Here is a 115,343-nt window from a genome sequence, read left to right as displayed (position 1 = left end):
CTGGGCGGTCTGCTGGCATTGGCTACCGCCGGCTTCATCACCATCCTCACCGAAGCCATGCCCGCGGGCCTGCTCCCGCAAATGGGCGCTGGCCTCGGGGTGTCCGACGCCTTGGTGGGCCAGTTGGTGACCCTTTACGCCCTTGGTTCGCTGCTGGCGGCGATTCCCCTGACCATCGCCACCCGGGGCTGGCGCAGGCGGCCGTTGCTGATGATTGCCATCGGCGGGTTTGCCTTGGTCAACAGTGTGACGGCGTTTTCCAGCGATTACCTGCTGACCCTGGTGGCGAGGTTCTTCGCCGGAGTGTTCGCCGGATTGCTTTGGGCGCTGCTCGCCGGTTACGCCAGCCGCATGGTCGCACCGCACTTGCAAGGGAGGGCAATTGCCGTGGCCATGCTCGGCGCGCCATTGGCGCTGTCACTTGGCGTGCCAGCCGGGACATTCCTGGGCACCACGGTAGGCTGGCGCCTGAGCTTTGCAATCATGACCGGCCTGACGGTTGTGCTGCTGGCCTGGGTGCGCTGGCAGGTCCCGGACTTTGCCGGGCAGCGAGCGGAAAAACGCCTGGGACTGCGCCAGGTGCTGGTACTGCCGGGGATTCGTCCGGTGCTGTTTGTGACCTTCACCTACGTGCTGGCCCATAACATTCTCTACACCTATATCGCGCCGTTCCTGGTACCCGCCGGGATGGCAGCGGACATTGATCAGGTACTGCTGGTGTTTGGTCTGGCAGCGCTGTTGGGCATCTGGGTGGTCGGCGCGCTGATTGATCAGCGGCTGCGGGCCTTGTTGGTGATCAGTTGCGGGATGTTCGCACTCTCAGCATTGGCGCTGGCGTTCTGGATTACCTCGCCGGCCGTGATCTACACCACCGTGACGTTATGGGGGCTGGCGTTTGGCGGCCTCCCGGCATTGCTGCAAACGGCGCTGGCCAAGTCAGCCGGAGATTCAGCCGATGCCGCACAGTCGATGCTGGTGACGGTATGGAACCTGGGCATCGCCGGCGGCGGGCTGCTCGGCGGCATGTTGCTGCAAGGTTGGGGAGTGACGTCGTTTCCGTGGGCGGTCGCCGCGTTGGTCGTGCTGGCCCTGATGGCAACGTTGCGTTTAACCGATGTTTAAACGAAACGTGACGTGATGTTTCTTAACTCTTATGATCGCCCTGGGTGCGCTGCTGCATACGGCACAGCGCAGGTTAAAGGATAAGCATTGGTCGGGCCGCCAATGGAGACTTGTCGTGCCTGATAAACACCCTGCTATTCCTCGCCCCCAGGTTTTGGTCGAAGGCGCCCTGTCTGCATTGGAGCGGTTTTCACGCATCGAGGCCGTCAGCGGCATCGTGTTGCTGCTGGCGGCGATTGTCGCGCTGATCTGGGCCAACAGCCCGATCGCCGATTCCTACGAACACTTCTGGAACACCCCACTCACCATCGGGCTGGGAGCCTTCACGGTCTCGCGCTCGTTGCACTTCCTGGTGAACGACGGGTTGATGACCATCTTCTTCCTGGTGGTGGGCGCCGAGATTCGCCAGGAGATCAGGGACGGCGCACTCGCCAACCTGAAACTCGCTACCCTGCCCTTGGGCGCTGCGCTGGGTGGCGTGCTGATGCCGGCCCTGATTTACACCCTGCTCAATCATGGCACCGAAGCGGCCAGCGGCTGGGCCGTGCCCACCGCCACCGACATCGCGTTTGCCGTAGGCGTGCTGGCGCTGCTGGGTAAATCGATTCCGGCTGGCGTGCGCATCTTGCTCCTGGCGCTGGCGATCATTGATGACATCGTCGCCATCCTGATCATCGCGATCTTCTACACCGCAAGCCTTGACTACATGGGCCTGGTGATCGCGGCCTGTGGGTTGGCGCTGGTGCTGATTTTCCAGCGGATGGGCATCGGCAAGGCCGTTGTGTACCTGTTGCCAGGGGCGATTGTCTGGTTTGGCTTGCTTAAGACCGGCGTCCATCCGACGCTCGCGGGCGTCATGCTTGGCCTGATAACGCCCGTCACTTCCAGACCGACTCGGGAACGCCCTCTGGACACCATCGGGCGCACATTTAACGAACTGATGGACCGGCTTTCGCATCCGTCAGAAAGTGCCCATCAGGTCGCCAAGCCATTGAAGCAATTGAGACAGGCCCAACGGGAAATGTTGCCGCCGGTGCAGCGGATTCAAGCCGGGTTACACCCATGGGTGGCCTTCGGCGTCATGCCACTGTTTGCCCTGGCCAACGCGGGGGTGAGCCTGCAAGGGTTCAACCTGAACGACCCGCTGCCCCACGGGGTGTTCATGGGGGTCATCCTGGCATTGGTGCTCGGCAAGCCGCTGGGAGTGATGCTGGCGAGTTTCGTGCTGGTCAAGTTGAATATCTGCAAACTGCCAGAGGGCGTGACCTGGAACGGCGTCGCCCTGGTGGGCCTGCTGGCGGGAATTGGTTTCACCATGTCGATTTTCATCTCGTCGCTGGCCTTCTCCGATCCGACGCTGCTGTCGGCTGCCAAGCTGAGTGTGCTGAGCGCTTCAACCCTGGCGGCTGTGATTGGCCTGAGTTGGGGCAAGTTCAAGTTTGCGCGTTGAATCAACGGCTCGTTGAGTCAGCTGCTTGAGTGGATAAAAAAAGACCCCGGTCTCTTCAGGCCGGGGTCTTTTTATTCAGGCGGTAACGCGATCAGAACTTCTTGATCTCAGCCTTGGTTTCCAGCTGCTTGCGATAGGCAGCGAAGTCTTGCTGACCGATACGCGAAGCGAGGAAGCGGCGGTACTGAGCCTTCTCGTCATCGGTCGGGGCAGCGGCTTCGTTGACCGCGTTCAAGCGCACGATCACCAGGCTACCGTCTGGCAGGGTCACGCTGGTGAAGGTCGGCTTGTCCTTGGCCGCAGGCTTTGGCATGCGGAACAGGGCTTGCAGCACGGCAGGCTCGACGCCTTCCTGGCCACGGGTGGCCGCTTCGGTGACTTTCCAGGCCTGGCCATCCACCGGCTGGTTCAGCGGTGTCTTGCCATCACGCAGGTTGGCAATCAGCTCGTCCGCGTGAGTCTTCGCCGCAGCGCTTGCGCGCTCCTTGGTCAACTGGGCACGGATGGCCGTGGCAACGCTTTCCAGCGGCAGCTGGGTAGGCTTCAGGTGCTCTTTGGCACGCAGCACCACGATGGTTTCCGGATCCAGCTCGATGGCGGTGCTGTTGGCACCTTCATCCAGTACTTCAGGGCTGAATGCAGCGGTCACCACGGCACGATTGGCAGCAATGCCTTCACCACCTTCACGGCCAAACGGCGCGGAGGTGTGCACGGTCAGCTTCAGGTCCGACGCCGGCTGGGCCAGGTCGGAAGCTTCGAATGCAGCGTCTTCCAGTTGCTTGGTCGCGTCGACGAAACGCTGTTCAACCTGCTGGGTCTTGAGCTCGCGGGTCAGCTTGTCTTTCAGGCTGGCGAACGATGGCACTTCTGGTGCTTCAACGCCCAACAGCTTAATCAGGTGCCAGCCGAAGCTCGAACGCACCGGTGCCGAGACCTGGTCCTTGTTCAACGCGTACAGCGCTGTTTCGAAGGCAGGGTCGTAGACGCCAGGACCGGCGAAACCGAGGTCACCGCCGTTGTTCGCAGAACCTGGATCCTGGGAGAACTCTTTGGCCAGGGCTTCGAATTTCTCGCCTTTGGCCAGGCGTGCCTGGATCTCTTCGATCTTGGCCTTGGCTTGCTCGTCAGTGGTCTTGTCGTTGACTTCAATCAGGATGTGCGCCGCGCGACGCTGTTCAGCGAGGTTGGCGGTTTCTTTCTGATAGAGGGCTTGCAGCTCATCGTCCTTGACCGCGACCTGGTCGAAGAAGGAAGCCTTCTTCAGCTCCAGATAGTCGATGACCACCTGGTCCGGGGTCATGAACTCTTTGGCGTGCTGGTCGTAGTAAGCCTTGACCTCGTCGTCGGTGATCTTCACTGCCGCAGGGTCGGCCTTGATGCTGACGGTGGCGAAGTCGCGGGTCTGTTTTTCCAGACGGGCGAAAGCGAGCACTTCGGCATCAGTCACAAAACCGCTACCGGCAATACCAGCACGCACCTGGCCGATCAGCATTTCCTGGCTCAGCATCTGACGGAATTGCATACGGCTGTAGCCCAGCTGACGGATCACCTGGTCGAAACGCTCAGCGTTGAACTGGCCATCCACCTGGAATTCCGGCGTCTGCAGGATCACTTGATCCAGCGCAGCTTCGGAGAAAGCGAATTTCGAATCGGCAGCGCCTTGCAGCAGCAGCTTGCGGTCGATCAGGCTTTTAAGAGCGGCGTCGCGCAGCAGCTTTTCGTCCAACAAGGAAGCATCGAAGTCCTTGCCCAGCTGTTGCATCAGCTGACGACGTTGCATGTCGACGGCCTGGCCCAGTTCGCTTTGGGTGATTTCTTCACCGTTGACCTTGGCCACGTCCTGCTTGTTGTTGGTCGAAGCCTGAAAAATGGCCTCGATACCGGTGAACGCCATCAATGCGACGATGATCCCGATAATAGTTTTGGCAATCCAGCCTTGTGAATTGTCCCTGATATTCTGCAGCATGCGTCCCCCAGAAACGGTTGAACTTCAAAATTAGGCAACCGTGGAGCGTGGGTAGAGTCCGGATAGAAGAAAGGCGCATCCGAGGATGCGCCTTCTCGTAACTGGCGGAGCGGACGGGGGTTTGAACCCACACCCCCGGCGTGGCGACCCGATGGATACTTGGGTCAGCTGCCGCTCCGCTGCCAGGTCAGACCTTCGTCCGACCCGGATGGGTAAGGCTTGAGCGAAGCTTAGTTAACGGCTTCTTTCAGGGCTTTACCGGCTTTGAAACCTGGTTTTTTGGCAGCGGCGATTTGCAGAGCCTTGCCAGTCTGTGGGTTACGGCCAGTGCGAGCTGGACGATCGGTCACAGAGAAAGTACCGAAACCAACCAGTACCACAGAGTCGCCGGCCTTGAGAGCGCCAGTGACGGATTCGATTACTGCGTCCAGCGCACGGCCAGCAGCGGCTTTCGGGATATCAGCAGATGCAGCGATAGCATCAATCAGTTCCGACTTGTTCACTCTAAGTCCCCTTTTATCTATTGAGTATGATTCTAAGTTTTTTGGTGAAAGCAAAAACCAGTGCTGAATGGCCTACAGACACTTAAGAGCCGCTTTATAACAAGGGCTCTAAAAAGCTGTCAAGGAAGCCCCCAGGCTTAAACGTATTAATGCGTGCTAATTCTTTCCTTAGAGTCAGACTCGCGTTTTTCATCCTTTGCAACTATCTCCGGAGCCACATCCGGCAAGGGCTCCGGCGCGTATTGCAGCGCAATTTGCAGGACCTCGTCAATCCATTTAACCGGTTTAATCTGCAGATCCTGCTTGATATTGTCAGGAATCTCCTTCAAGTCGCGAACATTCTCTTCAGGAATGATCACGGTCTTGATACCACCACGGTGTGCAGCCAGCAATTTCTCTTTGAGGCCACCAATGGCCAGTACCTGACCACGCAGGGTGATTTCCCCGGTCATGGCGACATCGGCGCGCACCGGAATGCCGGTCAGTGCTGATACCAGTGCCGTGCACATGCCTACGCCTGCGCTAGGGCCGTCTTTCGGGGTCGCCCCTTCCGGCATGTGGATGTGGGTGTCGTGCTTCTCGTGGAAGTCCAGGGGGATCCCCAGGCTCTTGGCGCGGCTGCGCACCACGGTCTGCGCGGCAGTGATGGATTCGACCATCACGTCCCCCAGGGAACCGGTCTTGATCAGTTGCCCTTTGCCCGGGATAACGGCGGCCTCGATGGTCAGCAATTCGCCGCCCACTTGAGTCCACGCCAGGCCAGTGACCTGACCCACCTGGTCCTGCTGCTCAGCCAGGCCGTAGCGGAATTTACGCACGCCCAGGAAGTGTTCCAGCAGGTCAGCGGTGACCTTCACCGAGAAGCGTTTTTCCAGCGCATGTTCCTTCACGGCCTTGCGGCAGATCTTCGCCAGTTGACGCTCAAGGCCCCGCACACCGGCCTCGCGGGTGTAGAAACGAATGATGTCGCGGATCGCGTCGGCATCAAATTCGATCTCGCCTTTTTTCAGGCCGTTGGCCGCAATCTGCTTGGGCGAGAGGTATTTGACAGCGATGTTGATCTTCTCGTCCTCGGTGTAACCCGGCAGACGAATCACCTCCATCCGGTCCAGCAAGGCTGGCGGAATATTCATCGAGTTGGAGGTGCACAGGAACATTACGTCGGACAGGTCGTAGTCGACTTCCAGGTAATGGTCGTTGAAATTGTGGTTCTGCTCAGGGTCGAGCACTTCCAGCAAAGCCGATGCCGGATCGCCACGCATGTCGCTGCCCATTTTGTCGATTTCATCGAGCAGGAACAGCGGGTTGCGCACCCCCACCTTTGTCATCTTTTGAATCAATCTTCCTGGCATCGAACCGATATAAGTCCGGCGATGACCACGGATTTCCGCTTCATCACGCACGCCACCCAAGGCCATGCGTACGAATTTACGGTTTGTTGCGTGAGCAATCGACTCGGCCAGCGAGGTTTTACCCACGCCAGGAGGACCAACCAGGCACAACACCGGGCCGCGAATCTTCTTCACGCGCTTTTGCACGGCAAGGTATTCGAGGATGCGTTCTTTGACTTCTTCGAGACCGTAGTGATCGGCGTCCAGAATATCTTCGGCGCGAGCCAGGTCCAGGCGCACCTTGGTCTGGGCCTTCCACGGCACCTGCACGAGCCAGTCGATATACGAGCGAACCACGGTGGCTTCGGCCGACATCGGCGACATCTGCTTGAGCTTGTTCAGCTCGGCGGTGGCCTTGGTCAAGGCGTCTTTCGGCAGGCCGGCGGCGTCGATGCGCTTTTTCAGCTCTTCGATTTCGTTATGGCCCTCCTCGCTGTCGCCGAGCTCTTTCTGAATGGCCTTCATCTGCTCATTCAGGTAGTACTCGCGCTGGCTGCGCTCCATTTGCTTTTTGACACGGCCGCGAATGCGCTTCTCAACCTGCAGCAGGTCAATTTCGGCATCCAGCAGCGCCAGGACGTGTTCGACCCGGGCCGACAAATCGATGATTTCGAGAATGTCCTGCTTCTGCTCGATTTTCAGCGCCATGTGCGCGGCCATGGTGTCGACCAGGCGACTTGGCTCATCAATGCTGTTGAGGGAAGAGAGGACTTCTGCAGGAACTTTCTTGCCCAGCTGCACGTATTGCTCAAACTGGGACAGCAAGCTGCGCACGAACACTTCGGATTCGCGCTCAGGGGCGTCGACTTCGTCGATCAGCGCCACTTCGGCGCGCAGGTGGCCGTCCACTTCCATGAAGCGCTCGACCGCACCGCGCTGCTCACCTTCCACCAGCACCTTGACGGTGCCATCAGGCAGCTTGAGCAGTTGCAGGACCGTTGCAACGGTACCAACGCGATACAGGGCGTCTTCGCCCGGATCATCGTCAGCAGGATTTCTTTGGGCCAACAGCAGGATCTGCTTGTCGCCCGTCATCGCGGCCTCGAGGGCTTCGATAGACTTCTCGCGCCCCACGAACAGCGGGATAACCATGTGCGGATAGACGACGACATCACGCAACGGCAGGAGAGGCAATTCGATGGTTGTCTTCATGATTTCGCCTCTATGACAGATGAAAGTAAGCTTGAAACCAAGATGGGGGCTGCCTGCAAAAAAAACAAGCGTAATGGCATCAGTTAAACGCAGTAAAAACAAAGGGGCCCGTCAAGGCCCCTTTATTTTGTACAGCTCGGCGGCGCAACGCTTACGCGTCTGGCGCAGCCTTGGCAGCCGGCTCACTGTTTTCGTAGATATACAGTGGCTTGGACTTACCTTCTATAACGCTTTCGTCGATCACCACTTTACTCACCTCGGACTGCGAGGGGATTTCGTACATGGTGTCGAGCAGTACGCCTTCGAGGATCGAGCGCAAACCACGGGCGCCGGTCTTGCGCTCCAGTGCCCGCTTGGCCACCGATTTGAGCGCGTCCGCACGGAACTCGAGGTCCACACCTTCCATCTCGAACAGCTTGGCATATTGCTTGGTCAGGGCGTTTTTCGGCTCGGTGAGGATCTGCATCAACGCAGCCTCATCCAACTCGTCCAACGTCGCCAGCACCGGCAGACGACCAACGAATTCCGGGATCAGACCGAACTTGACCAAATCGTCAGGCTCGACTTCACGCAGGGATTCACCGACTTTCTTGCCTTCTTCCTTGCTGCGTACTTCTGCACTGAAGCCAATGCCACCGCGGGTGGAACGGTTTTGAATAACCTTTTCCAGACCGGAGAACGCACCGCCACAGATGAACAGGATGTTGCGCGTATCAACCTGAAGGAATTCCTGCTGTGGATGCTTGCGGCCGCCTTGTGGCGGTACGGAAGCAACAGTACCTTCGATCAGTTTCAACAGCGCTTGCTGCACGCCTTCACCGGAAACGTCCCGGGTGATCGACGGGTTGTCGGATTTGCGCGAAATCTTGTCGATTTCATCGATGTAGACAATGCCCATTTGGGCCTTTTCCACGTCGTAGTCGCATTTCTGCAGCAGCTTCTGAATGATGTTCTCGACGTCTTCACCTACGTAACCGGCCTCGGTAAGAGTGGTTGCGTCGGCGATGGTGAAGGGAACGTTCAGCAGGCGAGCCAGGGTTTCTGCAAGCAGGGTTTTACCCGAACCTGTAGGACCGATCAGCAAGATGTTGCTTTTGCCGAGCTCGACATCGTCACTTTTCTTGTCACGCTGGTTCAGGCGCTTGTAGTGGTTGTACACCGCTACGGCCAGAACCTTCTTTGCACGCTCTTGACCAATCACATACTGATCAAGGATGCCGCTGATTTCTTTAGGCGAAGGCAATTTATGCGCGCTGCTTTCGGCCTGAGCTTCCTGCACCTCCTCACGGATGATGTCATTGCACAGGTCGACGCACTCGTCGCAGATAAAGACCGAGGGGCCGGCAATCAACTTGCGTACTTCATGCTGGCTTTTGCCACAGAAGGAGCAATAGAGCAGCTTGCCGTTGTCCTCGCCGTTGCGGGTGTCAGTCATTCGTTCGATCCAAATCCGATAGGCTTGCAACACAAGATGAAGGCTATTGAGGGCTTTTTCAAGCCCACTGGTGGTCGGACCTGCCGACCAGCCCTATTTTGAGCTGCTTATATTAAGCGGGGCGCTTTTCGATCACTGCGTCGATCAACCCGTATTCACGCGCGGCTTCGGCGCTCATGAAATTGTCACGGTTGGTGTCGCGCTCGATCTCTTCCAGGGTATGCCCGCTATGTTTGGCCATCAGCGTGTTGAGACGCTCACGAATAAAGAGGATTTCCTTGGCATGGATTTCGATGTCCGATGCCTGGCCCTGGAAACCGCCCAGTGGCTGGTGAATCATCACACGCGAGTTCGGCAGGCAGTAACGCTTGCCCTCAGCACCAGCGGTCAGCAGGAAAGCACCCATGCTGCACGCCTGACCGATACAGGTGGTCGATACGTTCGGCTTGATGAACTGCATGGTGTCGTAGATCGACATGCCAGCTGTTACCGAACCGCCCGGGGAGTTGATGTAGAGATGGATGTCCTTGTCCGGGTTTTCCGCTTCAAGGAACAGCAGCTGCGCACAGATCAGGTTGGCCATGTAGTCCTCTACCGGACCAACCAGAAAGATCACTCGCTCCTTGAGCAGGCGCGAGTAGATGTCATAGGCGCGTTCGCCACGAGCAGATTGCTCGACAACCATCGGGACCAGGCCGCCAGCGGCCTGGATATCAGAGTTCTGCTGAATATACGAATTACGGAACATGCTCTGCAGTTACTCCCAAATAGTCATGTCTTGAATACGCATAAGCCAGCGCGAGGCTGGCTTATGGGTGTATTTTCAAACGAGTTGAGCGATCAGTCGGCTTGTGCTGCTTCAGCCGGCTTGACTGCTTCTTCGTAAGAGACCGCTTTATCGGTCACCTTAGCCTTCTGCAGAACAGTATCCACAACTTGCTCTTCCAGCACAACCGAACGCACTTCGTTCAGCTGCTGGTCGTTCTTGTAGTACCAGGACACGACAGCCTCAGGCTCCTGGTAGGCCGAAGCCATTTCCTGGATCATTTCGCGAACGCGGGTTTCGTCTGGCTTGAGGTCGAATTGCTTGACCACTTCAGCCACGATCAGACCCAGTACAACGCGGCGCTTGGCTTGTTCTTCGAACAGCTCGGCAGGCAGTTGGTCAGGCTTGATGTTGCCACCGAACTGCTGAACAGCCTGCACACGCAGACGATCAACTTCGTTGGACAGCAGGGCCTTCGGCACTTCGATCGGGTTGGCGGCCAGCAGACCGTCCATCACCTGGTTCTTGACCTTGGATTTGATGGCCTGACGCAGCTCACGCTCCATGTTCTTGCGAACTTCGGTGCGGAAACCTTCGATGCCGGTTTCCTTGATACCGAACTGGTTGAAGAACTCTTCGTTCAGTTCTGGCAGCTTAGGCTCGGAAACGGTGTTGACAGTCACGGTGAACTCAGCGGCTTTGCCAGCCAGGTCCAGGTTCTGGTAGTCAGCCGGGAAAGTCAGGTTCAGAACGCGCTCTTCGCCGGCTTTGGCGCCAACCAGGCCGTCTTCGAAACCAGGGATCATGCGGTTGGAGCCCAGTACCAGCTGGGTGCCCTTGGCGGAGCCGCCAGCGAATGCTTCGCCGTCAACCTTGCCAACGAAATCGATGTTCAGCTGGTCTTCGTTCTGGGCAGCGCGATCGGCCACTTCAAAACGAGTGTTCTGCTTGCGCAGGATTTCCAGCATGTTGTCCAGATCGGAGTCAGCAACATCAGCGCTCAGGCGCTCGATGGCGATCGAATCGAAACCGGCAACTTCGAATTCAGGGAACACTTCGAAGATTGCAACGTATTCCAGATCCTTGCCTGCTTCCAGGGACTTAGGCTCGATGGAAGGCGAGCCAGCCGGGTTCAGCTTTTGCTCGACAACGGCTTCGTAGAAGGAAGCCTGGATCACGTCACCTACAGCTTCCTGACGTGCATCAGCACCGAAGCGGCGCTTGATTTCGCTCATTGGCACTTTGCCTGGACGGAAACCAGCGATCTTGGCCTTTTGGGCAGTCTGCTGCAGACGCTTGTTGACCTGGGTCTCGATGCGCTCGGCCGGCACGGTGATGCTCATGCGGCGCTCAAGAGCAGAAGTATTTTCAACAGAAACTTGCATGGATATTCCTCGTTGCACAGACGTTAGCTGGCCGTTTCCGACCCCAGAATCAAGGGCATGCATTCTAGTGGGTCAAACTCAAGAAGTCACCCTACTGAAAACGGGTAAAAAAACAGCAGGCAATTTATAGGTACGAATGCACGAGTGCAGCTCGCCCCGGTAGCAAATACATCCCATCACGCCAGGGCTCTGCGCCAACCCTTCTATATATAGAAGCAGCTGCCAATCATCTCCCTGACAACCGACCCTGCGGACAAGGCCAGCGAGCAGTGCGGCATCATCGCGAAACATAAATACGACGAAACGCCCTGCCCCTGCAGCCCAGCACCTGCGACTGCGTTGAAACTCAAACCGCTGAAACAAAAAAGGCGCCAGACTATTAATCTGGCGCCTTTCGAAATATGGGGTGGACGAAGGGGATCGAACCCTCGACAACGGGAGTCACAATCCCGTGCTCTACCAACTGAGCTACGCCCACCATATTGCGTGACCAAAAAGCCCGTCAAAATGGCTATTTGTTGAGCCTCGCGACGACCATACGGCCTTCACGAAACTTTATTTGGTGCGGATGAAGAGACTCGAACTCTTACACCTTGCGGCGCTGGAACCTAAATCCAGTGTGTCTACCAATTCCACCACATCCGCATGAAGCTCTTAAAGCAAAGGCGCCAGACTGTTAATCTGGCGCCCTTTAAATATGGGGTGGACGAAGGGGATCGAACCCTCGACAACGGGAGTCACAATCCCGTGCTCTACCAACTGAGCTACGCCCACCATATTGCGCTACTTGTGCCAAAGCTGCCTAATGGCGCACCCGGCAGGACTCGAACCTGCGACCATCCGCTTAGAAGGCGGATGCTCTATCCAGCTGAGCTACGGGCGCCTTATTAATCTGTACTCTTGGAGGATTACAAACTAACCAGTGCTAGGCTGTGCCCGACAAGTGCGACGAATAGTATAGATGCACCCGAAACCCGTCAAATCCTTTTTATAAAAAATTCATTTTATTTAAGGGGTTAGGGGAATTTGCAGACCAAGCGCCTTTGCCCTCGCGCCATGGCATGCGAGAATGCGCGCACTTTTCTTCCCCCTCTCGATGGTTAATCACGCGTAATGACTGCACAACTTATCGACGGCAAATCAATCGCCGCCAGCCTGCGCCAGCAGATCGCCAAACGAGTCGCCGAGCGCAGCCAACAAGGCCTGCGCACGCCGGGCCTCGCGGTGATCCTGGTCGGCAGCGATCCTGCCTCTCAGGTTTATGTCTCGCACAAGCGTAAAGACTGTGAAGAGGTCGGCTTTATTTCAAAAGCCTACGACTTGGATTCCGACACCACCCAGCAGGCCCTCACCGACCTGATCGACAGCCTCAACGACGATCCGGCCATCGACGGCATCCTGCTGCAGCTGCCCTTGCCCGAGCACCTGGACGCGTCGAAACTGCTCGAACGCATCCGCCCGGACAAAGACGTCGACGGCTTCCACCCTTATAACGTCGGTCGCCTGGCCCAGCGTATCCCGCTGCTGCGCCCGTGCACCCCGAAGGGCATCATGACCCTGCTGGAAAGCACCGGCGTCGACCTGTATGGCCTGGATGCAGTCGTTGTCGGCGCATCAAACATCGTCGGTCGCCCGATGGCCATGGAACTGCTGCTGGCCGGCTGCACCGTGACCGTCACCCACCGCTTCACCAAGGACCTGGCGGGCCACGTTGGCCGCGCCGACCTGGTGGTAGTCGCCGCCGGCAAGCCGGGCCTGGTCAAGGGTGAATGGATCAAGGAAGGCGCCATCGTCATCGACGTAGGCATCAACCGCCAGGACGACGGCAAGCTGGTGGGCGACGTGGTGTACGAAACCGCCCTGCCCCGCGCTGGCTGGATCACCCCGGTCCCGGGCGGCGTTGGCCCGATGACCCGTGCCTGCCTGCTGGAAAATACCCTGTACGCAGCCGAAACCCTGCACGGCTAATAACCAGCCGCTCTGAAAAAGCCCTGCCTTATCGCAGGGCTTTTTATTGGCCGGATAAAAAGTACTTTTTTCTTTGTTTTTAAGGGCTTTCATCTGTTTTCAGAAGAACATTCGACAGTTTCTGATCCATACTCCTAAAATGTAACGGCATTTATCAGAAAGTCCGTGCAGAACGGTATATCCCTACTTTTTTAGCGAGTTCATCCGCGTGAAAATTCATCTTTCCATCATCAGCCTATTTTTTGCATTTACAGGCACCTTCGCGAGCGCCAGTGAAACCACCATGGCTCCCCGCGACATGTCCACCCTGCACATCGCTTCCGGCAGTGCGATGGTGGTAGACCTGCAGACCAACAAAGTCATCTATGCCAGCAACCCGGATGTCATCGTGCCGATCGCCTCAGTGAGCAAACTGATGACCGGCCTGATCGTGCTGGAAGCCAAGCAAAACATGGACGAGTACATCGACATCAACATCAAGGACACGCCAGAGATGAAAGGCGTGTTCTCCCGGGTCAAGATCGGCAGCGAGATGCCGCGTAAAGAGATGTTGCTGATTGCCCTGATGTCCTCGGAAAACCGCGCCGCCGCCAGCCTGGCCCACCACTACCCGGGCGGCTACCCGGCGTTTATTGCGGCGATGAACGCCAAGGCCAAGGCGCTGGGCATGACCAGCACCCACTATGTAGAGCCCACCGGCCTGTCGATCCACAACGTGTCCACCGCCCGTGACTTGAGCAAACTGCTGGCCGCTGCACGCAAGTACCCGATGCTCAGCCAGTTGAGTACCACCAAGGAAAAGACCGTCTCGTTCCGCAAACCCAACTACACCCTGGGTTTCTCCAACACTGACCACCTGATCAACCGCGCCAACTGGGACATCAAGCTGACCAAGACCGGCTTCACCAACCAGGCCGGCCACTGCCTGGTGCTGGTGACCAGCATGGGCAATCGCCCGGTGTCGCTGGTGATCCTCGATGCCTTCGGCAAATTCACCCACTTTGCCGATGCCGGGCGCATCCGCAGCTGGGTCGAAACCGGCAAGAGCGGCTCGGTGCCAGACGTCGCATTGCGCTACAAGGCTGACAAAAACCTGAAGAACCGCCCACGGGCGAATGTTCAGGTCACCGAATCCCGCTGATTGGTAAACACACACATAAAAAACGGCGCCCTTGAGCGCCGTTTTTTTATTTGGCCTGACTGGCCAGTGTCTTGACTGCTTGGGCCGCCGCCTGTTCCTGGCCCGCCTGGGCCGTGGCGCTGGCAGCCTGCTGCCAGCGCTGGGCGTCGACCTTGACCGGCAACTGGGTGGGCCGCTGAATCAGTACCGCCCACTTGCCGCCGTCTTTCCACGCCGACTCAAACGCGCTGAAATCCATCGGCATGCGTCGCGCCAAGCCTGAACGCAGCAACACCATGCTCTTCTGCTTGTTGTACCCCACCACCACGACATACCGCGGCCCGGCCCAGAAGGTCGAGCCCTGGGTGATACGCGCCATCACCGGGTACCCGGCCGCGACCTGTGCCAGCAGCGCCGGCAACTGATCTTCCAGCGGGTACACCAACATCCCGTATTCACGGGCCAGCACCTGCATGTTGCGCTCAAGGTCCGCTTCAGCGCCCGGCAAATGCAGTGGCTTATCCAATAGCCCCGGTGTAATCACAATGCCTTGTTGGGACAGCATGCTGGCCAGAGCGGCCGGGCCACCGAGGTAAGTCTCACCGCGAAACGCCGGCACGCCCTTGAGCTCGACGCTCTCCGGCACGCCCGGGATGCTCGTGGGTTTTGGATGCGAGGTGCAGGCCGCCAGCCCCATGAAACAGGCTGCGACCCACCAGGAGATTTTAATGTTCGAGGGAAACCGCAACTTCTTCACTCACTTGATCAACTGCCGACGTGGGCCCTGATCATAGGACGCTCCGGGGCGCGGGTATAGCCTTGTGCCGCAGTAAAAGGCCCGCCATAGAGCAAACAAGTTGGACGCACACGACCATTGGTCAATAGCAGGCAACCTGCGGATAGCTAGACTGTCCATTGAGAAGAGAGTGTGTGCCCGGTACCGGGCGAAAGGAGGCACTTATGAGCCTGACAACAACGATTCTGCTTTTGATCTGTGGCTGGTTGGCCGTCGCCGCCGCCATGCTTTGGGGCGTGATGCGCGTGACCCGCCGGCACCATCACCCACAGGTAAAACCCGCAGCACCCGGCAAGCTGCACAAACCCGCCGGGCACCACGCCTGACGCCTTAGCCAGGCATGCAACTGAAGTCATCGGTCTGCGCCAATTCCTTGCCGTGGCTATCCTTCAACTCGGCACGCACCGTCGTACCCAGGCTGGATTCCACCAGGGTGTAATGCTCGCCGGCCTTGAAGTTGCCGTAGGTCACATGCCCGCGACAATCCTGCTGGTTATCATCCCCCGCCTCTTCTTCAAACAAGGTGACATCCAGGCGATGCGCGCCGGGTTTCACTTCGAAGTAGCGGCCATCATTAATGTTTTTACCGTCTACCCGCTCGGCCATCAGGTCGTTGGGTGCCTCCTCTTGCAGGCCGATCCAGGCTTCGCTCGGGTCCGCCTTAGGCATCGGGCCGGCACACGCCGACAACAGCAGGACCGCACTCAAGGCCGGGATCAACAACAAGGGTTTAAGAGACATGGCAGAACTCCAAATGGATAAAGAGTGAACAGGCGAAACAGCTCCCGTTCGATCGGTATCCAGCTTGGTACTGTCACCATTGTTGAACAAATGAATACATATGAAAGGATCTTCAGCCGTTAACTAAATCTTCCTTCACCTGGCTGAAAGGTGCGTGTTAGGTGGGTCGGGCAAGACTGCCGGGGTTTGCAATCCCACTCCTTTGGAGGTTACGGCATGCTCGGGCTGGTAAAGACCGCACTGCTCAAGCCCTACACGTTTATCGTGCTGGCAATATTCATCTGCATCATTGGGCCCATGGCGGCCTTGCGTACCCCCACTGACGTATTTCCCGATATTGGCATCCCGGTCGTCGCGGTGGTGTGGCAGTACAACGGCCTGTCTCCGGACGCCATGGCCGGTCGGGTGATCTACACCTACGAACGCTCTCTGAGTACCACCGTCAACGACATCGAACACATTGAATCGCAGTCGTTACCCGGCATGGGCATCGTGAAGATTTTCTTCCAGCCCGGTGTGGATATCCGCACCGCCAACGCCCAGGTAACAGCGGTGTCACAAACCGTGCTCAAGCAGATGCCACCGGGCATCACCCCACCACTGATCCTCAACTACAGCGCCTCCACGGTGCCGATCCTGCAGATGGCGTTCTCCAGCCCCAGCCTGTCGGAAGCGAAAATCCGCGACCTGGTGCAGAACAATATCCGCCTGCCCCTGAGTGCCCTGCCCGGCCTGGCCATGCCCACGCCAATGGGCGGCAAGCAACGCCAGATCACCCTCGACCTCGACCCGCAGGCGCTGGCCGCCAAAGGCCTCTCGGCACAGGACGTGGGCAACGCCCTGGCCCTGCAAAACCAGATTATCCCGGTGGGTACCGCCAAACTCGGCCCCAACGAATACACGATCTTGCTCAACAACAGCCCCAAGGCGATTGATGAGCTCAACGACCTGCCGATCAAGACGGTCGACGGCGCGATCATTACCATCGGCCAGGTGGCCCACGTGCGTGACGGCTCGCCGCCGCAGACCAACATCGTGCGCGTCGACGGCCACCGTGCGGTGCTGATGCCGGCCCTGAAAAACGGCAGCATCTCCACCCTGTCGATCATCGACGGCATCCGCCAGATGCTGCCGCGCATCAATGAAACGTTGCCGCCTTCATTGAAGACCTCACTGCTCGGCGACGCCTCGGTGTTCGTTAAGCAGTCGGTGGGCAGCGTGGCCCAGGAAGGCATCATCGCCGCCTTGCTCACCAGTGCGATGATCCTGCTGTTTCTCGGCAGCTGGCGCTCGACCCTCATCATCGCCGCCTCGATTCCCCTGGCGGTGCTCTCGGCCATCGCACTGTTGGCGGCCACCGGGCAAACCCTCAACGTCATGACCCTCGGCGGGCTGGCGTTGGCGGTGGGGATCCTGGTGGACGACGCCACGGTGACCATCGAGAACATCAACTGGCACCTGGAGCAAGGCAAGGCGGTGAAGGACGCGATCCTCGACGGCGCCAAGCAAATCGTCGGCCCGGCATTCGTGTCCCTGCTGTGTATCTGCATCGTGTTTGTGCCGATGTTCATGCTCCAAGGCATCGCCGGCTATCTGTTCCGTCCGATGGCGTTGGCGGTGATTTTCGCCATGGCCAGCTCGTTCATTCTGTCGCGAACGCTGGTGCCGACCCTGGCGATGTTCCTGCTCAAGCCACACGTACCGGAGCAAGGCCAGGGCCATCACCCGGAAGACGAATTCATCAACCATCACGAGGGCGACCAGCACCAACCCCAGCGCAACGCCGTACTGCAATCAGTGCTGAATTTCCAGCAGGGTTTCGAGCGTCACTTCTCCAACGTGCGCGACGTTTACCACAGCCTGCTGACCCTTGCCCTGGGTGCACGCAAGCGATTCATCGTGGGTTTTCTGGCGTGCATCCTCGCCTCGTTCCTGCTGCTGCCAAGCCTGGGCCAGGACTTCTTCCCGGCCACCGACGCCGGGGCCATGGCCCTGCACGTGCGCTTGCCGTTGGGCACGCGGATCGAAGAAAGCGCCGCCGCGTTTGACCGGATCGAAGCGCGGATTCGCGAGATCGTTCCGGCCGATGAACTCGACACCATCGTCGACAACATCGGCATCCCGCTAAGCGGCATCGACATGGCCTACAGCAGCAGCGGCACCATCGGCCCACAGGACGGTGATATCCAGGTCACCCTGAAAAAAGACCACGCGCCGACCGCCGACTACGTGAAAAAACTGCGTGAAGCCCTGCCCGAAAGTTTCCCCGGCAGCCAGTTCGCCTTCCTGCCGGCGGACATCAGCAGCCAGATCCTCAACTTCGGTTCACCGGCCCCGCTGGACGTGAAAATCTCCGGGCGCAGCGATGAAGAAAACCGCGCCTACGCCGTGGAACTGGAACGTCGCCTGAAACACGTACCGGGCATTGCCGACCTGCGTATCCAGCAGTCCACCGGCTACCCGTCTCTGCAAGTCAACGTGGACCGGATGCGCGCCAACGGCCTGGGCATCACCGAGCGTGACGTGACCAACAGCATGGTTGCGTCCCTGGCCGGCAGTTCGCAAACCGCACCGACGTTCTGGCTGAACCCGGCCAACGGCGTGTCGTATTCAATCGTGGCTGCAACCCCCCAGTACCGCCTCGACAGCCTGCCGTCCCTGGAAGCGCTGCCGGTGACCGGTGCCGATGGCCAGTCGCAAATCCTCGGCGGCGTAGCGACCATTTCTCGCGTGCAAAGCCCGGCGGTGGTCACCCACTACAATATCGAACCGACCCTGGACCTGTACGCCAACGTGCAAGGCCGCGACCTCGGTGGCGTCGCCAGCGATGTGCAAAAAGTGCTGAATGACATGGCCCCGATGCGTCCCAAAGGCGCGACCATCAGCCTGCACGGGCAGATCGATGCGCTGCATGAAGCGTTCAACGGCTTGAGCTTCGGCCTGCTCGGCGCGGTGGTGCTGATCTACCTGCTGATCGTGGTCAACTTCCAGTCCTGGACCGACCCGTTCGTGATCATCACCGCGCTGCCGGCGGCCCTGGCGGGCATCGTGTGGATGCTGTTCCTCAGCGGCACCTCGTTGTCGGTGCCCGCACTCACGGGGGCCATCCTCTGTATGGGCGTGGCCACCGCCAACTCGATCCTGGTGGTGAGCTTCTGTCGAGAGCGCCTGGCCGAACACGGCGATGCACTCAAGGCCGCATTGGAAGCCGGCTACACCCGTTTCCGCCCGGTCTGCATGACCGCTCTGGCGATGATCATCGGCATGTTGCCGCTGGCCTTGTCCGAAGAACAAAACGCGCCGCTGGGACGTGCCGTGATCGGCGGCCTGATCCTCGCCACCACTGCCACTTTGCTGTTTGTACCCGTGGTCTTCAGTTTGGTCCACGGTCGTCACCCTACTCGCGCTGCTGCTGGAGAAACCCCACATGTCGTCTGATCACAAACCCTCGCGCAAGCGTCTGATGCTCATGGGTGTCGGCGGCCTGACACTGGCTGCCCTGTTGGTCGCCAACGGCCTGCACGCCCGTACGATGCATGAAAAATCCGTCACCGCCTGGACCGAAACCGCCGCCGTGCCGCAGGTGCTGGTGTTCCAGCCAAAGCAGAACGCGGCCGGCGACACCCTGCGCCTGCCCGCGCACCTGGAAGCCTGGAGCAAGGCACCGATTCATGCGCGGGTCAGCGGTTACTTGAAAGACTGGAAAGTCGACATCGGCAGCCAGGTCAAGGCCGGGCAAATCCTCGCCGAGATCGACAGCCCCGACCTCGACCAGCAAGTAGCACAAACCCACGCGCGCATGGTGCAGGAACAGGCCAACGCACGCCTGGCGGAGACCACCGCCACCCGCTGGAAAAACCTGCTGGACAGCCATTCGGTATCGCGCCAGGAGGCCGATGAAAAAACCTCCAACGCACTGGCTGCCAAGGCTAACGCCCAGGCCGCCGAGGCTGACTATGCGCGGCTCTCGGCGCTGGAAGACTACAAGACCATTCGCGCGCCATTCGCCGGTGTGATCACCGCGCGCAACACCGACATCGGACAGTTGATCAAGGCCGACAGCGACAGCGATCCCGAGCTGTTCGACATCGCCGACACCCACCAACTGCGCCTCTACGTGCCGGTGCCGCAGAACTATGCGGCGGTGATTCATCCCGGGTTGGCCGCCCAACTGACGGTACCCGAGCACCCCGGCGAACACTTCAGCGCGAAGCTGATGGGCGACTCCACCGCCATCGACCGCCGCTCCGGCACGCTGCTCGCGCAGTTCGTGGCCGACAATCCGGACGGCAAGTTGCTGCCCGGCGACTACGCAGAAGCCACCCTGGCGATTCCGGCAGATACCCATGGCGTGAGCATCCCGGCCAGCGCCCTGATCTTCCGCGCCCAAGGTACCCAGGTCGCGGTACTGGACGCCAAGAACCACGTGCACCTGCAAGACATCCACATCGGCCTCGACCTCGGCGAGCGCTTGGTGATTGACCAGGGCCTGAAACCCGCCGACCGCGTAGTCGACAACCCACCCGACGCCCTGCGCGAAGGCGACGCCGTGCAGCTGGCCGACGCCGGAGGTGCCCATGCGCCCAAGGCTTAAACCCCTCGCGGCCTTGGTGTTGCTGGCGCTGCACGGTTGCTCGCTGGCGCCCACCTACAAGGCGCCAACCCTTGACCTGCCGGCCAAGTACCGCGAACAGACCAGCGATGGCCCGTGGCACAGCGCGCAACCGTCCGACCAACTGGCGCCGAAGTGGTGGCAGCTTTACCAGGACCAGCGCTTGAACGATCTGCAGGAACAACTGCTCAAGGCCAACCCGGACCTGGCGGCGGCGCTGGCGCATTTCGATGCGTCCCAGGCGTATGCCAGCCAGTTGCATGCCGGTTTGTTCCCGCAAATCACCGCCAGCGCACAGCCTTTGCGTCAGCGCCAATCGGATTCTCGGCCGCTGCGGGGCGATACCCAGCCTTCGGTGTACAACAGCAACACGGCGGGGTTTGCGCTGAGTTTTGATCTGGACCTGTGGGGCAAAATCCGCAACCAAGTGGCGGCTGGCGATGCACAGGCCCAAGCCTCCGGGGATGATTTGGCGGTGGCACGCCTGAGCCTGCAGCATCAGTTGGCGACGCTGTACGTGCAGCTCAACGGCCTGGATGCCCAGAGCCGGATTCTCAGCAGCTCGCTGGATGATTTTGGCCAGGCACTGAAACTGACCCGCAGCCGGTACGAAGGCCAGATCGCCTCGGAACTGGACCTGACCCGGGCGCAGAATCAGCTGGCTGAAGCCGAAGCGCAGCTTGACGATGTACGCGGTCAGCGCAATCTCACCGAGCATGCGATTGGGGAATTGGTGGGTGTGTCGGCCAGTGAATTCCAGCTGCCGCCGAGCCAGCAATTGATCGCCTTGCCGGGAATTCCCCAACAGCTGCCGAGCCATTTGCTGCAACGTCGGCCGGATATTGCAGCGGCGGAGCGGCGGGTGTTTGCAGCCAACGCGAATATCGGCGTGGCCAAGGCGGCGTGGTACCCGGATTTCAGTTTGACCGGCTTGATTGGCGGGCAGACCCAAGGTGTGGGCAACTTGTTCTCCGCCGCCAATCGGTATTGGGCGCTGGGGCCGCTGGTGAATCTGCCGATCTTTGATGGCGGCCGGCTGAGCGCCAATGAGCGCCAGGCCAAGGCGGAGTTTGAAGAGGCTTCGGCGCACTATCGTAGCCAGGTGTTAAGAGCCGTGCGTGAGGTGGAAGACAACCTTGGGCAACTGCGTGATTTGCAGCAGGAAGCAATGGATGAACAGGCCGCCGCGAATGCTGCGGAGCACACCCAGGCGCTGGCGATGAACAGTTATCAGGCGGGGGCTGTGAGTTACCTGGATGTGGTGACGGCACAGACCGCAGCGTTGCAGGCACAGCGCACATTGCAAGCGGTGCAGACGCGGCAGTTGCAGGCGAGTGTTGGGTTGGTGACAGCCCTCGGCGGAGGCTGGAAGCCCGACGCCTGATACAAATCTCGAGCCCACCCTGGATCAAATGTGGGAGCTGGCTTGCCTGCGATAGCGGAATCTCAGGTACTGCAACTGTGTCTGAAACACCGCTATCGCGGGCAAGCCCGGCTCCCACATTTGAGAGGAGTGAAGCCTGGCGACTCAGGCCGCCAGTTTGCCGCTGGCAATCGCCACCGACGTGGGTCAGTCAAACATCTCTAGACTGAGCCACCGCCAATTTCAATCTTCCGGCCGACTATTCAGAAAAACACTCACTGCTGTGTAATCGCTGCCATTGGCATGTCGATACAGCGTACTGCTGTGATAGTCGGATACATCCCCCGCCACCGACACATTGATCGTACGGCCCTGAACATCAACTTTTGCCGATGCGTCACGCGAAATTAGAAATGGGCTGGCATCCCTCAACGCAGCCAATACTTCACTGTCGTCCTCCAAGGCCCGGTAAACGTAATATCGATAGCTGAACGGAACAGTTCCCCCTCCACGGTCATCCTTGACGCCATAGATGGCCCCGTCAGTGCCAAGTGGCACTCTCATTACAACTTCTGTCAATTGCGGATGCCCCGGCGATAGCAGCCAATGACCGCCGATATACACCAGGCAAAACGCCAATAGGATCGTAGTGACAACTGAGTAAACCGGCTTTCTAGTAGTTCCTGAACCTGGCATACCTGATTCCTTCCTTGATCCAATATTGGTCGACTCTCGTCGAGCAATTTCCCCGCATTAGATACTTGCGTGGAGGAAGCTAAAACTGGAAGGCCGAGATGATGAGAGACCGATGAACAAAGGAGACTTCGTACAAAGGAGCAGGACATGCCTTACAACCCATCCTCGAAACGACATATTTCCTACGCTTCTTTCGGGTTGCTGGTCGGAACGGGCACCACTAGTCTTCGCCAGTCGCTGCCAATTCAGCGACCGGACGTGAGAAATCCGAACGACTCCATTGGCGCAAAAGCGCCCGCCGTATACAGTGCAGGCGCTTTTTCTGTGCTCGCTGTTATGGCGGCTGTGCGCGGGCACGCTTCGGCGTGGCCAAGCTCCTGGGGTCTTGGTTTTCTCACTCCGCGTACAGCTGCCACCTTCGTTCGTGAGAAAAACCTGGTGGTAGTCTCTAACTCTCCAGGAACTACATCATGATCAAAGACAGTCCAAATCCTCCTTCCGATTCAAACCTGCTCTTCACCCTCCGTCCTGGGCTCGATACCGAAACCCTGCTGCTTAATGCCTCTCAGGATCTGGAATCCATCAATGCCATCGCCGCGCACTTGGCCTTTGAGGTTGATGGTTCACAGCGCAGTGTGGTGCTGGGGATGTGTCGGATGCTGGAGGGTGTGCAGTTGCTTGTAGATCGGGTGGTGGATGCGACGGTAGCCGTGAGCTGACCCATAATTGTGGGAGCTGGCTTGCCTGCGATAACGGAGTGTCAGGCACTGCAACTGTGTCTGAAACACCGCTATCGCGGGCAAGCCCGGCTCCCACATTTGAGAGGAGTGAAGCCTGGCGACTCAGGCAGCCAGTTTGCCGCTGGCAATCGCCACCGACGCCGCCACCATCGCCCTCAGCAACACCGCACACCCCGCCGCCAGATCATCCGGCGCGGCATTCTCGATTTCGTTATGACTGATGCCGCCTTCACACGGCACAAAGATCATCCCCGCCGGCCCCAGCTCCGCGACGAAAATCGCGTCATGCCCTGCCCCGCTCACAATGTCCATGTTCGACAGTCCCAGACCATTGGCCGCATCACGCACGGCATCCACGCAGCCTTTGTCGAAGTACAGCGGCGGGAAGTCAGCGGTGGGTGTCATCTCGAACGTCAGGCCGTGCTTGGCGCAGGTCTCGTCGATCACCTTGCGCACTTGGGCAATCATTGAATCCAGTCGTGCCGGTTCCAGATGACGGAAATCCAGGGTCATGCGCACTTCGCCAGGAATGACGTTGCGTGAACCGGGATACGCTTGCAGGCAACCGACGGTGCCGCAGGCGTGAGGCTGATGACCCAACGCAGCCGCATTGACAGCGGCGACCACAGCAGCGGCACCTACCAATGCGTCTTTGCGCAGGTGCATGGGCGTTGGGCCTGCGTGCGCCTCAACTCCGCGCAATTTCAGGTCGAACCATTTCTGGCCAAGGGCGCCCAGCACCACACCGATGGTTTTCTTTTCATCCTCAAGAATCGGGCCTTGCTCGATATGCGCTTCGAAATATGCACCTACCTTGTGCCCGCTCACGGGACGTGATCCGGCATAACCAATAGCATTCAGCGCATCGCCCACGGTCACGCCGTCGGCATCCGTCTTGGCCAGCGTATCGGCCAGGGTGAATTTCTCGGCAAACACCCCGGACCCCATCATGCATGGCGGAAAGCGCGAGCCTTCTTCGTTGGTCCACACCACCACTTCCAGCGGTGCTTCGGTTTCCACTTTCAGGTCATTGAGTGTGCGCAACACCTCAACACCTGCCAGCACACCAAAACAGCCATCAAACTTGCCGCCGGTGGGCTGGGTGTCGATGTGGCTGCCGGTCATCACCGGCGGCAGCTTGGGATTGCGCCCTGGCCGACGGGCGAAGATATTGCCGACGCCATCGACGGTCACGGTACAGCCCGCCTCCTCGCACCACTTCACAAACAGGTCGCGGGCCTGGCGATCGAGGTCGGTCAGGGCCAGGCGGCAGACGCCGCCCTTGGGGGTGGCGCCGAGCTTGGCGAGTTCCATCAGGGACAGCCACAGACGATCGCGGTTGATGTGCTGATGGGTGGATTGCAGAACGTCTACGGCAGCGTTCATGGGGATCTCCTCAGGCAGTAGTTCTTATGAATTTGACCAGACTCTCACTGGCAGACTGCGATCAAAAATGTGGGAGCGGGCTTGCTCGCGAATACGGTGTGCCAGTCGCCCGATGTGTTAGCTGAATCACCGCCTTCGCGAGCAAGCCCGCTCCCACATTGGATTGCATTCCACATCGATTAAAGCGGTGTTTTTACGGCGACTACGCGGGCGCCGCGCTTCATGCACAGGGCGTAATACAGCAACCCGCCGAGTGCCGAGCCGGTGAACCAGCCGTAGCTGTAGAACCAGCTGAACGCGTCGCTGCCCAGCGACAACAGCGTCAGCACCACCGGCACGCCAAAGGCCAGGAAGCCATGCCAGTTCCACGCCGGGTACACGTCATCGCGGTACAAGCCGGCGAGGTCCAGTTGCTGTTTCTTGATGATGAAATAGTCCACCACCATGATCCCGGCAATCGGCCCCAGCAGGCTTGAGTAACCCAGCAGCCAGTTGGAGTAGACGGTTTCCAGACTCACGTCGGAGATGATCAGCCCAAGCTTTTTCAGCAGTTCGTGGGCCATCAATGCCAGGCCCACCAGGCCGGTGAGGACCACCGCCGTGGTGCGGTTGATCAGCTTGGGCGCGATGTTCTGGAAGTCGTTGGTGGGCGAGACGATGTTCGCCGCGGTATTGGTGGACAAGGTGGCGATGATGATCAGCGCCATGGCCACGGCTACCCACACCGGGCTCTGGATATGGCCGATCAGGGTTACCGGATCGGAGACGCTGACGCCCACCAGTTTCACCGAGGCAGCGGTCATGATCACGCCGAGGGCGGCGAACAGGAACATGGTCAGCGGCAGGCCGAAAATCTGCCCGAGGATCTGGTCTTTCTGGCTCTTGGCGTAGCGGCTGAAGTCGGGGATGTTCAATGACAAGGTGGCCCAGAAACCCACCATCGCCGTCAGGCCCGCCATGAAGTAGCCGGTGAGGCTGGCGCCTTCGGGACGTTTGGGCGGGATCGCCATCAGCTCGGTCAGCGAGACATTCGGCAGCGCCCACACCAGCAGCCCGATCCCCACGGCCACCAGCAGTGGTGCCGACAGGGTTTCCAGCCATTTGATCGACTCGGCGCCACGTAATACCACCCACAGGTTCAGGGTCCAGAAGATCATGAAACCGATCACTTCACCGGTGCCACCAAGGGATTTCCAACCCTCGAAAATCGACCCCAGGAACAGGTGAATCGCCAACCCGCCAAACATCGTCTGGATGCCGAACCAGCCGCACGCCACCAGGGCGCGGATCAGGCACGGCACGTTGGAGCCAAGCACGCCGAAGGACGAGCGCAGCAACACCGGAAACGGGATGCCGTACTTGGTACCGGGGAAGGCGTTGAGGGTCAGCGGGATCAGCACCACGATATTGGCCAGCAGGATCGCCATCAGCGCCTCGCCCACCGACAACCCGAAGTACGCAGTGAGAACGCCGCCCAGGGTGTAGGTCGGCACGCACACCGACATGCCGATCCACAGCGCGGTGATGTGCCACTTGTTCCAGGTGCGTTCGCGCACCTTGGTCGGTGCCATGTCGTGGTTGTAGCGGGGGCTGTCGAGGACGTCGGGGCCGGCGTCGAGTTCGTACAGGCCGTTGCGCTCAATGACTTGCGATCTGTTCTGTTGCATGGCCGCTCCACGGTTTTTTCGAATTATTTTTGCTCACCCCGTAACGTGCACGGGATGGCCGGAGTACCTCGTTGACAACATGACATCCGGGACCCGACCAACCGCCACCGCACTCAATAACCGTGCCGTAAACCGTTGCCCTTCCCGCACCGCTTATATAACTCGCTGATGTTTATCAGCTTTATTGTCTCGACCGAAGAGCCCCTCGTTACTTTCAGCGTTACTCAGGCCAAATAACGCAGAAGTTGTCCGAACCCTCAGAGCTCAATCTGGTGCAACACAATTATTTTTATTTACCGGCCCCGTCAAGAGGCATGTCTCAAGCGTCTGATTTGCAATAGGAAATGTTGCTCATATTGGGAACCTGTCAAGTGCGTCAAAATGGTGAGAGGCCGCTACATTTTGGTGATTTTGTTTTTTTATCTTTAAAATTCAATTACTTAATCTCAATATAAGCTTATAAAAAATATTCTTGCTCATTCGAAAAACTCGGGCTAGTTTCTATTCCTGTCACCGCTGACAGGAATTAAATCTCCAGCGGCGCGATGCATGACAACACTTAGAACTGGCACAAGCCGGTCAAGCCTGTGAGGAACTCGACATGTCGCTGTTGATCCGTGGCGCTACCGTTATTACCCATGATGAAAGTTACCGAGCCGATGTTTTATGCGCAGACGGTCTAATTCGCGCCATTGGCACTGATCTGGATATTCCCGCCGGCACCGAGATACTCGATGGCAGCGGTCAATACCTGATGCCCGGCGGCATCGACCCCCATACCCATATGCAATTGCCCTTCATGGGCACCGTGGCCAGTGAAGACTTTTTCAGTGGCACGGCCGCCGGGTTGGCGGGCGGCACCACGTCGATCATCGACTTCGTGATTCCCAATCCGCAGCAATCCCTGCTGGAAGCCTTCCACCAGTGGCGCGGCTGGGCCGAGAAGTCGGCGTCCGACTATGGCTTTCACGTCGCGATTACCTGGTGGAGCGAGCAGGTCCGCGAGGAAATGGCCGAGCTGGTAAGCCAGCACGGCATCAACAGCTTCAAGCATTTCATGGCGTACAAAAACGCAATCATGGCCGCCGACGACACCTTGGTGGCGAGCTTCGAACGCTGCCTGGAACTGGGTGCGGTGCCGACGGTGCATGCCGAAAACGGCGAGCTGGTGTATCACCTGCAACGCAAGCTGATGGCCCAGGGCATTACCGGGCCTGAAGCGCATCCGCTGTCGCGGCCTTCGCAGGTGGAAGGCGAAGCCGCCAGCCGGGCGATCCGGATTGCCGAAACCATCGGCACCCCGTTGTACCTGGTGCACGTGTCTACCCAGGAAGCGCTGGATGAAATCACCTATGCCCGCAGCAAGGGCCAGCCGGTATACGGCGAAGTCTTGGCCGGGCATCTGCTGCTGGACGACAGCGTGTATCAACACCCCGACTGGCAGACCGCTGCCGGCTATGTGATGAGCCCGCCCTTCCGCCCACGCGGGCATCAGGAGGCGCTGTGGCATGGCCTGCAATCCGGCAACCTGCACACCACCGCCACCGACCATTGCTGCTTCTGCGCCGAGCAAAAAGCCGCCGGGCGGGATGACTTCAGCAAGATTCCCAATGGCACCGCCGGTATTGAAGACCGCATGGCGCTGTTGTGGGATGAAGGTGTGAACACTGGGCGCTTGTCGATGCAGGAGTTTGTTGCACTGACGTCTACCAACACCGCAAAGATCTTCAACCTGTACCCGCGCAAAGGGGCGATCCGCGTGGGAGCCGATGCTGATCTGGTGCTGTGGGACCCGCAAGGCACACGGACCATTTCCGCGAAGACTCACCACCAGAAAGTCGACTTCAACATCTTCGAAGGCAAGACCGTGCGCGGCGTGCCGAGCCACACCATCAGCCAGGGCAAGCTGGTCTGGGCGGATGGGGATTTGCGCGCCGAGCGTGGTGCGGGGCGGTATATCGAACGGCCGACGTATCCGCCGGTGTTTGAGCAGTTGAGCAAGCGGGCGGAGCGTTCCAGGCCGGTTGCTGTGAAACGCTGAAAGCGGCCTTCGGCCTATCGCGGGCAAGCCCGGCTCCCACATTTGAAATGCATTCCCCTGTGGGAGCTGGCTTGCCTGCGATGAGGCCGGTACAGGCAACAAAAAAACCACTGCCCACCAGAGGCAGCACCTCAAAAACCGTGAGGCCAATACCGTGATCCAGACTCTGAACCATCTTCCCCACCCCCATGAAGATGCGGCAGCCCTCGCCGCGCATTTCACCGACCTGGCGCCGCCGCTCAATGCCCGGCAAGCCCAACTGGAAGCGTCGCGCTGCCTCTACTGCTACGACGCGCCGTGCGTTAACGCGTGCCCCAGCGAAATCGATATCCCGTCGTTCATCCGCAATATCCACACGGAGAACGTCCAGGGCGCCGCGCAGAAGATTCTCTCGGCGAATATCCTCGGCGGCAGTTGCGCCCGGGTCTGCCCGACAGAAATCCTTTGCCAGCAAGCCTGCGTGCGCAACAACGCCGAAGAATGCGCCCCGGTGCTGATTGGCCTGTTGCAGCGTTACGCGGTGGACAACGCGCACTTCAGCGAACACCCGTTCCAGCGCGCCGCCCCCACCGGCAAGCGCATCGCGGTGGTCGGCGCCGGGCCTGCGGGCTTGTCCTGCGCCCATCGCAGCGCCCTGCACGGCCATGACGTGGTAATTTTCGAAGCCCGGGAAAAAGCCGGCGGCCTGAATGAATACGGGATCGCCAAGTACAAACTGGTGGATGACTTCGCGCAGAAGGAACTGGATTTCCTCCTGCAAATCGGCGGCATCGAAATCCGTCATGGCCAGCGTCTCGGCGACAACCTGACCTTGAGCGAGCTGCACCAGCAGTTCGATGCGGTGTTTCTCGGCCTCGGCCTGGCCGCCAGCAAACAGCTCGGCCTGCCTCACGAGGACGCCCCCGGCCTCCTCGCCGCCACCGACTATATCCGTGAACTGCGCCAGGCCGACGACCTCAGCCAACTGCCCCTGGCCGACCGCTGCATTGTCCTCGGCGCTGGCAACACGGCCATCGACATGGCCGTGCAAATGGCCCGCCTCGGTGCCCGTGACGTCAACCTGGTGTACCGCCGTGGCCTGAGTGAAATGGGCGCCACCGGCCACGAGCAAGATATCGCCAAGGCCAACCAGGTACGCCTGTTGACCTGGGCCCAACCGGAGGAAGTGTTGCTCGATGATCAGGGCCATGTGCGCGGCATGCGTTTCGCCCGCACCCGCATGGTCGATGGCCGCCTGCAGGCCACCGGTGAAACCTTCGAACTGGCCGCCGACGCGATCTTCAAGGCCATCGGCCAAGGCTTCGACGACGCCGCGCTGCACGACCCGCTGGCCCACCTGCTGCAACGCCAGGGTGATCGCATCTTCGTCAACGAACAGCTGCGCACCAGCATCCCCGGTGTGTATGCCGGCGGTGATTGCGTCAGCCTCGGCCAGGACCTCACCGTCCAGGCCGTGCAACACGGCAAGCTGGCCGCGCAAGCCATGCACGCTCAACTCATGCTGAATGTGGAGGCTGCGTAATGGCCGATCTCTCGATTGTATTCGCCGGCATCAAAGCCCCCAATCCGTTCTGGCTGGCCTCCGCGCCGCCTACCGACAAGGCCTACAACGTGGTCCGCGCCTTTGAAGCAGGCTGGGGCGGCGTGGTCTGGAAAACCCTCGGCGAAGACCCGGCCGCGGTCAACGTCTCATCGCGCTACTCGGCGCACTTTGGCGCCAACCGTGAAGTGCTCGGCATCAACAATATCGAGCTGATTACCGATAGGTCCCTGGAGATCAACCTGCGGGAAATCACCCAGGTGAAAAAAGACTGGCCGGACCGCGCGCTGATCGTGTCATTGATGGTGCCGTGTGTTGAGGAGTCGTGGAAACACATCCTGCCACTGGTGGAAGCCACCGGCTGTGACGGCATCGAGCTGAACTTCGGCTGCCCCCACGGCATGCCGGAACGCGGCATGGGCGCGGCGGTGGGCCAGGTGCCGGAGTACGTGGAACAGGTGACGCGCTGGTGCAAGACCTATTGCTCGCTGCCGGTGATCGTCAAGCTCACACCGAACATCACCGACATACGCGTGGCGGCGCGGGCAGCGTATCGCGGGGGCGCGGATGCGGTGTCGCTGATCAACACCATCAACTCCATCACCAGTGTCGACCTGGAGCGCATGGTCGCCCTGCCGATGGTGGGCACCCAAAGCACCCACGGTGGCTACTGCGGTTCGGCGGTGAAGCCGATTGCGTTGAACATGGTGGCGGAGATTGCCCGGGATCCACAGACACAAGGCTTGCCGATCTGCGGCATTGGCGGGATTGGCAACTGGCGCGACGCGGCGGAATTCGTCGCAATGGGCTGCGGCGCGGTGCAGGTGTGCACGGCGGCGATGCTGCATGGGTTTCGGATCGTCGAGGAAATGAAGGACGGGCTGTCGCGATGGATGGACAGCCAGGGTTACAACAGCCTGCAGGAATTTTCCGGGCGGGCGGTGGGCAATACGACGGATTGGAAGTACCTGGATATCAATTACCAGGTGATCGCCAAGATCGACCAGGAGGCGTGTATTGGCTGTGGGCGTTGCCATATTGCTTGCGAAGATACGTCGCACCAGGCGATTGCCAGCTTGAAGCAGGCGGATGGGACACATAAATACGAGGTGATTGATGATGAGTGCGTGGGGTGCAACCTGTGCCAGATCACTTGTCCGGTGGCGGACTGTATCGAGATGGTGCCGGTGGATACCGGAAAGCCGTTTTTGAACTGGACGCAGGATCCGAGAAATCCCTACCGCGAGGCGGTGTAGCCCTCCAAACAGACGCCCTATGAATGATCGTTCCCACGCTCCGCGTGGGAATGCATCCGTTGACGCTCCGCGTCACGACCTCAAGAGCGGACGCAGAGCGTCCAGGGCGGCATTCCCACGCGGAGCGTGGGAACGATCTAGGGCTCCAACCCAATCCCCCGCAGGATCACACTCGTCACCGTCTGCACTGCCCGTTCAAACTGCATGTCCGACAACGGCTGATGGTCATTCAGGATCTTCACCTGGTGATCAAAGTCGGCATAGTGCTGGGTCGATGCCCAGATCATGTACAGCAGGCTCGACGGCTCCACCGGCAGGATGCGCTTGTCCTCCACCCACTGGCGAATCTTCGCTTCCTTCATCTTGGCCCAGTCATACAGGCTCACATCCAGCGCCTCCCCCAGGGTTGGCGCGCCGTGGATGATTTCGTTGGCCCAGACTTTGGAACCATAGGGTCGGCTGCGGGAATGTTGCATCTTGGCGCGGATGTAGCTGCTGAGCACCACCCGCGGGTCGTCGAACATCTCGAAGCACAAGGCGTCCTGTTTCCACACTTCCAGCAGGTCGAACAACACCGCGCTGTACAGCTCGCTCTTGGTGCTGAAGTAGTAATGCAGGTTGGAGCGCGGCAGCTGCACTTCTTCGGCGATGTCGGCCATGGCGGTGCTGCCATAGCCCTTCTCGGCGAAAACCTTTTCCGCCGCCAGCAGAATCTTTTCGACGTTGACCCGACGAATACCGATCTTGTGATTGCCCATAAGGGCTCCCTGACAACAACATGGCTTCAAGACTACCATCCGCTCTAGGTCGCGGCGACACGCCACTGTGAAACTTCGTACAAGCACCTTCCCCGTGGAAAGCGGATTGGTTAGCATCGCCATCCCCTCGAAGGATCATCTCCATGACTATTCGACTGCGAGACGCGTGCGACGACCCGGTGCTTGGCGCACTGTGGGAACGCTCGGTGCGCGCCACCCATGACTTTCTCAGCGAAGACGACATCCAGCGCCTGCTGCCCCTGGTGCGCGACTGCTACCTGCCCATGCCCGCCCTTGAGGTGTGGGTGTACGAAGACGCCCAAGGCATTGCCGGCTTCGTCGGCACCGGCGGCAACAATGTCGAGATGCTGTTTATCGACCCGAGCCGGCGTGGCCAGGGCATCGGCCGACAGTTGCTGGACTTCGTGCGCGCCCGCCACGACACCCTGCGGGTCGACGTGAACGAGCAGAATCCACAGGCCGTAGGTTTCTATCTGCACTATGGTTTTATCCAGACTGGCCGCTCGCCCGTCGATGGCGAAGGCAAGCCCTTTCCCTTGTTGCACATGGCACTGCCTAACGACTGACTCTCACCTGAAGGTATTGAACAATGTTGATCAAGAAAACCCTCACCACCGTCGCCCTGCTCGCTTCCCTGCTGGGCGCCTCGGCCGCGTTTGCCCACGCCCACCTGAAAAGCTCGGAGCCTGCCGCCGACAGCAGCGTCGCCGCCCCCAAGGACCTGCGCCTGACGTTCAGCGAAGGCGTTGAAGCGACGTTCACCAAGGTGTCCCTGAGCAAGGACGGTACCGAAGTCGCGATCAAAGGCCTGGAAACCCCGGATGCCGACAAGAAAGTATTGGTGGTGACACCGGCCGCACCACTGGCCGCTGGTACCTACAAAGTGGTGTGGAACGCCGTCTCGGTGGATACCCATAAAAGCAACGGTGAATACAGCTTCAAGGTCGGCCAATAATTCATGGCCACCCTGCTGGTGCTGTGCCGTTTCCTGCATTTCATCGTGGTGCTGTTGATGTTCGGGGCCTGTGTGTTCAGGCCCTGGCTGCTGGGCGCGGGACCGCAACCGGTGCTGGACCGCCAACTGGCGCGCATCACCCAAGGGTTGGCGTGGCTGGCATTGGTGTCGGGGGTGGCGTGGTTGCTGTTGATCAGCGCGAGCATGGCCGGAGTCGGGCTGCGCGCGCTGGAGTGGTCGACGGTGCAGTTGGTGCTGGGCAAAACCTTCTTCGGCCAGGTCTGGACCTGGCACCTGGTGCTGAACGTGCTGCTGGTGCTGGGCCTGATGACGCCGTGGAAGGCGTTGCGCCTGCCGCTCTGTGCATTGCTGCTGGCGACACTGGCACCGGTGGGCCATGGCGCCATGCTCAATGGCCTGGCCGGGCAACTGCTGATCCTCAATCAGGTGGTGCACCTGGTGTGTGTCGGTGCCTGGCTGGGTGGCTTGCTCCTGCTGGTGCTGATCCTCAGGCAATCGCCCCACTATCCACTGGAACCGATCCTCAAGCGTTTCAGCGGCATTGGTTATGGGCTGGTGACGGGATTGCTGGTGACCGGCCTGATCAACGTGCGGGTGCTCACCGGGCAGTTCTGGCCAACGCCCTTGTTCACTGGGTTCGCCCTGATCCTGCTGATCAAGGTGCTGCTGGTGTTCGGCATGCTCGCACTGGCGCTGTTGAACCGCCTGCGGATTCACAACTGTGAGCAGCGACTGCCTGCGTTGAAGGCCAGCGTGATGGTTGAATGGTTACTAGGTGTTTCAGCGGTAGCCGCCGTTTCGCTGCTTGGTACCTTGCCGCCCATGGTTACAGCAGGATAACTCCTCCTCCACTGGCGCCCTTCACACAGGGAGTCATCGTATAACTTTCGATTGACAACCCCCTAAAACCTCGCAAATATCGCCTCCAATGTTGTACGACAACGTATAACAAAAAATAAAAACAACAAAAAGACAACGGAGCGTCACTGTGAGCCAACACGTCCGCCATTTCTCCTGCACCTCCCGTTTTGCCGCCATCGGTTTGAGCAGCCTGGCCCTTACCCTCCCCGTCACCGCCTCGGCAGAAGGCTTCATCGACGACGCCACCGCTACGCTCAACCTGCGCAACGCCTATTTCAACCGCAACTTCACCAATCCCGCCTACCCCCAGGGCAAGGCCGAGGAGTGGACGCAAAACTTCATCCTCGACGCCAGGTCCGGCTTCACCCAAGGCACCGTCGGTTTCGGCCTGGACGTGCTGGGCCTGTACTCGCAGAAACTCGACGGCGGCAAAGGCACCGCCGGCACCCAGTTGCTTCCGATCGGCAGCGATGGCCGCCCTGCGGACAATTTCGGCCGCCTGGGCGTGGCGCTGAAAACCCGGTTGTCGAAGACTGAATTGAAAGTCGGCGAATGGATGCCGGTGCTGCCGATCCTGCGTTCGGATGACGGTCGCTCACTGCCGCAAACCTTCCGAGGCGGCCAGGTCACCTCCAGCGAAATCACTGGCCTGACCCTGTACGGCGGCCAGTTCCGCGGCAACAGCCCGCGTAACGACGCGAGCATGGAGGACATGTTCCTCAACGGCAAAGCCGCATTCACTTCGGACCGCTTCAACTTCGGCGGCGGCGAATACACCTTCAACGACAAGCGCACCCAAGTGGGCGTGTGGTACGCCGAGCTGAGCGACATCTATCAGCAACAGTATTTCAACCTCACCCACAGCCAACCCGTGGGCGACTGGACCCTGGGCGCCAACCTCGGGTACTTCACCGGCAAGGAGGACGGCAAGGCCCTGGCCGGCGACCTCGACAACAAAACCGCATTCGCTCTGCTCTCGGCTAAATACAAAGGCAACAGCTTCTATATCGGCCTGCAGAAACTCACCGGCGACAGCGCCTGGATGCGGGTCAACGGCACCAGCGGCGGCACCCTGGCCAACGATAGCTACAACGCCAGCTACGACAACGCCAAGGAAAAGTCCTGGCAGGTGCGGCACGACTTCAACTTCGTGGTGCTGGGCATTCCCGGCCTGACAATGATGAACCGCTATATCAGCGGCGATAACGTGCACACCGGGGCGATCACCAACGGCAAGGAATGGGGTCGTGAGTCGGAACTGGCCTACACGGTACAAAGCGGTCCACTGCGGGACCTGAATGTGCGCTGGCGCAACGCAACAATGCGCCGGGATTTCAGTACCAACGAGTTTGATGAAAACCGGATATTCATCAGTTACCCGCTGTCGTTGTTATAGCGGTTTACAAACACCAGGAAAGGCTTTTGTGGCGAGGGAGCTTGCTGGAGTGAGAGAGCTCCCTCGCCACAGGACAGCGATGACCCTCTATCAACTTCGACCAATAGCGCGTTGACAAGTGTAGGAAACCCTAACGATACTTCGGAATAGTCATACGACAACCTACAACAATAACGGGACCACCATGACCACCACAACCTCCCCTACCCCGTTCAACCGCTTGCTGCTCACCGGCGCCGCCGGTGGCTTGGGTAAAGTCTTGCGCGAACGCCTGCGCCCTTACGCCAAGGTACTGCGCCTGTCGGACATCGCCGACATGGCCCCGGCCGCCGACGACGGCGAAGAAGTGCTGCCTTGCGATCTTTCCGACAAACAGGCCGTGCACCACTTGGTGGAAGGCGTCGATGCGATCCTGCATTTCGGCGGCGTGTCAGTGGAGCGCTCCTTCGAGGAAGTGCTGGGCGCGAACATCTGCGGGATCTTCCACATCTACGAAGCCGCCCGCCGCCATGGGGTCAAGCGCGTCATCTTCGCCAGCTCCAACCACGTCATCGGCTTCTATAAGCAGGACGAGGCCCTCGACGCCCACTCCCCGCGCCGTCCGGACAGTTATTACGGCCTGTCCAAATCCTACGGCGAGGACATGGCCAGTTTCTACTTCGATCGCTATGGCATCGAAACCGTCAGCATCCGCATCGGCTCGTCGTTCCCGGAACCACAGAACCGCCGGATGATGCACACCTGGCTGAGCTTCGACGACCTCACCCAACTGCTCGAACGCGCGCTGTACACACCCAACGTCGGCCACACCGTGGTCTACGGCATGTCGGATAACCTCGACGTCTGGTGGGACAACCGCTTCGCCGCCCACCTGGGTTTCACCCCGCGAGACACCTCTGAAGTGTTCCGCAAACAGGTGGAAGCCCAGCCGCTGCCCGCCATCGACGACCCGGCGCGGGTGTACCAGGGTGGTGCGTTTTGTGCCGCCGGCCCGTTCGGTGACTGACCACAGACCAACCCAAGGGAATGAGTGGCCATGCAAGCAGAACTGATTGTCGACGCCCGCAACGCCGTAGGTGAATGTCCGGTGTGGGTGCCCGAGGAAAACGCCCTGTACTGGGTGGATATTCCCAACGCCGAGCTACAGCGCTGGAGTGCCAGCAGCGGCCAGGTGCAAGCCTGGAAAACCCCGCAGATGCTCGCCTGCATCGCCCGCACCACGACGGGCAACTGGGTCGCGGGCATGGAAACCGGGTTTTTCCAGCTGACGCCCTGCAACGACGGCACGCTCGACACCGCGCCGTTGGCCAGCGTCGAGCACGCCCGCCCGGACATGCGCCTGAACGATGGCCGCTGTGACCGCCAGGGTCGGTTCTGGGCCGGCAGCATGGTGCTGAACATGGGCGCGAATGCGGCTGAGGGTGTGCTTTATCGCTATCAAGCCGGCCAACCCGTTCACACGGAACTCAACGGTTTCATCACCCCCAACGGCCTGGCCTTCAGCCCCGACGGGCGCACGATGTACCTCTCGGACTCGCACCCGCTGGTGCAGCAAATCTGGGCCTTCGACTACGACATCGACAGCGGCACGCCGTCCAACCGCCGGCTGTTTGTGGACATGCACCACTTCCTTGGCCGCCCTGACGGAGCCGCCGTGGATGCCGAAGGCTGCTACTGGATCTGCGCCAACGATGCCGGGCTGGTCCACCGCTTTACCCCCGACGGTCGCCTCGACCGTTCACTGACTTTACCGGTGAAAAAACCCACCATGTGCGCCTTCGGCGGCAGCCGCCTGGACACCTTGTTCGTCACCTCGATCCGCGACGACCACAGCTCGCACTCCCTCGCCGGCGGCGTCTTTGCCCTGAACCCTGGCGTACAGGGAATGCCCGAACCGCAGTTCATCCTCTAGCTGCATCGCTGTGCCTTGAACAAAACAATAACAAGACTGGAGAGACACCCCATGGACTTCAAACGCACCTTGCTCGCCGCTGCACTCCCGTTCGTGTTTACCCTCGGCAGCACCGCCCACGCACTGGAAATCAAATTCGCCGACATCCACCCCGCCGGCTATCCCACCGTCGTCGCCGAAGAACAACTGGGTAAAACCCTAGTCGCCGAAAGCAACGGCGGCCTGACCTTCAAGATGTTCCCCGGCGGCGTGCTGGGCTCGGAAAAGGAAGTGGTGGAACAGGCCCAGGTCGGGGCGATCCAGATGGCCCGAGTCAGCCTCGGCATCGTCGGCCCGGTGGTGCCGGACGTAAACGTGTTCAACATGCCGTTCGTGTTCCGCGACCAGGTGCATATGCGCAAGGTCATCGACGGCGAGATCGGCGATGAAATCCTCGCCAAAATCACCGACTCCGAATTCAACCTGGTGGCGCTGGCCTGGATGGACGGCGGCACGCGCAACATCTACACCAAGAAACCGGTGCGCAAGATCGAAGACCTCAAGGGCATGAAGATTCGCGTGCAGGGCAACCCAATCTTCATCGAAACCATCAACGCCATGGGCGGCAACGGCATTGCCATGGACACCGGCGAGATCTTCAGCGCCCTGCAGACCGGGGTGATCGACGGCGCGGAAAACAACCCGCCCACCCTGCTGGAACACAACCACTACCAGAACGCCAAGTTCTACAGCCTGACCGGCCACCTGATCCTGCCCGAGCCCATCGTGATGTCGAAAATCACCTGGAACAAGCTCACCCCCGAGCAACAGGTGCTGGTAAAAAACACCGCCAAGGCCGCGCAGATCCAGGAACGCGAGCTGTGGGACACCAAGTCCGCCAGCAGTGAAGCCAAGCTCAAGGCTGCTGGCGTTGAGTTCATCGACATCGACAAAAAACCGTTCTATGAGGCCACCGCTTCGATCCGCGACAAGTACGGCGCGCCTTACGCCGACCTGATCAAGCGCATCGAAGCCGTCGAGTAACCCAACCGCCTCTCATAGATAAGGCCCGGCGCGGTCGGCATCGACGCGCCCGGTCACGGTGAACGCCATGAAGAATTTACTGCTGCGCATCAACGACCGCATTTACATGAGCTGCATCTGGGTCGCCGGCCTCGCCGTTCTCGGCGTCGCGCTGATCATCCCCTGGGGCATCTTCGCCCGCTACGTCCTCGGCACCGGCTCCAGCTGGCCGGAGCCCACCGCCATCCTGCTGATGCTGGTGTTCACCTTTGTCGGCGCCGCCGCCAGTTACCGCGCCGGGGCGCATATGTCGGTGGCCATGGTCACCGACCGCCTGCCGCCCGGCCAACGCCGAATCGTTGGCATACTCTCGCAACTGCTGATGGCGACCATCTGCCTGTTCATGACGATCTGGGGCAGCAAGTTGTGCCTGTCGACCTGGAACCAGTTCATGAGCGCCATGCCGACCTTGCGGGTGGGCATCACCTATATGCCGATCCCGATTGGTGGCTTGCTGACCCTGGTTTTTGTGCTGGAAAAACTCCTGCTGGGTGACCAGAGCAACCGCAGGGTGGTGCGCTTCGACCTGGTTGAAGAAAGTGAAGGGGCTGCCTGAATGGACGCATTGATTCTGTTGGGCAGCTTTATCGCCCTGATCCTGATTGGCATGCCGGTGGCCTACGCCCTGGGGCTTTCTGCGCTGATCGGCGCGTGGTGGATCGACATTCCGTTCCAGGCCCTGATGATTCAGGTGGCCGGCGGGGTGAACAAGTTTTCGCTGATGGCGATTCCGTTCTTTGTGCTGGCCGGGGCGATCATGGCCGAGGGCGGCATGTCCCGACGCCTGGTGGCGTTTGCCGGGGTGCTGGTGGGGTTTGTGCGCGGCGGCTTGTCCCTGGTGAACATCATGGCCTCGACGTTTTTTGGCGCGATCTCCGGCTCGTCGGTGGCCGATACCGCCTCCGTGGGTTCGGTGCTGATTCCGGAAATGGAACGCCAGGGCTATCCCCGTGAATTCGCCACCGCCGTCACCGTGAGCGGCTCGGTGCAAGCCTTGCTGACACCTCCCAGCCACAACTCGGTGCTCTACTCCCTGGCGGCTGGCGGCACCGTGTCCATCGCCTCACTGTTCATGGCCGGCGTGGTCCCGGGCCTGCTGATGAGCGCCTGCCTGATGGTGCTGTGCCTGATCTTCGCGAAAAAGCGCAACTACCCCAAAGGCGAAGTGATCCCCCTGAAACAGGCGCTGAAAATCTGCGCCGACGCATTGTGGGGCCTGATGGCCATGGTGATCATTCTTGGCGGGATTCTGTCGGGTATCTTCACCGCCACAGAGTCGGCGGCGATCGCCGTGTTGTGGGCGTTCTTCGTGACCATGTTCATCTACCGTGACTACAAATGGAGCGAGTTGCCCAAGCTGATGCACCGTACGGTGCGCACCATTTCCATCGTGATGATCCTGATCGCGTTCGCCGCCAGCTTCGGCTACATCATGACCCTGATGCAGATCCCGGCGAAAATCACCACGATGTTCCTGACCCTGTCGGACAACCGCTATGTGATCCTGATGTGCATCAACGCCATGCTGCTGTTGCTGGGCACGGTGATGGACATGGCGCCGCTGATTTTGATCCTCACGCCGATCCTGTTGCCGGTCGTGCTGGGCATCGGCGTCGACCCGGTGCACTTCGGCATGATCATGCTGGTGAACCTCGGGATCGGCCTGATCACCCCGCCAGTGGGCGCGGTGCTGTTTGTGGGGGCGGCGGTGGGCAAGGTCAGTATTGAGAAGACCGTGAAGGCACTGCTGCCGTTTTATGGCGTACTGTTTTTGGTGCTGATGGCCGTGACCTACATTCCGGCGTTGTCGTTGTGGTTGCCCGGGCTGGTGTTATGAACTGATCGTTCCCACGCTCTGCGTGGGAACGCCGCCATGGACGCTCTGCGTCCGCTCTTAAAACCGTGACGCAGAGCGTCACAGGATGAATTCCCACGCAGAGCGTGGGAACGATCAAGGGTGCGCTGATGCTTGAACTCGAAGACAACCTCACCCACCTGACGCTGGCGCCAGCGTTGGGTGGCAGCCTCGTCAACTGGACCGTGCGCAGCAGCGGCGAACCCTTGCTGCGCCCTACTGATCAACCAGCACTGGCCACCGGTTTGCCGGGCAAGCTGGGGTGCTTCCCGCTGGCGCCCTGGTCGAATCGGATTGCCGAGGGTGGCTTCGATAACCCGTCTGGGTGGTTGGCACTCGAACCCAACAGCCCGCTGGACCCGCTGCCGATTCATGGCAGTGCCTGGCAGCAGGCGTGGCACGTGGTCAGCCAGGCGGCAGACGAAGTGGTGCTGCAACTGGACAGCAGCGCACCCTTTGCGTATCGCGCCGAGCAAAGGGTTCAGTTGAAGGACGGCAGGTTGAGCATCACCTTGCGGGTCACGCATCTGGAGGAAAAAGCGGCGTGGCATGGGCTGGGATTACATCCGTATCTGCCGCGCAGGCCCGGCACACAGTTGCAGGCCAAGGCTGGGCAGGTGTGGATGAGTGATGCATCGAAATTACCGACAGGGCTGGCTGCCGTACCCGTCGATTGGGATTTTCAGCAGCTCAAATCGTTGCCTGAGGCGCTGGTGGATAACGGTTTTTGCCAGTGGGATGGGCGCTGCGTCATCCAGCAGCCAGACCTGGGTTACACCCTGGAATGCCAGGCCACCGGCAGCGACTACTTCCTGCTGTATTGCCCGCCGGGGCTGGATTTTTTCTGTTTCGAGCCGGTGAGCCATCCAGTGAATGCCCATCACCTGCCGGGTAGGCCGGGGTTGAAGCTGTTGGAACAAGGCCACTCGGCAGAACTGAGTTTCAGCCTGCAATACAGTTCCCTCTAGCGACACAAAACCCATCTAGGAGCTGGCTTGCCTGCGATGCAGGCAACTCGGTCTTTCAGGTACACCGAGGTGATGCCATCGCAGCGATGCGGCGACCCGACAAGCCAGCTCCCACATTGATTGCATTCCACAATGGAGACTTCCGGTGTGTCAGGGCGGGGTGTTTTTCAGGCGCCCCGCCGTGTCGATACTCACCACCACCGACAACCCCGGCCGCAGCCGCTCACTCTGCTCCTGCCCCGGATCCACGGTAATCCGCACCGGCACCCGCTGGGCGATCTTGACGAAGTTGCCAGTGGCGTTATCCGCCTGCAACAGGCTGAACTCCGACCCGGTCGCCGGGGAAATACGCTGCACCGTGCCGTGAAACTTGCGATGGTCCAGGGCATCCACGGTGAAGGTCACCGGCTGGCCGACCTGCACGTTGTCCATCTGGGTTTCTTTCATGTTGGCAATCACCCACAGCTGGTTCGGCACCAGCGCCATCAACTGTGCGCCGCTGTTGACGTAGGCCCCGAGGCGCACGCCAATCTGGCCCAGTTGCCCGTCACGCGGGGCGATGATGCGGGTGTTCGACAGGTCGATACGCGCCAGTTCCACCGCCGCATCGGCATTGGCCACCGCCGCCTCCAACGAACCGCGATTGACGATCACTGTCTGCAAATCCTGCCGGGCGATTTCCAGGCTGGCCTGGGCCTGGGCCACGGCTGCGATGGTTTGCGCATTGGCGGCACGGGTCACGTCCAGATCGCGCTTGGACACCGAACCGTCGCTGATCAACTCTTCGTTGCGGCGCAGGTCAGCGGTGCTCTTGCGCGCCTGGGCCTGACTGTCGGCCAAGGCGGCCTGACGCAGCTTGATGGTCGCCTCGGCGCTGTTGCGTTGCTGCACCACATTGGCCAGGGAGGCCTGTTGCACCGCCAACTGCGCCAGGGCTTGGTCCAACCGCTGCTTGTAGATGCGGTCATCGAGGCGCACCAGCAAATCCCCGGCCTTGACGTACTGGAAGTCCGTCACCGGCACTTCATACACGTAGCCGCTGAGCTGCGGCCCGATGATCGTCACCTGGCCACGCACGAGGGCATTCTCGGTGGTTTCCACGGCGCTGCTGAAGGGCGGCAATTGCCAGGCGTAGAGCACGATCAGCACGCCGATAATCGCAATCGCGGCAAAGCCCATGGAAGAGATGATGCGCACCCGCAAGGAGCGCGGTTCGGTGGCCGGCATGCTCGGCGGCGCGCTGCCTTCCGGCGTGGAAGCGATGGCGTTGGTGGTGGTCGTCGTCGGTTCGGTCATGAAGAAAGTGCGCCGCTGGGTTGAACGGGAGGCGCTGCACTGGCGGCAGCTTTAGTGGTACTCATCAGCCAGAGGCTGCGGATAAAAATCCAGATCATGGTGAGTATGGCGATGATCGCAATCAGCATGAACACATCGTTATAGGCCATCACATTCGCCTCGCGGGTGGCTGCGGTGGCCAGGCTGCGAATGCCCATCAGGTTACGCAACTCGGGGTCGGCAATCACCCCGCCATAGGCCGAACCGCCACTGGCCACCCGCGCCGCCACACGCGGATCGAGCAAGGTCAGGTGTTCGACGATCATGCTGGAATGAAATTTCTCCCGCACGATCTGGAACGTGCCCAGCAATGCCGCGCCGATCAGGCCGCCGAGGTTCTGGCAGATCCCGAACAACACCGAGAAACTCACCAGGTTCCTGGGGTTGGTCAGCACGTTTTTCGTGCCCAACACCATGGTCGGCCCGAGGAAGAACGTGCCGCCAAAGCCTAGCAGGAACTGGCTGATGTACATGTTTTGCGGGCGCGTGAGGTTGCTGGAGAAACTGTCCATCACCGACCCTGTGGCCATGAAAGCCAGGGAGATGATCAATGGCATCAACAGGTGCGCCGGGTTGATGGTCAACGCGCTGACGGCCAGGCCGGCAATCGCTCCCGCCAGCATCACCCAGTACAGCGTGCGCATTTGCTCGTTGCTCATGTTCAGCATCTGCATGAACCCCACGGCGCCAGTGGACTGTTCCGAAAGCACCATGCGAATCAGCACCACCGCCAACGCCAGGCGAATCATTGCCCCGCTGCCCAGCCAACGGGTCATCAGCAACGGGTTGGAGCGGTTATGTTCGATGGCCAGGCCGGCCATGATCAGCACCAGCGAACAGGCCGACGCAATACCGATCCACGGAGCTTCCAGCCACCAATCGATACGGCCCAGGGACAGCACCGCGCAGAGCAAGGCGACGCCGGTGGCGAGGATGGCGAAGGTCAGGAAGTCGAGTTTTTCGAAGGTCCTGAAGCGGTCGCCCGGGGGCAACTTGAGCAGGAATACACAGCCCAGGCAGGTCAGGGCCATGCCTAGTTCGAAAAGGTAGAGGCCGCGCCATTCGGCGATTTGCAGCAGGTCTTCGGAGAACAGTCGGGCCAGGGGCAGTGCCAGTTGCGCGGTGCCCAGGCCGAGGACCAGGGCCTTCATCCGCCATTTCGCAGGGAAGGCCTGGATCATGTAGTACAGGCCCAGGGAGCTGAGGGCGGCGCCGACCATGCCGTGGGCCGCGCGTACGGCGATGGCCGAGCTGAGGTCGTTGACGAACAGGTGGCCGAAGGTGACCAGGGCGTAGAGCACCAGGAACACTTCGGTGAACGCACGCAGGCCGAATTGCTGGCGGAATTTTACCAGCAGCAGGTTCATGGAGACGTTGGTCATGACGTAAGCGGCGGGGAGCCAGGCCATCTCGGCCGTCGTGGCCCCCAGGGCGCCCTGGAGGTACACAAGGTTGGCGATCACCAGCGAGTTGCCGAGGCCGCCGGTGATGGCCACGAGTACGCCGACGAGGGCGTAGGCCCAGCGTTTGCGGGTGGAATGCAGCGGCGTCGACGGCGAGCCCGGCAGGCTCGGGCGCTCGTGGGGCTGCCAGGTGTGAGGGGTGTATTTGTCCATTCGGTGGCCTTGATGAACCGGCGTTTGGGGCCGGTGGAACGGTTACTCAGGGAGTAGTAAACCTGAGTGGAGTTCAACTTGCCATCTTGGGAGGGATTTGGGCGGTTGGGGGTGTATATCCATTGCTGCGGTAACGGCGGCTTATGGTTACGCTCTTACAGCGGCTCACTTTTGAAGAGCGCAAAAGTAAGCAAAACGCTCTTGCCCCATCACTCAGCACCTGGCTTAGGCTCGGTGTGCCCGCACTCCGGCATTACGAAGCGGGCACGGTCAAATGTGGGAGCTGGCTTGCCTGCGATGGCATCGCCTCGGTGTATCTGAAAAACCGAGTTGTCTGCATCGCAGGCAAGCCAGCTCCCACAGAAAAGCAGAGCTGCATCAGCTTCAGATTTGGCTTTCGCTCTGGATCTTGCCTTTGCTTTTAACACTCAAGCCGGCCGGGAGGCCGCTGTGCTCTTGCTTTTGATCTTGATCTGACTGCCCCAATAAGCCCGAGGCCGAACGCAGGCAGTGCGGAGCGGGTAAACCGGCAGGACGCCGTTACCTAAATAACGGATATGTACACCTACCCCCCTCAAACCCACCCCAACCAACTCCAATACGTAGCCGCAAACACCAACATCAACCCATACCCCACCAGCGTCACCAAAATCCCCACCTTGGCAAACTGCCGCGCGGTAAACGTGCCGGTCCCCAAACACACCATGTTCTGCGGCGCATTGATGGGCAGGATAAACCCGTAGCTCATCACAAACCCCAGGAGCATCGTCATCCCCAGCCGACTGAAGTCCCCGGGCAATGTCTGCAACACCGCAATCAAAATCGGCAACAACGCCGAGGTCAACGCCGTGGCACTGGCAAACCCCAAATGAATCACAATCAAAAACGCCCCCAGAATCGCAAACACCCCCAGCGGCCCCACCTGATCCAACCCGGTATGCGCCACCACCTGCGCACCCAGCCACTGCCCCGCCTGGGTCGTCAGCAACGCCGTACCCAGGCTGATACCCACCCCGAACACAATCACCGTGCCCCACGGAATCCGCGACTGCACATCCTTCCAGGTCATCACCCCAATCCCCGGCATCAGCAAAAACACCAACCCAGCGTACGTCGTCGAAGTCGTATCAAAGCTGTGCAGTCGTCCCTCGGTGGCCCACGCCAGCAAGAGCAATACCGACACCGTCAGCAACCGCTTCTGCGGCCCCGTCATCGGCCCGATATCCACCAGCGATTGCGCCACCGCCTCCTTGCCCCCGGGAATGCTGTCACTCTCCGGCGGCAGCAGCTTCAACACCAAAAACAACAACACCGCCGACATGATCACTGCCCACGGCGCCCCGGCGATCAGCCAGTCGATCCACGACACCCGCTGCCCCAGCATCTTATCCATGAAGCCAACCGTCAGCAGGTTCTGCGCCGCCGCCGTCTGAATCCCGACGTTCCAGATGCTCGTGCCCTGAGCCACGACGATCATGATCCCGGCCGCGATATTCGAACGCTTGTCCACGCCGAACGCCGCAACCACCCCCATCATGATCGGCACCACACACGCACTGCGCGCCGTCGCGCTGGGCACCATCAGGCTGAGGAGGATGGTCACGGCAATTGCCCCGACGAGAATTCCCCGCGTGCTGGTCCCCACGCGCGTCAGGGTGACCAATGCGATGCGCCGGTCCAGGCCGGTATGGGTCATGGCTGCCGCGATAAACAACGCACCCGCCACCAGTGCCAATGCCGGGTTGGAAAACCCCGTCAACGCCATGCTGATGGCTGGGCTGGAGCCGATCAGGTGCGTGGGGTCTTGCAGCGACGGCGCAGTACCGAGCAAAAAAGCCATCAATGAGGTGATCATGATCGCGCTAGCCTCATAAGAGACCGCTTCGGTGATCCACACCACCACCGCAAACGCGAGGATCGCCAGCATCCGGTGCCCGGCCACCGGCAAGTCGGCCGGCAACGGCAACAGCAACACGCCGACCATCACCAGCACGCCGGCCACCAGGCCCAGGGGCAACTTGAATGAAGCAGCAGTTGTTGCAGGGGCACTCATGGGGTTCTCCGTCGGCCTTTAAATCAGGCCCACAGCATGAGGCAAAGCGTCACGCCCGGTGTTGACGGGTATCAAGTGGCTAGGCCAATAGCTGGGTCAACACCGCCCGCAACTTGCCGGGTTTGACCGGCTTGTTGAGCAATGGCGCATCCAGCCGCTGCAAGGCACGGCGGCATTGGTCGGTGCGGTCGGCGGTAATAATCACTGCCGGAATCCTGCGGCCAAAATGCTCGCGCAACTGGTGCACCACCTCACTGCCCACCACGCCATGGTCCAGGTGATAGTCCGCGAGAATCAGCTCCGGTGCCCTGCCCTGCAACGCAACCATTGCGCCTGCCTGATCGGTCGCAGTGACCACCTCGCAGCCCCACTGCCCAAGCAGCGCGCTCATGCTGTCGAGGATGCTGACTTCGTTGTCCAGCACCAGCAGGCGGCGCCCCGGCAGCGGGTTGCCGGTGCTCGGTTGCGCGGCCACCACGCTGATGGGCAGCGGCATGTCCTCGCTGATGGGGACTTCGATGCTGAACATCGAACCGCGCCCCGGCCACGAACGCACCGCCACCGGATAACCGAGGACCTCGGCGATACGCTCGACAATCGCCAACCCCAGTCCCACGCCCTTGCGGTCGGCGGCGCGGCCTACGTCCAGTTGATTGAACTCCAGGAAGATGGCGTCCAGACGGTCCGCCGCAATTCCGCGCCCGGTGTCCCACACCTCCAGGCGCAACCGCTCACCCCGGCGGCGGGCGCCCAGCAGGATGGTACCCGCGCTCGTGTAGCGGCAGGCGTTGCTGAGGAAGTTGCGCAGGATCCGCGTCACCAGCCGCAGGTCGGTGTTGATTGCGTAACGACCTGTATGCGCCCTCAGGTTCAGCCCGGACGCCGCGGCCACCGACTGGAATTCCGAGACCAGCGGTGCGAACAGTTCGTCGAGACGGTACAGGGCGACGTCCGGCTTGACCGCCGCTTGATCGAGCCGCGAAATATCCAGCAAGTCGGTGAGCAAATCCTCGGCGCCTTCAAGGGCCTGGTGGGTGCGCTCCACCAACACGTGTTCGACGCTGGGCAAGTTGCGCTCACGCAGGGTGGAGATCAGCAAGCGCGCGGCGTTGAGGGGTTGCAGCAGGTCATGACTGGCGGCGGCAAGGTATTTGTCCTTGCTGCGGTTGGCGGCCTGGGCGGCATCCCGGGCATCGCGCAGGTCCTGTTCGATCTTCTCGCGCTGGGCGATTTGCTGTTGCAGGTTGCGGTTGGCTTCCAGCAACTCGTCGGTACGCGCCGCGACCCGCTGCTCCAATTCGTCGTTGAGGCGGATGTAGCGATTGCGCTCGGCTTCCAGCTCGTCGAGGCGCGCGGTCAGTTCGGGGTAATGACTCTTGCGCGCCGAGTGGTTGCCCAGCCCCAGCAGCCCCGCGAGTGCCCGTTGCTGATCGTCAGAGAGCTTCGCCATAGACGACCTCGACGTCACGCTGGCTGGATTCACGCGGGTTGGTGAGGATGCACGGGTCGTGCATGGCGTGCTGCGACAGAAAGGGAATGTCCGCCACTCGAATCCCATGCAGGCCGAGGGTTTCATGGAAGCCGATCGCATTCTTCAAGGCGATCAAATGGTCCACCAGCCGGCCGCAGATTTGCCGGTGGTTGAGGCCCCGGCAATCAATACCGAAGGTCTCGGCTATCACCTTGAAACGCTCCGGTGCCGCGCTGTAGTTGAACGCCACCACATGTTCCACCAGCACCGCGTTGCACAGGCCATGGGGCAGGTCGAGAAAGCCGCCAAGGCTGTGGGACATGGCATGCACGGCGCCGAGGATCGCGTTGGAAAACGCCAGCCCGGCCTGCATGCTGCCCAGCATGATTTTCTCCCGCAGGGCGATGTCGCCGGGGTTGGCGATCATCTGCACCAGGTTGCCATTGATCAGACGCATGGCTTCCAGCGCGTGGGGATCGGTCAGCGGGCCGTGGCCGGTGGACACGAAGGCCTCGATGGCATGCACCAGCGCATCGATGCCGGTACAGGCCGAGAGAAACGGGTCCATGCTCGCCGTGGTTTCCGGGTCGATCAGTGAGACATCGGGCACCACCGCCTTGCTGACGATGGAGAACTTCATGCGCTCCTGCTGGTTGGAAATGATCACGAACTGCGAGACATCCGCCGAGGAGCCCGCGGTGGTCGGGATCAGGATCAGCGGCGGGCTCGGCACGCGGATGGTGTCGACGCCTTCGAAGTCGAGGATGCTGCAGCCATGGGCGACCACGATGCCGATGGCCTTGCCGCAGTCCATCGGGCTGCCGCCGCCGACGGCGACGATCACGTCGCAATGGTTTTCACGGTAGACCTCGGCGCCGAGCATCACCTCTTCAACCCGGGGGTTGGGCGAAACGGCGGTGTACAGGCAGTAGTCGATGCCGATGGCTTGCAGGCTGGCCTCGACATCGGCCACCCAGCCGACAGCAACCACGCCGGGATCACTCACCACCAGCACCTTGCGCGCGCCAAAGGTCTTGGCGTAGTTGCCTACGTTGTGCCGGCAGCCGGCGCCAAAGATGATTTCAGGGGAAACGAATTTACGCAGGAGACTCAGGTTCGGGCTCATTGGTAAGCCTGTTTTTATTATTCTGGAAGATGCGCTCCACACTAACCCATCCGGCACTGAATGCAATCAGACCAATGGGTAGCGCTGAAACCGCGACGTAGGGCACGATCTACTACTTTGGTACTGATTCCCCTCTCTATCGTCGCATTCCCAAGGCATCGAGACTGACATGTAATGGGCGCATGACCCTATGGATCGGACCTGCTTGAATAAGCAAAAATAATAAGGCGAACGTCCATGTACAAAATTCTGATAGCCGACGATCACCCATTGTTTCGCGAGGCGATCCACAACGTCATCAGCGACGGGTTCCCGGGCAGCGAAGTGATGGAAACCGGCGACCTGGACAGCGCCCTGGCCCTGAGCCAGGAGCACGACGACCTGGATCTGATCCTGCTGGACCTGAACATGCCGGGCATGCACGGCCTCAATGGCCTGATCAACCTGCGCAACGAGTCGCCGACGATTCCGGTGGTGATCGTGTCTGCCGAGCAGGACAAGCAGGTCGTGCTGCAAGCCATCACCTATGGCGCGGTGGGGTTTATCACCAAGTCCTCGCCCAGGCTGCAGATGACCGAAGCGATCCAACAGATTCTCAACGGCAATGTGTATTTGCCGCCAGAGATTATTCGCAGCCAGAAAATCGGCGGGCAACGGCGCATGAATGATTGCCTGGGGCTTGCGCCGGAGCTGCTGCAAGCCCTGACCCGCAAGCAATTGCTGGTGCTGGAACGGATGACCAAGGGCGACTCGAACAAGCAAATTGCCTATAGCCTGGAGATTGCCGAGACCACCGTGAAGGCCCATGTCTCGGCGATCCTGCGCAAGTTGAACGTGCACAATCGGGTGCAGGCGATTCTCAGCGCCGGGGACATCGACTTCGGTGCCTACCTGCGGCGCTGATACCCGTGCATTTCAAGGCACCTGCATGAGGGCCCGAAACAGCATGCCCGCCGCCACCAGTACACACAGGGTGGCAAAACCCACCTGCAAGGTGCGCGCCTTGATCACCGAGCACAGACGCCGCCCCGCCAACATGCCGACAATGCTCGAACCGATAAACACCCAGCCCATCGGCTCGATACTGACCCCGGCATGAAACGCGCCGATCACACCGATCAACGAGATCAGGCTGATCACCATCAGCGAGGTAGCGACGATGCCGCGCATCTGCACATCGGTCAGTTGCTTGAACGCCGGTACGATCAGGAAGCCGCCGCCCACGCCGAGCAAGCCCGAGACCGCACCGGTCACTGCCCCCAGGGCCGCCAGGGTGGCAGTGCACTTGGCGGTCCAGGAAAAACGCCCGGTCTGTTGATCAAGCATGCAGTTCTTCTGGCCCCACGACGCGGTGCCATGGTCGCTCGGCCCGGCCTCAAGCTTCTCCCGTTGCAGCATGCGCCAGGCCACCAGCACCATCAGCGCACTGAACAGGCCCATCAGCACTTTCTCAGACATCTGATGGGCGAAGAACACCCCCAGCGGCGAAAACAGTGCGCCGAGCAGCGCAATCAGCAGCGCCGCGCGGTAACGCACCAGGCCATGGCGCAAGCCATCGATAGCCCCCACGGCGGCGGCGGCGCCCACCGCGAACAACGACACGGGTGCGGCCTGGGTCATGGTCAAACCCAGCCCCAACACCAGCGCCGGGACGCCAAGGATGCCGCCCCCGGCGCCGGTCAGGCCCATGACCAACCCCATCAACACGCCCAGAAAACTTGCCAGCAGCATAGGATCGCCTCAATCCACCTTGGCCAGACGGGTCAGCCACTCGCGGCCCTTGAGCATGCCGTTCCAGTAGAACCACGGCAGGAAACTCGCCTTGAGGAACCACGCCGAACGCCGCGCCACAGTCGGGTCGAGGGGGAAAGTCGGCAGCAGCTTGCCTCCATAGCCGAACTCGGCCAGTACCACCTTGCCCTTCTCCACCGTCAGCGGGCAGGAGCCATAGCCGTCGTACTTGAGGGGCAGCGGCGCCTGTTTGCGCAGGGCTAGCAGGTTTTCCGCGACCACCACGATTTGCTTGCGCACGGCCGCTGCGGTCTTGGCGTTGGTGGTGGAGCACACATCGCCGAGGCCGAAGATGTGCGGGTAGCGCAGGTGTTGCAGGCTATGGGGATTCACTTCGCACCAGCCGGCGGCATCGGCCAGGGGGCTGTGGCGGATAAAGTCCGGCGAGACCTGTGGCGGGACGACGTGCAGCAGGTCGAAGGTTTTCTCTTCGACGCGCACATTGCCTTCGGCGTCCTTGATCTCGAACCAGGCCTTGCGCGCGGGGCCGTCGACCTTGATCAGGTTGGAGTTGAACGCCAGTTGTGCGGCGTACTTTTCAACGTACTTCATCAGCGGCGGGACGAAGGTCGCCACGCCAAACAAGGCGGCACCGGCCAGGTTGAATTCGACCTTGATGTTTTTCAGGTCACCCTGCCGGAGCCAGTGATCGCATGACAGGTACATGGCTTTTTGCGGGGCGCCGGCACATTTGATCGGCATGGCCGGCTGGGTGAACAGCGCCTTGCCATTTTTGAGTTGCTGCACCAGCTGCCAGGTGTAGGCGGCGTGCTCGTAGCTGTAGTTGGACGTTACGCCATGCTGGCCGAGGGTCTCTTGCAGGCCTTCGATCTTTTCCCAGGCCAGGCGCAGGCCCGGGCACACAATCAGGTTTTTCCAGGTCACTCGCTGGGCGCTGTCGAGCACCAGGGTGTGCTCGTCGGGCAGTAATTCGCTGACGGCCGCCTGGATCCAGGTGACGCCGTTGGGCAGCACGTCGGCCATGGGGCGCACGGTCTTTTTGACGTCATAGGCGCCGCCGCCCACCAGGGTCCAGGCCGGCTGGTAGTAGTGGTGGTCGCTGGGCTCGATCAGGATGATATTCAGGTGCGGGTCGCGCTTGAGCAGGCTGGCCAGCAGGCCGATGCCTGCCGAGCCGCCACCGATGACAACGATATCGCCACTGATGGTAGGTCCCCAGTGTTGGTCGTTCATGATCTATGGCCTTTCTTTTAAAAGTGCACACAAGGGTCGTTGCCGTACGGCGTCACGCCCAGCTTTTTATCACTGCGCCGCAATACAGCCCGGACAGCGTCTTCATCACTTGAATCACTTCGTGGCTGGCCAGCCCGTAGAAAATGTATTTGCCTTCCCGACGGGTGGCCACCAACCCTTCGTCCCGCAGGATGCCCAACTGTTGAGACAGCGTTGGTTGACGCACACCGGTCATGGTTTCCAGCTCGCCAACGTTGCGCTCGCCCTGGGTCAACTGGCAGAGAATCAACAGCCGGTCTTCATTGGCCAGGGCCTTGAGCAAGGCGCAGGCCTTGGACGCGGAGGCACGCAATTGCGCGACTTCGCCTTCACTCAGGTTCGATTCCATTTGCGTGGGGCTCTCTCTGTCACTTAAGCTCAAAACATTATGTGTAAACGTAAAGTGATTGTAACTACTTATTTGGGACAACCGTCATGCCAGCGTTGATTCAATCCTTTCTGGACGAGGCGTCGTCGACCTACACCTACGTCGTCTATGAAACGGACGGTGGCCCGTGTGCCATCGTTGATTCGGTGCTCAATTACGACCCGGCCTCCGGACGCACCGGCACCGGCCAGGCGGACAAGGTGGTCGCGTTTGTGCGCGAGCATGGCTTACAGGTGCAGTGGTTGCTCGAAACCCATGCCCATGCGGATCACTTGTCGGCGGCGCCGTATTTGCGTCGGCAGCTGGGGGGCAAGATCGCGATTGGCGAGTCCATCAGCAAGGTACAGGGGGTGTTCAAGAACCTGTTCAACCTGGAACCGGAGTTTCGGGTGGACGGGTCGCAGTTCGACCATCTGTTTGCGCCGGATGAGGTGTTTCACATCGGCAACCTGAAGGCCCAGGCGCTGCATGTGCCGGGGCATACACCGGCGGACATGGCTTACCTGATTGATGACCAGTTGATTCTGGTGGGCGACACGCTGTTCATGCCGGATGTGGGCACGGCGCGCTGCGATTTCCCCGGTGGTGATGCGCGCCAGTTATACGCGTCGATGCGCAAGTTGTTGGCGTTCCCGCCGCAGACCCGGTTGTACGTGTGCCATGACTATCCGCCTGAAGGACGCGCCGCCAAGTGCCTGACCACAGTGGCTGAACAGCGGGCAGGCAATATTCATGTGCATGACGGGGTGGATGAGGCGGCGTTTGTCGAGATGCGCACCACTCGGGATGCCGGGTTGGGCATGCCGACGCTGTTGTTGCCGGCGATCCAGGTGAATGTGCGGGCCGGGGTGATGCCGCCGGCCGAAGCCAACGGTGTGGTGTATCTGAAGATTCCGCTCAACCAGCTTTGAAATGCACTGCCAATTGGGGGAGCTGGCTTGCCTGCGATAGCGGTGTGTCAGACAGCGCATCTGGTGACTGATACTCCGCCATCGCGGGCAAGCCCGGCTCCCACAGTTGAGCTGTGTTGTTTATGAACAGGGTGTATTAACCGAGATTGATGCCGTTGGCCGGTAGTGGCAGTGCGGTCTTGTAGCGCACTTGCTTGAGGGCAAAACTGGAGCGGATGTTGGCGACACCCGGGACCTTGGTCAAAAAATCCATCATGAAGCGCTCCAGGGACTGGATGGTCGGCACCAGCACCCGAATCAAATAGTCGGGGTCGCCGGCCATCAGGTAGCACTCCATCACTTCTGGGCGATCCGAAATCGCCCCTTCGAATTGCTGCAATGCCAATTCGTTCTGCTTTTCCAGGCTGACGTGGATGAACACATTGACGTGCAGCCCCAGCAGGTCGGCGTCCAGCAGCGTCACCTGGTCGCGAATCAGCCCCAGTTCTTCCATCGCCTTGACCCGGTTGAAACACGGCGTGGGCGACAGGTTGACCGAGCGGGCCAGGTCGGCGTTGGTGATGCGGGCGTTCTCCTGAAGGGCGTTCAGAATGCCGATATCGATACGGTCCAGTTTGCGCATGAGACAAAACCACCTGTTTATTATGTTTATGCAGTTTTTTTATCCCCAAATGATCTCCAACGCAACGAAACAGAGATAAATATTCTCCTGAGCCGAGCCTATGATTGTTGTAGGACAAGATTTCTCCTATCCGGAGACGGATTGTCAGCTACCGCGCCCACTACAAGAAATTCACAAGATAGAGCGTAGAAAGCCATGACTCAGCAGTATGAACCACTGCGCCTGCACGTCCCTGAACCCTCAGGCCGCCCAGGCTGCAAAACCGACTTTACCTACCTGCGCCTGACTGACGCAGGCACGGTGCGCAAACCCCCAATTGACGTAGAACCCGCCGACACCGCCGACCTGGCCAAAGGCCTGATTCGCGTGCTCGACGATCAGGGCCAGGCCCTCGGCCCGTGGGCTGAAGGTGTGCCAGTCGAAATTCTGCGCAAGGGCATGCGTGCCATGCTCAAGACCCGGATCTTCGACAACCGCATGGTGGTCGCCCAGCGTCAGAAAAAAATGTCGTTCTACATGCAAAGCCTCGGCGAAGAAGCCATCGGCAGCGCCCAGGCCCTGGCCTTGAACATCGACGACATGTGCTTCCCCACCTATCGCCAGCAAAGCATCCTGATGGCCCGGGAAGTGCCGCTGGTGGACCTGATCTGCCAACTGCTGTCCAACGAGCGCGATCCGCTCAAGGGCCGCCAGTTGCCGATCATGTACTCGGTAAAAGACTTCGGCTTCTTCACGATTTCCGGCAACCTCGCCACCCAATTCGTACAGGGCGTGGGCTGGGGCATGGCCTCGGCGATCAAGGGCGATACCAAGATTGCCTCAGCCTGGATCGGCGACGGCGCCACCGCTGAATCCGACTTCCACACCGCCCTCACCTTCGCCCACGTGTACCGGGCGCCGGTCATCCTGAACGTAGTGAATAACCAGTGGGCGATCTCCACCTTCCAGGCCATCGCCGGCGGTGAAGCCACGACCTTTGCCGGACGCGGCGTAGGTTGCGGCATCGCCTCCCTGCGGGTGGACGGCAATGACTTTGTCGCGGTGTACGCCGCCTCCGCCTGGGCCGCCGAACGCGCCCGCCGCAACCTGGGGCCAACCCTGATCGAGTGGGTGACCTACCGTGCCGGCCCACACTCCACTTCCGATGACCCGTCCAAATACCGTCCCGCCGACGACTGGAGCCACTTCCCGCTGGGCGACCCGATTGCCCGCCTCAAGCAGCACCTGATCAAGATTGGTCAGTGGTCCGAAGAGGAACACGCGACGGTGAGTGCCGAGCTTGAAGCGGAAGTGATCAAAGCCCAGAAAGAAGCCGAACAGTACGGCACTCTGGCCGGTGGCCAGATTCCAAGCGCCGCGACCATGTTCGAAGACGTTTATAAAGAGATGCCGGAGCACTTGAAGCGCCAGCGTCAAGAGTTGGGGATCTGACATGAACGATCACAACAACAATATCGAGCTGGAAACCGCCATGACCACCACGACCATGACCATGATCCAGGCCTTGCGCTCGGCCATGGATGTGATGCTTGAGCGCGACGACAATGTGGTGGTGTTCGGCCAGGACGTCGGTTACTTCGGCGGCGTGTTCCGTTGCACCGAAGGCTTGCAGAACAAATACGGCACCTCGCGGGTGTTTGACGCACCGATCTCCGAAAGCGGGATCGTCGGCGTGGCGGTCGGCATGGGCGCCTATGGCCTGCGGCCGGTGGCCGAGATTCAGTTCGCCGACTACGTGTACCCCGCCACCGACCAGATCATTTCCGAAGCGGCCCGCCTGCGTTACCGCTCGGCCGGCCAGTTCACTGCCCCACTGACCATGCGCATGCCGTGCGGCGGCGGCATCTACGGCGGCCAGACCCACAGCCAGAGTATTGAAGCGGTGTTCACCCAGGTCTGCGGCCTGCGCACGGTGATGCCGTCCAACCCTTACGACGCCAAGGGCCTGCTGATCGCTTCCATCGAAAACGATGACCCGGTGATCTTCCTCGAACCCAAGCGCCTGTATAACGGCCCGTTCGACGGCCACCACGACCGTCCGGTAACCCCGTGGTCGAAGCACCCGCAAGCGCAAGTGCCGGACGGTTACTACACCGTGCCGCTGGACGTGGCCGCCATCGCCCGCCCGGGCAAGGACGTGACCATCCTTACCTACGGCACCACCGTGTATGTGTCGCAAGTCGCCGCTGAAGAAACCGGCATCGATGCTGAAGTCATCGACCTGCGCAGCCTGTGGCCGCTGGACCTGGAAACCATCGTCAACTCCGTGAAGAAAACCCGTCGCTGCGTGATCGTTCACGAAGCCACCCGTACCTGCGGGTTCGGTGCCGAGCTGGTGGCGCTGGTGCAGGAGCACTGCTTCCACTACCTGGAAGCGCCGATCGAGCGCGTCACCGGTTGGGACACCCCCTACCCGCACGCGCAAGAGTGGGCGTATTTCCCTGGCCCGACCCGAGTGGGCGCGGCTTTGCATCGGGTTATGGAGGTCTGAATGGGCACGCACGTTATCAAGATGCCGGACATTGGCGAAGGCATCGCAGAAGTTGAATTGTCGGTATGGCACGTCAAGGTCGGCGACCTGGTGGTAGAAGACCAAGTGCTGGCGGACGTGATGACCGACAAGGCCATGGTGGACATTCCCTCGCCGGTGCACGGCAAGGTGATTTCCCTCGGCGGCGAGCCGGGCGAAGTCATGGCGGTGGGCAGTATTTTGATCAGTATCGAAGTGGAAGGCGCGGGCAATACCAGGGAGTCGGCGTTGTCGGCAGTGGTTGAAGAGGTCGCGCCTGCACCGTCTCCTGCACCGAAAGTCGAAGCCAAGGCCGCGCCGGTGGTTGAAACCAAACCGGCCGCCAAACCTGCGGTGGCGGCTGCGCAAGCGCCCGTGGCCCGCGAGGCCGATGACCGCCCGCTGGCCTCCCCGGCCGTGCGCAAACATGCGCTGGATGCTGGCATCCAGCTACGACTGGTCCAGGGCTCCGGCCCGGCCGGCCGGATTCTGCATGAAGATCTGGACGCTTACTTGCTCCAGGGTCCGGCGCAAAATTCCGGTGCCTCCAACCCGTACGCCGAACGCAACGACGAGCAACAAATCCCGGTGATCGGCATGCGCCGCAAGATCGCCCAGCGCATGCAGGACGCCACCCGGCGTGCCGCGCATTTCAGCTACGTCGAGGAAATCGATGTCACCGCCCTCGACGAGTTGCGCGTGCACCTCAACGAGAAACACGGTGCCACCCGCGGCAAGCTGACCCTGCTGCCGTTCCTGGTGCGGGCCATGGTCGTGGCGCTGCGGGACTACCCGCAGATCAACGCGCGTTATGACGACGAAGCCCAGGTCATCACCCGCCTCGGCGCCGTGCATGTGGGCGTCGCCACCCAGAGCGATGTCGGCCTGATGGTCCCGGTGGTGCGTCACGCCGAAGCCCGCAACCTGTGGGGCACGGCGGAAGAAATCAATCGGTTGGCGAATGCTGCGCGCAATGGCAAGGCCAGTCGCGATGAGCTGTCGGGTTCGAGCATTACCCTGACCAGCCTGGGCGCATTGGGCGGGATCGTCAGCACCCCGGTGCTGAACCTGCCGGAAGTGGCCATCGTCGGCGTCAACCGCATTGTCGAGCGGCCGATGGTGATCAAGGGCCAGATCGTGATCCGCAAGATGATGAACCTCTCCAGCTCCTTCGATCACCGGGTGGTCGATGGCATGGACGCGGCGCAATTCATCCAGGCCATTCGTGGCCTGCTCGAACAACCCGCCAGCCTGTTCCTGGAGTAACCCATGTCTCAAACATTGCACACCACGCTGCTGATTATCGGCGGCGGGCCTGGCGGTTACGTGGCAGCGATTCGCGCCGGCCAACTGGGCATCCCGACCATCCTGGTGGAAGGCCAAGCGTTGGGCGGCACCTGCCTGAATATCGGCTGCATTCCGTCGAAGGCGCTGATTCATGTCGCCGAACAGTTCCAGCAAACCGTGCACCACAGCCAGGGTTCGCCGCTGGGCATCGAAGTCGATGTGCCGACCCTGGACATCGGTAAAAGCGTGGAATGGAAAGACGGCATCGTTGACCGCCTGACCACCGGCGTCGCGGCGCTGCTGAAAAAGCATAAGGTCCAGGTCATTCATGGCTGGGCCAAAGTCGTGGACGGCAAGACCGTCGACGTCGGCGACCAGCGCATCCAGTGTGAACACCTGCTGCTGGCCACCGGCTCGAAAAGCGTCAACCTGCCGATGCTGCCGATTGGCGGGCCGATCATCTCCTCCACCGAAGCCCTGGCGCCAAAACGCATCCCTAAACGCTTGATCGTGGTGGGTGGTGGTTATATCGGCCTGGAGCTGGGGATTGCCTATCGCAAGCTCGGCGCCGAGGTCAGCGTGGTTGAGGCTCAGGACCGGATCCTGCCGGCCTACGACGCCGAACTGACCCAACCGGTGGCCGAATCCCTGAAGCAGTTGGGGGTGAAGGTGTTCCTGAAACACAGCGTCACCGGCTTTGAAAACAACACCCTGCAAGTGCGCGACCCCAGCGGCGAGACGCTGTCGCTGGAAACCGACCAGGTGCTGGTTGCCGTTGGTCGCAAACCCAACACCCAGGGCTGGAACCTTGAAGCCTTGAACCTGGACATGAACGGCTCGGCGATCAAGATCGACAGCCGTTGCCAGACCAGCATGCGCAACGTGTGGGCCATCGGCGACCTCAGCGGTGAGCCGATGCTCGCCCACCGCGCCATGGCCCAGGGCGAAATGGTGGCCGAACTGATCAGCGGTAAATCCCGCGAACTCAACCCGGCCGCAATCCCGGCGGTGTGCTTCACCGACCCGGAACTGGTGGTGGTCGGCAAGACCCCGGACGAGGCCAAGGCGGCCGGGCTGGACTGCATCGTGTCGAGCTTCCCGTTCGCCGCCAATGGCCGGGCCATGACCCTGGAGTCGAAAACCGGCTTCGTGCGGGTAGTGGCGCGCCGCGACAATCACCTGATCGTCGGCTGGCAGGCGGTGGGCGTGGGTGTCTCGGAATTGTCCACGGCCTTCGGCCTGAGCCTGGAAATGGGATCACGCCTGGAAGACGTGGCGGGCACCATCCACGCCCACCCGACACTCGGCGAAGCGGTACAGGAAGCGGCGCTGCGGGCCCTGGGGCATGCATTGCATCTTTGAGACCGCGGTGGCGCCATCGCAGGCAAGCCAGCTCCCACAAGGGATCGGCTTTCGACAGGGCAACACGGTCGAATGTGGGAGCCGGGCTTGCCCGCGATGACGGTGGATCGGCCAACCAGGATGTCGAATGGTCCACCTACCCCGCTCCCACACAAGCCAAGAATGAAGTATTGTTGCGCCCATCCAGAAATAAACCATAAGCCTGCCTTCGACCAGGCGGTTGACAAAAGATAGAGGGTGTCATGGGTAACGAAAGCATCAATTGGGACAAGCTGGGTTTTGACTACATCAAGACCGACAAGCGTTTCCTCCAGACCTGGAAAGACGGCGCCTGGCAAGAAGGCACCCTGACCGACGACAACGTGCTGCACATCAGCGAGGGTTCCACCGCCCTGCACTACGGCCAGCAATGTTTTGAAGGCCTCAAGGCCTACCGCTGCAAGGACGGTTCGATCAACCTGTTCCGCCCCGACCAGAACGCCGCGCGCATGCAGCGCAGCTGCGGTCGCCTGCTGATGCCACAAGTGCCGACCGACGCCTTCATCGAAGCCTGTAAAGCAGTAGTCCGTGCCAACGAGCGGTTCATCCCGCCGTACGGCACCGGCGGCGCGCTGTACCTGCGCCCGTTCGTGATCGGCACCGGTGACAACATCGGCGTGCGTACCGCGCCGGAGTTCATCTTCTCGATCTTCTGCATCCCGGTGGGCGCCTACTTCAAGGGCGGCCTGACCCCGCACAACTTCCTGATCTCCGGTTACGACCGTGCAGCGCCCAACGGCACCGGCGCAGCCAAGGTCGGTGGCAACTACGCCGCCAGCCTGATGCCCGGTTCCCTGGCGAAAAAAGCCAACTTCGCCGACTGCATCTACCTCGACCCGGCCACCCACTCGAAAATCGAAGAAGTCGGCTCGGCCAACTTCTTCGGGATCACCCACGACAACAAGTTCGTCACCCCGAACTCGCCGTCGGTATTGCCAGGCATCACCCGCCTGTCGCTGATCGAGCTGGCCAAATCCCGCCTGGGCCTGGAAGTTGTTGAAGGCGACGTGTTGATCGACAAGCTGTCGGACTTCAAGGAAGCCGGTGCCTGCGGTACCGCAGCCGTGATCACCCCGATCGGCGGCATCGAGTACAAAGACAAGCTGCACGTGTTCTACAGCGAAAAAGAAGTCGGCCCGGTCACCCAGAAGCTCTACAAAGAGCTGACCGGCGTGCAGTCCGGCGACGTTGAAGCGCCTGAGGGTTGGATCGTCAAGGTCTAAGCAACCGGCTGGCTGCCAGCAACACCACAAAACCAATGTGGGAGCTGGCTTGCCTGCGATAGCGGAGTATCAGTCGACACGTTTATTGACTGACCCACCGCCATCGCAGGCAAGCCAGCTCCCACATTTGGTTTCCGGCTTTTGGAAAATCGGGCTTCAGGCCTTATCCATCGGAATGTTTTCCAGGATCTTCTTGCCCATGCTGATACGCGGCTCAGCTCCATAACCCAACGCCTCATAAAACCCCATCACCGCATCATTGCCGCTGGTGATCTGCAAGTTGATCTTCATGCAGCCCAACGCAGCCAGCGCCTGCTCCGCATGCCGCACCAGCGAAGCGCCCAGGCCCTGGCGACGGTAATCGTTATGCACCGCCACCGAATACAGCCAGCCGCGATGCCCGTCGTAGCCGGCGAGAATGGTGCCAATCACCGCTTTCTTGTCGGTAGCCACAAAGAACAACCCATCGTTAACCGCCAGCTTCTTGTCGATCGCCAGGCTCGGCAGGTTATGCGCCGCGTCATAACCAAACGCCGCCTGCCACAACGCCACCACCTGCGCCCGATGCGTACGGTCCCGATAGACGCCGATGGGATGACGGGATGACAACCCCTTCTCCATCACCAGCGTGCGCTCATTGCCATGGTAGACATCGCGCACCGTGTGGAAACCCAGCTTGGTGTAGAACGGCTCGGCCGTGAGCGACGACGGCACATGCAGCGTCGTCACTCCCGCTTCCCGGGCGCGCAACTCGAGTTCAATCATCAGCAAACGCCCGATGCCCTGCCCTTGCAGCGCCGGATTGACGAACACCGAGCGCACCACATTGCCATCGAGGGCCGCTGTCGCGACGATGACTTTATCTTGCGTCGCCACCAGCACCGTTCGGCGAGCGAGCAACCCCAGCACCGCCTCGGGGGTAAAGTTGCTCGCCACCCGCGCAATCACATCAGCCGGATAATCCCGGGCATTGCTGTCATGCAGGGCCGCCAGAATGACCTGGCTGATGCCCTCGGCATCGGAGGGTTGGGCGAGACGAACTTCAGTGGGCATGGGCACTCCTTAATGACGGACTCAATTCCTGCAGCGCCCCCATACTAATGTGGGAGCTGGCTTGCCTGCGATAGCGGTCTGTCAGTCAACGCTTGATTGGCTGATACACCGCTATCGCAGGCAAGCCAGCTCCCACATTTTGATCTCCACTCACCTCCACAGCCGATTCGGCTGCCCCACCCCACTTTTCAGCTTTCCCGGCTGAGCCGCCCCCTCACTTCAGCCGGGATTCTTCCTTCACACCGCACAAAATAGCTTCACTGCCCAACCCCATGGACCCGTGCACCCATGCAAACCACCAATACCGTCCTGATGATCCGCCCGGCGCACTTCGCCTTCAACCCGGACACCGCGATCAACAACCGCTTCCAGCGCGCGCCCCTCGACCCATTGGCGGCACAGCAGAAAGCGCTGGAAGAGTTCGACGGCTACGTCGACACCCTGCGCCACCACGGCGTGGAGGTGCTGGTGGTACAAGACACCCCCGCTCCCCACACCCCGGATTCGATCTTCCCCAACAACTGGTGGAGCAGCCACGCCGACGGCAGCCTGGTGCTGTACCCGATGGAAGGCCAGAACCGACGACTGGAGCGCGACAAGGGCGTGCTGCAAGTACTGGAGCAGCGCTTCGCAATCAAAAACACCATCGACTTCAGCCACCTCGAACAACAGAACATGTTCCTCGAAGGCACCGGCAGCATGGTCCTCGACCGCCAGCACCGCATCAGCTACGCCTGCCATTCCGGGCGTACTCATCAGGACGCCCTGCGCCAGTTCGCCGAACGCCTGGACTACCAGCTCTGCGTATTCCACGCCGTCGACCGCCACCACGCGCCGATCTACCACAGCAACGTGATGATGAGCGTCGGCCGGGACCTCTCCGTGGTGTGCCTGCAAGCCCTGCCCGATGACCACGAGCGCCAGGCCCTGGAACGCTCCCTGCGGGACACCGGCAAAGACATCGTCGCCCTGGACTTCGATCAGTTGGAAGCCTTCGCCGGCAACATGCTGGAAGTCCACGACCGCGACGGCCAGCCGCTGCTGGTGATGTCGGCCAGCGCCTGGGGCTCGCTCAAGCCCGCCCAGCGCCAGCATGTGGAGCGCCACACCCGGCCGGTGGTGGTGAACATCGACAACATCGAACGCATCGGCGGCGGCAGTGCCCGCTGCATGTTGGCGGAAGTGCATCTGCCCGCCCGTCCCTCATTTCAATAAGGAGTCTTCCCATGACCCGCTATATCGACGTCAACGACTTGAGCTACCTGGTTTCGCAAAAAGGCCTGCAAACCTGCATCACCGAGATGGCCGAGTACATCCGCGCCGACTACCTGCGCTGGCAGGACTTTGAAAAATGCGCACGCCTGGCCAACCACTCGCCCGAGGGCGTGATCGAGTTGATGCCGGTGTCCGACGCCTCGCTGTACGCCTTCAAATACGTGAACGGCCACCCGAAAAACACCCAGAGCGGCATGCTCACCGTCATGGCCTTCGGCGCCCTCGGCGATGTGGACACCGGCAAACCGGTCCTGCTGGCGGAAATGACCCTGACCACCGCGATCCGCACCGCCGCCACCTCGGCCCTGGTAGCGCGCTACCTGGCCCGGGACAACAGCCGCAGCATGGCGTTGATCGGCAACGGCTCCCAGAGCGAGTTCCAGGCCCTGGCCTTCCACGCGATGTTGGGCATCACTGAAATCCGCTTGTTCGACATCGACGCCAAGGCCACCGCCAAGCTGGCCGCCAACCTCAAAGCCTTCCCGGCGATCAAGGTGGTCCTGGCGGGCAGCGTCGCCGAAGCCGTAAAAGGTGCCGACATCGTCACCACCGTCACCGCCGACAAAGCCTACGCCACCATCCTCACGGACGAGATGATCGAGCCGGGCATGCACCTTAATGCCGTTGGCGGCGACTGCCCGGGCAAGACCGAGCTGGACCGACGAATCGTCGAACGTGCCCGTGTGATCGTCGAGTACGAACCCCAAAGCCGCATCGAAGGCGAAATCCAGCACATGCCGGAAGATTCGCCGGTCACCGAGCTGTGGCAAGTGATCAACGGCCAGGCCCCGGGCCGTGAAAATGCGCGCCAGGTCACCCTGTTCGACTCGGTGGGTTTTGCCATCGAAGACTACTCCGCCCTGCGTTACGTGCTGGACGTGGCCAAGGCGCTGGACGTGGGCAGCGAACTGGAACTGGTACCGGACCTGGCCGACCCCAAGGACCTGTTTGCCCGCCTGGCACAAGCACCGGCCGCACAGCAGAAAAAGCGCGCCTGAGATCGCTCTGGCCTGCTGCTTTGCGTGAGCAGCAGGCCGGAAAAACCTCACCGACAAGCCGATTTAGCGGGTGCGACAGCCGTTTCCGCTGTAGCTCGCGTTTTAACAGCACATTCCGCGCGCCTCGGCGGGGGTAAACGACACAAAAAACGCACCATCTTGAAGCATTCTCTCTGACAACAAACAGCCCAATGTGGTTAGGGAGCTTGCTCCCGCTGGAGTGCGTAGCGCTCCCAGGATTTTGGGACCGCTGCGCAGCCCAGCGGGAGCAAGCTCCCTCGCCACAAAAGCCTCTACACCTTAGCGTCCCGTTTTCTACTGCCCTGACATCAATTACAAAATATAGGGAATACACATGACTCCGCTCCGATCACTTTTCGCTGCGCTGCTCCTGCCATTGGCCGCCACCGCTGCCCAGGCTCAGGAATGGAAAGAAATCCGCTTTGGGGTCTTCCCCGAATACCCACCGTTTGAATCCGTTGCCGCCGATGGCAGCCTGCAAGGTTTCGACATCGACCTGGGCAACGCCATCTGCGCCAAGCTTGAAGTCAAATGCGTGTGGGTCCACAACGAATTCGACGGCATGATCCCGGCCCTGCGCGCACGCAAATTCGACGCCATCATGTCCTCCATGGCCGTGACCCCGGCCCGCCAGAAAGTCATCGACTTCAGCGACCGCCTGTTCCTCAGCCCCACCTCGGTGATCACCCGCAAAAGCGCCGACTTCGGCGACACCCCGGAATCCCTGAAAGGCAAACAGGTCGGCGTGCTGCAAGGCTCGCTGCAGGAAGCCTACGCCCGTGCACACCTGGCCAAGCTCGGCGCGCAGATCAAGGCTTACCAGTCCCAGGAGCAGAACTACGCCGACCTGCAAAACGGTCGCCTGGACGCCACCCTGACCGACAAGCTCGAAGCCCAGCTCAACTTCCTGTCCAAGCCTGAAGGCGCCGACTTCAAGACCGGCCCGGCCTTCAAGGACCCGACCCTGCCGCTCGACATCGCCATGGGCCTGCGCAAGAACGACAAGGAGTTGGTGGAGCTGATCAACAAAGGCATCGCCGCCGTCCAGGCCGATGGCACCTACGCACAGATCCAGAAGAAATACTTCGGCGATCAGGATATCTACAACGAGTAACGGCCACTCGGCCCCTGTGGGAGCGGGCTTGCCCGCGATGGCGGTGGTTCAGGCACACATATGCCAGCTGCCCCACCGCCATCGCAGGCAAGCCAGCTCCCACAGTAAATGTCTGCGCCCCATCGAGATCTCCCCCGTGAATGAATTCCTCAACTTGCAAGGCTTCGGCCCGTTGCTGGCTCAGGGTGCCTGGATGACGGTCAAGCTGGCGTTCCTGGCGCTGCTGCTGAGCCTGTCCCTGGGACTGATCGCCGCCGCTGCCAAGCTCTCCAGCGTCAAGCTGCTGCGGGTCCCGGCCACGCTCTACACCACGCTGATCCGCAGCGTCCCGGACCTGGTGCTGATCCTGCTGATTTTCTACAGCCTGCAACTGTGGCTCAACGACCTGAGTGAAATGCTCGGCTGGGCTTACTTCGAAATCGACCCGTTTACCGCCGGTGTCATCACCCTCGGGTTTATCTACGGTGCGTATTTCACCGAGAACTTTCGCGGGGCGATTCTCAGCGTGCCGGCCGGCCAGCTGGAAGCCGCCACCGCCTACGGCCTGAGCCGCTGGCAGCGCTTTCGCCTGGTGCTGTTCCCGCAACTGATGCGCTTTGCCCTGCCGGGCCTGGGCAATAACTGGCTGGTGCTGCTCAAGTCCACGGCGCTGGTGTCGATCATCGGCCTGTCGGACCTGGTCAAGGCCGCGCAAAACGCCGGCAAGACCACCAATGACCCGCTGTATTTCCTGATCCTCGCGGGCCTGGTGTACCTGGTGATCACCACCCTCTCCAACCGCATCTTCAAACGCCTGGAACGGCGCTACAACGTGGGCATCAAGGGGATGGCGCGATGATCGAACTGATCCAGCAATACGGCCTGGCCTACCTGTTCACCGATGGCAACGGCTTTTCCGGCGTGGCCATGACCCTGTGGCTGTTCATTATCTCGGTGGTGCTGGGCTTCTTCCTGTCGATCCCGCTGGCGATCGCGCGGGTCTCGGAACACTTCTGGGTTCGCTGGCCGGTGGAGGTCTACACCTACCTGTTTCGCGGCACGCCGCTGTATATCCAGTTGCTGATTTGCTACACCGGCCTCTACGGCCTGGAGGTGGTGCAGGACAACGCCCTGCTCAACCAGTTTTTCCGCAATGCGCTGAACTGCACGCTGCTGGCGTTTGTACTGAATACGTGCGCCTACACCGTGGAAATCTTTGCCGGGGCGATCCGCAACATCCCCCACGGCGAAATCGAAGCTGCCAAGGCCTACGGCCTGCACGGCTGGCGCCTGAACCTGTTTGTGGTGGTGCCCGCCGCACTGCGCCGTGCACTGCCGGCCTACAGCAACGAAATGATCCTGATGCTGCACGCGACCTCCCTGGCGTTCACCGCCACCATCGCCGACATCCTCAAGGTGGCCCGCGACGCCAACGCCGAGACGTTCCTGACGTTCCAGGCCTTCGGCATCGCGGCCCTGTTGTACATGCTGCTGTCCTTTGCACTGGTGGGCCTGTTTCGACTGGCCGAACGTCGCTGGATGCGTTTTCTTGTTCCTACCCGAGGCTAACCCATGAATCAGTCCGCGCAGGCCCTGGCCGCTTATCCCACCGATGTACGCCCCGCTACCCAGCCGGTCGCCGTGGCCGAAAATGCCAACGTCAAACTCCAGGTCGAAGGCCTGCACAAACGCTATGGCGAGCACGAAGTGCTCAAGGGCGTCTCGCTGAACGCGCGCAATGGCGACGTGATCAGCCTGATCGGCGCCAGCGGCTCCGGCAAAAGCACGATGCTGCGCTGCATCAACTTCCTCGAACAGCCGGACGCCGGGGTCATCACCCTCGACGGCATCAGCATCGAAATGCAACCAGGCCGCGCCGGCACGCGGGCGCCGCACCAGGCGCAATTGCAGAACCTGCGCACCCGCCTGGCCATGGTGTTCCAGCACTTCAACCTGTGGAGCCACATGACCGTGCTGGAAAACATCACCATGGCCCCGCGCAGGGTGCTCGGCGTAAGCGCCGCCGAGGCGGAAAAACGCGCCCGCCTGTACCTCGACAAGGTCGGCCTGCCGGGCCGGGTGGCGGATCAATATCCGGCGTTCCTCTCCGGTGGCCAGCAGCAGCGCGTGGCCATCGCCCGGGCCCTGGCGATGGAACCGGAGATTATTCTGTTCGACGAACCCACCTCGGCCCTCGACCCTGAACTTGTAGGAGAAGTCCTTAAAGTCATACAGACGCTGGCGGAGGAAGGTCGTACCATGCTCATGGTCACCCACGAAATGGGCTTTGCCCGTCAGGTGTCCAGCCAAGTGCTGTTCCTGCACCAGGGCCGCGTCGAGGAGCAAGGCGGAGCCGAAATCCTCGACCAGCCGAACAGCGAACGCTTGCAGCAATTTCTTTCCAACCGATTGAAGTGAACACCACACACCATGGATACCAAGGCCACCGGACCGAACGCCTCACCTGTGCTGGACCGCATCGATGAAGCCATCATCGATGTATTACGGCACCAGGGACGCATCACCTACGAAAAACTCTCGTCGCTGGTGCACCTGACGCCCAGGCCGTGCCTGGAACGGGTGCGCAAGCTGGAGCGACGCGGGGTCATCCGGGGTTATGGGGCGATCATCGACGTGCAGATGGTTTCGCCGGGGCTGTCGTTGCTGGTACTGGTGGCCCTCTCCAACCAGAGCGGGCGCTCGGCGCAGAAGGCATTCGAGGCATGCGTCAAAGCCTGCCCGCAAGTGTTCGAGTGCCAGTTGATCAGCGGGCCGTTCGACTACAGCCTGCGCATGCGCTGCCGGGACATGGAGCACTATCGGGTGTTGACGGAAACCTGGCTCAACAACGATGAATTGCACATTGATAAGTTGGTGGCGCATCCGGAGTTGGCGGTCGTAAAAAACACCGCGACCGAACTGGCCTAATCCTCACTTCCCGAAACACTGAAGATCAAATGTGGGAGCTGGCTTGCCTGCGATAGCATCACCTTGGTGTAACTGAAACACCGAGTTGTCTGCATCGCAGGCAAGCCAGCTCCCACATTAACCATGCCCGCTTGAGATTTTTTTACCCGGCTTGGCCCCAATCATCTTCGCCTGCCCATCCCGCTGCTTGCCCGTACGCGCCTCGCTGATCAACCCTGGAATCAACTTGCCCTCCGGCAGATTCTTCCAGAACCGGCTCGGCAAATGCCCTTCCATCACCTTGGGATTCAACCGCGCCGGGTTAAAGATATGGCTGTAATACGTCAGCCACATCGCACTGTGGGGATCCTCGACACTCTGCGCCAACGCCTGCCATTCCAACGGGCATTGCCGCCGATGAATCAACTGCTCCCCGTCGTAATAAACCCCGTCCAGCGGCGTCGCGATCATCCAGCGATGACGCCCCATGCGCCCGACAAAATGCTGACTGGCCACCTTCAAGATGTCGTGGGCCGGCTCATGCCACGCCACGTACTCCGGCAACTCCGGCCCCGCCTCTGCCGGCAACGCGATAAACCGCACAAACGCATGCAGGTGATGAGCCTCGCGCTGCACCTGCTTGATCCGTCGCTGCAACTCGCTGCCCAGCTTGTCCCCCGACATCATCGCAGTGCGGTCCCCATGGCTGACGCGCCATAACACCTCATACAACAGGCTCCAGCGCTGTTCACCGTGATAACACGCGGCAGACTCCAGCAGCTCCAGCAACGACTTGGGAATCCGCGCCTGGAACGGCCCACATTCGACCGGGTACTGCTCGTCCGTGGCAAACAGGTCCGCCACCTCGGCCACGCCCCAACTCACATGGCTGGGGTCAATCTGATGGCTGAGCAGCCAGCGCGCCTGCTCGCGCCAGGTGCTGAACAGGTTGTCGCATTCCAGGCTGATCATCCCCACAGCCCCATTTGTTGCGGCTGCGGACGGTCGCGCAGTTGTTCGCGCAGCAGCACGCTGGTGCTTTCCGCTTGCTGCGGGTGGTAGTCACTGGTGATGAAAAACGGCTTGGCCTTGGCGAGCACACAACGCATGCGCGCCAAATCCTCGAAGCGGATCTTGCGCTGGCGACGCAGGTCCACCAGCCGTTGGGTGGTGCGCAGGCCAATTCCGGGAATGCGCGCGATCAAGGTCGGCTCGGCGCGGTTCAAGTCCAGCGGGAACACCTCGCGGTGCTCCAGGGCCCAGGCCAGTTTCGGGTCGATATCCAGGGCCAGGTCACCCGGCCCTTCAAACAGCTCATTGGCGCTGAACCCATAGCTGCGCAACAGGAAATCCGCCTGGTACAAGCGGTGCTCGCGCATCAGCGGCGGCGCGGCCAGGGGCACGCTTTTCGGGCTGTTGGGGATCGGGCTGAACGCCGAGTAATACACACGGCGCAGTTTGAAATTGCCGTACAACGCCTCGGCGCTGTGGAGGATAGTGCTGTCGTCGGTGTCATCGGCGCCGACGATCATCTGCGTGCTCTGCCCGGCCGGCGCGAAACGCGGCGCGCGGGGTTCGTTGAGCACGGTCTGTTCACCGGTGTAGATGGTCTGCATCGCCTGCTTGATCGAGACGATCTGCTTCTCCGGCGCCAGGGTTTGCAGGCTCTTGTCCGTCGGCAACTCGATATTCACGCTGAGGCGATCGGCATACCGCCCCGCTTCGGCAATCAGCGCCGGGTCGGCTTCCGGAATGGTCTTGAGGTGGATATAGCCACGGAAGTCATGCTCTTCCCGCAGGAGCTTGGCGACCCGCACCAACTGCTCCATGGTGTAGTCGGCCGAGCGGATGATGCCGGAGCTGAGAAACAGCCCGCTGACGCAATTGCGCCGATAGAAATCGAGGGTCAGGGTCACCACCTCCTCCGGGCTGAAGCGTGCACGGGGCACGTCGCTGGAGCGGCGGTTGACGCAGTATTGGCAGTCGTAGAGACAGAAGTTGGTCAGCAATACCTTGAGCAAGGACACACAGCGACCGTCGGGTGTATAGCTGTGGCAGATGCCCATGCCATCGGTGGAACCCAGCCCCGCCTTGCCTTCCGAGCTGCGCTTGGGCGCGCCGCTGCTGGCGCAGGAGGCGTCGTACTTGGCGGCGTCGGCAAGGATGCTGAGTTTTTCGATCAACTGCATGGGGCTTCTACCGATACTGGTTTTTTGTACAGTATCAGCAGCCGCCCCCGCGGTTCAAGTGCAGCCTGTCAGCTGGCGGTGGCCAGCAACAAGTCCTGCACCGAACGGCTCTTGCCGCGGCTGCGGTCGTGCTCGTACAGCGACGCGGCAATCTCGTCGGCACGGATCGGCAGGATCGACAGCAAGGTATCGCTCAAGCCATGGCTGGCCTGGCTGAAGCCCTGCATGTAGATGCCGGCCTTGCAGCGCTCGTCGGTAACAATGCGGTAGTCGCGGCTGACTTCAAAGTCGCCCATATAGTCCGCCAGCGGTGCCAGCAACTGCCGGTGCATCTGGCGCTCATACCCGGTGGCCAGCACCACGGCGTCGTAGTGATTCAGGCTGGTTTCGCCGGTGGCGTTGTTGCGCAACGCCAACTCCACACCCAGTGGCCCGGCCGTGGCTTTTTCCACGGTGGTGAGGGTACGGAACGCGTGACGGGCGATGCCGGAGACTTTCTGCCGGTAGAAGATCCCGTAGATACGCTCGATCAGGTCCAGGTCCACCACCGAGTAATTGGTGTTGTGGTACTCGTTGACCAGGCGCTCGCGCTCGCTGCCGTTCTGCTGGAACACCAGGTCGGTGAACTCCGGCGAGAACACTTCGTTGACGAACGGGCTGTCATCCGCAGGCTTGAGGGCCGAGCCGCGCAGGATCATGTCCACCTGAACCGACGGAAAGCTGTCGTTGAGGTCAATAAACGCCTCGGCTGCGCTCTGGCCACCACCGATAATCGCGATGCGCATCGGCTTGCCGTCAACACACGGTTGCTGGGCCATGCGCTCCAGGTACTGGGAGTGATGGAACACCCGCCCGTCATCCTTGAGCGCCTTGAACGACGCCGGAATACGCGGCGTACCACCGGCGCTGACCACCACCGACCGGGTAGTGCGCACATGCTGTTCACCCTGGGCATCCCGGGAAATTACCCGCAGCGCCTCGACCTGCTGCTGATGCAGGATCGGCTCGATGGCCAGCACTTCCTCGCCGTAACGGCTTTGCGCCTGGAACTGCCCGGAGACCCAGCGCAGGTAGTCGTTGTACTCCATGCGGCACGGATAGAAGGTGCCCAGGTTGATGAAGTCCACCAGGCGGCCGTGGGCTTTCAGGTAATTGACGAAAGAATACGGGCTGGTGGGATTGCGCAGGGTCACCAGGTCCTTGAGGAAGGAAATCTGCAATTCACTCTGGGCCACGAGGGTATTGCCGTGCCAGCGGTAGTCGGCCTGCTTGTCGAGGAACAGCACGTCCAGTTTGCCCTGGGCTTTCTCGCGTTCCTGCAGGGCGATGGCCAACGCCAGGTTCGAAGGGCCGAAACCGATACCGATCAAGTCGTGAACGGCGGGCGATGCAATTGCCTGTGTCATTCCAGTGTCCTCTGGATAAGCCCCGTGGCGGTGTGGGGCGGGAAAGCCTCAGAGACCTGAAGGCTAAACAACAGGTCATGTGTTGATAGGAGACGAGGACAATGAAAAAAAATTTAGCTACCGCTGGAATCAGTGCGCATCCCACTCACGCATGCGCACCCGGCAATGCTTCATGGCATTGACGATATGTTTTTCCACCAGCGCGCGGGAAATATTCAGGCGCTCGGCGATTTGCACATGGGACAGCCCCTCCAGCTTGCGCAGCAGGAAGCTGTCGCGGCACAGCACCGGTAGCTCGGCCAGGGCACGCTCGAGCATGTCCAGGCGCTGACCGTGATCGTGGCTGTTATGAGGTGACGTCGTACAGTAACGCTCTTCGCTGTCGAGCACTTCCAGTGGCTCATCCTGGCGCAAGGCGTTGCGCCGGTGACCGTCGATCACCAGATTAAGCGCCGTGCGATACAAAAACGCCCGCGGCTGCTCAATCGGAGTCGTACTGGCACGCGCCAGTACCCGTACATAAGCGTCATGCACCACATCTTCGGCCACCTGACGGTTGCCTAGCTTGGCGTTAAGGAAACACACCAGCTCGCGATAGTAGTTTTCCAACATGACTCCCAACCGCCTGGAGGGCGGTTTGTCGTTACGCCATATCGAACGCCTCGCTGATACGATGGCGGCACGATGATGGCAAGTGCGAAGGTGCGTAATTTATAGTAGTTCTCATATAGATTTAAAGCGCCCCATGGATTTGTCGGAAAGTTTTTCTTGCTGCTATACCTGTAACCCTATGTGTCTTCACTTAAATTCCCATGCCGCTGCACCGTTTAATGGACAGTTTCCCGTGCCTGCCGCCTAAGAGGCAGTTTTGCGCTGCGGCCCTGTTTTGACCGCATCCTGAACCACGGGCCGATTTCCATTGGCCGGAATACTGCATGAAACGTCCCCGACAGACCCGCCGTGCTCTGCTTGTATCGCTTTGCCTGATTCCCGTTGTCGGCTTCACTGCCTGGCAATTCGTTCCGCCAGGCCGGGACAACCTCGCCACCGTTGAAGTCAGTCGAGCCGACATAGAAAGTAGTGTGACAGCCTTGGGCACCCTGCAACCACGACGCTACGTGGATGTCGGGGCGCAAGCGTCCGGGCAGATACAAAAGATCCACGTCGAAGTCGGCAGCGAGGTCAAGGAAGGCCAACTGCTGGTGGAAATCGACCCTTCCACACAAAAAGCCAAACTTGACGCCGGGCGCTTCTCCATAGAGAACCTCAAGGCCCAGTTGCAAGAACAACAAGCCCTGCACGACCTGGCACAGCAGAAATACCGCCGCCAACAGACACTTGCCAACGGGGGTGCGACCCGCGAAGAGGATGTGCAGACCGCCCGTGCCGAGGTGCGCGCCACCCAGGCGCGTATCGCGATGTTTCAGGCGCAGATCCGCCAGGCCCAGGCGAGCTTGCGCAGTGACGAAGCAGAACTGGGCTACACACGCATTTATGCGCCGATGTCCGGCACCGTGGTCGCAGTGGATGCCCGAGAGGGCCAAACCCTCAATGCCCAGCAACAAACGCCGCTGATATTGCGAATCGCCAAGCTATCGCCCATGACGGTCTGGGCCGAGGTCTCCGAGGCCGACATCGGTCACGTCAAACCTGGCATGAACGCTTACTTCACCACCCTGAGCGGCGGCACGCGGCGCTGGAAAAGCTCGGTACGCCAGATACTGCCGGTGCCCCCCAAACCACTGGACCAAAGCAGCAAAGGCGGCGCAAACCCATCAGGCAAAGGCAAGGGCGGCGTGGTGGTGCTGTACACGGTTCTACTGGACGTCGACAACGCTGACCACGCCTTGATGGCAGAGATGACCACCCAAGTGTTCTTTGTCGCCAACGAGGCGCGCAACGTGCTGACCGCTCCCATCGCCGCTCTGCAGGACGGCCAGCAAGCCGATCGGCCACAAGTGCGCGTAGTCGCCAGCGACGGCACGATCCAGACGCGCGAGGTGCGCACCGGCATCAGTGACCGGCTGCGGGTGCAGATTCTCGACGGCTTGAATGACGGCGACCATCTGCTGATCGGTCCTGCTGACGGCGCAGGGGGTTGAATGCGCACGCCTCTGATCGATCTGCGCGACATTCGTAAATCCTATGGTGGTGACGACAGCCCGCTGGTCGAGGTACTCCGGGGGATCGACATGTCGATCCACGCCGGGGAATTCGTCGCCATCGTAGGCGCTTCCGGCTCCGGAAAGTCGACCCTGATGAATATCCTCGGGTGCCTTGATCGGCCCACATCAGGCGACTACCTGTTCGCCGGGGAAAATGTCGCCCAGCTGGACAGCGATGAACTGGCCTGGCTGCGCCGCGAGGCATTTGGGTTCGTGTTTCAGGGCTACCACCTGATCCCCTCGGGCTCTGCCCAGGAAAACGTCGAGATGCCCGCGATCTATGCCGGTACCCCGGTGGCCGAGCGGCATGCCCGAGCCTATGCGCTCCTCGAACGCCTGGGGCTCGGCGAGCGGACTGGCAACCGCCCACACCAACTCTCCGGCGGCCAGCAACAACGGGTTTCGATTGCAAGGGCGCTGATGAACGGCGGCCATATCATTCTCGCCGATGAACCGACGGGGGCCCTCGACAGCCACAGCGGCGCCGAGGTCATGACACTGCTCGATGAACTGGCGAGCCAGGGCCACGTCGTCATCCTGATTACCCACGACCGCGAAGTCGCCGCGCGCGCCAAGCGCATCATCGAGATCCGCGACGGCCTGATCATCAGCGACAGCGCCGCCGACAATCCCGGCGTGCAGCACTCAGCCAACCCAGGCGCCCTTCAGGCCATTGACCTGCGCCGACGCCTGAGCGACGGCAGCGAGGCCAGCGGCGCCTGGAAAGGAGAATTGCTGGACGCGGTCAAAGCCGCGTGGCGGGTGATGTGGATCAACCGCTTCCGCACCGCCCTGACCCTGCTCGGCATCATCATCGGTGTTGCCTCCGTGGTGGTCATGCTGGCGGTGGGTGAAGGCAGCAAGCGTCAGGTCATGGCACAAATGGGCGCGTTCGGCTCGAACATCATTTACCTGGGTGGTTACGCCGCCACCCCGCGCACACCCGAAGGGCAAGTGACCCTGGACGACGTTGCCGCCCTGGCCACCCTGCCCCAGGTCAAGATGATAATGCCCATCAACGGCCGCGAGACCATGGTGCGTTACGGCAATGTCGACCATGTGATGTACACCGGTGGCAACGGGGTGGATTTTTCGGCCATTTTCAACTGGCCGGTAGTCCAGGGCAGTTTTTTCACCCAGGCCGATGTCGACGCCGGGACCGCGGTGGCAGTGATCGGCAAGAAAGTCCGGGAAAAAGTCCTCAAGGATGTGGCCAACCCCATAGGTCAATACATCTTGATCGAGAACGTGCCATTTCAGGTCGTAGGTGTGCTCGCCGGCAAGGGCGCAAGCTCCGGCGAACAAGACAGCGATGAACGTATTGTGGTGCCCTACTCGGCAGCCAGCTTTCGGTTGTTCGCCACCCACACGCCTGAGTACGTGGTCATCGCCGCCGCCGACGCACGCAATGTCAAACAGACAGAACGAGCCATCGAGCAACTGATGCTGCGCCTGCACGGTGGCAAGCGTGACTTCGAACTGACCAACAATGCCGCGATGATCCAGGCCGAGGCCAGGACCCAGAATACCCTGTCGTTGATGCTAGGCTCGATTGCCGCGATTTCCTTGCTGGTGGGCGGTATCGGGGTGATGAACATCATGCTGATGACGGTACGCGAACGCACGCGTGAAATCGGCATTCGCATGGCCACCGGCGCTCGCCAGCGAGACATCCTGCGCCAGTTCCTGACCGAAGCCGTGATGCTCTCGGTCGTCGGCGGGATAGCCGGCATCGGCCTCGCCTTGCTGGTGGGCGGCATTCTGATTCTCAGCGAGGTAGCGGTGGCCTTCACCGGGCTGGCGGTACTCGGCGCTTTTGCCTGTGCGCTGGTGACCGGCGTTGTCTTCGGCTACATGCCGGCCCGCAAGGCTGCCCGGCTCGACCCAGTAACGGCACTGACCAGTGAATGATCAAACGATGAAAACGCCCCTGCACCTGTTTTCCCTTTGCCTGTTGCTCAGTGCTTGTTCGGCCACAGTGCCGCCAGCGCAGAACGGGGTGCAAGCCCCTGACAATTGGCATTCGCCGAGCACTCAAGGCACGGCCCTGCAGAGCGCCCAATGGTGGACCACTTTTGGTAGCCCGGAACTGGACCGCATCATCGCACAGGCACGCAGCACCAGCTTCGACCTGGCAGCCGCCGTCGCACGCGTTCGCCAAGCCCAGGCTGGTGCGGCCATCGCCGGCGGCCCGCTGCTGCCAGAACTGAAGGGCGCGCTGAATGCCAGCCGCGAAAAACTCCTGCGAGGCAAAGGCTACAGCCAACTCGATGCCACGGATGACAACAAGGCCGTGGACTATTTCGATGCGACCTTAAGCGCCAGCTATGAAGTCGACTTCTGGGGCGGCCGTCGCGCCGCCTTTGACAGCGCTGTGCTGGGCGTGCGCGCCAGCGAATTCGACCGGGTCACCGTGGAGCTGACCCTGCTCGGCAGCGTCGCCGATACGTATGCCCAAACCTTGTCGCTGCGCGAACGCAGCCGAATTGCGGCGCTTAACCTGGCCAATGCACAAGCCGTCCTGAAGCTGGTGCAGACTCGACATGACGCCGGGAGCGCCACCACCCTTGAGTTGGCGCAACAGAAAAGCCTGGTAGCCGCCCAACAACGCCAACTGCCACTGGTACAGCAACAAGCTGAGGGGGCCCTGATCACCCTGGCCGCCCTGCTCGGCCAACCGGTGCAAAACCTGACGCTGGAAAGCAAAGACCTCAATCAACTGAACTGGCCGAGCATCGGTGCCGGCCTGCCCAGTGAACTACTCAGTCGCCGCCCGGACATTGCCCGGGCCGAAGCCCAGCTCGCCGCCGCCCAGGCTGATGTCACCGTCGCCCGGGCAGCCATGCTGCCCACCGTGACCTTAAGCGCAAACCTCGGCTCGGGCGCCAGCACCGCCTCAGACATCCTGCGCAGCCCTTTCTATAACCTGACAGCCGGGCTGGTGGCGCCAATCTTCAACAACGGACGCCTGAGCGCTGAGCGCGACAAGGCCAGCGCCCGTCAGGAAGAGCTGCTTTACAACTATCGCGGGGCGATCATCAACGGCTTTGCCGATGTCGAACGCGCACTGACCGACATTCGCGGTATCGACCAGCAGCGACAATGGCAACAGGAAGAACTGAACCAGGCGCAGATCGCCTTCGATATTGCCCAGAACCGCTACCAGGCGGGCGCGGAGGACTTGCTGACCGTGCTTGAGACCCAACGCACGCTTTACGCAGCCCAGGACCTCAATGTGCAACTGCGCTTATCCCGCGTGCAAGCCAGCATCGGGCTGTACAAAGCCTTGGGGGGTGGGTGGACGGTACCGACGGAGCTGAGCAGCAACCGTTAGTACCGGAGGATCATCGGGTGGGATCCGCGCGCCCACCCTGTGCAGATCAGAGCAACCGCTGCGTGAGCTTCAGGTGCCGGGCGTACCAGGGTCGTTTCGGAACACGCTTGAACAGGTTCCCCAGGTTTTTTTCATCACCAAAGGTAATGCGCAGCGCGAGCTTCATGGTCTCTGGGTCCATTTCCATCGACTTGCCGGCCTGCAGGCCCGGTGTCGTACTGCAACCATGGGTCACCGGGCCCAGCCACGGATCACCCACGTCAACCCAACGTCCCTGGGCAAACCACGGCACGCCATTGACTTCCATCCGCGTAACTTCCCCGGGGTGAAAGCGCTCGTGGGCGCGGAACCAGTCTTCCACACGATCATCAATCCAGCCGTGGAAATGCCAGAACACCGGGCTGACATGGGATGAAAACGGGTCGCCGAGAAAATCGTTCTCAGGCCGGAACCAGCGCGCGGAAAAGTCCGCCGGATCACGTGCCATCGGTACCGGCGCACCATTGGAAGGATCACGGGGTACCGACGCCCAGCGCATGTGTAACCAGTCGTGCAAGCCCAGTTCAATTTCCGAACCAAACTGCCCAAGGCTCAATGTCGAAAGATAACGAGGGTCCCGATACTGCGACTCCCAGACCTGGAAGTTACTGTGATAGGTCTCGGCGGCTTTGATGTCGCTGACCCACTGGGTGTATTCATCATCACCCTCGGCCATCCAGGTCGGCGGCAAGGCAAAGCCATCATGGTTGTCGAAATACCGCGCAAAGCCCTGGCGATCACGCTCCAGCTCGGGCTGAGGCATCGGAAAACTCGGCCACGACGGGAGATCCTGCATTGATCTCGCGGTAGTGAGCATGTGCCGATGCATGAAAAAAAAGTCGACGCCTGAACCGTTGCGATCCTTGCGTGGACCACGGGCGTCACGCTCCTGGTCGCGTGGACCAGGTTGCCAGCCGATACCTCGAAGGACACCGCGCTTTTCTTCGGACAAGATATGCCACTTGTCCCGCGAGGCATGCCACAACTGATGAAATAGCCGATGCTCCGGAGCAATCAGCCATGCCAGCAACGTCGGATTCAGGCCAATACGCTCGCGAGCTTCGGGGAATGTGCGCTTGATGGCGATAAAACGGTTCTCGCTCTCCGCAAGCATCAGTGGACGATGCAGGTCCATTATCACGCCGCTGAGGGTGCCGCTGCCGGCATTGCCGAAATCAGCCCAGACTTCGTCCAGGGTCACAATGAACTCATAGTCCGGCGCGCCCCCGGCGCTGTCGCGATTGACCAGGCGCCAGCGAACCTGCGCCGGGTTTGCCGGCACCAGGTCGCCAACCACCCGATAGCGCGGCTGAGCGTCGGCCCGCAAGCCCTGTGCAGTGTCGAGAAAACCGCGCAAGCCACGACCACGATGCGCGACATCGAGAAACAGCTGCAAACCATCAAGGGGCAAGCCGGCCAGGCCCGCATCGCGCCCTTCGAATCGAACGTCCCAGACGCCCCTCAGGTTGTTGGCAAGCTGCTGCCCCGCAAGCGTCGCCAGGTCGACGGTAGCCTCACCTGGCGTGATCGGCTCGTCCACGCGCGTAAGCTCACGATGCCCGTAATAAGCGGCAGGAACGGCGGCACCGGTCAGCGCCAGGCCCGCGAGGAACCATCGTCGAGAAATCGTCATTGCCCTACCTGTTAACCATCAAGCGTGTCAGCCATGAAGCCGGCTTTATCCAAGCTAGAACGTTTGTTGCACGGCAAAATTTAGCGCCACCGTGACCGCGTGTGGGGGAGCCTAAATTTCCATCGCCCCGACTCGTTCTTCCCAGATAGCAAAGGCCCCGGTGCCTGCACTTCGAAGGCGAACCTGACTGAGATGGCAATGAAAAAACCTCGTTCGAAAAAGGCTCTCTACCTAGGCCTGCCCCTGGCATTGGCCGTGACCGCCGCTACCGGCTTTTTCGTCTGGGACTACGGGTTCAGGAACAACCCCGGGTACCCTGTCAAAGTCATGAAGCAAGCCGATGAGCTGCAAGACCGGATCATTTCGTTCGATAGCCACATCACTTTACCAGTGACATTCGGCACCGCCGGAAATGAAGCCGATAAAGACGGCGGCGATCAGTTCGACCTGATCAAGGCCGCACGCGGACGCCTGTCGGGAGCCGCCTTGACGATCTTTGGCTGGCCGGAAATCTGGAACGGCCCCAACGCGCCGCACAAGCCCACCGCCGGCTTCGTCGACGGCGCGCGCAACGAACAGGAAGTACGCTACAAAATCATCAGCGCCATGGTGCGCGACTTCCCCGAGCGGGTCGGCATTGCCTACACACCCGACGATTTCCGCCGCCTGCATGGCGAGGGCAAGTTTGCGATCTTCATCAGCATGCTCAACGCCTACCCACTGGGCAACGACCTGACCCAGCTGGACCTGTGGACCGCCCGGGGCATGCGCATGTTCGGCTTCAGCTATATCGGCAACAACGAATGGGCCGATTCCTCGCGACCACTGCCATTTTTCAACGACTCGCCGGACGCCTTGGACGGCCTCTCCGAGATCGGGAAACAGGCAGTCAAGCGCCTCAACGACCTGGGTGTGATCATCGACGTGTCGCAAATGTCCACCAAGGCCCTGGTTCAGGTGAGCCAACTGAGCCGGGCACCAATGGTTGCCTCGCACTCGGCACCACGGGGCATCGTCGACATCCCGCGCAACCTCAGCGACAAGGAACTGCAACTGATCAAGAACAGTGGTGGCGTGGTCCAGGTAGTTGCCTTTCCGGCCTACCTCAAGCCGCTGAGCCAGGGCACCCAGGACAAGCTCAATACCCTTCGCGCCAAGTTCGACCTGCCACCCCTGCCCAACCTCGCCATGGCCTTGATGCCCGGTGACCCGGTAATTGCCGTGTGGCCAGAGCAGCGCTTTGGCGCATACGCAAAAGGCTTGTACTCGACCCTGGATGACGAGCCGCTGGCAACCCTCAAGGACTTCGCTGACGCCATCGACTACACCGTGAAGAAAATCGGCATCGACCACGTCGGCATCAGCTCGGACTTCAACGACGGTGGCGGCCTCAAAGGTTTCAAGGACGTCAGCGAGATCCGCAATGTCACCGCCGAACTGATCCAGCGCGGTTACTCCGAGGCCGATATCGCCAAGCTCTGGGGCGGCAACTTCCTGCGGGTATGGGGCCAGGTACAAGCCCTGGCGGCCAAACCCGGGCAAGCGTCCAACCCAGCGACCCAACCATGAATTCGCAACCAGGAAAACCCGCCGTGGACGATCGAAGAAGTTTCCTCAAGAAAGCCGGCCTGCTGGCCGCCGGACTGCAATTGCAGGGCTGCGTCTCGGCAACTGCCAGAACGGACGGGGCCGCCGCCATAACCGGTAGCACTCGCCCGGCAACCCCGGACGACTGGCAGCAGGTACGGGGTCAGTTCAACATCGATACCGATTGGACTCACCTCGCCGGCTTCCTGATCACTTCGCACCCTCGTATGGTGCGCGATGATATCGCCGCCCACCGGGACCGCATCGACCGCAACCCCGCCGAAGAGATGGACTACCTCAACATCTGGCGCCACGAAGATGACTCCCGGGCCTGGGCGGCGCGCTATCTGGGAGTCCAGACACCTCAGATCGCGTTGACCGGCAGCACCACCGAGGGCATCGGCCTGATCTACAACGGCCTGGTGATCCACCCTGGCCAGGAGGTACTGACCAGCGAGCACGAACACTACGCCACCAAGGGCGCCCTGAGTTTTCGCGCCGAACGGGACGGCACCCGAATCAAGACCATCCGCCTGTTCAAGGACCCGCACACCGTCACCGCCGACGAAGTGCTGGACACGCTCTCGCGCAATATCAGCGCCAAGACCCGAGTGCTGGCCATGACCTGGGTGCACTCGGGCAGCGGGATAAAAATGCCCATTGCCGAGATCGGCAAACTGGTGGATGAGCGCAACCGCTCGCGCGGCGAAAAAGACCGGATTATCTTCTGCGTCGACGGTGTCCATGGCTTTGGCGTGGAGAACGTCAACTTTGCCGACCTTAATTGCGACTACTTCATGGCCGGCACCCACAAGTGGATATTCGGCCCTCGCGGCACCGGCATCATCTGCTCGCGCAACCCGCAGGTGCAGGGCCTGATCCCGACCTTTGAAAGCTTCTCGGCCAGCGAAGACTTCGGCACCACCATGACACCCGGCGGATACCATGCCTTCGAGCATCAGTGGGCGTTGCGCAAGGCGTTCGAATTCCACCTGCAATTGGGCAAGGATCGGGTCGCCACGCGCATCCATCAGCTCAACAGCGAGTTCAAGGAGCATCTGCAGCAAGTTCGCGGGGTGCAACTGGTGACACCGGCAAGCACCGAGCTGTCAGCCGGATTCACCTTTTTCAGGGTCAAGGACGTGGCACCGGAAACCGTCGCGCACTACCTCAAGGCCAACAAAGTGATCGCCGACGCCACGGATCGCGATGTCGGCCCATTGGTGCGCACAGCGCCAGGCCTGCTCAATGACAGCGCACAGTTGCAACGTGTCGCACGACTGCTGGCCGAGGCGCCGTTCAATCGAAGGACGGCATAGGTCCAGAGCCCGGCCTACGGCGCAGCAGCTCGCGCATCAACCCGCCTGCTGCGCTAAATTTTACCTTGGCACTCTCGTTTCAATAGCACTTGTCGCTATCGGAAAGAGCCCATGCCCACACTTCGCGTCTACTTGCCCGCCGCCATTTTGAGCTGCCTGTTGCCACTGGCTGCGCAGGCTGCCAGCCCACCAGCACCAGGGAGTACTTTCAAGGACTGCAAAGACTGCCCGGAAATGGTCGTGCTGCCAGCCGGCAGCTTCACCATGGGCACTCCGGAAGGCGAGGTCGGCCGGGAGCCGGACGAAGGCCCACTGCACACGGTAACCTTCGCCAGGCCCTTGGCCATGGGCAGGTTCCAGATTCTGGCCAGCGAGTGGGAAACCTATGTGCGCCAGTCCGGCAACCGCACTCCCGATGGTGACGCCAACGACGGCTCCGATTGCAAGGCCGGCAAGCCCGGCTACCCACAAAGCGCACGGCAACCTGCAGTGTGCATGGGCTGGGATGACGTGCAGCAGTATGTTGCCTGGCTGTCGAAAAAGACCGGCAAGCACTACCGCCTGCAATCGGAAGCAGAGCGCGAGTACGGCGCCCGCGCCGGCAGTACCGGCCCGTTCCCGTTTCCCTTCGACGCCGAAGGCCAGTACAGCATTGCCAAGCACGCCAACACCTACGGCCCGGCCGATGGCTTCACCTACACCTCGCCCGCCGGCAGTTTCCCGGCCAATGCCTTCGGCCTGTACGACATGCACGGCAACGTATGGGAATGGACCCAGGACTGCTTCAACGACAGCTACAACGGCGCGCCCGCCGACGGCAGCGCATGGATGACCGGTGACTGCGAAGTCCACCAGATTCGCGGCAACGACTGGAGCAGTGCTCCAGTGTTCTCACGCTCCGGCAACCGCAACCACACCATCCCCAACGACCGCCAGAACTGGCTGGGCTTCCGGGTCGTCCGGGAGCTGTAACCACTCCAGGTCGTCGACGTACAGGCGGCGACCTTCCCTCCCCCCAGCTCATCGATCGCCCGCCGCTAAATTCGGGCCCTTTCCCTTCGTTCCATAAAGGTTCGCCCCCCACGGGCCACTGCAAAACCCCCGACGCCGAGGAATGTTTCACATGACTGCCAAACCCCGCAGCGCCATCCGCGAAGTGCTCAGCCTGCTCAGGCCCTACTGGGTCACACTGAGCATCTCCATTGCCCTGGGCATCCTGGGTGGCTTGTGCGTTACCGCGCTGTTGGCCACGATCAATACCACCTTGCATACCGAAGGCGGGTTGAATTCCAGCATGGTCCTGGCCTTCGCCGGTTTCTGCGTACTGGGTCTGGTCAGCTCGATCATCTCCGACATTGGCACCAACTACGTTGGCCAACACGTGATCGCCCGCCTGCGCAAAGACCTGGGGGCCAAAGTCTTGTGCGCCCCGGTCGAGCAGATCGAGCGTTACCGTGCACATCGGCTGATCCCGGTACTGACCCACGACGTCAATACCATCAGCGACTTTGCCTTCGACTTCGCCCCGCTGGCGATTTCGTTCACGGTGACCCTCGGCTGCCTGGGCTACCTGGCCATGCTGTCCTGGGAGATGTTCCTGCTGACCACTGTGGCAATTATCCTCGGCAGCGCCGTGCAGTACCTCGCCCGGCAACTCGGTATCAAGGGCTTTTTTGCCGCCCGGGAATCTGAAGACGAACTGCAAAAGCATTACAACGCCCTGAGTGCAGGCGCCAAGGAACTGCGCATCCATCGCCCCCGTCGCTCGCGCATGTTCAGCCACCGCATCGAAGGCACCGCCAACAAAATCCGTGACACGCACATCCGCTCGATCAATATCTTCGTGATCGCCAAGACCCTTGGCTCGATGCTGTTTTTTGTGGTCATCGGCCTGGCACTGGCCCTGCAATCCTTCTGGCCCAGCGTCGACCAGAAGGTCATGAGCGGCTTTGTGCTGGTGCTGCTCTACATGAAGGGGCCGCTGGAACACCTGATCGGCACACTGCCCATTATCAGTCGCGCGCAGATCGCGTTCCGGCGGATTGCCGAGCTCTCGGAACAGTTTTCATCGCCGGAACCCCACCTGCTGATCAATGACCAGCCGCAGGCCAGGCAGAGCGTCCAGAGCCTGGAACTGCGCAACGTCAGTTACGCGTTCCCGGCGGTGGAAGGCTTCGAACCGTTCAAGCTGGGCCCGCTGAACCTGAGCATCGAGCAAGGGGAAATCCTGTTCATCGTCGGCGAGAACGGATGCGGCAAGACCACCATGATCAAGTTGCTGCTGGGCCTGTACACCCCGCAGGAAGGCCAGATCGTGCTCAACGGCAAGGCCGTGGATGCACACAGCCGCGACGACTATCGCCAACTGTTCACGACGATCTTCTCCGACTACTACCTGTTTGACGAACTGGTCCAGGGCCAGCACGGGCAACAACTGCCCGCCGATATCGATCAGTACCTGGAGCGCCTGGAAATCGCTCATAAGGTCAGCGTCCGCGACGGCGCGTTCACCACCACAGACCTGTCCACTGGCCAGCGCAAGCGTCTGGCCTTGCTCAACGCCTGGCTCGAAGAGCGCCCGGTGCTGGTGTTCGATGAATGGGCTGCAGACCAGGATCCGACCTTCCGACGGATTTTCTATACCGAGCTTTTGCCGGACCTCAAGCGCCTGGGCAAAACCATCATCGTTATCAGCCATGACGACCGTTACTTCGATGTCGCCGACCAACTGGTGCGCCTGGAACTGGGCAAGGTGATTCAGGCCAGCAGCCTGGCCTGACCCAAACGCCAACACTCGACCCTGACTCAACGCCCGAGACACGCAATGACTGCCATTCACGATATTCAAGACGACGAACTGCTGGCCCTGCTGCTGGGCGATGAGTCCACCGACACCGCACGCATCCGCCCTCGCAATACAACAGAGCCGGCGCCACTGTCCTACGCGCAACAACGTTTGTGGATCGAACAGCAATACGATCCCCAGAGTAGCGCCTATAACCTGCCACGGGCATTCCTGCTCAAGGGCCAACTGCATGTCCAGGCCCTGGAAAGCGCCCTGTCGCAAGTGATTGAGCGCCACGCGGTGTTACGTAGTCGTTTCATCGAAATCAATGGCCAAGCGTTCCAGCAAGTGGATCCCGAGGCACAGCTATGCCTCGACTATCAGGACCTGCGAGCCTGCTCGGCGGCCGAACGCCAGGCCTTGCTGGAGCAGCAGATTCAGGCCGAGACCACTCTGCCCTTCGATCTCAGCCAGGCACCCTTGCTCCGGGCGCGCCTGCTGCAACTGGGGGATCAGGAACATGCGCTGCTGATTACCCTGCACCATATCGTTTCCGATGCGTGGTCCAACGCGATCCTGGTGCAGGACCTGAGCGAGGCTTACCGTATCGGCACCGGCACCAGCGATCTGACAGCCTTACCCCCACTGGCGGTGCAATACGCTGATTACGCCCAATGGCAGCGCGACGGCCAAACCGGCGGGCTGGACCTGGAAAGCGGCATCGCCTACTGGAAAACCTACCTGGGGGATGACTTCCCCGTCCTGGAATTACCCACCGACCAACCCCGCCTGAAGACCACGGGGCAACCTGCTGCCTACGCCCATATCGACCTGCCCCAAACGCTTAAACAAGGGATCGACGCACTGTGCTCCCGGGAAGGCATTACGCCGTTCGTACTATTATTGGCCGCCTGGCAGATCTTGCTCAGCCGTTACAGTGGCCAGACAGATTTCTGTGTCGGTGTACCCAACGCCACCCGCCATCTGGAAGAAACCCAGGGGCTTGTTGGCTGTTTCGTCAGCACCCAGGTTTACCGGGTGCGCCTGGAGTCGCGCATGAGCGCACAGGAGTTGCTACGCCGCTTGCGCAAGGAATCCCAGGCGGCCTTGCAGCATGCCGATATTCCGTTTGAAGTGCTGCTGGACCATCTGTCCTTCGAACGCAGCGCCGAGCATGCGCCGATTTTCCAGACACTGTTCAACTGGCGGGTCGAGGACTACACCGCCGAGGCGTTACAACTGGGTGACCTGGCGTTGGAGTTTATCGACAGCGACCTGCCACTGGCCAAGTTTGACTTGTCGATCGACGCCGGCAGCCGCCGCGACGGTTATTACGCCAGCCTCGAGTACAACGCCGAGCTATTCGACGCAGCCACTATCGAGCGCATGGCGCTGCATTGGCAAAACCTGATCCTGGCCATCTGTCAGCAGCCAGAACAGGCCATTGGCGATCTCGCCCTGCTGGATAGCGCTCAGCGCAAGCAGATGCTGGTGGACTGGAACCCGCCCCACCTGACTCTCGGCGCCCCCTCTGTGCAGGTGCGCATAGAAGCGCAAGCCGCCCTGACACCGGATGCCGTGGCATTGCTGCTCGGTAGCAAGCGCCTGAGCTTTGCCCAACTGAACCAACAGGCCAATCGCCTGGCCCATCGGTTGATCGCCGAAGGCGTGGGCCCGGACGTGCGAGTCGGCGTGGCCTTCGAGCGCTCGATGGAAATGGTCATTGGCCTGCTGGGGATTCTCAAGGCGGGCGGTGCCTATGTCCCCCTGGACCCGGAGTATCCTGCAGACCGACTGAGCTACATGATGCAGGACAGCGGTATCAGCCTGCTGTTGACCCAGCCGGCCCTGCACGAACGTTTGAGTATCCCGGCCCACATCAACGTGCTGGACCTAAGGCTGGATGACCCTGCCCTCGCCGCCTTCAGCAATGACAATCCACCCGCCCGCGTGGCACCGCTGAACCTGGCGTACGTCATCTATACATCGGGTTCCACCGGCCAGCCCAAGGGCGTGGACATCAGCCACGAGGCGCTGGCCGGCCACACGGACGTCGCCATCGGCTACTTCCAGTTGACCTCGCAAGACCGTGTGCTGCTTTTCTCATCGTTGAACTTCGACGGGTTCATTGAACAACTGTTTCCCGCGCTGTGTGTCGGTGCCGGGGTGATCATTCGCGGCAACGAGGTCTGGGACAGCGAAAGTTTCTACCGCGAAGTGATCGACAACGGCATGACTGTGGCCGATCTGAGTACAGCCTACTGGTTCCTGATCGCCCAGGAATTTGCCCGCAAGGGCCCCCGTGACTATGGACGCCTGCGCCAGGTCAGCGCCACCGGCGAGGCCATGCCCCCAGAGGGCGTGAAACTGTGGGCCCAGGCCGGGCTGCAGCAGGTGCGCCTGCTCAACACCTACGGGCCGACCGAAACCACCGTCACCGCAAGCTTCCTGGAATGTGCCGAGTACGTCGCAGGGACGCGGGCGTTGCCGGCGCTGATGCCTATTGGCAAACCGCTGGGCGGGCGCTGCATGTACGTGCTGGACGGCAACCTTGAGCCCGTGCCGGCCGGAGTCGTCGGTGAGTTGTACATCGGTGGTCCGTTGCTGGCTCGTGCCTACCACGATCGCCCGGCACTGACCGCCGAACGGTTTGTGGTGGATGCCTTGGGCGATCAACCGGGGGCTCGCCTGTATCGCACCGGGGACCTGGTGCACTTCCGTGCAGACGGCGTTATCGAGTACATCGGCCGCGCCGACCATCAGGTCAAGATTCGCGGTTTCCGTATCGAACTGGGTGAGATCGAAGCGCGTTTGCTGCAGTGCGCCGAGGTGCGCGAAGTGCTGGTGGTGACACTCAACGGTGCCCACGGCAAGCAGTTGGCGGCGTACCTGGTACCCACCGATCCAACGCTCGCCGGCGCCGACCTCGACACCCAGAAAGCGCGCCTGGGCGAGGTTCGCGCCCAACTCAAGGCCAGCCTGCCGGACTATATGCAACCGACCTTCTGGGTACTACTACCCCGGTTGCCCCTGACCCCCAACGGCAAACTCGACCGCAAGGCCCTGCCTGCGCCAGACCCCGCCCAGGCACACAGCGACTACGTGGCCCCGGCGACGCCACTGCAAAGCCAACTTGCCGGCATCTGGCAGGAAGTGCTGAAAGTCGAGCGCGTCGGCCTGCATGACAACTTCTTCGAGCTGGGCGGTCACTCGCTGCTGGCTACTCAGGTGGTGGTGCGGGTGCGCGAGCAGTTGGGGGTGGAGTTACCCGTTCGCGAGCTGTTCAGCGCGGACCACTTGCTGGACCTCGCCGAAAAGGTACTGGCCCTGAAGTCGGCCGCCAACCCACTGCAGGACGAACTCGCCCGGACCCTGGCGCTGCTCAAGAGCCTGTCCAGCGACGATATTGAAGACCTGATTGCTCAATAAGGAATTTTCGCGTGCAAGAGTTACTAGCGTCCGTCGGTTCGCTTTCGTCCAAAGAACGCAAAGCGCTGGCGACATTGCTCAAGCGCCAGGGCATCAACCTGTACAACGTCGCGCCGATCTTCAAGCGCAATGGCGAAGAACCGGCGGTGTTGTCCTATGCGCAACAGCGCCTGTGGTTTTTCTGGCAACTGGATCCTCACAACACCGCCTTCAATATTCCGGCGGCCTTGCAACTGGAGGGCGTGCTGGACGTTGAGGCACTGCGATGCAGTTTCGAGGCATTGATTGCCCGTCACGAAAGCCTGCGTACCACCTTCCGACAGGATCAGGCCCAAGCCGTGCAAGTGATCCATCCTGCCGCAAGGTTCACCTTGAGCGTGGAAAACGCCACCGCGTTACCCGCTGCCGGGCACGCGGAGCATATCCAGGCTTTTGTCGAGCGCCTGGCGAGCCAACCCTTCGACCTGGAACAAGGGCCCCTGGTGCGGGTCAGCCTGCTGAAGCTTGCCGACGACGACCACGTGCTGGTGGTCGCCATGCACCACATCGTCTCGGACGGTTGGTCGGTGCCAATCATGATCGAAGAACTGATCGCCCTCTATCAGGCCCATGTGAATGGAACCGAGGCCAACCTGCCGGCTCTCTCGGTTCAATACGCCGATTACGCCGCGTGGCAGCGCCAATGGATGGAGGCCGGCGAACAAGAACGTCAACTCGGCTACTGGAAAGACCAACTGGGCACCGAGCAACCGGTACTGCAATTACCCGCAGACCGCCCGCGCTCGGCGGTGCAAAGCCAGGCAGGTGCCGACTGCGAAATCCTCGTCGAACCAGCACTGGCCAGGCAGCTCAAACAACTGGCAGCGCAGCACAATTGCACGCTGTTCATGGTGCTGCTCGCCTCGTTTCAAGCGCTGCTGCACCGCTACAGTGGCCAGGCGCAGATTCGCGTCGGGGTACCGGTGGCCAACCGTACCCGCGCTGAAGCAGAACGCCTGATCGGCTTCTTCGTCAACACCCAAGTGCTTCAGGCAGAGATGAACAGCCAGACGCGCTTCAGTGATTTACTGGCGCACGTCAAGGACACGGCCCTTGGCGCCCAGGCTCATCAGGACCTGCCATTCGAGCAACTGGTGGAAGCCCTGCAACCGGAACGCAGCCTGAGCCACAGCCCGCTGTTCCAGGTGATGCTCAACCACCAATACGAAGACGCCGGCGTTGCTCCGGCGATTGCGGGCCTGAAGGTCAAGAACCTGAGCTGGGAACGCCGCACTGCCCAATATGAATTGACCCTCAACACCATCGAAAACGAGCAGGGCCTGAGCGCCACCCTGAGTTACGCCACCGACCTGTTCGATCGGGCAACCGTCGAACGGATCACCGGCCACTGGCTGAACGTGCTGCAGGCTGTGTGCCGTGACCCCGCCCGCCCCATCGGTGAATTGCCGTTGCTCAGCGCCGCAGAGAAGCAGGTGCTGCTGCAGGACTTCAACCGCAGCCACTACCACGGCGGCCACCTTGAATGCGTTCATCAAACCTTCGAAGCCCAGGCCGCCCGTACCCCGGACGCCGTGGCACTGCTGTTTGGCGAGCACACCCTGAGTTTTGGCGAACTCAATCGCCGGGCCAATCGCCTGGCGCACAAACTGGTGGAGCTGGGGGTCAAGCCCGAGGTATTGGTGGGCATTGCCCTTGAGCGTTCGCTGGATATGGTCATCGGCTTGCTGGCGATTCTCAAGGCCGGTGGCGCCTACGTGCCGATGGATCCGGAATACCCTCGCGAACGCCTGGCCTTCATGATCGAAGACAGCGCGATCACCCTGCTGCTTACCCAAAGCCGGCTGCTTGAGGTGCTGCCGATTCCGCCAGGCGTCAACTGTGTGCTGCTCGACCAGGACAGCGGCTGGCTACAAGCCTTGAGTGACCGCAACCTGCCATGCCGGGTCCGACCCGAGAACCTGGCGTACATGATCTACACCTCCGGTTCAACCGGGCGTCCCAAAGCAGTGTGTGTCGCCCACGGCCCGCTGACCATGCACTGCCAGGCGATTGGTCAGTTGTATGAGATGACGGCCGAAGACTGCGAGCTGCACTTCATGTCGTTCGCCTTCGACGGTGCCCACGAGCGCTGGTTGACCACCCTGACCCACGGCGGCCGCCTGCTGATCCGCGACAACAGCCTGTGGTCGGTGGAGCAGACCTATGCCGCCCTGCACCAGCACCACGTCAGCGTCGTCGCGTTCCCGCCGGTTTACCTGCAACAGCTGGCGGAGTACGCCGAACAGTTCCCGGTACCGCCTCCGGTGCGCATCTATTGTTTTGGTGGCGACGCAGTGCCCAACGCCAGTTTCGAACTGGTCAAGCGCGTGTTGCAACCGCAGTTCATCATCAACGGCTATGGACCTACCGAAACCGTAGTCACGCCGTTGATCTGGAAGGCCAGCCGCGATGAAAGCTGCCAGGCCGCCTACGCGCCCATCGGCAAGATCGTCGGCGCACGCACAGCCTACGTGCTGGATGCCGATCTGAACCCGGTGCCCCTGGGCAGTGCCGGCGAGCTTTACCTGGGGGGCGAAGGCCTGGCCCGGGGTTACTACCAGCGCCCGGACACCACCGCCGAGCGTTTCGTCGCCGACCCGTTCAGCCGCGGCGGCCGCCTGTACCGCTCCGGCGACCTGGTACGCCTGCGTCCGGACGGTGTCACCGAGTACTTGGGCCGGGTTGACCACCAGGTGAAGATCCGCGGCTACCGTATCGAGCTCGGTGAGATCGAAGCACGCCTGCAAGACCACCCCGCCGTCGGCGAAGCCGTGGTAGTGGCAATGGACGGGCCCACCGGCAAGCAACTGGTAGGCTATATCCTGCCACTGGATGTGAAACTCAGCGTGGCGCCCACCAAGGATCAGGAGTTGCTGCGGGCCGATATCAAGGACCGTCTCAAGACCAGCTTGCCGGACTATATGCTGCCCAAGCACTTGGTGCTGCTGTCACGATTGCCGCTGACGCCCAACGGAAAGCTCGATCGCAAAGCCCTGCCTGCGCCAGACTTCAGTGTGACGCAACACGCCTATGTGGCACCGCAGACAGACACCCAGCAGCGCCTGGCGCAAATCTGGGAAGAGGTGCTCAAGGTCAAGCAAGTGGGTCTCACCGACAACTTCTTCGAGCTGGGCGGTGACTCGATCATCTCCATCCAGGTGGTCAGCCGTGCCCGCCAGGCCGGAATCCGCCTGACACCCAAGGACGTATTCCAACACCAGACCATTCACGGCCTGTCCAGCGTCGCACAGGCCGTTGATACCCGGACTCTGGAGCAAGGCCCAGTCACCGGGGCTTCGCCCCTGACTCCGATCCAACAGGTTTTCTTTGCCGAACCGGTGCCCGAGCGCCAGCACTGGAACCAGTCGATCCTGCTCAAGCCTGCATTGCCGGTGGACGTGACCGCATTGACCACGGCCCTGGCCCATCTAGTGGACCATCACGATGCGCTGCGCCTGGGTTTCGAATGCAACGACGGCACATGGCAGGCCACTCACCGCCCCCACCGCGAAACACCCCTGCTCTGGCAGCGCGAAGCTGAGAATGCCGAAGCCCTGCTCGCGCAATGCGATGAAGCCCAACGCAGCCTGGACCTGCAACACGGTCCGCTGCTGCGGGCGCTTCTGGTGAATCTCGCTGACGGCAGCCAGCGCTTGTTATTGGTGGTCCATCACCTGGTGGTCGATGGCGTGTCCTGGCGGATCCTGCTGGAAGATCTGCAAACTCTTTACGCCGCCCTGCAGCAAGGCCAGGCTCCGAACATGCCGGGCAAGACCAGCGCCTTCAAGGCCTGGGCAGAACACTTGCAAGGTTATGCCCGTGGCACCGCCCTGCATCAGCAGATGCAGTACTGGCAAACGTTGCTGCAGGACGCCTCGGACGAGTTGCCAGGCGCCCGGCGTGATGCCGACATGGCCGGCAGCAATGGGCATTTCGTCAGCACACGACTCGACCCGCAGCTGACCCGTCAATTGCTGCAAGAAGCGCCGGCCGCCTATCGAACCCAGGTCAACGACCTGCTGCTGACCGCACTTGCGCGAGTGATCTGTCACTGGACCGGACATCCTTCGGCGCTGATCCAGCTCGAAGGCCACGGCCGCGAGGACCTGTTCGAAGGCCTTGACCTGACCCGCACCGTCGGCTGGTTTACCAGCGTTTTCCCGGTCAAGCTCACGCCGGCTCAGCGTTTGTCCGACTCCATCAAAACCATCAAGGAACAACTACGCCACCTGCCCGACAAAGGCCTGGGCTATGGCGCACTGCGTTACCTTGGCGACGACAGCACTCAGCAGAAGCTGCGTGCCCTGGCCAGCCCGCGAATCACCTTCAACTACCTCGGGCAGTTTGACCAGAGCTTTGACGAACACGCCCTGTTCAGCCCGGCTGCCGAAGACAGCGGCGACAACCAAGACCCCAGCGCCCCTCTGGATAACTGGTTGAGCATCAACGGGCAGGTGTACGGCGGTGAATTGCAACTGAACTGGACGTTCAGCCGGGAGATGTTCGAGGAAGCCCAGATCCAGCAACTGGCTGACCACTATCGTGAGGAATTGCACAGCCTGGTTCGCCATTGCCTGGAGCCGCAGAACGGCGCCGTCACACCTTCAGACTTCCCGTTGGCGTCCTTGTCCCAGGTCCAACTGGACGCCTTGGCCCTGGACGCCCGACAGCTCGACGACGTCTATCCCCTGTCCCCGATGCAGCAGGGCATGCTGTTCCATTCGGTGTACGAGGGCCAGGACGACACTTATGTCAATCAGTTGGCCGTGGACATCCAAGGATTGGACGCTGAAAGGTTCATTCACGCCTGGCAAACAGTGGTCGAGCGCCACGATATCCTGCGTAGCGGGTTTCTCTGGAAAGATGGCTTGGCGCAACCGTTGCAGGTGGTTCACAAACACGTGAGTCTGTCGGTGAGCCAACTGGACTGGCGTAACCGCGCTATATCCCAGAGCGCATTGCAAGCCCTGGCCCGTGCTGATCGCGAACAAGGCTTCGACCTGCAGCAGGCGCCGCTGCTGCGCCTGACCCTGGTGCACCTGGAGGACAACACCTGCCACTTGATCTACACCAGTCACCACATCCTGATGGATGGCTGGAGCAACTCGCAATTGATCGGCGAGGTTCTGCAAAGCTATGCCCGGCAACCGCTGGAGCCGCTGAACGGACGCTTCAAGGATTATATCGGCTGGCTGCAACGTCAGGATCACGCTGCCAGCCAGGCTTTCTGGACGCACCAGTTGCGTGACCTGAACGAACCGACCCGAGTGGCCGCTGCCTTTGGCCGCAAGCACCAGGATGTGACCCGGTCGCGGACTCACGCCGCGCACCTGCACCGCCTCGATGCCACCAGGACGCAGGCCCTGGAGCTGTTCGCCCGGGAACAGAAGGTGACACTCAACAGCATCATTCAAGCGGCATGGCTGGTTCTGCTGGCCCGCTACAGCGGCCAGGACACAGTAGCGTTTGGCGCAACGGTAGCGGGTCGCCCAACAGACCTGCCCGGTGTGGAAAACCTGCTGGGGCTTTTCATCAATACCTTGCCGATCGTCGCCAGCCCGCAACCGAACCAGAGCGTGGCTGCATGGCTGGCCGAGGTCCAGGCACACAACCTGAACCTGCGCGAGCACGAACATACGCCGCTGCACGAAATCCAGCGCTGGTCGCCGCTCGGCGCACAGGCCTTGTTCGACACTATCCTGGTATTCGAAAACTTCCCCGTGGCCGAAGCCTTGCAGCAAGCCGCGCCAGAGGCGCTGGTGTTTGGCGAGGTCAGGGACTTCGAACAGACCAGTTATCCGTTGACCCTTGCAGTCTCCCTGGGTGAGCGGCTGTCGCTGAGTTTCGAATACAGCTGCGCCGATTTCGATCCGCAGACCATCACCCACATTGCCGAGCATCTGGACACGCTGTTACTGCGCATGCTCGCCGACCCGAACCAACCACTGGGGCAACTGCACGCCCTGCCCCATGAGCAGCATCAGACTCTGATCAGCCAGGCCCAGGGTGGCACCGTCGATTATTCGATGACGACCTGCGCCCATCAATTGATTGAAGCCCAGGCCGAGAAAACTCCCGGGGCGATAGCCATCGTCCTTGACGACCAGCACCTCACCTACGGCGCCCTCAACGCTCGCGCCAACCAGCTTGCCGGCAAACTGCGTGCACTGGGGGCCGGACCTGACCGGCTGGTGGGCCTCGCGGTTGAGCGATCGCTGGACATGGCCGTGGGCTTGCTGGCGATTCTCAAGTCCGGGGCCGGTTACGTACCGCTGGACCCGACTTACCCGCCAGACAGGCTTAGCTATATGCTCGCCGACAGCGGCCTGCAACTGCTGCTGATCGAAGACCCGTTGCTGCAACGCATGAGCATTCCGGCGACGGTGCGTACGTCAAACCTGACCGATGATCTGGACACCTACAGTGCCGAGAATCTGGTGCACAGCGTCGCGCCGCAGAACCTTGCCTACCTCATCTACACCTCTGGCTCCACCGGCCAGCCCAAAGGGGTCGCGATTAGCCACGGAGCAATGGCCGAATTCTGTGCCATTGCCGGCGACTACTCACAACTGAGCGCCGAGGACCGCGTGCTGCAGTTCGCGACCTTCAGTTTTGACGGGTTCATCGAGCAGTTTTATCCACCGCTGTGCCGAGGCGCCCGCGTTGTCCTGCGAGGCAACAGCGTATGGGACACAGCCACCTTCTACGAACAGATCCTGCGGCATGGCATCAGCGTCGCCGACCTGCCTTCAGCCTACTGGCACCTGTTCGCGCTGGACTGTGCGGCAGCCGGACCACGCAACTATGGCCAACTGCGACAAATTCACGTCGGTGGCGAAGCCATGTCGGTGGAAGGTTTACGACACTGGCAAGCTGCCGGCCTTGGCGCTGTACGGCTGCTCAACACCTATGGCCCCACCGAAGCAACGGTGGTGTCGAGCACGCTGGAGTGTTCCAACCTGGACCTGGACAGCCTGTCCGAGCATGGCATTCCCATCGGTCGCGCCCTACCCGGCCGCAGGATGTACGGGATGGACAAGGACTTATGCGCCGCCGCCATCGGCACGGTCGGCGAACTGTACATTGGCGGCGCCACCGGGCAGGCGCGAGCCTACCATCAGCGTGCGGCCATGACCGCCGAGCGCTTCGTGCCTGACCCGTTCAGCAGTGCGGGCGAACGCCTCTACCGTACCGGCGACCTGGTGCGCCATCGCGCCGACGGTAACATCGAGTATGTGGGACGCAGTGATCATCAGGTCAAGATTCGAGGATTCCGTGTCGAACCGGGCGAAATCGAGACGTGCCTGCAACGCTGCGAAGGGGTTCGCGAAGCGGTGGTCATCGCCGTCGATGCTGCGACCGGTAAACAACTGGTGGGCTACGTGGTGCCAACCGAGTCCGCAAGCGCTGCCGGCGATGGCGCCTTGCACGACGTCCTGCGTGCGCACCTCAAGGCACACTTGCCGGCGTACATGACGCCGGGCCAGTTGGTGATCCTCGCCAGGCTGCCCCTGACCCCCAACGGAAAACTTGATCGCAAAGCCTTGCCGCCCGCACAAACCGCTGTCTCGTCTGCGCCACTGGCAACCCCACAGACCGCCTTGCAACAGCAAATGGCGTTGATCTGGCAGACCGTGCTCAAGATCGACCAGGTTGGCTTGCACGACAACTTCTTCGAACTGGGCGGCCACTCGCTGCTGGTACTGCAAGCGGTAAGCCTGATCAACCAGACCTGCGGCAGCCGTCTGAGCCTGCACGATTTCATGAGCCACCCTACCCTTGACGCGCTGTGCCAGAACCTGCAAAAACCGTCCAGGCAACTGGCGGTGCGCCTCAATCAGCATCAGGGCCCACAGCCACCGCTGTTCTGTTTCCATCCGATCTTCGGCATGGTTCATAGCTACCAGCCACTGGCGGCGGCACTGGGTGAACAGACGGCGGTATACGGCATTCTCTGCGAGGCCTTTGTCGATGGCGCCTGGAGCAACACCACCTGGGCACACCTGATCGAGTTGTATGTGCGCAACGTTCGCGAAGTGCAACCCCATGGACCCTATGCCCTCGCCGGTTGGTCGCTGGGGGGCAATCTTGCCATGGAGGTCGCCCATCGCCTGGAAGCCGAAGGTGAGAAGGTCGACTTCCTGGGCTTGATTGATGCGCCACCGCCGGCGGCCGTGCGTCCGTTCTGGCAGGCGGTTGAAGCACTGGAAACACCGCCCCTGGAGCGCAACGCCCTGGAGCTGTTCAAACGTTTGTCGCCGCAGCACGCGGACTCGGCTGAGCGCTGGCATCAACAGTTGCCGGCCGGAGAACGTGAAGCGTTGTTCATGGAATGGGCCAAGCGGCAATTGAAGGACGATCCCGAACAGTTAGCGAGCCTGCTGTTGGGCGAGCGCGAACTGAGGCTGGGGGAGCACGTCAGCGTGAAACTGGGAGAACTCGCGCACGACTTCGAGTACCGCCCACTGAAGGCTGCACTGCATTGCTGGTGGGCTGGCCGGGATAAATCGCCACAGCTGGTCGGCCTCCTGGAGGCACAACTCAAGGAGGCCTTCGGCGAACAATGCCTGGCGCTGTCGATGACCCTGGACAGCGATCACGAAGGCATTGTCGGTGCACCGTCGCTGCTCCAGTCCCTGAGCCAGTCGCTGCTCGACACGCGTTGACCTACAGCACACGGGCGGCATTGATTAAGCTGCCGCCCGTGTGTTCCCCCACTCTGACAGAGACTTTCCAGCCCACAAAAAAAAAGCCCCCGCACGGGTCGGTGCGGGGGCTTTTTGGTGGGTGCTTAGAACTGGTACTTGAGACCCACCATCACATTGCGTGGATCACCGCTGAAGTAGCTGTTATAGAGGCCATAACCGCTGTAGTACTGGCGATCGAATACGTTGTTGAGGTTGACCGATGCGCTCAGGTGTTTATCGATATCGTAGCGTGCCAGCAGGCCCACCACGGCGTAGCTGCCTTCCTTGGCTTCGGCTGGCAAGTCTTCATTGACGAAGTACGTCCGGCCCTGCCATGTGACGTTACCGCCCACGGTCAGGTCCTTGAGCTGCCCCTCGAGCTTGTAGCTGGTGGCCAGTTTGAACTGACGTTCCGGGCGCTCGGGACTGATGCGCTTGTGCTGCTCATCACGAGGCTGAGCGTAGGTATAACCGGCGAGCACTTGCCAACCTGGCAACACTTCACCGGAAGCCTGCAGTTCAAAGCCCTTGGTGGTATTGGTCACGCCTTCGTAAGCGTCCCTGCCGTCTTCGGTGCTGCCGACGTATTGGGCGAAGTTGTCCTGCTTGGTCTTGAACACCGCGATACTGGTATTGAGCGCTCCGCCGTAGAACTCGGATTTCAGACCCGCCTCGTAGTTCTTGCCCGCCATCGGTTCGAGGACTTTACCGCTCATGTCGATGTTGCTTTGCGGTTCAAAGATGTCTGTGTAGCTGACATAGACCGAGTGCTGTTCGGTCAGGTCGTAGACAACGCCGGCGTAGGGGATGACCTTGCCGGTTTTCTTCGCGTCGTCACGGTCCGGGTTATCCGGGCTGGAGTTGGAACCCAACTCGCCTTCGCGTTTGTAATTGACGACGCGAGTGCCGAGGATCACCGAGAGTTCATCGGTAGGCTTGAACCGGGCCGCAGCGAAACCACCCACCTCCTTGATGTGGTAGTCCTGGGTGCTCCAGCTGGAGTAAGACGTCGGCCGCGCCGGGTTATTGCCCCAGGTGTCGAAGTCCACGTAGATCCGGTCGGCGTTTTCCGAAAAATACTCGGAACGACGGTTGCTGACGTTCAGCCCCAGCATGAGGTCGTGAGAACGTCCGAACAGAGAGAACGGCCCGGTGGCGTACGCGTCCACGGAGTCAGTATTGATGGTGTAGGTCTTGTGGCTGCGGAACACCTGAGCCTGTCGAGTCTGCTGGTCAGGAAACGGCCCCCAGCCCACAAGGTTGCCCTGCATCTGTTCGGTGTCACCCTTCCAGTGGCTGGCCTCAACCCGCAGCATCCAATCATTGTCGAAACGCTGCTCGACACCCCCAAAGTACTTGGTGCTCTCACTGTCACCGTACGCCCATTTGGCCGCCGGGTTCTTGGAACGGGAAAAATCGGTGCGGTTGCCATCGGAATAGAACAGCGGCAGTTGGCCAAAGCTCGAACCGTTGGAGTTGATCTTCTGATAGTCGATCCCGCCGTAGACCATGGTGTTGTCGTTGAGGTCGGCCTCGCCAATGGCGTAGAACACGTTTTTCTTCGACGAGTAATAGTCGATGAACGAATTGGCATCGTCGTAGGCAGCCACCACCCGGCCGCGCAAGGCACCGTTTTCCGAAAGCGGGCCAGAAAGATCCATCTCGGTACGGTAGCGATCCCAGGTTCCACCGCTGCCGGAGACATATCCCTGGAAGTCCTTGGTCGGACGTTTACGCACCAGGTTGACGACACCCGCCGGGCTGCCGACTCCACTCATCAGACCGGTCGCGCCGCGGACCACTTCCACGCGGTCATAGATGGCCATGTCGCGCACACCCAGGCCATTGGTGTTGGTGGTGAAGTCAGAGGTCGGAACGCCGTCGTACTGAAAGTTGTTCAGGCCAAAGCCGCGGGAGTAGAAGTTGTAACGCTCGGTGTCATCATGCATGACCGCCACACCGGGGGTTTGCTGCAACACATCAGAAATAGTGCCCAGCCCCTGATCCGTCATTTGTTGACGGGTGATCACCGTGACCGACTGCGGCGTTTCACGTAACGTCAACGGCAATTTGGTCGCGGTGCTGGTGGCGCCGGTGGTATATGAGCCCGAGTTCTCGGTGGTTTCACTCATGGCTACAGCGCCGATTTTCGTTGCGCCCAGCTGCAACGCACCGGTCTCGCCCGCACCGCTGAGCAGCACGGTATTGTCTTCAATCGTGTAGGAAATCCCGGTGCCGCTGAGTAGCTTCTGCAATGCCGATGACACATCCAGATCGCCGTGCAGCGCCGTGGCACGTTTGCCCTGAACCAGATCAGGGGAGTAGAGAATCTGCCGACCTGATTGCTGCCCCAGCTCGCGCAAGGCGCCTTCAAGCGATTGTGCCGGAATGTTCAGCTCGGCGGCAGCCAGCGAACCGGACATGCCCAGGGACAGGCTCAGCACCGCGGCGGTGAAGGGTTGCGGACGCCCCTTTAATAAGTCCAAAGCCCGCTGCAGCGAGGTTTTGTTGTGTCGTTCAACAGACATCGATATGCCCTTTCAGAGTAGAGAACTCAGCAGAAGTTAGTGCAAATGAGAATGCTACTTGTTTGATATCAGTCATAAGACGTGCCACCGCGACGAAACCGGAAGGTTTTTGCTGAAAAAATTCATTTAAGTTTTAGAGCGCTGAAAAGCTGCCTGGCCGTCTCCTTGACGGCCAGGCAGGACACGTCAGGCAGTGGCGGAAGGTCGCGACCTGGCGAGCAGCGCCTCGCGTTGTTGTGGCGACAGGCTGTTGAGTTTCATCCGTACCTGAGCGGTGCGTTCCAGTGCACCGGGAGCAGCTTCGTTGCGTGTCAGGGCAATCGCCAATTCGGAAACACTCGGATGGTCAAACACCACGCCGGGATGAACGTCCAGCTGCAATTGCTTGCGCAACGCCGACACCAGTTTGATCACCAGTAACGAGTGCCCGCCGAGGGAGAAGAAATTCTGCTCGATGCTGAGCCGCTCGACCCCCAACAACTGCGCCATGCCTTCCGCCAACAAGGTCTGCAACGCGGTACTTGGCGCCACATAGACCTGCGCCGCCAGCAGCGACTCGGGTGCCGGCAGGCCATGACGGTCCAGCTTGCCATTGGCCAAACGGGGCAGATGCTCCAGGGCAAAGAAATGCGCCGGTACCATGGCGCCCGGAAGGCTCGCATTGAGCTGCTCACGCAGCACGTCGAGCCAACCTTCGGCAGGCGTCCCTTGCGCCTGGACATACGCCACCAGTTGCACATTGGCCTCATCACCTTCGCACGCACGCCAGGCAGTAACCACTGCCTGGGCGACAACCGGCTGCGCCAGCAGCGCTTGCTCGACTTCCGCCAACTCGATACGGAAACCACGCACCTTAACCTGATGATCACGACGACCTACCAGTTGCACACCGCCTTGAGGCAAATAGCGCCCGAGGTCGCCACTGCGGTAAAGGCGCTCACCGGGACGGTACGGGTGCTGGATAAAGGCTTCGCTGCCCTGCCCATTCAAATAGCCACGCGCCACTTGCTGACCGCCGATATACAACTCGCCCAACGCTCCCTGCGGCACCTCACGCAATTGCTCGTCGAACAGGTAGACCTCGCACCCGTCGAACACCTGTCGCAATGGCACACCGTGGCTCAGGTCGCTGTTTCTGTCGAGGGGCTGATAGAGCACGCCCACGGTGGTTTCGGTGGGACCGTAATGGTTGAACAGACGACACGTCGGCGCGACTTGGAAGATCAGCTCCACCAGACTCGGCGCAATGGCCTCGCCCCCCAGTATCAGGGTCGTCGGCAAATAACGACTGTGTTTGTCGAACAGCGCACTGAGGTGCGACGGCACGATTTTCAGGCAGTCGATCTGATGGCCCTGCATAAACCCGGCAAAGTGCCCGGCCTCTTGCAGGTCTTCATCGCGGGCGATGTGCAGCGGGGCTCCGTGCAGCAAGGCGGCAAACAGCGTGGTGTGCCCCAGGTCGGCGGCCACCGTGGAAGTCATGGCAAATGACGTGCAATCAGCCAGCCCCAGCGCAGCGCTGGAACCCAGCACGTAGTTGAGCAATTGCCGATGTTCGACCACTACGCCTTTGGGTGTACCGGTGCTGCCAGAGGTAAACAGCACATAGGCGGCCTGGTTCGCCGAGACCGGGGCCCAGTCAAAGACCACATCGCGGTCAATCTCGGGCAGTTGATCCACCAGCAGCACTGCCGCCGAATGCCCCTGCCCACGAGCCCGGTCAGTGACCGTCAACACCGCGCCGGCCTGCTCAATGATCAACGCCTGACGGGCTGCCGGCCATTGCGGATCAATCGGCACCCACGCCGCACCGGCGCGCCAGACAGCGAGCAACGCTACCACCAGGTCCAGCGAACGGGGCAACGCCAGGGCCACGACCTGTGTCGGCTGCACCCCGCTGATGCGCAAGTGGCGAGCCAACTGTTCGACACGATCGGCCAGCGCCCGATGCGTCAGTTGCTCACCGGCAAAGCTCAAGGCCAGTGCTTGCGGCGTGCGCTCTGCCCACTGGGCAATCAACTGCGGCAGGCTCGGACCCTCCAGGTTCAATGGCAGGCCGATGCACTGTTGCTGGCGCGCGCGCTCTCGTGCACCGATCACCGGCAGATCGGCGAGCGCAGTATCGGGAGCCGCCGCCAGGCCGTGCAACAAGGCCTGGTACTGTTCCAGCAAGCCGTCTATCGATGCCTCGTCATAGAGCAGCGGATCAAACCGCAGTTGGATGGCGTGTACCTGCTCTTGCGCCTCCATCAGGAGCAGCTCCAGTTCAAACGGCGCCACCGCGTCGTCCACGGCCATGACCGCCCAGTTACCGTAGTGTGGCGATTCAGCCTCGCAAGCAACGCCAAACAACTGGTGCTGCGTGCTCGACGGTGCCTGCACCGACCAGTGCTCCTGCCAGGTCAGGTGCGCTTGCGCCTGCGCTTCAAGTTCCGGCAGCCAATGCCCGAGGCTGTGTTGCAGGGGTACGTCGATAACCAGAGGCAGGGTTTTCTCGAACACGCCCACGCACTCGGCGAAAAACTCGTAGTCCTGCCGGCAATCGTGACGCCAGCCCACCTGCATCTTTGTCTGCCCGCCAATACGTGCCAACAGAACCCACCAGGCCGCTTGCATGACCCGGACAACCGGTTGCCCCAGCGCTTGAGCAAAGCCGGTGAGAGCCCGTTGCAACGCTGGCTCAAGGGCAGCCCGTAACGTTTGCCCGGCCTGCAAGCGAGCCACACCGTTGTGTCGATAGGCCAGGGCCGGCGCGTTCGCCGAGCCCATTTGTCGCCAATAGTCGCGACCGCTCGCCGCGTCTTCGTCCTGCTCCATCTCCCCACGCCAATCAACGTACTGCGCGTACTGCCCGGCCTCCGGATCCAGCGCACACGATTGATCGGCCACATAAGCCTGATGCAACGCGGCGCAAAGCACCCGCAACCCGTTGCGGTCGCTGAGTAAGGCCGAAATGCGCAACGCCAGGCCATGGTGCTGTTCGCCAAACCGACAGGCATGCAGCACCGCAAGCGTCGGCGCGTCTTCGGCAAAACCGAGTTGTTGCTCGGCGCGCATCTGCGCTTCGAAGGCCCCCCAGCCTTGGGCGGCGGGCTCGATCCGTAAAGGCCAGCCCGAACGTGGCTCCAGGGTCTGGCGCACGCCCCGATAGGTCGGCACCCGCAGTAAACGGGTCGCCAGAATGGGTTGGTCGACCAGCACTTGATCGGCGGCGCGCTGCAACCGCGCCAGGTCCAACGCCCCGCGGACCTCGATCAACAGCAGCAGCGCATGATGTTTATCGCCCACCGCGTCATTCAAGCACGCTTGCTGTTCCGGGCTCAGGGCCTGGCCGTAAGAGGTACTCATTGTCCGGCCTCCACTTCCAGTGCCCGAAGCAACGGTTGCTCCCGGGATGCTTGCAGCGCTGAACGATCGAACATGTCGCCCATCGCCACGACGATCTTGCGTGGGCCTTCGAACGGGTCACGGGCATGCGCTGCAAGCATATTGTCCATCAACACCACATCGCCTTTTTGCCAGTCGAAGCGCACCGCACATTCCTCGTAAAGCTCACCGATCAACGCCATGACCTCATCTTCAATTGGAGTGCCATCGCCGTAATAGACATGCCGGGGCATGTTGTCGATGCCGAACAGGCCGATCAGGTCGTCGCGCACGTCCGCGTCCAGGCAATAGATATGGTGCAACTGCACCTGATTGAAGAATGAGCGCGCCCCTGTCAGCGGGTGGGTGATGACCGCCGGGCAACGCGTGCGCGTCTGCAACTCATCGTTGTCCAGCCACACCCATTCGATACCGGCTGCCAGGCAGCGGGCCTCAACCTCCTGGCGGTCGTCAGTCTTGAAGAAATGCCGCCATGACACGTCGAGCTTGTCGGTGAAAGTGCGCACATACAGCAGGCCTTTTTCTTCGAACTTTTGCAGCAGTTCGGCCGGCAACCGGCGGCACATCTCCCGGCAATCGACAATCGGCGTGGCACCGCCCACCGGCGACGGCAGCTCGCAATAAAACATTTGCTTGCGCGGCCAACGGTCCTGGTGCGAACTCTCGTTGTGGAACAGGATCATTTTCTTTTCCGGGTACGGCGTGGAGCGGTAAGTGTTCTTGCCCCCGTCCTTTTTCGGCAGGTCGCCATAGTTGCCGTAAAGCCCCGGCTGCAAGGCTTCGGCAAACTGCTCGAATTCCTCGATGCCGTTCAATGCAAAACCACGGAACAGAATGCTCGCATGGCTGGCCAGCTTTTCCTCGACCAGGGCCCGGTTGGCTCTCACCCATTCGATAACGTCCAGGCCACTGTCCGCAGGCTGTGCCAGCAGCGGGAAAACCTGGCCTTCGCGTAACGCGCGAAACTGCACCTGAGGCCCGTTGGCCGGTGCCGTTGGTGGCCCCTTCTTGAGGAACTTATTGAGCTTGTCGAACTTCTTGCTCGCGACCTTTTCCGTGGCAGGCGCTGGTGGTGCAACAGACATGACGAATTCTCCGGACAGTGTGTGTCGGTCCTGCACCGCCTGCTCAAGAATGCCGATCCAGCTGCGCATCATCATTTCGATGCGTTCGCGCCGGAACAGGGCGACGGCGTACGACCAATTACAAACAAGGCTATTTCCAAGCTCTTCAACGAACAGGCCCATCTCGAATTTCGAGTGGCGCTCTTTTAGTTCCAGTGGTTCCAGCACCAGGTCGTCGACCCGCAAGGTCGCACTGGGCGTGTTGTTCATCACGAACAACACCTGAATCAGCGGATTGATACCTTTGATACGTTCCACAGCGCAGGCGTCGATGATCAGGTCGAGCGGCAGCTCCTGATGCTCGAACGCGGCCAGCGCGTTGCGGTTAAGCGTCTGTACGTACTCGCTGAAAGGCTGCTGCGGTGTCAGGCGCGAGCGCATCGGCAAGACGTTGACGAAGAAGCCGATCAGCCCTTCCAGGGCCTGTTGCTGACGCCCCGCCACGTCCGTGCCAATCACCAGGTCGGTGGTGTCACAGGTGCGGTGCAACATCAGTTGGAACGCAGCCAACATCAACAGGTACGGGGTGCACCCCAACTGCTGGGCCAGCGCCTTGATCGGTTCGTAGAGCGGCGCTTCGAGGCGCAGTTCCACGCTGTCACCGTCATGGCTCGCTTGGGCAGGCCGTGGGTAATCCAGGGGCAACGGCAGGTGTGAAGGTGCACCGCTCAGGGTTTCCCGCCAGTAGTCGGTGTCTGCCGCAAGCCAACCATCACTCAGCAGGTGCTGCTGCCAGAAGGCATAGTCGAGGTATTGCACGGGTAAAGGCGGCAACGGTTCCGGGCTGCCGCCGTAAAGCGCAATCAACTCCTGCACCAGCACCGCCATCGACCAACCATCGGAGATGATGTGGTGCATCGCGAACAGAATCAGGTGCTCCTGTGGGCCATGCCGCAACAAGTGCACCCGCAGCAACGGCACCTGTTCCAGGTCGATACGTTCGGCGCCGCAGTCAAGCAGCCATTGCTGCTGTGCCTGCGCACGTGCCTGGGAATCCAGGCTGCTGATGTCGAGCACGCGAATCGGCAAATCGACGTGTTCGGCCACCCGCACCAGCGGGTTACCGTCGTCGTCTTCGTGATAGCTGGTACGCAGAATCTCGTGGCGCTCGATCAATTGCGCAAAGCTGCGCTGCAAGCGTTGCAGGTCCAACTCGCCGCGTACGGTCAGCGCTGCGGGCAAGTTATAGGCCGCGCTGTCTGCGGAAATACGCTCAACCAGCCACAACCGCTGCTGCGCCAGGGAAAGCGGCAACACCCCCACTCGGGGCACCGTCACCAGGGGCGGTAATACCCGCTGAGGTTCGGCCAGGGCGCGACGCTGCTCCAGGCGTTCAGCCAGGGCCGCCAGTTGCGCACATTCAAACAGGTCGCGCAGACGCAAGATGTCGAGCCCTTCGGCGTGTGCACAGGACACTACCCGCGTGGCCAACAGCGAGTGCCCGCCCAGCTCGAAGAAGTGATCCCCCAGGCCCACTTGCTCAACCTGCAAGACCTGCTCCCAGATACCCGCCAACTGCCGTTGCAGGGTCGTGACCGGAGCCTGGTACGCATCGCGCCCCTGATTCAGGTCCGGCACTGGCAGGGCCTTGCGGTCCAGCTTGCCATTGGGGCTCAACGGCATATGTGACAACAGCGTCAGGTGTGTGGGCACCATGTAATCAGGCAGCAAAGCCTTGAGATGCTGACGCAGCCCATCGCGCCAGGCGCTCTGGATCTCGGCCTCGGCATGCACCAGCGCTGATTCGCGAGGCACCAGCCACGCCGCGACCTGCAAACCACCGGGGCCTTCCAGGGTCATCACCAACGCCTCGCGCACGCCGGGGTATTCCTGCACCCGCGCTTCGATTTCGCCGAGTTCAATACGGAACCCGCGAATTTTCACCTGATGGTCGGCGCGACCGACGTACTCGATCACCCCGTCCGCGCGATAGCGCGCCAGGTCGCCGGTACGGTACAGACGGCCAGCTCCGAATGGGCTCGGTACAAACTTCTCAGCACTCAAGGACGGGCGGTTGAAATAGCCACGCGCCAGCAACTCTCCGCCGATCAACAACTCACCAACCACGCCCACCGGCACCGGATTGAGGGCGTCATCCACCAGGTAAATCGAGCGTCCGTCGAGCACCTTGCCAATGGGCATCACCAGGGGCAAGGCCGCAGCGCCGGAAACATAGTCCGCGCAATCCAGTGCCGTGGCGGTGACGGTTGCCTCGGTAGGACCGTAGGTGTTGTACAGCGCCAAATGCCCCAGGCCAGCTTCTCGCCAGGCCAGCAAGCCTTCCGGCGGCATCGCTTCTCCGCCGGCGTGTACCTGGCGCAAACGCCCGTAGCTGCGAGGCCCCTGAGTGGCGAAATCGCGGGCCAGCATGTGCCAATAGGCCGTGGTCACGTCGACCACACTGATGCCATGGCGAATGACCTGCTGGTAGAACGTCTCGCTGTCCCACAGCTCACCACCACGCAGCACCACACACGCGCCTTCGCACAACGCCGGGTAAAGCTGTTCGACAAACCCGTCAAAGTTGAAGGTACCGAACTGCAAGACACAGTCGTCGGCGGTCAACTGGAACACCGCTTTCATGACCGCGGTGTGCCGCGCCACTGAAGCATGGTTGATCCCCACGCCCTTGGGCCGGCCGGTGGAGCCCGAGGTGAACATGACGTAAGCGAGGTTATCCGGATGAGCCAGGTTCGGCAGGTCCAGCGTGGGATATTCCGCCAGCCATTGCTCGCAGGTGTCCACGCACAACACCTCGACACCGGCCGGAATGGGCAAGTGTTCCCGCAGCGCAGTCTGGGTAAGCAACAACTGCAAGCCACTGTCCTCGATCATCCAGCCCAGGCGCTGGGCGGGATATTCCGGGTCCAGGGGCACATAGCCGCCGCCGGCTTTCAAAATCGCCAGCAGGCCGATGATCATGTCCAGCGAACGGCCCACGGCAACCCCGACCAGAACGTCCGGGCCAACACCCAGTTCACGGAGTTTGTGCGCCAAGCGGTTGGCACGCTGGTTCAGCGCCGTATACGACAGTCGCTGGTCATCCAGGACCAGCGCCGGCGCATCACCGCGCGCCGCCACCTGAGCCTCAAACGCCTGATGCACGCACAGTGCGGCAGCCGTCGTGTCGGCGGGGTTCCAATCGTGAATCATTGCCTGATACTCGCCGGCCAGTAGCGTCGGCACTGCCCCAAGGGGCTGCCGGGCATCACTGACAAACTGCTCCAGCACATGGCGCAGGTGGCCGAGCAAACCGTGGATACTCGGTTCGGCAAAGCGCTCGCGCTGATAGCCCAGGCTCAGTGACAGCCGATCACCGCTGTAGACGGTCAGCGCCAACGGGTAGTTGGTGTGTTCGTGGTTTTGCGCGCCACTGAAGCGCAAGCCGCCAGTGGCACCTTGCTGCAAACTCTGGGCAATCGGAAAGTTTTCGAACACCACTATGCTGTCAAACAGGGCTTCACCGGCAGAACCCGCCCAACGCTGGATATCGTACAGCGGGGTGTGTTCATGTTCGCGCAAGCCCAGGTTGAGCGCCTGGACCTGCTGAATCCACTCACCCACCGATTGCTCCACGGAGGGCTCGGCAATCAGCGGCAAGGTGTTGATGAACAGCCCGACTTGCCGCTCGATGCCTGGCAATTCGGCCGGACGCCCCGATACCGTGGTGCCCAAGGTCACACAGCGCTGGCCGGTGTAACGCTGCAGCAGCAACAGCCAGGCGGCCTGCACCAGGGTATTGACGGTGACCTTCTGCTCACGGGCAAACTCGACCAAGCGCAACGAAGACGAGGCGTCCAGCAGCAGGTCGAGTTCAGCGTAGCCCTGTCCGGGGCATTCCTGGCGCGCCATGGCCGAGGCCAGCAGCGTCGGCCCGTCCAACCGGCCCAACCGCTCCATCCAGAAGGCCTGACTGGCCTCGGCGTCCTGGCGTTGCAACCAATCGATGTACTGGCGATAGCGTACGGGAGGCGCGAGTGGGTGCTCGCCGGCGTACCGCGCGAGCATTTCAGCCAAGAGCTGGGCGTTGCTCCAGCCGTCCATCAGGATATGGTGGTTGGTGTAAACCAGGTGATACCGCTGCTCATCCAGGCGAATCAAGGTCAAGCGCATCAACGGCGCCTGGTTCAGATCAAAGCCTCGCAGGCGATCCTGTGCGGCGAACGCCTGAGTGTCCTGCACGGCGGCGTCGCGCCAGTCGAGGACCTCCAGCGGCAACCTGACCGTACGATGCACCACCTGCAGCGGCTGCTGGCTGCCGTTTTGCCAGATAAAACCGGTGCGCAGGATGTCATGGGCATCCAGGGTCGCCTGCCATGCCGCGCGAAAACGCTCTACCTCCAGGCCATCGACATCAACGGCCAACTGATTGACATAGGTGTCGTCCCCCTGCTCGTAGAGGGTATGGAACAGCATGCCTTGCTGCATGGGTGACAACGGGTAGATATCGTCGATGGCCGGCCCGGCCAGCGGCAGCCCGTCGAGTTGCTGCTGGGTCAGGTTCGCCAGCGGGAAATCAGACGGCGTCACCTGTCCGGCAGGGGTCCGGCAGCAATGGTCGATCAACGCCGTGAGTTCGGCGACGTAGTCGTCGGCCAGGCGCTGGATCGTCGACACGTTGAACATGTCGCGGCTGAAGCCCCATTGCAACGACAGCTCGCCGCCATACACCTGGCCTTCCACGGTCAGCCAATTGGCCAGCGGAGCCTGGGGATCCTGGGCCTGCCCACTGCCCTCCTCAGAGGGTATAAACAAAGCGTTCTGATCGAACTGACGATCAAACTGGCCGAGGTAGTTAAAGGTGATGCGCGGCTGCGGCAGGGCCGCTAACGCAGCGCCGACCCCAGGCTCGGCAAGGTAGCGCAGCACGCCGTAGCCAATGCCTTTGTCCGGCACCGCACGCAGTTGCTCCTTGACCGCCTTGATCGCGGCCGGCAGGTTTTCGCCCGGCGTCAGGTTGACCGGGAACAGGCTGGTGAACCAACCCACGGTACGGGTCAGGTCCAGGCCTTCGAACAGGTCTTCGCGGCCGTGGCCTTCCAGCTGAACAAGGGTGCTGCCCTGCCCGCTCCAGCGGCACACCACACGTGCCAATGCCGCCAGCAGCAGGTCGTTGACTTGGGTGCGATAGGCGGCGGGCGCGTGGGTCAGGAGCTGACGCGTCGTGTCGGCATCCAGGGTGCTACTGACTTTCTGCTCCAGGCAGTGATGCAGGGCGCCTTGAGGATTATCGCAAGGCAAGTCCACCGACGGAGCGTGCCGAAGGCGCGCCTGCCAATCTTCAAGCTGTGGCAGGAAGCGCGGAACGGCATCTTGCAGTCGAGCGGTCCAGGCTTGATAGGACGTGGTCTTGCCCGCCAAAGCCGGCACGCTGCCGTCCCGCAAGGCGCGATACATCTGCTGCAAATCATCCAGCAACACACGCCAGGACACACCGTCCACCACCAGGTGATGGACCACCAGCAGCAAGCGCTGGCTGTGGTCGGGCATCTGCACCAGCAGCGCTCGCAGCAACGGGCCGTCTTGCAGGCTGAGGCTGCGCTGGGCCTCATCACACAGCTCGGCCAGGGCCGCGTTGCTGTCAGCCTGGCGCTGCCATAACACGGATTCAACCGCGGCCTCGCCGTAGTGCTGCAGCCATCCCTCGGTACCCGACTGATACCGCAGACGCAGGCCATCATGGTGGTTGACCAATTGCTGCAACGCGGCGTCCAGGTGCGCCGCCGCTATCGGCTCGCGCGGCACCAGCAACAACGACTGGTTCCAGTGCTGACGCTGGGGGATGTCCTGGGCGAAAAACCACTGCTGCACCGGGCTGAGAAAAGCCGGACCGTGGGCAGCACCCTGGTCGATGGCGGTGTGCGTGCGCAGACTGGCGACTTGCGCCAGGCTACGCAGGGTCTGGTGCTGGAACACATCCTTGGGGCTCAGGCTGATCTCGGCCTGGCGTGCGCGGCTGATCACTTGCATGGAGACGATCGAGTCGCCGCCCAGTTCGAAGAAGTTGTCGTCCAGCCCCACGCGCGCAACCCCGAGCACCGCTTGCCAGATCGACGCGAGGGTTTTTTCCGTGTCGCTGCGGGGCTCGACGTGTTGCCGGGCCGGTTGTGAACTGTCGATGGCCGGCAGGGCCTTGCGGTCGAGTTTGCCGTTGGGGGTCAGTGGCAAGTGCTCCAGGAACAGCAAGTGGTTGGGCACCATGTAAGCCGGAAGCACCTGTTTGAGGGCGGCCTTGAGGGTTTCGCGCAAGGCTTCCTGAGCCTCGGCATCGCCGGGCAAACGTGGGTCGGTGGGCACCAGATAAGCCACCAGTTGCTGGCCGCTCGGGCTGTCCTGGGCCAGTACCGCCAATTCACGTATCGCGGGCTGGCGCAACAGCTGCGCCTCGATTTCCCCCAGCTCGATACGGAAGCCGCGCACCTTGACCTGATGGTCGATGCGCCCCTGGTACTCCAGCACGCCGCCGTCCTGATAACGCACCAGGTCGCCGGTGCGGTAGAGACGTTCGCCATCGTTGGAGAACGGGTTGGGTACATAGCGCTCGGCCGTCAGCGCGGCGCGTCCGAGGTAGCCGCGGGTGATCCCCGCGCCCGCCAGGTAGAGTTCGGCGCAAACACCCTGGGGCACAGCCTGCAACTGGGCATCCAGCAGGTAGCTGGCGGTATGGTTGATGGGCCGGCCAATACTCGGCTGGCCCCCGGCGGTACGCCGGGTGTAGGTGGAGTAGGTGGTGTCTTCAGAGGGCCCGTAAAGGTCGTAGACATGTTCGACGCCAGGCTGTTGATACAGCGCCTCCACCAAGGTCTGTTTCAGCGGCTCGCCGGCCAGGTTGATGATGCGCACAGAGGGAGGAATCTGCCCGGTGCGCTGGAGCGCGGCAATCGCCGATGGCACCGTGTTGATCAAGCGAACCCGGTCGCGGGCCGGCAGGTCGGGCAGCTCCAGGGCGTTGCGGGCGATGATCAGCGAGCCGCCGGCGGCCAGGGTCACAAACAGTTCCCACACCGACAGGTCGAAACACACCGAGGTCGAGGCCAATACACCCTGCACATCCTCACGGCTGTAGACCCGCTGCGACCAGTCGATCAGCGCCAGCACGTTGCGATGGGCAATTGCCACGCCCTTGGGCTTGCCGGTGGAGCCCGAGGTGTAGATCACATAGGCCAGGTTGTCCGGGGTTACCGCCGTGACCGCTTCGGTGACAGGCCATGGCGCCAGCAGCGATACCGGATCGTCGAGCAAAATCACTTGGGTATCGGGGATGATCGGCAGGGTGGCCGCCACCGCCTGTTCGGTCAGCAGCAGCAAGGCGCGGCTGTCTTCGAGCATGTAGGCCACGCGCTCGGGCGGGTAGTCCGGGTCCAGCGGCACATACGCGCCACCGGCCTTGAGCACTGCCAGCAGCGCCACCAGCAACGCCTCGGAACGGACCATCGCCACGCCGACGCGCACCTCTGGTCCCACTCCGTGCTTGATCAGCAGATGGGCCAACTGATTGGATCGCTGATCGAGTTGCTCATAGGTCAGCTCACGGACGCCAAAGGTGACCGCCAGTGCCTGCGGAGTTTGCCGCGCCTGCTCGGCAATGCGCTGATGGATGCACTGCGCCTCGGGGAAGCTGTCGTGACGGGGATTCCAGTCATGCACGATGCGCTGGTATTCGTCTTCGTCCAGCAGCGGCAAATCGCCGACCGCTTGACGGGGATCGGCCACCATCCCCTGCAACAGTCGCAACCAATGGCGCGCCATGCGCTCGACGGTGGCCGGGTCGAACAGGTCATCGGCGTAAGTCAGTGCGGCATGCAGGGTGCCGGACTGTTCATAGGTGTCCAGTGTCAGGTCGAATTGCGTAGTACGGCCTTGCCCTTGCACCAGGCTCAGTTCCAGACCTGACGCGGTGCTGACCGTGGAAATATCCGCCACCTGTGGCTGGTGGTTGTACATCACCTGGAACAGCGGTGTGTGGCTCAAGCTGCGCTCGATATTCAGCGCCTCCACCAGCCGTTCGAAGGGCAGGTCCTGGTGGGCCTGGGCGCCAAGGGCCGCTTCCTTGATGGCTGCCAGCAGTTCGTAGACAGGGGTTTGCCCGTTCAATTCAGTGCGCAGTACCTGGGTGTTGACGAAGAAACCGATCAGCCCTTCGATCTCGCTGCGGTTACGGTTGGCAATCGGCACGCCAACCCGAATATCGCCCTGACCGGTGTAGCGGTGCAGCAGCACGTTGAACGCGCCCAGTAGCAGCATGAACAGGGTCACTTGATGCTGCTGGGCACAGGCGCGCAATTGCTCTACCAGCCGGGCGTCGACTGCGAAGGCATGACGTGTACCGCGATAGCTGGGCATGGCCGGACGAGGGTGATCCGTGGGCAGTTCCAGCACCGGATGCTCATTACCCAGGCGCGCCTGCCAGTATTCCAACTGGCGGGCCTGCTCCCCCGCTTCCAGCCAGCGGCGCTGCCACAGGGCGTAGTCGCTGTACTGGATCGGCAGGGCCGGCAACCGCGGCTGCTCATTGCGCTCATGGGCGTCATAGCAGCGAATGAACTCGTCGATCAGCACGTTCATCGACCAGCCATCGGAAACGATGTGGTGCAAGGTCAGCAGCAGCACGTGTTCCTGCTCGGCCAGCTTGAGCAAGTGCACCCTCAGCAAAGGGCCGTTGGCCAAGTCGAAGGGCAGCAGCGCCTGACGGGTGGCGGCCTGTGTCACCGCCTGCTCGCGCTCGGCTGGCGCCAGGGCGCTGAGGTCTGATTGCTCGATGGCCAGCGGCGACTGTGCGGCCACTTGCAACAGACTATCATCCGCCTGGCGCTGGAACACCGTGCGCAAAGTCTCATGGCGGGCCACCAGGCTGGCGAACGCCTGCTCAATCGCCGGCAGGCTCAACGCCCCTTTCAGCCGCACCGCCCCCGGCAGGTTATAGGCGCCACTGGCAGGGTCCAGTTGCCACAGAAACCACATCCGCTGCTGCGCGTAGGACAGCGCCTGCCGGTCCTCGGCCTCCACTCCTGCAGGAATCGGAAACCGCGAGAACTCCACCCCTTCCCTCTGCAGCGCCTGGAGGAACATCTGGCGTTTTTCCAGGGGCAACCCGATAAACCGGCGAGCAAGTTTCAAGGAGTCTTCAGCGTTCATTTCTTGGGATCCGGGGCAATAGGCAGGAAGCACAAAGGCACGTCGTCCCTATAAAACGAATCCGGAGGGGAAAAATTAGCGGGAGATTTGGGGCGCAGGCAACGGTGTCATCAAGGGTTACATCAAACACCGAGCGGCTCGGCGAGGCTGTCCTATCATTGACTCAACCCATCAATTGCAACTACATTTAGTTACAGGCAAGGATCGCCGTGTCGAAAAATGAAAAGCTGCTGGCCAAACTGCTCAATGAACAATCGGCCTTTACCTGGCCCGAACTGGTAACGCTGCTGCGGCGACTGGGTTACACGCAAATCGAAGGGGCAGGTAGCCGGGTCAGGTTCGACATAGGCGACCCCAGTGCAATGATCACCCTGCACAAGCCTCACCCCGGCAACGAACTGAAACACTACATTCGGCGCCAAATCATCGAACAATTGAAATCAGGAGAACTGATTCAGTGAACAACCAGCTGAAACACAAAGGCTACATCGGCTCCATCGAAGCCAGCATCGAAGACAACTGCCTGTTCGGAAAGCTGCTTTTCATCAAGGCCCTGGTCAGCTACGAGGGCAAAACCGTCGCTGAACTGGACGCCGCCTTTTGCACCGCCGTGGACGACTACATCGAGACCTGCCAGGCCCTTGGGCAAACACCGGAAAAGCCCTGCAAGGGTTCGTTCAACGTCCGTGTCGGCCATGACCTCCACCTGGCCGCCGCCCTTGCCGCGACCCGGCAAAAAGTCACGTTGAACGATCTCACGCGGCAGGCGCTGAACGAATTCCTGCAACATCGCGGCGCACTGGTGACCGGGTAATCACCCCAACCGCCGATACCCCAACACCGCCGCCCCAAGCACCACCGCACCCGCCGCCAGCGCCACCCAGAACCCGCTGGGGGCGCCGAAGTTGTCGATCATCCAGCCGGAACTGGCGGCGCCAATGGCCACGCCGATGCTCAGGCCGGTGATAAGCCAGGTCATGCCTTCGGTCAGGCGGCTCGGCGGGACGATTTGCTCCACCAACGCCATGGACACGATCAATGTCGGGGCGAAGAACAGCCCAGAGATGAAGATCGCCGCCGCCAACCCGGGAATGTTCGTCACCAGCAGCAACGGCAACGTCGTGATCGCCGTGGCCACGCCGCAGTACAGGAACTGGCGCGGCAAGGGCGCTTTCAACTTGAGTGCACCAAACGCCAGCCCGGCCAGGCACGAACCAATGGCGTACACCGACAGCACAATGCTCGCGGCGGCTGGCTGGCCTTGATGCTGGGCGAAGGCGACGCTGACCACATCCACCACCCCAACGATGACCCCCATGGCCATCAACAACACCATCAGGATCAACACCGAGGGCGAGGCAATCAGCCAACGGCCCTGTTCGGCGTGGTGTTCATGCACCGGTGGTTCGGTCTGGCGTTGCAGCACAAAGGCGGTCACGCCCACTGCCAAAAACAGCGCGGCAATCAACGGCCCGGCTTCGGGGAACAACAGCACGCACAAGCCCACCGACACCGGCGGGCCGATAATGAACACCACCTCGTCGAGCACCGACTCCAGGGCAAACGCGGTTTGCAACTTGGGCTGGCCGCGATACAGCTCGGTCCAGCGCGCCCGCACCATGGCCGACATGTTGGGCATACAACCGGCCAGGGCAGCGAAGATGAACAGCGTCCACGTCGGCGCCTGCAAGCGGGTGCAGAGCAACAGCAGCAACAACGCACCGCCGCCGATGGAAGCCGCCACCGGCAACACCCGGCCCTGGCCATAACGGTCCACCAGCCGCGAGACCTGAGGCGCACAAAACGCGGTGGCCAGGGCGAAGGTGGCCGTCACCGCACCTGCCAATCCATAACCGCCGTGCACTTGCGAGAGCATGGTGATCAAGCCGATCCCGGTCATGGAGATCGGCATGCGGGCGAGCATCCCCGCCAATACAAAAGCCCTGGAACCTGGCGCCTGGAACAGCTCGGCGTAGGGGTTTGCCATGGTGTGTAACCTCTTCCTGAGCGCCCTGAAACTTGCTATTCGAGGTATTCGGGGCAAAATACATACGGTGCGTATGTGACAAATCATGCGTAACATACGCGCCGTATGTCAATCGTCTATTGTGAGCCTTACCCATGAGCCGAGCCCGTGCCGACATGATCGAAGACACCCGCGCCCGCCTGATCGCCAGCGCCCGTCACGCCTTCGCCACGCAAGGCTACGCCCAAACGTCGATGGATGATTTCACCGCCCGCGCCGGTCTGACCCGGGGAGCGTTGTACCATCATTTTGGCGACAAGAAAGGCTTGCTGGCGGCGGTGGTTGCGCAGCTGGACGGTGAAATGGACGCGAGCCTGCAGCGTATTTCGGAACAGGCCGATCACCCTTGGGAAGGGTTTTGCGAACGCTGCCGGGCCTATTTGCGTATGGCTCAGGATCCCGAGATCCAGCGCATTGTGCTGCAAGATGCACCGGCGGTGTTGGGCGCAACCGACCAGCAGCAATGCGTGGACTCGCTGCGCCAGCTGCTCGATGACCTGATGCAAGCGGGCCTCATCGAGCAGGCGTGCAGCCAGGCGTTGGCGAGGCTGATCAATGGCAGCTTGGTGAGCGCATCGTTGTGGATCGCCCAGGATGGAGACTCGGGTGTGCGGCTGGAAGAGGCTCTGCGAGGGCTGGAGTTGTTGTTGCGCGGGTTGAAGCCCAATGCCGTTCGCTGAACGAGTGCGGCGGGGGTGGTCAGGATCCAGGGGGGCATATCCATTATTTAGGTAACGGCCACCTATGGTTCCGCTCTTACAGCGGCTCACTTTGGAAAAGCCCCAAAGTAAGCAAAGGGCTCTGCCCCGCCTGTCGGCGCCTCGCTGTGGCTCGGCGTTCCCTCACTCCGGCATTGTTCCGCGGGCCGCCGCGACGGGCCATCCATGGCCCGGCGCGGCTAAACCGGCGTCCTGCCGGTTTACCCGCTCCGCAATACCTGCGTTCGGCCTCGGGCTTATTGGGGCAGTCAGATCAAGATCAAAAGCAAAAGCACAGCGGCCTCCCGGCCGGCTTGAGTGTTAAAAGCCGAGGCAAGATCCAGAGCGGACGCAGATCTGCTTTTCTGTGGGAGCGGGCTTGCTCGCGAAAAACCTGAGAGCGCCGCGTTGAATCAGAACGCCCGCGTCATCGTTAACGACCTTCGCGAGCAAGCCCGCTCCCACATTTTTTGGACCGTGCCCGCTTTAGCTTTTGATTTTGCTTTTAACACTCAAGCCGGCCGGGAGGCCGCTGTGCTCTTGATTCTGCTTTTGATCTTGATCTTAGGCGCCCCGTTAAACCACGCTGGCCGAACGCAGGCTTTGGAGCGTGGG

The 115,343-nt window shown here is 61.1% G+C and carries 80 protein-coding genes and 4 tRNA genes (1 of these 84 running past the window's edge); 49 read left to right on the top strand and 35 right to left on the bottom strand.

Going from position 1 to position 115,343, the window contains the following annotated elements:
* Positions 1-1,122, top strand: the 3' portion of a protein-coding gene (locus tag K0H47_RS20670; protein ID WP_219273537.1) for an MFS transporter. It extends 57 nt beyond the left edge of the window; only the last 1,122 of its 1,179 coding nucleotides appear in the window; the start codon falls outside the window, past its left edge; it ends in the stop codon at positions 1,120-1,122.
* Between the two features lie 115 nt (positions 1,123-1,237).
* Positions 1,238-2,572, top strand: a complete 1,335-nt coding sequence (gene nhaA, locus K0H47_RS20665) for a Na+/H+ antiporter NhaA (protein WP_219273536.1) — start codon at positions 1,238-1,240, stop codon at positions 2,570-2,572.
* A 91-nt stretch (positions 2,573-2,663) separates the two neighbouring features.
* Here the strand turns inward: nhaA and K0H47_RS20660 are convergent, their stop codons facing one another.
* From K0H47_RS20660 to K0H47_RS20615, 10 genes are all read right to left on the bottom strand, one after another.
* Positions 2,664-4,538, bottom strand: a complete 1,875-nt coding sequence (locus tag K0H47_RS20660; protein ID WP_177026942.1) for a SurA N-terminal domain-containing protein — start codon at positions 4,536-4,538, stop codon at positions 2,664-2,666.
* 230 nt (positions 4,539-4,768) lie between these two features.
* Positions 4,769-5,041: an HU family DNA-binding protein gene (locus K0H47_RS20655; protein ID WP_003174819.1), complete on the bottom strand. Its 273-nt coding sequence runs from the start codon at positions 5,039-5,041 to the stop codon at positions 4,769-4,771.
* A gap of 146 nt (positions 5,042-5,187) precedes the next feature.
* On the bottom strand, positions 5,188-7,584 hold the full coding sequence (lon, locus tag K0H47_RS20650) for an endopeptidase La (protein WP_063028604.1): 2,397 nt from the start codon (positions 7,582-7,584) through the stop codon (positions 5,188-5,190).
* Between the two features lie 151 nt (positions 7,585-7,735).
* Positions 7,736-9,019, bottom strand: coding sequence for an ATP-dependent Clp protease ATP-binding subunit ClpX (gene clpX, locus K0H47_RS20645; protein ID WP_003207856.1), 1,284 nt, complete (start codon positions 9,017-9,019; stop codon positions 7,736-7,738).
* A 112-nt stretch (positions 9,020-9,131) separates the two neighbouring features.
* A complete protein-coding gene (gene clpP, locus K0H47_RS20640; protein ID WP_003174822.1) occupies positions 9,132-9,767 on the bottom strand; it encodes an ATP-dependent Clp endopeptidase proteolytic subunit ClpP in 636 nt (211 codons plus the stop codon).
* A gap of 92 nt (positions 9,768-9,859) precedes the next feature.
* The gene (gene tig / locus K0H47_RS20635; protein ID WP_008431940.1) at positions 9,860-11,170 is read right to left on the bottom strand and encodes a trigger factor; all 1,311 of its coding nucleotides are present in this window, start codon (positions 11,168-11,170) and stop codon (positions 9,860-9,862) included.
* Between the two features lie 402 nt (positions 11,171-11,572).
* Positions 11,573-11,648 (bottom strand) — tRNA-His (locus K0H47_RS20630).
* Between the two features lie 82 nt (positions 11,649-11,730).
* Positions 11,731-11,815: transfer RNA gene (locus K0H47_RS20625), tRNA-Leu, on the bottom strand.
* 53 nt (positions 11,816-11,868) lie between these two features.
* Positions 11,869-11,944: transfer RNA gene (locus K0H47_RS20620), tRNA-His, on the bottom strand.
* 32 nt (positions 11,945-11,976) lie between these two features.
* Positions 11,977-12,053, bottom strand: a tRNA-Arg gene (locus tag K0H47_RS20615).
* Between the two features lie 230 nt (positions 12,054-12,283).
* Here K0H47_RS20615 and folD point away from each other — a divergent pair.
* Both folD and pbpG read left to right on the top strand, forming a co-directional pair.
* Positions 12,284-13,138, top strand: coding sequence for a bifunctional methylenetetrahydrofolate dehydrogenase/methenyltetrahydrofolate cyclohydrolase FolD (gene folD / locus K0H47_RS20610; protein ID WP_063028602.1), 855 nt, complete (start codon positions 12,284-12,286; stop codon positions 13,136-13,138).
* Positions 13,139-13,346: 208 nt separating this feature from the next.
* Positions 13,347-14,279, top strand: coding sequence for a D-alanyl-D-alanine endopeptidase (pbpG, locus tag K0H47_RS20605; RefSeq protein ID WP_093207988.1), 933 nt, complete (start codon positions 13,347-13,349; stop codon positions 14,277-14,279).
* A 46-nt stretch (positions 14,280-14,325) separates the two neighbouring features.
* On the opposite strand, the gene K0H47_RS20600 is transcribed toward pbpG, so the two are convergent.
* Positions 14,326-14,955 (bottom strand): peptidase C39 family protein, encoded by a 630-nt coding sequence (locus K0H47_RS20600; protein ID WP_219273535.1) that lies wholly within the window; start codon positions 14,953-14,955, stop codon positions 14,326-14,328.
* Positions 14,956-15,218: 263 nt separating this feature from the next.
* Between K0H47_RS20600 and K0H47_RS20595 the strand changes: the two genes are divergently transcribed.
* Complete coding sequence (locus K0H47_RS20595) at positions 15,219-15,380, top strand: hypothetical protein (RefSeq protein WP_010166825.1); 162 nt, start codon at positions 15,219-15,221, stop codon at positions 15,378-15,380.
* Positions 15,381-15,384: 4 nt separating this feature from the next.
* Here the strand turns inward: K0H47_RS20595 and K0H47_RS20590 are convergent, their stop codons facing one another.
* Positions 15,385-15,795, bottom strand: a complete 411-nt coding sequence (locus K0H47_RS20590; RefSeq protein WP_017476929.1) for a hypothetical protein — start codon at positions 15,793-15,795, stop codon at positions 15,385-15,387.
* A gap of 216 nt (positions 15,796-16,011) precedes the next feature.
* Between K0H47_RS20590 and K0H47_RS20585 the strand changes: the two genes are divergently transcribed.
* From K0H47_RS20585 to K0H47_RS20575, 3 genes are read left to right on the top strand one after another with little or no spacing between them, the layout of a single operon-like run.
* Complete coding sequence (locus K0H47_RS20585) at positions 16,012-19,233, top strand: efflux RND transporter permease subunit (RefSeq protein ID WP_063028596.1); 3,222 nt, start codon at positions 16,012-16,014, stop codon at positions 19,231-19,233.
* A complete protein-coding gene (locus K0H47_RS20580) occupies positions 19,223-20,389 on the top strand; it encodes an efflux RND transporter periplasmic adaptor subunit (protein ID WP_093207981.1) in 1,167 nt (388 codons plus the stop codon). The genes K0H47_RS20585 and K0H47_RS20580 overlap by 11 nt, the downstream gene beginning before the upstream one ends.
* The gene (locus K0H47_RS20575) at positions 20,373-21,791 is read left to right on the top strand and encodes an efflux transporter outer membrane subunit (RefSeq protein ID WP_093207978.1); all 1,419 of its coding nucleotides are present in this window, start codon (positions 20,373-20,375) and stop codon (positions 21,789-21,791) included. The genes K0H47_RS20580 and K0H47_RS20575 overlap by 17 nt, the downstream gene beginning before the upstream one ends.
* 222 nt (positions 21,792-22,013) lie before the next feature.
* Here K0H47_RS20575 and K0H47_RS20570 read toward each other — a convergent pair whose 3' ends face one another.
* On the bottom strand, positions 22,014-22,466 hold the full coding sequence (locus tag K0H47_RS20570) for a hypothetical protein (RefSeq protein ID WP_177026949.1): 453 nt from the start codon (positions 22,464-22,466) through the stop codon (positions 22,014-22,016).
* Positions 22,467-22,936: 470 nt separating this feature from the next.
* On the opposite strand from K0H47_RS20570, the gene K0H47_RS20565 reads away from it, so the two are divergent.
* On the top strand, positions 22,937-23,185 hold the full coding sequence (locus K0H47_RS20565; RefSeq protein ID WP_177026950.1) for a DUF6124 family protein: 249 nt from the start codon (positions 22,937-22,939) through the stop codon (positions 23,183-23,185).
* Between the two features lie 123 nt (positions 23,186-23,308).
* Here the strand turns inward: K0H47_RS20565 and K0H47_RS20560 are convergent, their stop codons facing one another.
* Positions 23,309-24,592, bottom strand: a complete 1,284-nt coding sequence (locus tag K0H47_RS20560; protein ID WP_063028590.1) for a Zn-dependent hydrolase — start codon at positions 24,590-24,592, stop codon at positions 23,309-23,311.
* Between the two features lie 179 nt (positions 24,593-24,771).
* Positions 24,772-26,259, bottom strand: coding sequence for an NCS1 family nucleobase:cation symporter-1 (locus K0H47_RS20555; protein WP_003207834.1), 1,488 nt, complete (start codon positions 26,257-26,259; stop codon positions 24,772-24,774).
* 601 nt (positions 26,260-26,860) lie between these two features.
* Here K0H47_RS20555 and hydA point away from each other — a divergent pair.
* From hydA to preA, 3 genes are all read left to right on the top strand, one after another.
* Entirely contained in the window at positions 26,861-28,300 is a 1,440-nt protein-coding gene (gene hydA / locus K0H47_RS20550) for a dihydropyrimidinase (protein ID WP_063028588.1), read from the top strand.
* A 154-nt stretch (positions 28,301-28,454) separates the two neighbouring features.
* A complete protein-coding gene (locus K0H47_RS20545) occupies positions 28,455-29,822 on the top strand; it encodes an NAD(P)-dependent oxidoreductase (protein WP_063028586.1) in 1,368 nt (455 codons plus the stop codon).
* A complete protein-coding gene (gene preA, locus K0H47_RS20540) occupies positions 29,822-31,096 on the top strand; it encodes an NAD-dependent dihydropyrimidine dehydrogenase subunit PreA (protein WP_177026952.1) in 1,275 nt (424 codons plus the stop codon). Before K0H47_RS20545 ends, preA begins: the two co-directional genes overlap by 1 nt.
* A gap of 137 nt (positions 31,097-31,233) precedes the next feature.
* Here preA and K0H47_RS20535 read toward each other — a convergent pair whose 3' ends face one another.
* Positions 31,234-31,854, bottom strand: coding sequence for a TetR/AcrR family transcriptional regulator (locus K0H47_RS20535; RefSeq protein ID WP_003207828.1), 621 nt, complete (start codon positions 31,852-31,854; stop codon positions 31,234-31,236).
* Between the two features lie 143 nt (positions 31,855-31,997).
* Between K0H47_RS20535 and K0H47_RS20530 the strand changes: the two genes are divergently transcribed.
* The 10 genes from K0H47_RS20530 (at position 31,998) to K0H47_RS20485 (ending at position 40,905) form a co-directional block, all read left to right on the top strand.
* The gene (locus K0H47_RS20530; RefSeq protein WP_177026953.1) at positions 31,998-32,441 is read left to right on the top strand and encodes a GNAT family N-acetyltransferase; all 444 of its coding nucleotides are present in this window, start codon (positions 31,998-32,000) and stop codon (positions 32,439-32,441) included.
* A gap of 23 nt (positions 32,442-32,464) precedes the next feature.
* Entirely contained in the window at positions 32,465-32,830 is a 366-nt protein-coding gene (gene copC / locus K0H47_RS20525; protein WP_003207825.1) for a copper homeostasis periplasmic binding protein CopC, read from the top strand.
* A 3-nt stretch (positions 32,831-32,833) separates the two neighbouring features.
* Positions 32,834-33,691, top strand: a complete 858-nt coding sequence (gene copD, locus K0H47_RS20520; RefSeq protein WP_219273534.1) for a copper homeostasis membrane protein CopD — start codon at positions 32,834-32,836, stop codon at positions 33,689-33,691.
* Between the two features lie 148 nt (positions 33,692-33,839).
* Complete coding sequence (locus tag K0H47_RS20515; RefSeq protein ID WP_219273533.1) at positions 33,840-35,108, top strand: OprD family porin; 1,269 nt, start codon at positions 33,840-33,842, stop codon at positions 35,106-35,108.
* A gap of 184 nt (positions 35,109-35,292) precedes the next feature.
* Positions 35,293-36,114, top strand: a complete 822-nt coding sequence (locus K0H47_RS20510; protein ID WP_219273532.1) for an NAD(P)-dependent oxidoreductase — start codon at positions 35,293-35,295, stop codon at positions 36,112-36,114.
* A gap of 30 nt (positions 36,115-36,144) precedes the next feature.
* The gene (locus K0H47_RS20505) at positions 36,145-37,020 is read left to right on the top strand and encodes an SMP-30/gluconolactonase/LRE family protein (protein ID WP_219273531.1); all 876 of its coding nucleotides are present in this window, start codon (positions 36,145-36,147) and stop codon (positions 37,018-37,020) included.
* A 51-nt stretch (positions 37,021-37,071) separates the two neighbouring features.
* The gene (locus K0H47_RS20500; protein ID WP_093207955.1) at positions 37,072-38,043 is read left to right on the top strand and encodes a TRAP transporter substrate-binding protein; all 972 of its coding nucleotides are present in this window, start codon (positions 37,072-37,074) and stop codon (positions 38,041-38,043) included.
* 67 nt (positions 38,044-38,110) lie between these two features.
* A complete protein-coding gene (locus K0H47_RS20495) occupies positions 38,111-38,638 on the top strand; it encodes a TRAP transporter small permease (protein WP_201141369.1) in 528 nt (175 codons plus the stop codon).
* Positions 38,639-39,919 (top strand): TRAP transporter large permease, encoded by a 1,281-nt coding sequence (locus K0H47_RS20490; RefSeq protein ID WP_010166793.1) that lies wholly within the window; start codon positions 38,639-38,641, stop codon positions 39,917-39,919.
* A 128-nt stretch (positions 39,920-40,047) separates the two neighbouring features.
* Positions 40,048-40,905 carry an aldose 1-epimerase gene (locus tag K0H47_RS20485; protein WP_219273530.1) on the top strand — a complete coding sequence of 286 codons (858 nt, stop codon included), beginning with the start codon at positions 40,048-40,050 and terminating at the stop codon, positions 40,903-40,905.
* A 150-nt stretch (positions 40,906-41,055) separates the two neighbouring features.
* On the opposite strand, the gene K0H47_RS20480 is transcribed toward K0H47_RS20485, so the two are convergent.
* From K0H47_RS20480 to ercA, 5 genes are all read right to left on the bottom strand, one after another.
* Entirely contained in the window at positions 41,056-42,201 is a 1,146-nt protein-coding gene (locus tag K0H47_RS20480; RefSeq protein WP_063028568.1) for an HlyD family secretion protein, read from the bottom strand.
* Positions 42,198-43,856, bottom strand: a complete 1,659-nt coding sequence (locus tag K0H47_RS20475) for an MFS transporter (RefSeq protein ID WP_177026959.1) — start codon at positions 43,854-43,856, stop codon at positions 42,198-42,200. Before K0H47_RS20475 ends, K0H47_RS20480 begins: the two co-directional genes overlap by 4 nt.
* Before the next feature lie 574 nt (positions 43,857-44,430).
* A complete protein-coding gene (locus tag K0H47_RS20470) occupies positions 44,431-45,909 on the bottom strand; it encodes a DASS family sodium-coupled anion symporter (protein WP_219273529.1) in 1,479 nt (492 codons plus the stop codon).
* A gap of 79 nt (positions 45,910-45,988) precedes the next feature.
* Positions 45,989-47,359: a hybrid sensor histidine kinase/response regulator gene (locus K0H47_RS20465; protein ID WP_063028562.1), complete on the bottom strand. Its 1,371-nt coding sequence runs from the start codon at positions 47,357-47,359 to the stop codon at positions 45,989-45,991.
* Positions 47,343-48,506, bottom strand: a complete 1,164-nt coding sequence (gene ercA, locus K0H47_RS20460; RefSeq protein WP_219273528.1) for an alcohol dehydrogenase-like regulatory protein ErcA — start codon at positions 48,504-48,506, stop codon at positions 47,343-47,345. Before ercA ends, K0H47_RS20465 begins: the two co-directional genes overlap by 17 nt.
* A 237-nt stretch (positions 48,507-48,743) precedes the next feature.
* On the opposite strand from ercA, the gene K0H47_RS20455 reads away from it, so the two are divergent.
* Positions 48,744-49,409, top strand: a complete 666-nt coding sequence (locus tag K0H47_RS20455; protein WP_063028558.1) for a response regulator transcription factor — start codon at positions 48,744-48,746, stop codon at positions 49,407-49,409.
* Positions 49,410-49,421: 12 nt separating this feature from the next.
* Here K0H47_RS20455 and K0H47_RS20450 read toward each other — a convergent pair whose 3' ends face one another.
* Genes K0H47_RS20450 through K0H47_RS20440 form a run of 3 tightly spaced genes read right to left on the bottom strand, consistent with a single transcriptional unit; the run spans position 49,422 to position 51,879 of the window.
* Positions 49,422-50,237: a sulfite exporter TauE/SafE family protein gene (locus K0H47_RS20450; protein ID WP_219273527.1), complete on the bottom strand. Its 816-nt coding sequence runs from the start codon at positions 50,235-50,237 to the stop codon at positions 49,422-49,424.
* 9 nt (positions 50,238-50,246) lie between these two features.
* Positions 50,247-51,491, bottom strand: coding sequence for an FAD/NAD(P)-binding oxidoreductase (locus K0H47_RS20445; RefSeq protein ID WP_219273526.1), 1,245 nt, complete (start codon positions 51,489-51,491; stop codon positions 50,247-50,249).
* Positions 51,492-51,543: 52 nt separating this feature from the next.
* Positions 51,544-51,879: a helix-turn-helix transcriptional regulator gene (locus K0H47_RS20440; RefSeq protein WP_010166774.1), complete on the bottom strand. Its 336-nt coding sequence runs from the start codon at positions 51,877-51,879 to the stop codon at positions 51,544-51,546.
* Between the two features lie 86 nt (positions 51,880-51,965).
* Between K0H47_RS20440 and K0H47_RS20435 the strand changes: the two genes are divergently transcribed.
* Positions 51,966-52,829, top strand: coding sequence for an MBL fold metallo-hydrolase (locus K0H47_RS20435; RefSeq protein WP_063028552.1), 864 nt, complete (start codon positions 51,966-51,968; stop codon positions 52,827-52,829).
* A 136-nt stretch (positions 52,830-52,965) separates the two neighbouring features.
* On the opposite strand, the gene bkdR is transcribed toward K0H47_RS20435, so the two are convergent.
* Positions 52,966-53,451 carry a Bkd operon transcriptional regulator BkdR gene (gene bkdR / locus K0H47_RS20430; RefSeq protein WP_003212855.1) on the bottom strand — a complete coding sequence of 162 codons (486 nt, stop codon included), beginning with the start codon at positions 53,449-53,451 and terminating at the stop codon, positions 52,966-52,968.
* Positions 53,452-53,646: 195 nt separating this feature from the next.
* Here bkdR and K0H47_RS20425 point away from each other — a divergent pair, with 195 nt between their 5' ends.
* From K0H47_RS20425 to K0H47_RS20405, 5 genes are all read left to right on the top strand, one after another.
* A complete protein-coding gene (locus K0H47_RS20425) occupies positions 53,647-54,882 on the top strand; it encodes a 3-methyl-2-oxobutanoate dehydrogenase (2-methylpropanoyl-transferring) subunit alpha (protein ID WP_063028550.1) in 1,236 nt (411 codons plus the stop codon).
* Position 54,883: 1 nt separating this feature from the next.
* The gene (locus K0H47_RS20420) at positions 54,884-55,942 is read left to right on the top strand and encodes an alpha-ketoacid dehydrogenase subunit beta (RefSeq protein ID WP_003212859.1); all 1,059 of its coding nucleotides are present in this window, start codon (positions 54,884-54,886) and stop codon (positions 55,940-55,942) included.
* On the top strand, positions 55,943-57,226 hold the full coding sequence (locus K0H47_RS20415; RefSeq protein ID WP_218263805.1) for a dihydrolipoamide acetyltransferase family protein: 1,284 nt from the start codon (positions 55,943-55,945) through the stop codon (positions 57,224-57,226).
* Between the two features lie 3 nt (positions 57,227-57,229).
* A complete protein-coding gene (lpdA, locus tag K0H47_RS20410) occupies positions 57,230-58,609 on the top strand; it encodes a dihydrolipoyl dehydrogenase (protein WP_201141353.1) in 1,380 nt (459 codons plus the stop codon).
* Between the two features lie 242 nt (positions 58,610-58,851).
* Positions 58,852-59,871 (top strand): branched-chain amino acid aminotransferase, encoded by a 1,020-nt coding sequence (locus K0H47_RS20405; protein ID WP_063028544.1) that lies wholly within the window; start codon positions 58,852-58,854, stop codon positions 59,869-59,871.
* Positions 59,872-60,027: 156 nt separating this feature from the next.
* On the opposite strand, the gene K0H47_RS20400 is transcribed toward K0H47_RS20405, so the two are convergent.
* Positions 60,028-60,924, bottom strand: a complete 897-nt coding sequence (locus tag K0H47_RS20400; RefSeq protein ID WP_219273525.1) for a GNAT family acetyltransferase — start codon at positions 60,922-60,924, stop codon at positions 60,028-60,030.
* Positions 60,925-61,212: 288 nt separating this feature from the next.
* Here K0H47_RS20400 and ctlX point away from each other — a divergent pair, with 288 nt between their 5' ends.
* The 7 genes from ctlX to K0H47_RS20365 all read left to right on the top strand — a co-directional run bounded on the left by ctlX (position 61,213) and on the right by K0H47_RS20365 (position 67,239).
* Positions 61,213-62,139: a citrulline utilization hydrolase CtlX gene (gene ctlX, locus K0H47_RS20395; RefSeq protein WP_219273524.1), complete on the top strand. Its 927-nt coding sequence runs from the start codon at positions 61,213-61,215 to the stop codon at positions 62,137-62,139.
* Positions 62,140-62,150: 11 nt separating this feature from the next.
* Positions 62,151-63,197 (top strand): ornithine cyclodeaminase, encoded by a 1,047-nt coding sequence (locus K0H47_RS20390; RefSeq protein ID WP_219273523.1) that lies wholly within the window; start codon positions 62,151-62,153, stop codon positions 63,195-63,197.
* 355 nt (positions 63,198-63,552) lie between these two features.
* Positions 63,553-64,332: an ABC transporter substrate-binding protein gene (locus tag K0H47_RS20385; protein ID WP_063028538.1), complete on the top strand. Its 780-nt coding sequence runs from the start codon at positions 63,553-63,555 to the stop codon at positions 64,330-64,332.
* A gap of 136 nt (positions 64,333-64,468) precedes the next feature.
* A complete protein-coding gene (locus tag K0H47_RS20380; RefSeq protein ID WP_076014275.1) occupies positions 64,469-65,170 on the top strand; it encodes an ABC transporter permease in 702 nt (233 codons plus the stop codon).
* On the top strand, positions 65,167-65,880 hold the full coding sequence (locus tag K0H47_RS20375) for an ABC transporter permease (RefSeq protein WP_063028534.1): 714 nt from the start codon (positions 65,167-65,169) through the stop codon (positions 65,878-65,880). Before K0H47_RS20380 ends, K0H47_RS20375 begins: the two co-directional genes overlap by 4 nt.
* Positions 65,881-65,883: 3 nt before the next feature.
* Positions 65,884-66,729: an ABC transporter ATP-binding protein gene (locus K0H47_RS20370; protein ID WP_207198363.1), complete on the top strand. Its 846-nt coding sequence runs from the start codon at positions 65,884-65,886 to the stop codon at positions 66,727-66,729.
* 12 nt (positions 66,730-66,741) lie between these two features.
* Entirely contained in the window at positions 66,742-67,239 is a 498-nt protein-coding gene (locus K0H47_RS20365; RefSeq protein WP_003208571.1) for an Lrp/AsnC family transcriptional regulator, read from the top strand.
* A gap of 117 nt (positions 67,240-67,356) precedes the next feature.
* On the opposite strand, the gene K0H47_RS20360 is transcribed toward K0H47_RS20365, so the two are convergent.
* The 4 genes from K0H47_RS20360 to K0H47_RS20345 form a co-directional block, all read right to left on the bottom strand.
* Positions 67,357-68,190: a TIGR03915 family putative DNA repair protein gene (locus tag K0H47_RS20360; RefSeq protein WP_177026969.1), complete on the bottom strand. Its 834-nt coding sequence runs from the start codon at positions 68,188-68,190 to the stop codon at positions 67,357-67,359.
* Positions 68,187-69,407 (bottom strand): putative DNA modification/repair radical SAM protein, encoded by a 1,221-nt coding sequence (locus K0H47_RS20355; RefSeq protein ID WP_017476886.1) that lies wholly within the window; start codon positions 69,405-69,407, stop codon positions 68,187-68,189. Before K0H47_RS20355 ends, K0H47_RS20360 begins: the two co-directional genes overlap by 4 nt.
* Positions 69,408-69,475: 68 nt before the next feature.
* Positions 69,476-70,813 carry a lysine N(6)-hydroxylase/L-ornithine N(5)-oxygenase family protein gene (locus tag K0H47_RS20350; protein ID WP_063028530.1) on the bottom strand — a complete coding sequence of 446 codons (1,338 nt, stop codon included), beginning with the start codon at positions 70,811-70,813 and terminating at the stop codon, positions 69,476-69,478.
* Positions 70,814-70,942: 129 nt separating this feature from the next.
* Entirely contained in the window at positions 70,943-71,425 is a 483-nt protein-coding gene (locus K0H47_RS20345; RefSeq protein WP_093207894.1) for a sigma-70 family RNA polymerase sigma factor, read from the bottom strand.
* 323 nt (positions 71,426-71,748) lie between these two features.
* Between K0H47_RS20345 and K0H47_RS20340 the strand changes: the two genes are divergently transcribed.
* Genes K0H47_RS20340 through K0H47_RS20330 form a run of 3 tightly spaced genes read left to right on the top strand, consistent with a single transcriptional unit; the run spans position 71,749 to position 76,312 of the window.
* Entirely contained in the window at positions 71,749-72,915 is a 1,167-nt protein-coding gene (locus tag K0H47_RS20340) for an efflux RND transporter periplasmic adaptor subunit (protein ID WP_063028526.1), read from the top strand.
* Positions 72,916-74,889 (top strand): MacB family efflux pump subunit, encoded by a 1,974-nt coding sequence (locus K0H47_RS20335; protein WP_177026970.1) that lies wholly within the window; start codon positions 72,916-72,918, stop codon positions 74,887-74,889.
* Between the two features lie 7 nt (positions 74,890-74,896).
* Positions 74,897-76,312, top strand: a complete 1,416-nt coding sequence (locus tag K0H47_RS20330; RefSeq protein ID WP_093207889.1) for an efflux transporter outer membrane subunit — start codon at positions 74,897-74,899, stop codon at positions 76,310-76,312.
* Positions 76,313-76,358: 46 nt separating this feature from the next.
* On the opposite strand, the gene K0H47_RS20325 is transcribed toward K0H47_RS20330, so the two are convergent.
* On the bottom strand, positions 76,359-77,984 hold the full coding sequence (locus tag K0H47_RS20325) for a PvdJ/PvdD/PvdP-like protein (protein ID WP_219273522.1): 1,626 nt from the start codon (positions 77,982-77,984) through the stop codon (positions 76,359-76,361).
* Positions 77,985-78,182: 198 nt separating this feature from the next.
* On the opposite strand from K0H47_RS20325, the gene pvdM reads away from it, so the two are divergent.
* The 6 genes from pvdM to K0H47_RS20295 all read left to right on the top strand — a co-directional run bounded on the left by pvdM (position 78,183) and on the right by K0H47_RS20295 (position 95,809).
* Positions 78,183-79,553, top strand: a complete 1,371-nt coding sequence (gene pvdM, locus K0H47_RS20320) for a pyoverdine-tailoring dipeptidase-like protein PvdM (RefSeq protein WP_219273521.1) — start codon at positions 78,183-78,185, stop codon at positions 79,551-79,553.
* 23 nt (positions 79,554-79,576) lie between these two features.
* Positions 79,577-80,890, top strand: a complete 1,314-nt coding sequence (locus K0H47_RS20315) for an aminotransferase class V-fold PLP-dependent enzyme (RefSeq protein ID WP_063028516.1) — start codon at positions 79,577-79,579, stop codon at positions 80,888-80,890.
* Positions 80,891-81,001: 111 nt separating this feature from the next.
* Entirely contained in the window at positions 81,002-81,862 is an 861-nt protein-coding gene (locus tag K0H47_RS20310) for a formylglycine-generating enzyme family protein (protein ID WP_093207880.1), read from the top strand.
* A gap of 151 nt (positions 81,863-82,013) precedes the next feature.
* Positions 82,014-83,669 (top strand): cyclic peptide export ABC transporter, encoded by a 1,656-nt coding sequence (locus tag K0H47_RS20305; protein ID WP_017476876.1) that lies wholly within the window; start codon positions 82,014-82,016, stop codon positions 83,667-83,669.
* A gap of 45 nt (positions 83,670-83,714) precedes the next feature.
* On the top strand, positions 83,715-87,104 hold the full coding sequence (locus K0H47_RS20300; RefSeq protein WP_219273520.1) for a non-ribosomal peptide synthetase: 3,390 nt from the start codon (positions 83,715-83,717) through the stop codon (positions 87,102-87,104).
* A gap of 11 nt (positions 87,105-87,115) precedes the next feature.
* Positions 87,116-95,809: a non-ribosomal peptide synthetase gene (locus K0H47_RS20295; RefSeq protein ID WP_219273519.1), complete on the top strand. Its 8,694-nt coding sequence runs from the start codon at positions 87,116-87,118 to the stop codon at positions 95,807-95,809.
* Between the two features lie 125 nt (positions 95,810-95,934).
* Here the strand turns inward: K0H47_RS20295 and K0H47_RS20290 are convergent, their stop codons facing one another.
* The 3 genes from K0H47_RS20290 to K0H47_RS20280 all read right to left on the bottom strand — a co-directional run bounded on the left by K0H47_RS20290 (position 95,935) and on the right by K0H47_RS20280 (position 112,004).
* Entirely contained in the window at positions 95,935-98,358 is a 2,424-nt protein-coding gene (locus K0H47_RS20290) for a TonB-dependent siderophore receptor (RefSeq protein ID WP_063028508.1), read from the bottom strand.
* Positions 98,359-98,544: 186 nt separating this feature from the next.
* Positions 98,545-101,706, bottom strand: a complete 3,162-nt coding sequence (locus K0H47_RS20285; RefSeq protein ID WP_219273518.1) for a non-ribosomal peptide synthetase — start codon at positions 101,704-101,706, stop codon at positions 98,545-98,547.
* Positions 101,703-112,004, bottom strand: coding sequence for a non-ribosomal peptide synthetase (locus tag K0H47_RS20280; protein ID WP_219273517.1), 10,302 nt, complete (start codon positions 112,002-112,004; stop codon positions 101,703-101,705). Before K0H47_RS20280 ends, K0H47_RS20285 begins: the two co-directional genes overlap by 4 nt.
* Before the next feature lie 209 nt (positions 112,005-112,213).
* Between K0H47_RS20280 and K0H47_RS20275 the strand changes: the two genes are divergently transcribed.
* Together K0H47_RS20275 and K0H47_RS20270 are read left to right on the top strand one after the other, a co-directional pair.
* Positions 112,214-112,465 carry a type II toxin-antitoxin system HicA family toxin gene (locus K0H47_RS20275; RefSeq protein ID WP_063028501.1) on the top strand — a complete coding sequence of 84 codons (252 nt, stop codon included), beginning with the start codon at positions 112,214-112,216 and terminating at the stop codon, positions 112,463-112,465.
* On the top strand, positions 112,462-112,818 hold the full coding sequence (locus tag K0H47_RS20270; protein WP_063028499.1) for a type II toxin-antitoxin system HicB family antitoxin: 357 nt from the start codon (positions 112,462-112,464) through the stop codon (positions 112,816-112,818). The genes K0H47_RS20275 and K0H47_RS20270 overlap by 4 nt, the downstream gene beginning before the upstream one ends.
* On the opposite strand, the gene K0H47_RS20265 is transcribed toward K0H47_RS20270, so the two are convergent.
* Positions 112,819-113,991 (bottom strand): MFS transporter, encoded by a 1,173-nt coding sequence (locus tag K0H47_RS20265; protein WP_063028497.1) that lies wholly within the window; start codon positions 113,989-113,991, stop codon positions 112,819-112,821. It abuts the gene before it with no gap.
* Positions 113,992-114,125: 134 nt separating this feature from the next.
* On the opposite strand from K0H47_RS20265, the gene K0H47_RS20260 reads away from it, so the two are divergent.
* Together K0H47_RS20260 and K0H47_RS20255 are read left to right on the top strand one after the other, a co-directional pair.
* Entirely contained in the window at positions 114,126-114,710 is a 585-nt protein-coding gene (locus tag K0H47_RS20260) for a TetR/AcrR family transcriptional regulator (RefSeq protein WP_219273516.1), read from the top strand.
* Positions 114,711-115,136: 426 nt separating this feature from the next.
* Positions 115,137-115,343, top strand: a 207-nt coding sequence (locus K0H47_RS20255; protein ID WP_219273515.1) for a hypothetical protein, incomplete at its 3' end; no start/stop codon positions are given.

It is taken from the genome of Pseudomonas sp. Xaverov 83 (genome assembly GCF_019352905.1).
GTDB classification, from domain to species: Bacteria; Pseudomonadota; Gammaproteobacteria; order Pseudomonadales; family Pseudomonadaceae; genus Aquipseudomonas; species Aquipseudomonas yamanorum.
This window is presented reverse-complemented; position numbering and strand designations above follow the sequence as displayed.

What these genes read in the sequence shown, in the direction of transcription:
- K0H47_RS20660 (WP_177026942.1), bottom strand. Translation starts at nt 4,538, where the DNA reads ATGCTGCAGAATATCAGGGACAATTCACAAGGCTGGATTGCCAAAACT.
- lon (WP_063028604.1), bottom strand. Translation starts at nt 7,584, where the DNA reads ATGAAGACAACCATCGAATTGCCTCTCCTGCCGTTGCGTGATGTCGTC.
- clpX (WP_003207856.1), bottom strand. Translation starts at nt 9,019, where the DNA reads ATGACTGACACCCGCAACGGCGAGGACAACGGCAAGCTGCTCTATTGC.
- clpP (WP_003174822.1), bottom strand. Translation starts at nt 9,767, where the DNA reads ATGTTCCGTAATTCGTATATTCAGCAGAACTCTGATATCCAGGCCGCT.
- tig (WP_008431940.1), bottom strand. Translation starts at nt 11,170, where the DNA reads ATGCAAGTTTCTGTTGAAAATACTTCTGCTCTTGAGCGCCGCATGAGC.
- folD (WP_063028602.1), top strand. Translation starts at nt 12,284, where the DNA reads ATGACTGCACAACTTATCGACGGCAAATCAATCGCCGCCAGCCTGCGC.
- K0H47_RS20600 (WP_219273535.1), bottom strand. Translation starts at nt 14,955, where the DNA reads ATGGGGCTGGCGGCCTGCACCTCGCATCCAAAACCCACGAGCATCCCG.
- K0H47_RS20595 (WP_010166825.1), top strand. Translation starts at nt 15,219, where the DNA reads ATGAGCCTGACAACAACGATTCTGCTTTTGATCTGTGGCTGGTTGGCC.
- K0H47_RS20590 (WP_017476929.1), bottom strand. Translation starts at nt 15,795, where the DNA reads ATGTCTCTTAAACCCTTGTTGTTGATCCCGGCCTTGAGTGCGGTCCTG.
- K0H47_RS20585 (WP_063028596.1), top strand. Translation starts at nt 16,012, where the DNA reads ATGCTCGGGCTGGTAAAGACCGCACTGCTCAAGCCCTACACGTTTATC.
- K0H47_RS20580 (WP_093207981.1), top strand. Translation starts at nt 19,223, where the DNA reads ATGTCGTCTGATCACAAACCCTCGCGCAAGCGTCTGATGCTCATGGGT.
- K0H47_RS20575 (WP_093207978.1), top strand. Translation starts at nt 20,373, where the DNA reads ATGCGCCCAAGGCTTAAACCCCTCGCGGCCTTGGTGTTGCTGGCGCTG.
- K0H47_RS20570 (WP_177026949.1), bottom strand. Translation starts at nt 22,466, where the DNA reads ATGCCAGGTTCAGGAACTACTAGAAAGCCGGTTTACTCAGTTGTCACT.
- K0H47_RS20565 (WP_177026950.1), top strand. Translation starts at nt 22,937, where the DNA reads ATGATCAAAGACAGTCCAAATCCTCCTTCCGATTCAAACCTGCTCTTC.
- K0H47_RS20560 (WP_063028590.1), bottom strand. Translation starts at nt 24,592, where the DNA reads ATGAACGCTGCCGTAGACGTTCTGCAATCCACCCATCAGCACATCAAC.
- K0H47_RS20555 (WP_003207834.1), bottom strand. Translation starts at nt 26,259, where the DNA reads ATGCAACAGAACAGATCGCAAGTCATTGAGCGCAACGGCCTGTACGAA.
- hydA (WP_063028588.1), top strand. Translation starts at nt 26,861, where the DNA reads ATGTCGCTGTTGATCCGTGGCGCTACCGTTATTACCCATGATGAAAGT.
- preA (WP_177026952.1), top strand. Translation starts at nt 29,822, where the DNA reads ATGGCCGATCTCTCGATTGTATTCGCCGGCATCAAAGCCCCCAATCCG.
- K0H47_RS20535 (WP_003207828.1), bottom strand. Translation starts at nt 31,854, where the DNA reads ATGGGCAATCACAAGATCGGTATTCGTCGGGTCAACGTCGAAAAGATT.
- K0H47_RS20530 (WP_177026953.1), top strand. Translation starts at nt 31,998, where the DNA reads ATGACTATTCGACTGCGAGACGCGTGCGACGACCCGGTGCTTGGCGCA.
- copC (WP_003207825.1), top strand. Translation starts at nt 32,465, where the DNA reads ATGTTGATCAAGAAAACCCTCACCACCGTCGCCCTGCTCGCTTCCCTG.
- copD (WP_219273534.1), top strand. Translation starts at nt 32,834, where the DNA reads ATGGCCACCCTGCTGGTGCTGTGCCGTTTCCTGCATTTCATCGTGGTG.
- K0H47_RS20510 (WP_219273532.1), top strand. Translation starts at nt 35,293, where the DNA reads ATGACCACCACAACCTCCCCTACCCCGTTCAACCGCTTGCTGCTCACC.
- K0H47_RS20505 (WP_219273531.1), top strand. Translation starts at nt 36,145, where the DNA reads ATGCAAGCAGAACTGATTGTCGACGCCCGCAACGCCGTAGGTGAATGT.
- K0H47_RS20500 (WP_093207955.1), top strand. Translation starts at nt 37,072, where the DNA reads ATGGACTTCAAACGCACCTTGCTCGCCGCTGCACTCCCGTTCGTGTTT.
- K0H47_RS20495 (WP_201141369.1), top strand. Translation starts at nt 38,111, where the DNA reads ATGAAGAATTTACTGCTGCGCATCAACGACCGCATTTACATGAGCTGC.
- K0H47_RS20490 (WP_010166793.1), top strand. Translation starts at nt 38,639, where the DNA reads ATGGACGCATTGATTCTGTTGGGCAGCTTTATCGCCCTGATCCTGATT.
- K0H47_RS20485 (WP_219273530.1), top strand. Translation starts at nt 40,048, where the DNA reads ATGCTTGAACTCGAAGACAACCTCACCCACCTGACGCTGGCGCCAGCG.
- K0H47_RS20480 (WP_063028568.1), bottom strand. Translation starts at nt 42,201, where the DNA reads ATGACCGAACCGACGACGACCACCACCAACGCCATCGCTTCCACGCCG.
- K0H47_RS20475 (WP_177026959.1), bottom strand. Translation starts at nt 43,856, where the DNA reads ATGGACAAATACACCCCTCACACCTGGCAGCCCCACGAGCGCCCGAGC.
- K0H47_RS20470 (WP_219273529.1), bottom strand. Translation starts at nt 45,909, where the DNA reads ATGAGTGCCCCTGCAACAACTGCTGCTTCATTCAAGTTGCCCCTGGGC.
- K0H47_RS20465 (WP_063028562.1), bottom strand. Translation starts at nt 47,359, where the DNA reads ATGGCGAAGCTCTCTGACGATCAGCAACGGGCACTCGCGGGGCTGCTG.
- ercA (WP_219273528.1), bottom strand. Translation starts at nt 48,506, where the DNA reads ATGAGCCCGAACCTGAGTCTCCTGCGTAAATTCGTTTCCCCTGAAATC.
- K0H47_RS20455 (WP_063028558.1), top strand. Translation starts at nt 48,744, where the DNA reads ATGTACAAAATTCTGATAGCCGACGATCACCCATTGTTTCGCGAGGCG.
- K0H47_RS20450 (WP_219273527.1), bottom strand. Translation starts at nt 50,237, where the DNA reads ATGCTGCTGGCAAGTTTTCTGGGCGTGTTGATGGGGTTGGTCATGGGC.
- K0H47_RS20445 (WP_219273526.1), bottom strand. Translation starts at nt 51,491, where the DNA reads ATGAACGACCAACACTGGGGACCTACCATCAGTGGCGATATCGTTGTC.
- K0H47_RS20440 (WP_010166774.1), bottom strand. Translation starts at nt 51,879, where the DNA reads ATGGAATCGAACCTGAGTGAAGGCGAAGTCGCGCAATTGCGTGCCTCC.
- K0H47_RS20435 (WP_063028552.1), top strand. Translation starts at nt 51,966, where the DNA reads ATGCCAGCGTTGATTCAATCCTTTCTGGACGAGGCGTCGTCGACCTAC.
- bkdR (WP_003212855.1), bottom strand. Translation starts at nt 53,451, where the DNA reads ATGCGCAAACTGGACCGTATCGATATCGGCATTCTGAACGCCCTTCAG.
- K0H47_RS20425 (WP_063028550.1), top strand. Translation starts at nt 53,647, where the DNA reads ATGACTCAGCAGTATGAACCACTGCGCCTGCACGTCCCTGAACCCTCA.
- K0H47_RS20420 (WP_003212859.1), top strand. Translation starts at nt 54,884, where the DNA reads ATGAACGATCACAACAACAATATCGAGCTGGAAACCGCCATGACCACC.
- K0H47_RS20415 (WP_218263805.1), top strand. Translation starts at nt 55,943, where the DNA reads ATGGGCACGCACGTTATCAAGATGCCGGACATTGGCGAAGGCATCGCA.
- lpdA (WP_201141353.1), top strand. Translation starts at nt 57,230, where the DNA reads ATGTCTCAAACATTGCACACCACGCTGCTGATTATCGGCGGCGGGCCT.
- K0H47_RS20405 (WP_063028544.1), top strand. Translation starts at nt 58,852, where the DNA reads ATGGGTAACGAAAGCATCAATTGGGACAAGCTGGGTTTTGACTACATC.
- K0H47_RS20400 (WP_219273525.1), bottom strand. Translation starts at nt 60,924, where the DNA reads ATGCCCACTGAAGTTCGTCTCGCCCAACCCTCCGATGCCGAGGGCATC.
- ctlX (WP_219273524.1), top strand. Translation starts at nt 61,213, where the DNA reads ATGCAAACCACCAATACCGTCCTGATGATCCGCCCGGCGCACTTCGCC.
- K0H47_RS20390 (WP_219273523.1), top strand. Translation starts at nt 62,151, where the DNA reads ATGACCCGCTATATCGACGTCAACGACTTGAGCTACCTGGTTTCGCAA.
- K0H47_RS20385 (WP_063028538.1), top strand. Translation starts at nt 63,553, where the DNA reads ATGACTCCGCTCCGATCACTTTTCGCTGCGCTGCTCCTGCCATTGGCC.
- K0H47_RS20375 (WP_063028534.1), top strand. Translation starts at nt 65,167, where the DNA reads ATGATCGAACTGATCCAGCAATACGGCCTGGCCTACCTGTTCACCGAT.
- K0H47_RS20370 (WP_207198363.1), top strand. Translation starts at nt 65,884, where the DNA reads ATGAATCAGTCCGCGCAGGCCCTGGCCGCTTATCCCACCGATGTACGC.
- K0H47_RS20365 (WP_003208571.1), top strand. Translation starts at nt 66,742, where the DNA reads ATGGATACCAAGGCCACCGGACCGAACGCCTCACCTGTGCTGGACCGC.
- K0H47_RS20360 (WP_177026969.1), bottom strand. Translation starts at nt 68,190, where the DNA reads ATGATCAGCCTGGAATGCGACAACCTGTTCAGCACCTGGCGCGAGCAG.
- K0H47_RS20355 (WP_017476886.1), bottom strand. Translation starts at nt 69,407, where the DNA reads ATGCAGTTGATCGAAAAACTCAGCATCCTTGCCGACGCCGCCAAGTAC.
- K0H47_RS20350 (WP_063028530.1), bottom strand. Translation starts at nt 70,813, where the DNA reads ATGACACAGGCAATTGCATCGCCCGCCGTTCACGACTTGATCGGTATC.
- K0H47_RS20345 (WP_093207894.1), bottom strand. Translation starts at nt 71,425, where the DNA reads ATGTTGGAAAACTACTATCGCGAGCTGGTGTGTTTCCTTAACGCCAAG.
- K0H47_RS20340 (WP_063028526.1), top strand. Translation starts at nt 71,749, where the DNA reads ATGAAACGTCCCCGACAGACCCGCCGTGCTCTGCTTGTATCGCTTTGC.
- K0H47_RS20335 (WP_177026970.1), top strand. Translation starts at nt 72,916, where the DNA reads ATGCGCACGCCTCTGATCGATCTGCGCGACATTCGTAAATCCTATGGT.
- K0H47_RS20330 (WP_093207889.1), top strand. Translation starts at nt 74,897, where the DNA reads ATGAAAACGCCCCTGCACCTGTTTTCCCTTTGCCTGTTGCTCAGTGCT.
- K0H47_RS20325 (WP_219273522.1), bottom strand. Translation starts at nt 77,984, where the DNA reads ATGACGATTTCTCGACGATGGTTCCTCGCGGGCCTGGCGCTGACCGGT.
- pvdM (WP_219273521.1), top strand. Translation starts at nt 78,183, where the DNA reads ATGAAAAAACCTCGTTCGAAAAAGGCTCTCTACCTAGGCCTGCCCCTG.
- K0H47_RS20310 (WP_093207880.1), top strand. Translation starts at nt 81,002, where the DNA reads ATGCCCACACTTCGCGTCTACTTGCCCGCCGCCATTTTGAGCTGCCTG.
- K0H47_RS20305 (WP_017476876.1), top strand. Translation starts at nt 82,014, where the DNA reads ATGACTGCCAAACCCCGCAGCGCCATCCGCGAAGTGCTCAGCCTGCTC.
- K0H47_RS20300 (WP_219273520.1), top strand. Translation starts at nt 83,715, where the DNA reads ATGACTGCCATTCACGATATTCAAGACGACGAACTGCTGGCCCTGCTG.
- K0H47_RS20290 (WP_063028508.1), bottom strand. Translation starts at nt 98,358, where the DNA reads ATGTCTGTTGAACGACACAACAAAACCTCGCTGCAGCGGGCTTTGGAC.
- K0H47_RS20285 (WP_219273518.1), bottom strand. Translation starts at nt 101,706, where the DNA reads ATGAGTACCTCTTACGGCCAGGCCCTGAGCCCGGAACAGCAAGCGTGC.
- K0H47_RS20280 (WP_219273517.1), bottom strand. Translation starts at nt 112,004, where the DNA reads ATGAACGCTGAAGACTCCTTGAAACTTGCTCGCCGGTTTATCGGGTTG.
- K0H47_RS20265 (WP_063028497.1), bottom strand. Translation starts at nt 113,991, where the DNA reads ATGGCAAACCCCTACGCCGAGCTGTTCCAGGCGCCAGGTTCCAGGGCT.
- K0H47_RS20260 (WP_219273516.1), top strand. Translation starts at nt 114,126, where the DNA reads ATGAGCCGAGCCCGTGCCGACATGATCGAAGACACCCGCGCCCGCCTG.